The organism is Bacillus sp. AK031, assembly GCF_053903065.1.
Map to the genome: position 1 here is coordinate 57,672 of NZ_CP096424.1, position 115,343 is coordinate 173,014.

Here is a 115,343-nt window from a genome sequence, read left to right on the forward strand (position 1 = left end):
TTTTTTTAGCTGCAGGGGGTTTTCTTGGTTTTCCGTTGATATGGCTGAACTCCCTTGACCCTGTCATCAATCTTAATTTTGATTTAGTAACAGGACTGATTTCCATCTTCATCATTCTTGGGCTTGCAACAATTGACCTGAACCGAGAGATACATATTCCCAAAGCACTGAACTATTTGGGAAATGCAGCCTTCTCCATCTATCTTTCTCACAATTTGGCACTGGATTTTTTTTCTGAGATTTTAAGCAGGTTCCAGGTTTATGAGTTTTTCGGAGGCTGGCTCCTCAGTATCTTCTTTTTTACCACGATGCTTCTATTCGGCTGTTTCGTCCATTCTTATATTGAAATTCCGCTTTTCAATAAGCTGAAATACAGAATGTTGATGAAAAAACATAAGGTCAAAGGGGTGAAAACGATTATTGTACGTTAGGTGTTTTTTGGAATCATTTATCTCCATGGAAGATAAAAATTTGCTGCTTAGAGGTGAGGCTGTGAGGGTTTTAATAACAGGCGGATATGGATTTATCGGATCATTTGTCGCGGAGATGTTTTTCAGGGAAGGGCATGAAGTGCATATCATTGATAATCTGGCAACGGGCAATAAAGAGAATGCCAGGTTCAGCCATATTTTGTATCAAATTGGGGTAGAAGACCCGAAGTGTGAAGAAATTTTCAAAACCATAAAGTTTGATGCAGTGATCCATCTAGCTGCTCAAGTCAACGTTAATGTATCAATGGAAGATCCTCTATTGGATTGTAAATTCAATATTCTGGGCCTGGCCAATATGCTGCGTTTAGCAAGCAAATATGGGGTGAACAAAGTCGTTTTTGCTTCTTCTGCAGCTGTTTATGGATTAAATGAAGAGGTTCCTCTCAGTGAGGAGTCCTCCTGCAGCCCCATTTCCCCCTATGGCTTAAATAAATGGGTGGGCGAAATGTATTGTCAGAAGTGGAAAGAAATATATGGGGTGGATACACTGTGTTTCCGTTTCTCAAACGTTTACGGGCCAAGGCAGGGGGCCCAGGGTGAAGGAGGCGTCATTTCCACTTTCATTCAAAAGGTACAGCAAGGAGAAGAGCTTACTGTCTTTGGAGATGGGGAGCAAAGCAGGGACTTCATCTACGTCCAGGATGTAGCGGAAGCGATATACCTCAGCGTCGAAAAGGGTCTGTCCGGCATCTACAACCTTTCCACTAATATAGGCGTCAGCGTCAATTCTGTAATTGAAGCACTGGGGCGCCATGTGGAATTAAATAAAGTGAATTATGAACAATCAAGACAAGGGGATGTGAAACACTCCCGCCTTGAAAATCAGAAAATAAAGGATGAGTTAAAATGGAAACCGCTCCATACATTTCAGGAAGGATTAGAGAAAACCTATTTATGGTTTGAAGAAAAAGAGCCAGAACAGGCCAAAAAAGAAGTAAAGAAAAAATCTGCAGAGATTCCGGAGTGGATCAAACATTTGGAGCCGGCACTCCCGTATGTGAAAAATATCGGACTGCTTATTCTATTTGTATTCATCAGTTCACTTACGGAGGGGTTTTTATACCTGGTTGATTATCAGCTATTCTATCTCGTGATGGCCCTCTTCCTGTTCAGGAAACCCCAGGCGATTTTAACGATCGTGCTGGCATCAGCCTGGTTCATCGCTGAAAGCCTTTCCCTTGGAAGAAATCTGTTCGGCCTTATGCTTGACTATAATACATTGGTCCACATTAGTTTATATATCTTTACAGGCCTTGTCCTTCGTTATGTACTGGAACATCAAGAGAATTTGATCAGCAAGTATAAGGAGGAAGCCGTCAGGATTTCGGAGAATTATCAGCTGCTCGATACGGCCTATAAAGATACAATGCTGGTAAAAGACGAACTGCAAAGACAGATTTTCTATGCAGAGAACAGTGTCGGAACTGTATATTCAATCATGAAAACCTTAGATACGTTGAATCCGCTGGAGGTTTATCATAACTCCATCCATATTATTGAAAAGTTAATGGATACGAATCAAGCAGCCTTTTATCTCTTCCAGTCCTCAGAAAACATATTCAGGCTTGCATCTAAATCAGAAGGGTTTGAAAGCGAAGCGGTTATCAGGACCGATCACCATGAAGTTTATGGAGATGTTGTAAAATCACATAATTTATACGTTAATAAACAGCTTGATAACAGCCTCCCTTCCATGATTGTCCCATTGGTAAGAGACGGCAAATTGACAGGGATTTTCATTGTCGATGGCTTGCCTTTTGAAAAGGTATCCCTCCCTTATATAAACATGATGGGCATCACGGCCGATTTGGTTTCTTCCTCATTGAACTGTGCACAACGGCATCAATCAGCAATCTATAAAAACAGGTGGTAGGGACATAATTGCTTTCAAGGGAGGTGGGTATCATGATTTTGTTCCTCATTCTTTACTATTCTTTTTGCTTATTATACGGCATGGTCTCGATAGGAAAAAAATTCGAGAATGGGATAATAAAAACCATTATCATCACTTTCTTTCCTGTGTTGGGTTTGCTGCTCGCTCATTTCTTATTTAAAGAAGAACCTTTTTACAGGGAAGAATCAGAGGCTGAGGCAGATATTCAAGGGAAGGCACCGGAAGTCCGGGACTGTATAGAGTTTCTAGATGTTGAGCAGGAAATAAGCTGGATTCCCTTCTCTGATGCATTGCTTCTGGAAGATGATAAATTGAGAAGGAAGTTATTAAAAGCCAGCTTGAAAGGCAATCTTATTCAAAATGCGAAACTCGTAAGCAAAGCGTTAAAAAGCGATGATTCAGAAACTGCATACTATGCTGCCACGGTCATTATGGAAATGCAGCGCAAAATCGTCAACATCATGCAGGAGCTCACAGATAAAAGAGAACACTCTCCTGATGATCCTGAATTTATAGCTTCCTATATAGAAATTTTAAGAGACTATATAGACAGCGGATTCATAGATAAAGAGACAATCAGGAAATTTCAAGGTGAGCTTTCCGTTTTACTGGAAAAGATTTTGGAGAGTGAGCTAAGTTCGAAAGACTATTTTATCAGTAAAATCGAATGTGACTTAGCCATAGGGAGGGAAGATAAAGCCGATGAATACAGCCAGCTTTTCATGGACACCTATCCCAATGATGAGGACTCTTACCTGATGGCATTGAAGGTTTTTCATTCTATGCAGAACCGCCATATGTTTGAAGAGGTCTTGAGCCGATTAAAAAGAAAACCTATTAACCTGTCTTTAAAAGGGTTGAACACCCTTCATTTCTGGTCTTAGGAGGATTATCGTGAGCCAAAACAAAAAATTTTTTGGAATAATCCTTATAATGATACTCTTTTTATTTATCTATGGTCTTGGTTTGTTAAGTGCCCGTTCCACTCTTGTCTCACAATCAGCTGGCAGTCACCAGGACCCGCCGGTAGATGCTGAAAAAACGTCAGCTCTTTCCCCGGATGAAATGAGCAAAATGAAGCAAGACCCAATACTGCTGATATATGACCCGCAATCAACGCAGAGTGGCGGTTTAAAGGGGAATGTTGAAAAGACCTTGGACTATATGAAGAAGCCTTATGAAACAGTTGAAGTGCCAGAGCTTCCTGTTGATATGGAAAAGTACCCAAACATTGTGATCCTGTTCCCTGACCTGGAGAAAATCAATGATATCACTTCTTTGACAGACTATGTAGCCGAAGGAGGAAGGTTATTTTTTGCCATCCGTCCAGATACCGATGAGAATTTTTACTCGATTCAAGAAAAACTGGGGATCAAGGAGCCGGATCCAGATTATAAAGATACTCGAACCATCCACATGGTATCTGATTTGATGCTTCAATCAGCCAATATGAAATTGAACGATAAGAATCAATTCCCTAATTCTGTATTGGACATCAGTTTAGAAGAAGAGTGCAAGGTTTATGCCTTAACGGATGGGGAGATTCCATTCTTATGGAGCAGACCGTACGGTAAGGGGAAGTTCATGGTCTTCAACGGAACCATGCTTGATAACAAGATGAACAGGGGAATGATTGCAGGTGCTTTAAGCCATTTGAATGAACTATTCATCTACCCGGTCATTAACTCAAAGGTGGTCTATATTGACGATTTTCCCGCTCCATTTCCAGACGGCACCCACAAGTTAATCTATGAAGATTATCAAGTGGACATTCCCGTTTTTATGAATGAGATCTGGTGGCCGAAGATGCTTCAGTTAGCAAAGAAATATGATATTAAATATACCGCCGTTATGATCGAGACCTATAACGATAAGGTGACAGGCCCTTTTAATGAACGGCTTGCGGAAGAAAATTTAATGATTTATGGGCGTGATGTCCTGAATACAGGCGGGGAACTGGGGGTCCATGGCTATAATCACCAGTCACTTACATTGGACCAGGACCAGGTGGAGGAGCTGGGTTACAATGCCTGGAATGACAAAAGTGTTATGGTCCAATCCCTGAAAGAAGTAGAAGCCCTGGTTCATACAACCTTTCCTGATTACACTTTAAAAACATATGTCCCCCCTTCCAATGTATTAAGTGAAGAAGGGAAACAGGCGATTAAGGAAGCCATTCCTTCTATAGCTAATATAGGCTCTTTATATTTGGAAGACGAAGAAAATATCGCCTATATTCAAGAACTGCAATCAACCGAAGAATTTAATGAGATTCCCCGTTTTACGTCAGATTATCATTACAAAGATGAAACCAGATGGTCAATAACCAACTCCGCCACTCTATTCGGCTCTTTTTCCCACTTTATCCATCCTGACGATATCCTTGACGAAGAACGAAGTGAAGATAAAGGGTGGCCTGAATTATCCGAAGAATTCAGGCATTTGCTGCGTGATGTGAAAGAAAAATACCCCTGGATGGTAAGCCAGACCGCTTCGGAGAGCAGCTACAGCCTCAAGAATTATCTCGGTGCAAAGGTGGCTTTCTCACAGGGCGGGGATCAATTGAAAGGGTATATTAATGAGTTTCCTGGTAAATTGGATTTTATCCTGCGGACTGACACGGCAATAGTTGAAAGTGAAGGCTGTATAGTACAGAAAATCGACAGCAGCCGCTACCTGGTTCGTGCAGTTGCATCCAAGTTCACAATTGAATTGGGGGAATAAAAATGCGTATTTGTATTATCGCAGAAGGTTCCTACCCCTATATTGTCGGAGGGGTGTCCTCTTGGGTTCAGACACTCATTACCTCAATGCCGGAGCATGAATTTGTTTTTTATGCCATCGTTGCTGATGAGAAAGATAAAGGAAAATATAAATACCCACTGCCGGAAAACCTGGTAGAAATAAAAGAAGTGTTTTTGAATTCTTATTTAACAGAACCAGTCAATCCGGGAAAGAAGTATAACCTGGATGCTTCTCAAAAAAAGGCGATAAGAAACCTTGTTGTTAATGAGACTGAAGAATGGGAAGATTTCTTCTCTCTCTTTGAAGGCAAAGGGATCGATATCGATTCCATTCCTGACTTCATTACCAGCAGCGATTTGGTAGATGCAGCTAAAGAAATATGTATGGAAAATTACGCTGATCTTCCTTTTACAGAACTCTATTGGTCTTTAAGGTCCATGCTGCTGCCTTTATTTTGGTGCCTGAGCCACCCTGCTCCTGAAGCAGACCTTTACCATAGCATATCAACGGGATATGCAGGGGTGATGGGCGCCTATAGCAAATACAGATACAATAAACCTTTCCTCTTAACAGAACATGGAATTTATACAAGAGAGCGAGAAGAAGAAATTATTAAAACAGATTTGATAAATGGCCACTTTAAGGACTTGTGGATACAGTACTTTTACAGTTTATCCAAGTCTGCCTATCACAACTCCGACCAGGTCATCACCCTGTTTGGCAAGAATAAGGAGATCCAGATGGAAATTGGCTGTCCTGAAGAAAAAATCGCGATTGTTCCCAATGGTGTAACAGTTGCCCGGTTTAAGGATCTCCCTGGAAAGCTGCCGGAAGACAAAGATACTCTTCATATCGGTGCTTTTGTAAGGGTTGTGCCGATAAAGGATATAAAAACAATGATCCGGGGCTTCAATGTTGTCAAGAAAACAATCCCCCATGCAAAGCTGTATATTTTCGGACCGTATGATGAAGAGCCCGAGTACTATGAGGAATGTCTCAAGCTGATTAAATTGATGAACCTCCATGATGTCATTTTTACAGGCACTGTCGATGTAAGGGATTTCATGGGACAAATGGATTTTCTCGTGCTTTCAAGCATCAGTGAAGGACAGCCGCTTGTTTTATTGGAGGGGCTGGCAAGTGGAAAGCCATTTGTTTGCACAGACGTAGGCGGCTGTAAAGAAATCCTGTTCGGCATGGAGGATGGCTTTGGGCCGGCAGGGCATATCGTCCCTGTCATGGATTATTCTGAATTGGCCAAAGCGATGATAGAGCTTGGGCTTAATCCTGATAAACGTGAAGAAATGGGGGAGAACGGCCGAAAAAGGGTGGAGGCCCACTTTTCCATGAAGAAGTTTGTAGAGCATTATAAAGCAATTTATGGTGAAAGGGGGGATTCTCATGGCGGGAATAGGATTTCAACTGCAGAAGCTGATGAATAAGAGGTCATTTTTTAATGGGCTGCGCATGTATGCGCATTCTACACTGATCATTTCCGGGCCGATGATCGTGTGTATTCTTCAATTGATTGCGGCACAGTACCTTTTAAGAGAGGCAGGATCACCGTTCATCGAAAGAGAGCTTGTATTAGCGGGGACCTTGTATGGTTTTATATTTTCACAGTTGATTTCCGGCGGATTTATCTTGGTGTTGACAAGATATGTCGCTGACCAAATTTACACAAATGAAGAAATAAATATCAGGTCCTCTCTATATGGAATTTTAGCAATCACCTTGCTGGCAGGGGGAGTATTGGCCTTTATTTTTTATTCCCTTTCCCCTTTGGGTATGTTGTTTAAAACAGTCTCCTATTTATTCTTCATTGAATTATTGATCATCAATACTCTCAGTATCTATTTATCCGCAGTCAAAAAATATATGGTGATTGTAAAAGGCTACTTAAGCGGTGCAGTCCTTGCAATCATAGCCATGTCCGCAATCTCCTTGGCTATGGATAATCTAACAGCCGCACATCTTCTTGGCTGCATGGGGGCAGGCTTCCTGGTCATTATTCTATTTATGGTCAGGAGTATTAGGATACGGTTTCCAAAGACCAACACGAACTACTTCCATTTTCTTCTCTACTTTAAAAAATATCCTTCACTATTTCTTAATGGTTTGTTTTATGTGGCAGGATTATTCGGGCATATCTTCATAGTCTGGGGGAGTAATTGGCAAGTTAAAGTAGGTGGTACCTTTGTCATGGCCCCTTTCTATGATGTTCCGATCTTCTATGCGTATCTAACCATCATTCCGGCAATGGTTTTGTTTGTGGTTTCTATGGAAACGAACTTTTATAAGGTATATAAACGTTTCTTCGCCAAAATAATGGGGCCTCACAGCCTGAGGGAAATTAACGAAACAAAGAAGAAAATGTTTTTCGTTCTGTTCCGGGAGCTCTCCAATATTATGCAGGTACAAATGATTTTCACCATATTGGCGATCATCTTGGGAATAACGGCAATCCCCCTTTCATCCGCTCAAACCGATACGTTTTCTATTTTGGTCATTGGAAACTGCTTTTTCATCATTATGTTTATTGTCATGCAGATCTTGCTCTACTTTGATGATCGAAAAGGGGCTCTTTTCATTATGGCCTGCTATATGGCGGTCACCTTGTCCACAATGGCTGTCATGGTGATAGTGGAAGGGAATCTTGGCATCCCTTGTTTTGCAGGCGGCTTCATCGGGGTGCTGGCAGCTCTGTGGAGGCTTGCCTACTATAAGAAGAATATAGACTACTACACATATTGCCGGCAGCCGCTGGTAATCAGGGAAGAGAGAGGATCGATGGATAAACTGGCGGAAAAATTGAACTACTTCAATGGAGGGGTAAGGGGAGGAAAAGAATAAAGCAGCATTTTAAGAGATTTCAGCAAAAAAAAATTTATAGACGCTCGATTATGAAAAAGCTATAATAAGAGCAAAATAATCTGAAAAAGGCAAACTTCTCCGAAAGGGAAGGACGCAAAGCCATGAGCCTAAACGCTGCTTGCAGTGTATGGTTGTCAGGTTGCCAGGTGCCCGTTCTGTGTGCCTCGGCTTGCAGAATGGAGGAGAAATCCGTTGAAAAAATGGATAATGGCTGTAGTATTATTGTTCAGTTTTTTACTACCTGGAGGGGCAGGTTTTCATGTGGATGCAGTATCAGAACAAGACCGGGCAACCTGGCTCTGGAATCCATGGATGATTGTCAAAGATGAAGCGGGTACGCTGGACTTTCTAGAGAGCAAAGGGCTTAACAAGGTATATGTGCAAATCGACAGGGATATTGCACCCTCGGTATACCGCAGTTTCATCGAAAAAGCATCATCTGCAGGCATGAAGATCTATGCTTTGGACGGAGCTCCTGATTGGGTTGCGCCAAAAGGGTATATCAACCAGGACCGCCTGATGGATTGGCTGGCAATCTACCAAAACGGCTCTTCATCACAGCAAAAATTCTCTGGTGTCCACCTTGATGTGGAACCTTATCTATACACCCGCTGGAACACAAAGCGGGGAGCGACAGTGAAATCCTATCAAGCGCTGCTGGTAAGAGCCAAAAACAGCGCAGACCATTTAAGCCTCCCTCTAGAAGTGGACATGCCGTTCTGGTTTGATGAGATCTCCTATAACAATATATATGGTAAAGGCTTGCTGGCCGAGTGGGTGATCAGCTCGACCGATAGCGTTACGATTATGGCTTACCGGGATAGCGGCTCATTGATCATAGACCTTGTCAGGAATGAAGTTGAGTGGGCAGGTAAGTATTCTAAATCATTGGTTGCAGGGGTGGAAACCGGAAAGACAGACGAAGGGAACAATATCTCCTTTTTCGAAGAGGGAGAATCATATATGCAAACCGAGCTTGGAAGTGTCGAAGCTTATTATGAAGATGTACAGGGTTTTAACGGAACAGCCATCCACCATGTGGGAAGCTGGATGACGATGAAGCCTTAAGAATTCGGAAGATACCTATAGCAGGGTATCTTCTTTTAGTTGGAAATAACCCTTTTTGATCAATAGATTCTATTGTAAGATAGTTACAGGTATCCAATGCAGTAAGGACGGTGAAATGGATGAAGGAGTTCGGGGCACTTTCTCATAAAAAGTTATATTATGGAGTTGTTTTCCTGATAATCGTGCTGATGGCAGCAGGGTTATTTGTGGTCAATTCCAGAATGGATCTTTACAATACTGGGTATCTTTTACATACAGGCCTTGTGCTCTCGTTATCTTTATGCCTGCTGCTTTATCCCCTTTTTGAAACCGGCAAACTAAAAGTCCTCATCATTCTTGTAGCTTCCGCGTATTTTTATATGCTTTTTTATTTATACCCTGAAACCTGGTCCACGTTCATATTCATCTGCTTTATTCCCGCACTGTCGATTCTGTTTTTTGATAAAAGGCTTTTCTACTTTACCATGCTATTAAATTCTCTGTTACTGTCGGCATCGATTTTTTATATAGTGCTTGTTGATAAAGGACAATTCTATGATTACATCTATATGGATATCACCGGCAATGTCATTAATATTATCGGCAGCCAGATAATAATATATTTTATATTCTATTTATCTGATATTCGGATGGAAAGACAGCGTATGTACTTTGAACAGCTTCAAAACTCTGAAAGGTTAAAGACGACCGGACAGCTGGCAGCTGCAGTCGCCCATGAGATCAGAAATCCCCTTACTGTAGTAAAAGGGTTTCTGCAATTCTACTCAGCTGATGAAACGTTTACCCAGAGCCATAAAAAGAATTTCAATTTAATGATTGATGAACTGGATACCGCGGAACAGGTCATTTCGCAATTTCTAACCTTAAGCAAACCGAATAAAGAATTAGCCCAGGACTGTGTGGAAATCAAGGGCATCCTAAATGATGTGACAGAGCTCTTGAAAACATACGGCTTGCTGCACGACAATCATATCGATCTGCAGGTGGAATCACATTGTTTTGTCCGGGCGAATTCCATTGAGCTGAAACAGCTATTTATAAACCTTATTAAAAATGCCATCGAGGCTTCTCCGCAGGGGGCATCCATACTTGTTAAAGCGGAAAGGATAAATGATAAAGTCGAAATTCAAGTAACGGACAGGGGCTGCGGAATGTCCGAGGAGGAAGTAAATTCGCTGGGCACTCCTTTTTATTCATTAAAGAGTAAAGGAACAGGACTCGGCCTCATGATTTGCTTCAATATTACAGAAAAATATAATGGCACCATCCACTTCGCCAGTTCAAAAGGAAAAGGAACAACAGTCACCATTCGCTTTCCTTTCAGTGAGGCATAGAGAAGGTTCTTCTGATTCTTGATTTCTAAGACAGAAGAACCTTTTTTATTATTGGAACCTCTTAAAATGTTTCACGTGAAACTATCCTCTCTTCCTCCAGTTCTATATTAATGAATTTCGACATATGGTGGGGTAAAGGGACAAGTCCGACAATATGGAATAAAGAGGTGAGGAGCAACTTGAGTGAAGAGTCGATCAAACAGCAGATTCATAAAGAACTGCATCACGGGAAGCTGGGTACCAGAAAAGTGATCAAGCGCACGTTCTTCATCTTGCTGGGTGCCATTTTGATGGCTTTGGGAATTGAAGTCTTTCTTGTGCCCAACTTGATAATGGATGGCGGAATTGTCGGTATCTCAATCCTTCTATATAAGTTGACAGGCATTAAACTTGGGGTATTTATCTTTCTGTTGAACATCCCTTTCTTCTTTTTAGGATACAAACAGATCGGAAAAACTTTTGCAATCTCGACTGTTTTGGGAATTGCCGTGTTATCTGTTGCCACCAGCTTTCTCCATCATGTGGCAGCTTTTACACAGGACATGCTTCTGGCGACTGTGTTTGGCGGTATCGTGCTGGGTGCCGGAGTGGGAATGGTCATCAGGTATGGCGGCGCTTTGGATGGGAGCGAGATTCTTGCCATCCTGTTGAATAAGAAGTTTCCTTTCTCGGTTGGTGAATTCATCATGTTTTTCAACGTGTTCATTTTTGCGTGGGGGGGATTCGTCCTTGGCTGGGATCGGGCGATGTATTCTATCCTTGCCTATGTCATTGCCTTCAAGACCATTGATATCGTGATTGATGGCTTCGATGAATCGAAATCGGCATGGATCATCAGTGATAAAGACCAGGAACTCGGGGATGCCATCCTGGCCCGCCTTGGACGAGGGGTTACCTATCTGAAGGGTGAAGGCGGCTATTCCGGAGAGGATAAACGAGTCATTTTTTGTATTGTGACCAGGTTGGAAGAAGCAAAATTAAAAGCCATCGTAGAAGAGCTGGACCCGACCGCTTTCCTGGCAGTGGCAGATATCAATGAGGTGCGCGGAGGCAGATTTAAGAAAAGGGATATTCATTAAACCGATGGGACGGTCTTGCTTGTAAAGTGAAGCATGACCGTCACTTTGTTTTTACAATCCGGTCAAAAAGAGCGCTGCATTCATGTACCTTTTTGCAATGGATTGGTAATAGGCAGATTGTACGGTGAGTGCCGATACAATCAGGACATTCAGTACGATATCGCGATCTTCAGCACTGATTCCTTCTAAAGATGCCACCAGTGCCTGGCATTCTTCTTTAATGAACCGTTCGATAAACAAGTTCATGGGTGTATGTTCCTTTATTCCGGCCTGCAGTGATGTATGGTGGTGGATTTTATCAAAAACAGATGCATAGGCAGAATAGAGTATGACCGGGTTAATGACATCGTCGGTACGATCCTCAGGGTTGTTGAAAACAAGCGTCAAAATCTTGCGGATCGATTCAAAGTCCAGCGAGGCTTTCAAATCTTCTACGATAAATAAAATGGCTGCTTGGTCAATGGTATACTTCCTGCCGAGCTGCGGGGTCCCGATCAATTCTTTAACATCCCGCTTCACCCAGTTTTGTACGGTGCTTGGAGAAAGGTTCGTAAATTCAATTTGATTTCCCAGAGAGACGATTTCATTAATGGAAAAACCAAACTCTCCTTTTTCCATCCTGAATAATTTATCAAAGATAGAAGGCATTTCAGTCGAAATGAAGGCTTTTAATGTTTTGCCGCTCTCCACTTCTTTCTTATGGACCGCTGCCCAGGCATCCTGCAATACCATTAAAGGTGTAGGGTCTGTCGATTCATATAATGAATAGAGCAAATCGGCCATGTTCTTTCTGGTTAGTGTAAAGGCTTCCATGTAATCACCTCTCTCCCTTCCGAATCTCCTGTTTTCTTCTATTATCGTAATTGTTCCGCCAATCCCCGTCAATCCTCTCCCGCAGTTCTGGTATTTTAATGGTAATGGCACAATAGGATTGAATTACCTTTGATTATAATTTATAATTAAGTTCAATTACGAGTTCATTTGAACTTGAAAAAGAGAGGGAGAAATAATGGGAAAACGTATTCTGTATTTTCTGTTGACGAATATTCTCGTATTATTGACGATTAGTATTATCTTCTCTGTTACAGGGGCAGGTAATTATATTAATGCGCAAGGCAACATTGATTTAGGAGCTTTACTGGTCTTCAGTGCAATCATTGGTTTCTCGGGATCATTCATTTCACTCGCTATGTCCCGCTGGATTGCTAAAAAAATGATGAATGTCCGTGTGATTGATCCAAACAAGCCTATGTCTGCTATGGAACAAGAGGTAGTTGAAAAAGTCCACCGTCTGTCCAAAGCCGCTGGTTTAATGCATATGCCGGAAGTCGGTATCTATGATTCCCCTGAAGTCAACGCATTTGCAACCGGTCCTTCAAAGAAACGTTCTTTGGTTGCTGTTTCCTCAGGGTTGCTGCGTGAAATGGATGATGACGCAGTAGAAGGCGTTATTGCCCATGAAATTGCGCATATTGCCAATGGTGATATGGTGACAATGACCCTGCTTCAAGGGGTAGTGAACACGTTTGTTGTATTCCTGGCAAGGATTGCTGCCTGGATCGCATCCCGCTTCGTGAAAGAAGATATGGCGCCGATTGTTCACTTCATTGCTGTGATTGTCTTCCAGATTATCTTCTCGATACTGGGAAGCATTGTCGTCTTTGCCTTCTCCCGTTACAGAGAGTTCCATGCGGATAAAGGTGGAGCGGATCTGGCAGGCAGGGACAAGATGGTTCATGCGCTGCGTATGTTGAAAGCCTACACTAACCGTGTAACAGAGGAAAGGGACACATCTGTAGCGACATTGAAAATCAGCGGACGGAGAAAGTCTGCATTGTTCTCCACTCACCCTGACCTGGATGACCGTATTAACCGTTTAGAAGGCAGATAAAATAAATACCAGGATACCGGTGCATCCGGTATCCTTTTTTACTTCTCCATTTATTAGAGTGAATATTTAGATTATAATGGCAACTGAAGGAATAAATTTTATGGACTGGTCAAGAATTGAGAGAAAAGGAGCCATAATATGAACGCAAACTCGCAGAAAAGTATCATTGAAAAGTTAAATTTCAAGAAGTTCCCGGCAAAAGCCATTCTCAACATTCCCGGAAATGTTAGTGACTTTGAAGGATCCGACTATGATGAAGAACTCAAGGAGCAGCCATACGACCTGATCTTTGTCTTCATTTTCAGCCTTGAAGAGTTTCAAGAGTATTTGAAGCTGGCTGTGGACAAGAAGCTGGTGAAAGACAACGGGTACTTATACTTTGCCTATCCAAAGAAAAACAACACAGAATATGAACAATACATAGAGCGTGACAGTATTTATAACGAGAAACACTATAATGAGCAAGGATTTGTCCATGGCAGCAATCTGAAGTTCTCCCGGATGGTAAGTCTCAATGAGGTTTTCACCGTAGTAGGGATGAAAGCGCAGCCTTTGAAGAAGAAAGCTTCATCTTCAAAAAACAGCCAGTGTGTCGATGATTATATCGAGAATATTGAAGATATAAAAAACCACTTAAAAAACAATGCTTCCGTGCTGAATATTTATAATGAACTGACCCCGGGTTATCAGAAGGATTGGGCCCGCTATGTTTACAGTGCAAAACGAAGAGACACACAGGAAAAACGCCTGCAGCAAATGGAGGAAGTTTTGGCAGAAGGATATAAATCAATGGATTTGTACAGAAGAGAAAAGAAATAAGCTGAGGGCCGGTATTGGTCCATCTATGATAAGATGAGAACGGTACCGGCCTCTTTGTTTTATGCTTCTTCTTCACTCATCAATGCATGAATGTTATCCTCGGAGTCTTTGAAAAATGCCATCCAGGTTTCGACGGCCCCCATTTTAGCAACCACATGAGGTTCATCGATAAATGATATCCCCTTTTGATAGAGGTCTTCATAGGCAGCTTTAATATCGCCTGCCTCAAAATAAATGACAGAGCTGGCGGCAGCAAACTCCTCTTTCTCGGGCAGTGTCAGCATCAGGCGCATGCCATTACATTCAAAGAAGGCCATGCTGTCTGTGTGAAACAAAAGGGATAAGCCCAGTTGTTCTTGATAAAACTGTCTTGCTCTCTCAATATCTTTTACTGGTATTCCGATTTGTCCGACCTTTTGTATTTTCATAGTAATCCCCTTTTCTATCATTTCTCTTGATTTAATTTTCAGACAACTACATTATACTTTTTAACATAAAAAAAAGCACTGCCCCTTAAGCGGGACAGCGCTTCGATTGGATACTCCTTGTTTTCTTTACTTTTTACGTAGAGAACGGGCTTCTGACTGTATGGCTTTGAAGAAAGCAAAGCCCATTAAAATCATAACGACGGCAAATGGAAGTGCAGCGATGATCAGCATATTCTGGAGTCCTTGTGTACCGCCAAAATACACTACGACTGCTGCTATCGCTGACTGGATGAGTCCCCAAGTGATTTTCACTCTGTTGCTTGGATTAAGCGTACCGTTTGTACTCAACATTCCCAGTACGAAAGTGGCTGAATCCGCAGAAGTAATAAAGAAAATCGCAATGACGACAATCGTCAGGATAGACATGAATGTGCCGAGTGGATATTCAGCAAGCACTCCAAATGTCGATGTTGCCAATGAGAATTCTGAAATGATCGCTGTTCCAAGCTGTTCCAGCCTCAATGCGGAAACACCAAATACCGCAAAGAAGATAAAGCATACAAGGGAAGGCAGCAGAAGCACGCCGAATAAGAACTCTTTCACTGTCCGCCCTTTTGAGATACGGGCAATGAAAATTCCGACGAACGGCGCCCAGGAAATCCACCATGCCCAATAGAAAATGGTCCAGCCATTGATCCAGCCCCGATTTTCTTCGCTCAAAGGAGCCAGCCTCAAACTCATATCAAAAAAGTCTGAGATGTAGCTGCCGAGTGTGTGGGTAAACATATTAAGGATGTACATTGTCGGTCCTGCAATAAACAGCAGGACAAGCAGTAAAATGGCCAATCCCATATTGATATTACTTAAGTATTTGATTCCTTTGCCGATTCCCGACCAGGCTGACCAGATAAAGAGAACCGTAGCCACAGCGAGCACAATCAACTGTACAGTGAAACTGTCCGGCACTCCGAACAAAAAGGAAAGTCCGCCGGTGATCTGGGCAGAACCGAATCCAAGCGTAGCCGCAACACCGATTACGGTTGCGAATACAGCCAGTACATCAACAGTCTTGCCAAGTGCGCCGCCCATTAATTTTTCTCCAAACAGAGGCGTCAGTGTGGCACTGATCAGGCCGGGAGCTCCCCGGTTGAACTTGAAATAGGCCAATACAAGCCCGACTAGTGCATAGACTGCCCAAGCATGGATACCCCAGTGGAAAAAGGAGTACTTTAAGGAATCCTTAACAGCGGCATTCGTCCCTTCTTCATGTAAAGGACTGCTGATAAAAGCGTGCGAAATCGGTTCAGCGGTCGTCCAAAAGACAAGTCCGATCCCCATCCCGGCACTAAAGAGCATCGCAAACCAGGAAGATTTGCTGAACTCCGGCTCGTCATCCTTCTTTCCCAGTTTTATATTGCCGAAACGTGAGAACATCAAGAAAACACAGAAAAGAAGAATGGCGATAACAAGCAGCAAATAAAACCAGCCAAAATCACTTAATATACGGCCGGTAACTTCTGAAGTAAATGTGTTCAAATTTTCAGGAGCGATTGCTCCCCAGATTACCACAATTAATGAAATAGCCAATGCATACCAAAAAACATGTGTTGCTTGTTTCATACTTCACCTCTCATAAACATTTCTACAGTACGAGAGTATCCAACTATATTAATAGTATCATAACTCCAAGAGGGATGCTCCTAATGTGGCTGTGCGTGAATAGCATAGCCTTCAGACTGCGGATTTATACAATTTGCATGCAGACAAATGCGATTATTGTAAATTACTCCCTTTTATATTTTTAAATTTTCTGAAAATACTATACAATAGATGTGTAAGATTTTAATGGACGAGCCAAAGGACACTAGAAAAAAAGGAGAGATGGTTAGTGGTATTTGAAAATCTTGGTCTTGATGAAAAGACACAACAAAATTCAAATGAAGAAACCAAGCCTTATCTTACTGCGCTGATCGGCTGGAGCCTTCCGGCTATTGAAGCATGCCATAAGTTAGGGAAACCTTTTGTAGTTGTAGGTCCGCCTGATTTTGAAGGATTTGCAGAAAAGAATGATATTACATTTGTCGGATGGGATTTTGAACGGTTAAATGAAGGATCAGATCAGTTGTATAAGAAGCTGAAAGAACTGGGAGCAGAAGTAGCTGTCCCTTTATATGAAGAATGCGTAGAGTGGGCCGGTGCCTTGAATTCGCGATTCCGGAATGAACCAAGATTATTTAACCGTTCCCTTCTGCTCAGGGATAAAGGGATGATGAAGAGAAAGGCACAGATGGCTGGAATCAAGGTCGGTGTTTTTGAAGAAGCTTATAATAAAGACGATGTGAAGCGTTTCTTGAAGCGAGTCAATGAAGCACTGCTGAAAATAGAAGGGGACAAAAATGACCCGATTCATGTAAAGCCGCTGGATAAAGCAGGATCTGTCGGGCATAGGGCCTTTGATACAGTGGAGGAAATTGATGAGTTGCAGGATACGGACTTCCCTCTTCTTATGGAAAGCCATTTATCCGGACAGGAATTTTCCTGCGAGGTATTTGTTCATAAAGGGAAAATTCAATTTCTGAATATCACGGAATATGTCCGGCTTGGCTATTCCAATTTTGTGCCGCCTTCCCCCTCACTTGAAGCAAAGCGGCCGTTAATACGTGAGGCGGTCCAGCAGCTGATTGATGCCTTTGAAGTGGAATACGGGGTTATTCATCCAGAATACTTTATTACCCCTGATGGAACCCTTCACTTTGGCGAGGTTGCCGCCCGGGTGCCGGGAGGGCATATTTTTGACTTGATTGAACGGACCTACGGGTTCAGCGCTTATCAGGCACAGATCCTTTGCAGTGACCCCGACACAACAGAAGAAGAACTGAAAGAGTTCTTTCCGGGCGATGATGAAGCAAATGGATATGCAGGATGCTTAATGGTCCATCCGCATAAGAATTACATTCAGGAATTGGATGTGCCTGATGAGCTAGAAAACCACCCCTATTTCGAAAAGCATGATATGTTCGAACCGGCTCAAGGGAAAGTATCGGAGAGAATCGGTTTTGGCAATCACTACGGCACCATTTTCCTTCATGGGGAAGATAGTGCAGTAATGGAGGATCTGCTGAAAAAATACGAACAATATAATTTTTATAAATAAAGGATTTAGTAGTTAGAAAGGTTGTTATTTAGTATATTTTAAAACTGCTGATCGATATATATGTGATTGGAGCGGAAGGCGTGCGACCTCCTGCGGGACTAGCGTGACAGGTGAGACCAAGGTTACGTACCCACCGGAACGTAACCCCGCAGGCGAAGCCGAGGAGGCTCACCGCACGCCCCGCGGAGTCGCACGCCTAGAGCGGAAATCACTTTTCTACAAGTATTTGAGCACAACAATATTCTAACCAATACACAAAAAGGAGCTGGAACATGTCTACTGAAATCACTGATAAATTAGCGGACCGTTTTGCCCATGCTCTGAATGAACTTGATAGAGCGGCACCTTTTGCCAAATCGATGTATCAGACCGATGTATACCAAGAGGCGGGCCGTTTGATGAAAACAATGGAAGGAATGGAGGTCCTGTTTCACTTCGCCAATCGATTTGAAGAAGCGGGCGTTTTCACCGGAGGGCCATGGGAACATGCTCCAAAACTGCAGCCGCCCCTTGTAGCGGGATCATTACGGACGAAAGGTCTGGCATCAATCATTGAAATCCTTAGTGACCTGAGGATGCTCTCTATTGCCAGGGGAAATTATACTCACCCATCAATGAGTGCTGAGGAAGCCCAGACGTTTTTAAACGAAATTCTCGCACTGAATTTGGACTTGCTTTTCCTTGGCGAGGAAGATGGGGCGTTGATTGAGGAGACAGATCAGGCTGAACAGCTTGACCGCTCACAGCGATTCTTTCAGTTTCTATTCTACAGAATCTCTTCAGAGGCATTGACCCGAACGCTGGGTGATGAGATAGAGCGGCTTACCTCGCAACGGCCGATTATGGTGAAGAGAGTGAATTCCATGATTGCGATGGCAAAGAAACTGCTTAAGAGAGCAGGAGAGGGAGAAAGCGAAAAGCGTCCATTAGCCAGGTATATCAAAGCAATTGAGGGGCCAACCCCTTTAAGTGAGAAATACCCCAGCCTGAATGATTACCGGACCAATTTGAAAAATCTGTCCGAAGATGATCTGGTGACAGAAGCAGAGGTGTTTTCCAAGTCGATGGAAGCGACCGGCCTTGTCGCCTATCAGCATGCCATTCTGGTCAGGTTCCTGAGCCGCAGCAAACCGGAACTCCTGCCTATCGCATTGAATCTGACAGATAAGGGAAAAGCGAATATTGAGGAGCATCATGAACTGGTTAAGCAGCTTATTAAAGTAGGCATTTATCCCGCAACAAGGCAGGCTGTGTATGGTCTTGCCAGAATGCTTGACCGTGGTGTGCTGTCTTATTCCCCTGTTATCCCGGGCCTGCGCAGGCTGATTGAACTCGATATCAAACCAGAGGTAAGGAAAGACCTGCTAAATGCTTATGAAAACCGCCAAGGCCTGACGGCAAATACGATACTCCTGGCAGGTGTCATCAGCGTGCTTGGGCAGCCTCTTGGAATCGGACAGGGCCTTAATCCGACATGCCAATCTGCCAGAGGAATCAGTCTGTGGGCCCAGCATGCTCCGGGGTACCTGCTGGAACTTATACCGCGTGCGGCGAGAGATGGGGATATCGATTTGAAGTTCGAGGGGATGCCCATCCACTCAAAAGATTTAGCCGGCGGGCTGGCACCCGAACTGCATAAAGAATTAGATCCGGTCTCGCTGGTTCTCGTTCCACATCTTGATCGAATTTATAATGAAATGATGACCAGGGTGGCTCTTCGTGGAGAGGATGGCCATCGCTGGGTGAACCCTGCTTTCTATGGAAACTGGGTCCAAAGCGGTTTTAGCAACGTGATTGAGCCAATAACCGGAACCGTCACTGATTATCCAGGTTATATTCGTTTATTCTATGCGACCCATCATCCCGATTATAATGATGACTATGAGTTGATTTATCCGAATCCAGTGGGAATTTTCATAACCAATGTCCATGGAAAACTGTTAGGCTATCATGCTGTATCCATCCTTAGAATCGCAAGGGTCCCGTCTGGTGACTATCGGATATACTTTTATAATCCAAATAATGATAGTTCCCAGAATTGGGGCCAGGATATTGAACCAGCTGTATCAGGTAATGGAGAACGCGAAGGGGAGTTTTCACTTCCTTTCCATGAGTTCGTATCCAGGCTCTATGCCTTCCACTATAATCCCTATGAACAGGGAGATGCTTTCGCAGTGGAAGATGAAATTGTCGATAGGATTGAAAAACTGGCAAAAGAAAGCTGGGGAAAAGAGTATACATGGGTGGAAGTTTGATTCACTTTAAGAAACGATGCGGCTTGCCCGCATCGTTTCTTAGCACTTCTAATGAATTACTTTAAAAGGAGGCTCAAAAATTCTTTTGTCCCTTCAGCATAAGGTGCTGATGAGCTTTTCGTTTCAATTTTCATTGTATCGCTCTCAGGGCTGTCCCCTTCCCCGACCCAGTAGAAGGCGGCATTGCGAACTCCGCAGCTAACAGCAGTTTCAGCCATAACAAGGTCCCCTGGACTGTCACCAAACACATAAACAGGACTTTCTCCGGGTGAAGCCTGGTCAAATACCCATTCCGCTCCGATTTTCTTTGAAAGGTCCGGTGGGATCACATCAACTCCATATGTTGATAAAATTACTTTTTTGTTATACCTGCCAGCCACCTCTTTGGCTTCAGCGGCATACTCCTTTAGTGCTTGTCTCGTCTGCTTCAGGTGTTCTTTATCTCCCGGATTACCATGGACTGATTCAACCGTCCCCATGGATTCTTTTGTGCCATCCCATTCAATCAGACCTTTATACTGTGATTTCTGACTGATATCCCGCAGCTTTTCTTTTATCTCCTCCTGAACGATAAACTGTTTATCCAGATTCCATTTAGCAATGTCAGGGCCTATCCCTTTGATGGCTCCATGTTCAGCAACACAAAACAGGGTGGACCAGTCCTGATGTTGATTCAAGGCAGAAAGTATGTTTTCTTGAAGCCACTTTCTTGATCGGCCGGTAATCATTGCGATTTGCTCATTTTGCTTGTGAAGCTCTTCAATCATATGAAGCACTTCTTTACTTGGCCGGGCATGCTCATCGGTCAGCACCCCATCCACATCAAAAATATAAAATGGCATTTGGTAACCTCCCTATATGGCTTTTCATTATTATTTTCACAAGGAAAGCAGAATTAAACTATTTAAAAGTATCTTTGCTGGAAGAGCGAAGGACATAAAACGGAGGTAAAGGATAAAATGATGTCCCTCCCTGGAAGAGCGAAGGACATGAAACAACGGTAAAGACTCAAATAATGTCCCCCGCTTCCTTGTAGTACATCAACCCGGCTGGACTTAAATTGAAAAGCTGAATTACCACTCTTTTGGCTCATAATCCAATTCACGGAAGAGCTGTTTTTTCTCTTTCTTTGTCAGATCCCTCCACTGGCCAACAGGCAGGTTGCCGAGGTGGATATTCATAATACGGACCCGCTGCAGCCTGAAGACATCATAGCCAAGGGCTTCACACATGCGGCGGATCTGCCGGTTCAATCCCTGAGTCAGGATGATTTTAAAGTCAAACTTGGATAGTTGTTCTACTTCGCACGGGAGAGTCTTGGTGCCCAATATTTTGACTCCCTCAGACATCTGCTTTAAAAATTCAGGGGTGATGGGCTTATCGACGGATACGATATATTCTTTCTCATGTTCATTTTCCGCTCTTAGAATCTCGTTGACAATATCTCCATCGTTGGTGAGCAGTATCAAGCCGTCGGAATCCTTATCAAGCCTTCCAATATTGAATATACGCAATGGGTGGTTTACAAGGTCGACGATGTTCCCTTTGACATTCTTTTCAGTTGTACTCGTAATCCCGACCGGTTTATTCAAAGCAATGTAGACATTGTTGCGGGCAACACGCAGCTGCTGGCCGCTTACCCTGATATCATCTCCCGGCTCGACCTGGTCTCCGATCTTTGCCTTTTTGCCGTTTATTGTGACTCGGCCTTCTTCAATCAGCCTGTCCGCCCCTCTTCGGGAGGCTTTGCCGGCTTCACTGATAAATTTATTTATACGCATTCATACACACACCTTCAACTGGTTCATTACAGCTTTAAGAATACCCAATTACTGTAGTGTTTTCAAGGAACTCAAAAAGGTGTCTGGTACAAATAAGGCTATTTGTACCAGACACCCCGCATTTTACATAAGCAGCAGAAATCCGGACGGCTGGCACTTTCCAGACAAAATAGGCCAGTAGAGCGGTTGCTGACAAACTGATCGGCATTGCTTTTAAAGCCGGCATGCGCAAAATGACAAGAAATAAGAAAACAGCTAAAACTGGTGTAAGTGCGGTAATTAGTTCAAAAAAATTCATGGTTTTTCATCCCTTTTTTTAGGTGCTGTTTAGTATATATTCAGTATAAGAGAATTTAGATGTAAAGTATGTGGATTATTTGTGAAATGTTTCACAAACCTATAAAAAGAGTTATTATCCTTGAAGCCGTTTTGGATGATATTATGTATAATTAAAAGGCTCCAGCCGAACAGACTGGAGCCTTTCCTTTTCGTGTAATACTTTACATATCCTTTAAAAAGAAGTCCGGGCTCCAAAGTGAGGTAATTAACCTTGGACCCAAGCTATATGTTTAAAATTTAAAATGCTGTATAGCTTCTTTCAGCTTCCCGGAGGTAGCATTCAGTGAGCTTGATAAGGCATTTAATTCTTCCATTGTCGCCAATTGTTCCTCAGATGAGGCGGCAACTGTTGAAATCGCATGATTGTTAGCACTTGCTATTTCAGCTATGTTACCGATAGAAGCTGACACCTCAATGGAACTCGCGGATAATTGCTCAGACGTTGCTGAAATCTCCTGTATGCCTTCGTTCACTCTCTTAGTAGATTCAAGGATATCCTTGAACATATGGCCGGACAGCTTAACATCATTGATTCCTTTTATGACTTCCTGATTTACTAGATCCATTGATTTGACGGAGTTATGAGTATAATCGTTGATTTCGCCAATCAGCTTGTTTACTTTATCAGTAGAGTCAGCTGTTTGTTCAGCCAGCTTCCTTACTTCTTCCGCAACTACAGCGAATCCTTTGCCGTGTTCCCCAGCCCTTGCTGCTTCAATGGCAGCATTTAAAGCGAGAAGGTTGGTTTGGTCGGCAATGCTACTTATAAGTGAAATGATCTGGCTCACTTCTTTTGAATGAGTTTCTAAGAGATTTATAGTTTGGATCGATCTTTGAACCGATTGATCTACAGTGCTCATTTGTTCAACAGCCTGATTGATGGATTTATATCCATTCTCGGCCTGTCGCAGTGTTTTATCAGAGGACTCTGAAACGAGATAGGCAGATTCTGAGATTCTTTGGATTCCCAGTGCGTTTTCTTCCGTAGCTTTTACAGACTCTTCTGTACTGATTTTTTGTCCTTCGGCACCTTCCATGACTTCTTGGACGGATAACGTCACCTGCTCGGCTGAAACGGCAGTTTGATCAGCGCTTTCTGATATTTCTTTGGTAGAAGATGAAAGTGTGAAAACTGTGTCATTAATACTTGAAATCACTTTTTTAAGTTGAAGGGACATATCATTGACCGCTTGCCCCAGCTGGCCGATTTCGTCTTTCGATTTTACTTTAATCTCCTCTGCCTGAAGGTTACCACTAGCGATCTCCTGTGTAATACGTGTAATTCGCTGCAGAGGTTTTATTGATCTTGCAGCAATAAACCAGATGCTGAGAATGCCGATGATTAATTCAATTAGTATAAAAAGGGTGAGGCTGGAGGCAACTTCTTCTGCAATCTGATTGTAAGGCGTATTCGGAACTCCTACATACCAAATGCCGATAATGTCCCCGGCAGCATTCCGGATAGGCTCATAGGCTGTCTGGTTGATTGTGCCGACCACATTCGCCTCCCCGATAAACGTATTCCCTTCACTAAGGACATCTTTTGCGACTTCTTCAGACACTTGAGTGTTGATGGCACGTGCACCTTCTTCTGTCTGGACGTTGGTAGCAACTCTTGTATCCCCTTTGAAGATCGTTACGGTATCTCCGGTTAATTCTCCGATTCGGTCGACAATATCAAAGTTTCCATCCATAATCTCGCTGCCTTTAACAAGATTTCCCCCTTGAATTGACCAATCGCCTGGATATTTTTCATCAATTAGTTCCTTCCCCAATTGCAAATCCGACTTCAATTTTTCTTGTGCAGATTGAATCGTTTTTGTTTTGACCTGAATAACAGAATAAACTCCTATGGCTGAGGTTCCGAGTAAAAATGAGATGGCGATAAATAATACAAGTTTCAAACGTATGCTCATTGTTTTTCTCCTTTTATGTTGGTGGATTAACCAAATATTTTGGCTGATTTGAAATTTATTTTCATCATGTATAACTTATGTACAATATATATGTAATCACAAGGTGAATTGATTTACCAGAAATAAGTATTAAGTACTAGTTGTTTAGAACTAATATATATCTATGAAAAAACAAGGCTGACCCCACAAGCTGGGAGACTGCTCTCCCGCCTATGGGCTCAACCTTTCTTACCTGTGTTTTGTTCTCTTAATATTGGGAGTGTACAACATCGGAAAGAGCCGCCAGCTTTAATGATCTCGGTAAAATCGACTTCGAGGACGTCAAAACCTTTCTGGCGCATTTGCTGATTGGCTTCTGTATTGCTGGGAAGACTGATCACTTTATTGCTGCCGATTGACAACACATTAGTTGCAAGCTTCTTTTGTTCCGCTTTCGTAACGGCAATCAGGTCATACCTTGAACTGAAAAACTGTAAATCTTTATCTGTCAAAGCTTCCCTATAGACAAGTGCAACCGTTGGAGAGATCACATTGAATATGCAGTCGAGGTGCAGGAACTTCTCTTTGAAGGGAATAGCTCTTATTTTATAGTGAGGCAGCAAGCTTTGCAGGTGGTCAACAGCTTTTTGGTGTGTTCGTTCACTCAAACCGATATACACATTGTCCTCATCAATCAGGACATCTCCGCCTTCGATTTTGTCTTTTGCAAGGTTATAGTAAGAAAGCTCTTCATCTTCAAGCCATTGTTTCAGAATATTTTCTTCTCCTATCCGGGTGCTGCTTGCAATTTTACCAACGAAAATCGTTTGTCCTAAAGTGAAACCGATGTCCCGGGTATAGACTTGTTCAGGGAATTTTTTGTGGTGAGGAAGCAAGGTTACGTCAATATCATTTTGCCGCAAAACGGAAACGAATGCCGCATGCTGGCTGACCGCATGTTCAATCTCGATGCCATCACTCCCCGAGCCGCCATTCCTTACAGTTAAATGATGTGGTTCACAAAGCAATACCTTCTTCAATGTATCGTACTCACTGCTGCAATAGGTGCTGTCCTGGACTTGGTAATTTGTGCTCATTGATATTCTCCTTATAAGTAGATATAAGTATAGGGTAGACGCAAAATCCTGATAATATTTATGATGTTAAAAAGCGCTTTCGAAAACAGTATTGCCCGCCAAAAATCCTTCATTCTTTTAAAAAACAGCTTATCAATTAGATTCTCCACAAAGCTCTATTGAAAAACATTTCCAAGAGTATTCTGCTATCAAACGATTTATTGTTTTGTGATATAGTATGTATATTATGAAACCGCAAGCCTACTTCAGCAGTGGTTTTATTTAATAATAGAGTGGAGAGGTTCATTATGCTTATAACTGAAGATCAATTCAGACTTGAGAAGCTCGAGAATTTATTTAAGAATAAATCTGGAGATATAAATAATGATTTACTTAAATCCCAGAAGTTTATGGATGGGATTAAAAGCTTGATTGAGGTATGCGGCGATGATCCGGATAGAGATGGCCTGGAAGAAACGCCGTTCAGAGTATTAAAGGCGTTTCTCGAATATACCGAAGGATACCGGGAAGACCCTAAGCAGCATCTGGAAAAAGTATTCGATGTTCAGCATAAAGAGCTTGTCATGGTCAAAGATATTGAATTTTACTCCATGTGTGAACACCATTTTGCGCCATTTTTTGGTGTCGCTCATGTGGGATATATACCTGATAAAAAAATCACCGGGTTGTCTAAATTAGGACGTATGGTGGAAGGATATGCGAAGCGTTTTCAGGTTCAGGAAAGGCTGACAAATGAAATCGTTCAAGCCGTCGAAGATATCCTGGAGCCTCAAGGGACAATGGTGGTCATTGAAGCAAAGCATATGTGCATGTGTGGAAGAGGCATCAAAAAATCCAATGCGTCAACGACGACAACGGCAGTAAGAGGTCTGTACGCTGATAAAGCGGAGGCCAGAATGGAATTTCTGTCTCTGCTTAATCGATAATGATGTAAATTGCGGGTGAAAATAATGAGGCATGCAGTAATTAGCGCAGGCTCAAAAGGTCTGGGCAGGAAGGTAACTGAACAGTTTCTCCAACAAGGATGTTCGGTAACGGTCAATTTCAGAAGTGACCATGCAAGGGTTGAAAAACTGAAACAAGAGTGGACACATTATGAGGAACAACTGCAATTTGTTCAGGGGGATATCACCAAAAAGAATGATATTCAGAACATTATTGACCAGGCGATGGATCGGTTTGGGCGTATTGATTACCTGATTAACAATGCCGGCCCTTATATTTTTGAACGAAAAAAACTGGCTGATTATGAGGATTCTGAATGGGAGGAAATGATCAGCGGTAATTTGACAGCCGTATTTCATTTCTTGAAAATGACCATTCCGATTATGAGAAAGCAAAGATTCGGCCGGATCATCAACTACGGTTTCCAGGATGCGGAACATTCCCCCGGCTGGGTCTACCGTTCAGCATTCAGTGCTGCCAAAGTTGGTTTGGTATCATTGACACGTACGATCGCTCTTGAAGAAGCGGAGTATGGAATTACAGCCAACATGGTCTGTCCCGGAGATATAAGGGGGGCAATGAAGGAGTCTGATATTGAAGCGGCAAGAAAGTTTATAGATGAGCGCACTCCTATCGGCCGGTCCGGCACCGGTGAAGATATCTCCCGCCTGATTGCCTTCCTATGTGATGATAATTCTGATTTGATCACAGGCAGTATCATTTCGGCAACAGGCGGAATCAATGTAGTGAGCCGTAACGGACAAACAAATCCTGCATCGAGTTGATGCAGGATTTGTTGTGTTTATTATTATCGAACTCTCACTTCAGAACCATTTGGCATGTATACCTAACTCCCTGCCAGAATCTTTCCTAAACGTTTAGAAGCAACTTTTTTCGAATAATCTCTTCTCGGTGTATAAAAGCAGGGCCTCCAATGGACAATATAAGAGTAAAATTCCGTGAAAAGAGGTCATATTTTAATGCAAAACCAAGATAACCAAGGGTTTTCCCACGATGAATTCAAGCTTTCCAAGTCAGGCTTCGATCCGAAAATGCCTGGCCATACAAATCAACATTCAAATGAAATGGTGTTGAGGCAGGAGCCAAGAACAGCGAGAAAAGAAGGCAGTGGAATCAGCCTTCCACATGATACACGCCTGGAAATGGGGTTAATGCTTGATGAGCACTTATGTGCTTTGAGCGTAGCGCTTAATCAATATACAAAGCATCACTGGCTGACTGAAGGGGCCGAGTCGTTCGGAAGCCTCCACCACATTCTTGATGAGCATATTGATGTCACCAAGAAGCACATTGATATGGTCGGCGAGCGTGTTGCAAGGTTAGGTGTCGTTCCTACGGCCCATCCGGTAACCCAGCACGAACTTTCGTATATCAAGCATGAAGTAGAAGGCCGGTATACGATGAGGGATTTTCTTCGTAACGACCTGGAGCATGAAATTAAAATACAAGGCATGATGAGAAAAACAATCAAACGGGCACATGAGCTCAACGATTTTGGAACTGTGCAGGTATTGGAAGAAGTTCTTCTTAAGAGAGAAGACTTTGGCTACCATATCTGGAGCCTTCTTGAAGATGATTCATTAGTACGCGGAATGACCCATCTTCTTGATGGGGACCAGGACATTGCTGATAATCGCCATTTGAACGATAACCTTCCTAACTAAAACAAATCAGGATAAGAGAAGACTGTCTCCTCTTATCCTGATTTGTTTTTATCCGTTCTTATTACCTTCTTTGATCATTTCAACATAAAACTTAATCGCATTTATATAATTCTCTATGCTGACATGCTCATTGGTCCCATGCATTCTGTTCAGGTCTTCCGAAGTGATCTGGACAGGCAGGAAGCGGTAGGTATTCTCGGAAACGCTGTCGTAATGCTTGGCGTCCGAACCGGCAAACATAAGGTAGGGGGCGATGACTGCTTCTTCATAGACATTTCTGGCAGCTTGCTGAACAGTCTCGAATGGCGAACCTTCAACCGCTGACACTTTGGTTGCTTCACTGCCGCTAACGTCAACGGCAATTCCCTCATCATCAATCGTTTCTTCAATAAAAGCCTTGACGTCCTCAAGAGAATCGCCCGGCATTAGGCGCAGATTAATGATGGCAGAAGCCTTTTCAGGGAGGGCATTATATTGTTCTCCAGCCTGAAAGATTGTTGGAGCAATTGTCGTGCGGATTAACGCAGCAGACGCGGGCTGCCCCAGCAAAACTTCTTCGATGATTGGTTCAAAAATGAACTTATTTGAAAAGATATACTTCATGCCCAAGTTCATTTCGGGTGCGACATACTCAAATAAATCCTCGCCCGGGCCTTTAAGATCTTCCGGGAACTGTGTGTCTTCAAGCTTGGAGATTGCGCTTGCGATCCGGCCGATGTTGGTTTGCTCCTTAGGCTGCGAAGAATGGCCGCCGCTGCCTTCAATAGTCAGTTCTGCTATGGCAGATCCCTTTTCTGAGATCCCGACAACGCCGACGGGACTTTCCACACCTGGAACCATATTTTCTACGATTGCTCCACCTTCATCCAAGACGAAATCGAAGTGGACGCCCCTTTCTTTCAGAGTGGAAGCAATGGCACTTGCTCCTTCATCTCCGCCTATTTCTTCATCAAAGCCGAACATGAAGTACATATCTCTTCCGGGTTGGAAATCCTCACTTATAAGATACTCAATGGCCTCGAGAATCCCAATGACACCAATTTTGTCATCCAAGGTTCCGCGCCCCCAGATTTTCTCATCGACAACGGCTCCGCTGAAGGGATCCTGTTCCCAATTCTGTTCAGTCCCAGCTAAAACAGGCACAACATCATAATGGCTGGTCAAGCCTATAGGATTTTTGGAAGGATCTGTGCCTGTCCACCTATATACAAGGGAATAATCATTCACTTTTTCTAAAGACAATTGCGAGTGGACGGAAGGATAGCTTCGTTTCAAAAATTCAATGAACTGATCAAACTCGTTGAAATCAAATTTGCTTCTGTCTTGATATGAAATCGTTTTGTATGTAATAGCCTCTGAAAGGTGCTTGACCGCTTTCTCTTCATTGATTGAACTATTCGAGGAATTTGGCACAGGTTGTTTCGAGTCAATCATCACAAAGTTGAAAGCGGTTACAATAATAAAAACAGATAAGACAGCTCCGGCAATTAACAAAAATAGCTTCGATTTTTTCACCCTTTTTCCTCCCTCTTTTAAACCTATTATAATTTACCTCATCTAATTTTAGAATAGTCAGAAAAATATTATCTGTTTCAGAGTGAGTTGGAGGAAAAAATAATTTCCCCCTCTGAAACAGCAAAAGGCTTTATCTCCCCTTGGAGATAAAGCCTTTAAAAAAAAGATATCGCTTACAAAATTACGCCCACCACATTTTGCCGACAGATTCTTTCACCATGATTGGTTTCAGGTTCTCAACCGCTTTTGTAAATCCTTCATCAATCGACATGAGGCCGTCTTCATGTTCAATACTGACAACATAATCATAATCATACAGCCTGAGGGTGCTGATCATATCGGCCCAAGTTTTCTGGTCGTGTCCAAAACCGACAGTACGGAAATACCACGAACGGTCACGCAGCTCCGAGTAATCTGTCATATCAGTCAAGCCGTGCCTGTTCATATTTGGTTCATCGATGATGGTGTCTTTGGCATGGAAATGATGGATGGCATTTTCGCGGCCGAGTATTTTGATCGCTTCAACAGGATCGATTCCTTGCCACCACATATGGCTTGGGTCAAGGTTTGCCCCGATGGCGGGACCGCAGGCTTCTCTCAAACGAAGCATTGTGGAAGGAGTATGGACGCTGAATCCTCCATGAAGCTCCAATCCTATTTTTACATTGTAAGAAACAGCCAGGTCATTCTTTTCTTTCCAGTAAGGGATAAGTTTTTCTTCCCATTGCCATTTCAACACTTCCTGGAAATCATGGGGCCAAGGCGTGACAGGCCAGTTCGGATACAAGGCATGTTCATGGTCGCCTGGGCAGCCGGAGAATGTGTTGACAACCGGGACACCAAGCTTGGAAGCAAGTTTGATCGTTTTAACCAATATTTCATCAGCTGGTTCTGCTATTTTTTTCTGTGGATGCAGAGGATTTCCGTGGCAGCTCAGAGCACTAATCATTAATCCATATTGTTCAATCTTTTGCTTGAATTCGTTCAGCTTGCCTTCATTTTCAAGCAGTTCATCCACTTTACAATGTGCATCCCCCGGATAACCGCCTGTACCTAATTCAACAGCTTCGATTCCTTTTGAAGAAACATACTCCAACATGTCATCAAAGCTTTTATCTGAGAATAAAACTGTAAAAACACCTAATTTCATAAAGTAACCCCCTTGGATGAGTTTTCTGAATATATCGTTTTGTAATCCGTTACATTTTTAACATATAGAAAAAAATTAAATAAATCAATAGATAACCAAGAATATATTTTTAGTGTTGACAGAAAAGTTTGAGATATATTACTATTTAATTGTAAACGATTACATCATTTCATTTACAGTGATTTAAGAAAGTAGGCTGTGCAGAAGATGGCAAACATCCAACAGGTTGCTAAACAGGCTGGAGTTTCAGTTGCAACTGTATCAAGAGTATTAAATGGACAAAACTCCGTTTCAACTAAAACAAGAATCAAAGTGGAAGATGCAATCAGAAAGTTGAATTATGAACCGAGTATGCTGGGAAGGAATTTAAGAAATTCCGAGAGCCGCATTCTCCTTGTTATGATTCCTACCATCTCCAATCCATTTTATCTGGAGATCATTAAGGGAATTGAGCAGATTGCCATAAGCCAAAATTATAATATTTTATTGTGTGAGACAGATTCTGATCCGGAGAGGGAAAATATCTACTTCGATATGGTCAGAAAAAAGATGGCCGACGGAATCATCTCGATGGATCCGGCTGTCAATGTGGAAACATTAAAACAGCTGGCTGAGAAGCACGCAATCATCCAGTGCAGTGAGTATTCAGAGGACAGCGGTATTCCTTACATCACCATCGATAATGAAGAAGCTTCTTACCGGGCAGTCAAGCATTTGATCAAGATCGGCAATGAAAACATCGCGATGATCAATTCGGACGAAAAGAACCTGTATGCGAGATTGAGGAAGAAAGGCTATCAAAGAGCTTTAGAAGAACATGGTATACCATTTAATGAAGATTGTGTAATAACGGTTCAGCAGCTGGGCTTTGAAAATGGCCAGCAGGCAATGAAGAAAATATTGAATTTAAAGGACAGGCCGACTGCAGTGTTTGCGGTGTCGGATCTTCTGGCAATCGGGGCGCTGAAAGAGATCAATAATAATGGCCTTAATGCACCTGATGATATTGCGGTTGTCGGCTTCGATAAAATCGATTTTTCAAATATGACCCATCCTACCCTGACGACCATCGCCCAGCCGATGTACAAGATGGGAACGATGGCAGCAAAGATGCTGATTGATCAGATTAAAGGAGAAAAGGTTGAAAGCATCATTTTGGGACATGAGCTGGTTATACGGGAATCCACTTCAGGGTAATCCATACAACTAAGCTCAGCGCTCTGTTATTAATATTTTAATGATAGAGCGCTGACCTTAGATGTAAATGTAATCGATTACATAGAAGGGGAGCTAAGAACTAAGGGTACTTTGAAAAAAGAATCCAAAAAAACAAAGGGGTGCTTAGATTGAAGAAGTTTTTTGTTCTATGTTTATCTTTAATAACGGTTTTTGGCTTGGTCGCTTGTAACAGTGAGCAGGGAAGCAGCGGCAGTGATGATGATACCATCAAGATCGGTATTTCTCTTCCTTCTGCAACACACGGATGGATGGGTGCGCTTATCGACAGTGCTGAAAAACAGGCACAGGCTCTTGAAGACAGTGAAGGTATTGAATATGTAATGACAAATGCAACAGATCCAAATAAACAGGCTAATGATGTAGATGACCTTATTGCTCAAGACGTGGATGCAATTGTCATGCTTCCAATCGAATCTGCAGCGCTGTCTCCTGTCGGGCAAAAAGTGAAGGATGCAGGAATTCCTCTTGTCATCGTTGACCGTGAGCTTGAAAATGATGCAGCTACAGTAGTTGTGAAGGGTGACAACGAAGGAATTGGTGTAAATGCAGGTGAATACTTTGTTGAGAAGTTAAATGGAGAAGGTAAAGTCGTTGAAATAACAGGTCCTCCAAGTTCTGTTACCGAACAGCGTGGGGCAGGATTCCAGGAAGCGATGGAAAATGCGGATGGTATTGAAGTGATTGCCTCTCAAAGTGGTGACTTCTCTACTGAAAAGTCTTTGGAAGTAATGCAGAACATCCTACAGGCCCATGATCAGATCGATGCTGTTTTCACACAGGACGATGGAATGGCTCTGGGCGTATTGCAAGCGATTAAAGAAGCTGGCCGTGACGATATTCAATTCGTAACGGGTGCAGGCGGCGGTAAAGCGGTATTTGAAAACATCCAGGAAGGCGGATTGATCACTGCCACATTCCTATACTCTCCAACAATGGTGGAAGATGCAGTGAAAATTGCTGTAGATCTTGCACAGGGTGGAGAGCCTGCAGAAACAATGGTAGTGAAAGAAGCTACAAAAGTTACAGATGAGAATGTTGATGAGTACTACGATCCTGAATCTAAATTCTAAAAAAAGATAAGGAGGCTGTCTCATGAGGGTCCAACCCTTGGCTTTTGAGCCAGCCTCTCTTTTCCTATTAAGGAGGGACAATGCATGTCTTCGAATCCTTTCATGACAATGAAAAACATCAATAAGTCATTTAATGGTGTCCGGGTGCTGAAAGATGTAACCCTGGAGGTAGACAAAGGAGAAATACATGCTTTGTTGGGCGAAAATGGTGCCGGCAAGTCTACACTGATGAATATATTGGGCGGTGTCCATCAGCCTGAAAGCGGAACGATAATCGTAAATGGCAAACAGGTGAAGATGATTAACCCAAGGATTTCACAGGAACAGGGAATAAGCTTTATCCACCAGGAACTGAATGTGGTAGCAGACCTTAAAGTCTATGAAAATATGTTTTTAGGATCGGAACTTCGCAATAAGTTCGGATTCCTCAAGGTCGAAGAGATGTGCAGGCAGACAAGGGAGATCCTCTCGCAGCTGGGAATTGATATCAATCCAAAAGAGTATGTGCGCAATCTGGATACTTCTTACAAACAGTTGATCGAGATCTCAAAGGCACTTCTTCGAAAATCAAGATTAATCATCATGGATGAACCAACTTCATCGTTAGCTGAACATGAAGTGGAGCGTTTATTTGAGTTAATGACAAACCTGAAGAAATCAGGCGTTTCCATCATTTATATATCGCACAAACTGAATGAAATCAAAGCAGTTTGTGACCGTTATACCGTATTAAGGGATGGGGAAGTAGTAGGGACCGGCAGCATAGCGAATGAAAATGTCGATACCATCACCAAAATGATGGTTGGGAAATCTATTTCGGAAGATCGATTGGAAACAAGCCATGAACTAGGCCCGGTAATGCTTGAAGTGAAAAACTTAACGAACCAAGGAAATTACAAGAATATCAACTTTGCAGTGCGTAAAGGAGAAATAGCTGGTTTCACCGGCCTGGCTGGTGACGGCAGAACGGAATTGTTTGAAAGCTTATTTGGATATCGAAAAAAATACACTGGTGAAATAAGAATCAATGACCAGCTGGTAAAAATAGATCACCCAAGCAAAGCTGTAAAAGCAGGTTTGGGACTGGTTCCTAAGGACAGAAAAGAGAATGCCATTATTAAAGACTTAAGTGTCATTCATAACATGACAATGTCTTCCATCGGGCATTTCGAAAAGACGGGTTTCATCCAGGAAAGAATAGAAAAAGAGAAGTTTCAGTTTTATAAAGAGAAGCTGAATATCAAAGTGCACAATCCGCGTATTACAATTGATAAACTGAGCGGAGGTAATCAGCAAAAGGTCATCATTGCCAAGTGGCTTGAAGTGAATACGGACATCATCATCTTTGATAATCCTACACAAGGTATAGATGTAGGGGCGAAACAGGAAATCTATCATCATATTATTTCGTTGGCAGAGCAGGGGAAGGCCGTGATCATTTTGTCTTCCGAAGCGCCGGAAGTATTGAAAGTCTGCCATAACATCAATGTGATGTACCAAGGAGAGATAACTGCCCGCTTCAAGGGTGATGAAGCTACAGAAGATGAAATCATGAGTTACGCTACAGGTTCAAAAAGGGAGGCTGAAAGAATTGGCTAATGCAGGATTGAAAGCAAATATGGATACAAAATCGAATAATCAAAGTCGCCTCTCTTGGCTGTGGTCAGAGTATAGCGTCATTATTGCCTTTATCATTATTTTCGTAGCTGCCGCAATTATGAATCCAAGATTCCTGGATCTTAATAACCAGCTTAATATTCTAATGCAAGTATCCATTATAGGAATCGTGTCACTGGGTATGACGATGGTCATGCTGTCAGGCGGAATTGACTTATCGGTTGGTTCGGTTCTTGTACTTGTCGGGGTTGTAAGTGTCCTGGCATTAAATGCAACCGGAAGCATATTTGTCGCTATCTTAACGGCATTTGCAGTTGGTGCTTTTGCCGGCTTCCTGAATGGGTTGATGGTGGCAAAAGGAAAAATAGCCTCATTTATAGCCACCTTGGGGATGATGGCAGCCGCGCGTTCCATCGCTTTGTATATTGCAGAAGGCGGAAGTATATCAGGAGAGGTATCCGGATTCACGGCAATTGCCAACAGTGACTTATGGATTTTTGACTACCCGGTTATTATCTTTTTGGTCATGACAGCATTGGTTTTTGTTCTGATGCACAAAACGCGTTTCGGAAGATATGTATATGCTTTGGGGAGCAATGAGAAAGCTGCACTGCTTTCAGCGATTCGAGTGGATCGTGTCAAGATTGGGGTATACACATTGACGGGCCTTTTGGTCAGTGTGGCTGCAATCATTGAAACATCCCGGCTGAATTCAATTTCTTCCTCCAGTTCAGGGGTTCAATATGAATTGGATGCAATCGCAGCCGTCATCATTGGCGGTACAAGGATGACAGGTGGACGCGGTAAGATCATTGGTACATTCTTTGGCGTTCTGATCTTGGGAATCCTGAATAACATGATGAACCTGATGAACGTATCACCTCATCTGCAGGGGTTTGTAAAAGGTTTGATTATCATCATTGCAGTAGTTTTCCAAAAGAAAGAATAGAAGAGGTGGAACAAAATGGGATTAAAAGCAGGAATTATCGGCTGTGGGTCGATTGCGAAATTACGTCACGCACCAGAGTATTTCGCTAATCCCCACGTTGATGAAATTATATTTTACGACAGAAATCCGGAGAGGTCTCGTAAGCTTGCCGACATGTTTGGCGGGAGTACAGCAGACTCAGTAGATGAACTTTTGGAAGATCCAACGATTGATGTAATAAGTGATTGCTCATCGAATGAGTTTCATCATATTTTCTCCTCCAAAGCTTTGTTGAACGGCAAGCATGTATTATGTGAAAAACCGATCTCGCTGACAGTGGAAGAAGCACAAAAAGTAGTGGATGCCCAGAATCAATCAGGCAAAAAATTGATGGTCGACCATAACCAGCGGTTTACACGTGCTCACCGAAAGGCCAGGGAGATCATTCAGAGCGAAGAGCTTGGCAAAGTCCTTTCCTTCAGGACTACATTTGGCCATGCAGGCCCTGAGCACTGGGGGGTAAATAAATCAAATTCCACCTGGTTCTTCAAAAAGGACCGGTCAGGCCTTGGGGTAGCGGGTGATTTAGGGATTCATAAAATCGACCTTATGCACTATCTCCTTGATGATGAAATCAAGCAGGTCAGCGCTTTTCAGGGAGCTTTGGATAAAGTCGATGAAAACGGCGACCCCATAGAAGTGTGTGATAACCTCGTATGCAGCCTGAAGACGGAAAAAGGACGCTTGGGAACAGCTTCCTTCTCATGGACCTATTATGGAGAAGAAGACAATAGCACGATTATCTACTTTGAAAAAGGAATCATGAAGATATACCACAGTGAGGAATATCAATTAGAAGTCATCACAAAAGAAGGCGAGCGGATCAATTATCAATTGGAAAGCATCCAGACCAATGATAATCAGACGAACAGCGGCGTTATCGATGAATTTGTTGACTGCGTCATAAATGACAGGCCTTCCATAGTTACTGGTGAGGATGCACTTTCCTCGCTGAAGGTCGTTCTCGGAATATTGGAAGGTGCAAAAACGAATAAGGTAGTGACGATCTAACTTTTAAGTCTAATCTTTTGATTAGGCTTTTTTTATGGTCCTGCAAACCCCTGGCTATGCCGGAGGTTCCAGAGAGCTTATAGCGTGGTACAAAAGGTTCTCCCTTCATGATAGGTTAAGCAGGTTTACCTATCACTTCATTTCAATGTAAGCAGGAGGTATGCTCTGTGAAGGACATGAATAATTCTTTCTAAAATAAGGGGAAATTTTCCCGTTAAGCTGTGGAATAGCATTCGATTTAGGGTAAATAAGCGGAATTTTTCCGCTTAAGCACAGCAAAATCAACCATTTTCGCATCTTTTTAAGAGAATAAGGGGAATTGCTCCGCTTATTTTAGCTGTTTATCGTGCTTTTTCTTAAATAAGCGGAATTTTTCCCCTTATTTCTCGAAAATTTTCAAAGGGAATAAATGGCTGAAGTAAATCATTCAGTGGACCTCTTAGGCCGAGCCCGGCAAGGAATGGATTTCCGCTCGTCGAAAGAAAGCCTGATCTGGCTGAAAGAATCACAAAAGCCACCGATAGAAGTCTCAGTCTGGCCGACGGAACTAATAAATTCCAAGTGGGCACTAGACCGGCCGCCAGCCATCCCTGCTCATGACAAACGAAAAACCCCCGGCATAAGACCGGGGGTTCCTCAAAATCGATTAACGTACACCCTTCATAAACTTCTGGATGATCGGTGCGATAACGAAGAGGATGATACTTAACAGGATTGCTGCTCCCCCGATCGCTCCGAAATACATAGTTTCATTGGCAGGTGTATAGAATTTTACCAGCTGGGCGTTCAGGGCTTGTGCAGCAGCACTTGCCAGGAACCATACACTCATCGTCTGCGCTGAGAAAGCGACAGGCGCCAGCTTGGTTGTCGCAGATAGTCCGACAGGTGAAATCAGCAATTCACCCAGCACGACGATAAAGTAGCTCAGAACAAGCCATAGCGGGCTTACAAGAGCATCTCCGCTGATGTAGCCAGGGATCAAGATGACAAGGAAAGATAACCCTGCAAATAATAGTCCCAGAGAGAACTTTTGCGGAATGTTCGGCTGTCGGTTACCCAGCTTGACCCACATCCAGGCAAATACCGGTGCAAGAAGGATGATGAACAAAGGATTCAGTGACTGGAACCATGCCGGGGAAATCGTAATGCCGGCAAAGTCGAGATCTGTTCTTTTATCAGCATAGCTTGCCAGAATGGTAGAACCCTGTTCCTGGATGGCCCAGAACATGACAGCTGCAATGAACAGCGGAATGTAGGCAATCACTCGGGAGCGCTCTACTTCCGTAGTCTTTGGACTGAAGTACATGGCCAGGAAGTAAAGAGTCGGAATGACAATCCCCAAGATTCCAATCAGGTTAATAAACATATTGACGGTAAATAGGCCGTTTGGAATCAAGTACGCCAGCAGGCCTCCGATCACGACAACTGTTACAGCGGTGATCGTTGAATATCTTTTCTTTTCAGCAGGAGTCAACGGGTTGCCGACGTAAGTACCAGCCAATCCCAAGTTATTCTTTTTAGTGACAACAAACACAATCAAACCTAACAGCATTCCGACCGCAGCAGCTCCGAAGCCCCAGTGGAATCCGTATGCATCAGCAAGGCCTCCTGTAATCAGCGGAGATAGAAAAGCTCCAAGGTTGATTCCCATGTAGAAAATGCTGAATCCGGCATCGCGGCGGCTGTCTCCCTCGGGATACATTTCACCGACTACGCTGGATACGTTCGGTTTTAATAAACCGGTACCAATGACGATGAGTACCATGGATACAAAGAACATGGAAAGGCTTCCAGGAATGGCCAAAGCAATATGGCCGAACATGATCAATATTCCGCCGTAGAAGATGGCTTTTGATGTTCCGAATACCCGGTCTGCCAGCCAGCCTCCGATGACGCCTGACATATAAACAAGGGCGCCGTAAATTGACATGATGGAAAGAGCGAGGTTTTCATCCAGCCCCAACCCGCCTTCTGATACCTCATAATACATGTAGAATACGAGGATGGCTCTCATGCCATAGTAAGAAAAACGCTCCCAAAATTCTGTGAAAAATAATGTGAAAAGTCCTTTAGGGTGTCCAAGGAATCCCTTTTGCGGGACACTTTCGACAATTCTTTGTTTGTCTGATTTTGACATATATGTACCTCCTATAAAATACTTTACTATAATAATTATTATTTTCCATGTTGTCAAAATACTTTCTAATAGTTCTACTAGTAAAATAATTAAGAATTAAGTATTTATAGGTATTGAGATACAAGTGGCAGAAGAATAATAGGAGATTATTAGTATATTAAGATATTAAAAAGGCTAGGATATACCTGGTTTTTCACTAATGGGAGGAATGAGGAGGACGCAAAAAGGTAAATTCATGAAAAAATCCTGGCCCCATTTTAGAGGCCAGGAACACTTAATATCCATTTATCGTTGAGGGCGGGACTCGTTTAGGGAAGGGGTTAAGTCATATTTACCGCGATACCAGAAATTTTGGTCCGAAAAAGCACCGAGGGGGGCAAACTTTGCTATGCCTGTTACTGGAGTGCCATTCACTTCATACTTATATACCCCATCACTGCTCCCGATCCTTTCCCCGAATTCTCCATACTTTCCTTGAACTTCAGCCGGTTGGATTTCAGGGCTGAATCTTAAAGACACCTGATACCGTTTAGAAGTATCCTGGCGGTTGAGCACGATAAGAAAGCTGCCGTCTTCATTGACTTCACCTTGTTCTTCCAATGTGTATTCTTCTACCGGCTCTACCTTGCCAGCAAGGACATCATCATGCTCTACCCCGCCGGGGAATTCTTGCAGGCCTGATTGGAGAACAGTTCCTTGTGGGAGGTTTGTCTGCCCTCGAATGATAAGCCTGTTTGGGTCATATTGAACATTGCCATCCAGCGCAATGACTTCATTTCCTTCTGCGATTTCAGGTGCTTTTTCTTCTGCCTGCAAAGTTTTATCGACTAAAACAACCCGGCATCCTGTTAACAAGGCCAGCACCAATAGGACCGTTATCAAGGTTATTGCCTTCTTTAACATGCTCTGTCCTCTTTGTGGCCTGCAAAAGTGAAGTCTTCTTTTTCAGGTTGGCGGTCTGCAGCAGGTTTATTTAATTTGCTTTTCTTTCTAATTCGCTTCAGCCCTACTGGATTTCCCTCAATTAAAACTGTTCTCAGCACTGCACTGATTTCGTTGACACAGTAGATGGAAACAGCAAAGAACAAGAGCGGGCCCAATACAAGGTATGGACGGATGAACACCTGCTGAATATTGATGGCAATCGTTGCAGCCCATTCATTTGTGGCAGAGAAATAGACAGGAATAACTTCCATGATCCCGAAATTGGCTGTCATCAGCCCACCAAGGCAGATGTGCAAGATTCCGAGTTGGATCAGCAGCAGCAGTGTTTGCGAAAGCTGTTCAGAAAACATGACGATAGAATGGCGCCCAAAGTGAGGCACTAAATGTTTTCTGATTAAGTGAAACCGGCTTGCGCCCATTTGTCTGGAAACATCAATGAACTCCTGCTTCATAAAGTCATTCATGTTTTGGCCTACATACATCCCGAGAGAAGGAATGACAATGAGCGCAATGACAATTACTTCAATGATCAAGAAACGAAAACTTGTGAGGGCTTGAGCTTCATATGCACCTTGAAGTGGATACAAAAGGATAAACCCGACGATGGCCAGCGGGATAAAGTTGAACGTGTCCCAGAATCCTTTGATTCCCGACCGAAGCCAGCCTGGCATGAAAGCGTAAAGAAGTCCTGAGAAAAAACCTCCGATCATCCGGAGCAGGGCAATGGCCAAGGCGGCCAAAAGTGTATACTTTGCTCCATCAACGAGCATGAGGAAGATGCTTCTTCCAAGCTTATCGCTCCCTAAAGGCGGCATTTCGGATGGAGAGTAAGGCGCCGCGGCAATGACTTTATGGGTCTCCGGATCCGTTAAATAAGGAGGTCCGGATTCCTGGAGATCAGGGTAAAGGACGGGAACTAGAAAGCTTCCGGCAATCATGGCTGCGATAATTCCAAATGGAATCCAAAACCGTAAAGATTTGAATATACTCATACCTCAAGCTCCCCTCCGATTGTTTTTGTCAGAAAGACTCTGCCCAGGCTGAATAGGATGAAAAATGGAATGTATATTAACAGCATTCCAATAAAAAAGGCACTTGGCTCAGCGGTGGCAGTGGTCAGCATAACAACCATGAATCCATTGATGTTAAACAGCATCTCAATGATGAGCAGGTTGGAAAGCATCAATAAGAAAATCGGTTTAATATGATAATAGAATTGAATCCAGACATTCCGGAACAGGTGGACCCACAGAGTGTAAGCTTTTGAAAACCCTTTTGAGAAAGAATACTCCACATACGGCCTGTCTTCTTCCTCCCGAATTTGGAACAGGAAGTTCTTCGTGAGGAAAGCGATAGGCAGTACGGCTAAACAAAAGATCGGCAGAACATAAATTTTATCTTCACCCAGCTTATAGATATCAAACAGAAGGACGTCCGTCTGCTTGAAAAGCCAAATGATGAATAACTGTAAAAGCACGATGATCAGTACATCCGGAAGTGAATCAAGCAAGTCAAGGGTCCGCATGCAAATCCGGTATGCCCATTTCGGGAGAAACATGATCAGATAACTGGTGATTGCGGAAATGACGACGGCAATGAGAAACGCAGTTGCCAAAAGAAGGAATGAGTATCCAAACAACTCTAACAGCATTGGGAAAATCGGATACATCTTTTCTCCCTCATCGATGCTGATGAAAATCGATCCGGGGTGTAAGATATCATGGAAGATTTGTTTCAGAGTATGGATATATTTTGCAATATGTATGACAAGTTCATGGTCGTAATAAAGTAAAGAACCGGCAGCACTGAATAAAAATAAACCTGTGCACGTCAACAAAAACTGAACGGGCAGCCACATGATTCGTTTCAATGGTAAGCCTCCTTATTGAGTAAAATGGTAGTTAAAAACTTCTGGTTTCCGGTTTTATAGATCCTCCTTATGTTACAAGTATATTTCAAATTTTTCAGAATATTTCACTCCTTACTATATCACTTCCAAATTATTCAATCAACACAGATGAATAATTACAGAATATTGGAAAAATGTAAGGGTTGATAATATAATTTTAAATAGGAAGTGTTCAAGTTTCCGCACGGAGATTATGTACATATAAGGAGAGTTAGTTTATGACAGAAAGCAAAGCGATACAGCAGTTGAAAACTCCGCATACAACAGCGAGCCTGATTGAAGATTTTAAAAGAATCGGCATTGAAGAGGGCATGACATTGATTGTCCATTCGTCCCTTAGCTCACTTGGATGGGTGTGCGGCGGAGCGGTGGCAGTAGTGAAAGCCCTTATGAAAGCTGTGGGTAAGGAAGGAACCATTGTCATGCCTGCCCAAACGGCAGATAATTCAGATCCTTCTTACTGGCAGAGCCCTCCGGTACCAGAGGAATGGTGGCCATCGCTGAGACGTTCAGGACTTTCCCTGGAGTGAAAAGAAGCGATCATCCCGTTTATTCCTTTACAGCTTGGGGGAAACATGCGGAATACATACTGAGTGAGCAGCCCCTCGAAGAAGGATTCGGGCCGAATTCTCCGCTTGCCAAAATATATGAGTTGGATGGACATATCCTATTGCTCGGTGTTACACACGAAAGCAACACATCGCTTCATTTCGCTGAGCACAGTATAGCGAATCGGGAAAAAGAAAAGAAAGGAACGGCGATGATCGAGACAGGAAGCCGTGTCTGGAAAACATATGAGGAAATTCTTTATGACTCAGATCCATTTGAAGCTCTCGGAAAAGAGTTTGAAAAAAAACATAAAATACAAAAATTTGCTATTGGAAATGCCGATTGCAGCCTCATGAAACAACGGGAGATAGTTGATTTTGCCCGGACCTGGCTGCAATAAGAAAAGGAAAGGGATGGATTGGTTTATGAGTGAAAAACTATTGAGAGTGGGTACGATCTACATTCCTGTAAGCGATGTTGCAGTCTCATCGGATTGGTATACTGAAAATCTGGAAGCGAAGCTGAAATACCAGGATAAAGATAAGGCGATTCTGGAGTTGGCCAACCAAAGCTTCTTCCTTGTTAAAGCCGAGGAAAATCAATCGTCCAACTTTTATGATACCCAAGGGTCTGAACGGTTTTCCTTCACTTTTGAAGTGAATGGGCTTGAGGCTTTAACGGAGCTCCACAAGGACTTCAAGCAGAGGAATATAGTGACAGGAGAGATCGAAGACAGGGGGCATGCCGGCAGAAACTTTGTATTTAGCGATCTGGACGAAAACCTATTTGATGTCTGGAGTGAATTAAGCCCTGTGTTTAAAGAAAAGTATAAAATATAAATGTTTCACGTGAAACGAATGAAGGATAACTGCTGGTAAAAGGAGGGTGAGAATGAAATCAAATCGTCTCGAAAAAGCAACTTTTGCCGGAGGCTGTTTCTGGTGCATGGTTTCTCCATTCGATGAGCAGGAAGGAATTCAAAGTATCATCTCTGGTTATACGGGCGGTTATACTGAAAACCCAACCTACAAAGAGGTGGTTTCCGGAGAGACTGGCCACCGAGAAGCCGTCCAAATAACATATGACCCCGAAGTCTTCCCTTATGAAAAGCTTCTGGAACTGTATTGGCAGCAAATTGACCCTACAGATCCGGAGGGGCAGTTCAGTGATCGGGGAGAAGCCTATACAACAGCGATTTTTTATCATACAGAAGAGCAAAAGGAAAAAGCAGAAAAATCCAAGAGAGAACTTGCAGAAAGCGGCCGATTCCAAAAACCGATTGTGACGGAGGTCGTACCCGCCCGGCCATTTTATAAGGCAGAGGAATATCATCAGGATTTCTATAAAAAGAATAACTTCAGATATGAATTGTATCACAGGGGTTCCGGCCGGAAGGATTTCATGAAAGAGCATTGGCCAAAAGACACTTCTCACCTTAAAGAAAAATTGACGCCGATTCAATACTTTGTCACTCAGGAGAATGGAACCGAGCCTCCCTTCGAGAATGAGTATTGGAATAATGACCAAGCGGGTATTTATGTAGATATCGTTTCAGGTGAACCCTTGTTTACTTCTAAAGACCAGTATGACAGCGGCTGCGGCTGGCCAAGCTTCACAAAGCCTGTGATGTCAGCCAGTGTGAAAGAAAAATATGACCTCAGCCACCGAAGCACTAGAATCGAAGTGCGCAGCCGGGAAGCCAATTCACATTTGGGCCATGTATTTGATGATGGACCTGGAAAAAACGGCCTGCGCTACTGCATCAATTCGGCGGCACTTCGTTTCATACCAGTGGAAGATCTGGAGAAAGAGGGATATGAGGATTTTAAGATATTGTTTCCTGGAAAATAACCTTAAATAAAAACAAGCCTGGTCGCAAAAATGACTCAGGCTTGTTTAATGTACGGTTTACAAAACTTACCGTACTGGAGACATGTGTTCTTTAGGCTCCGGAACTCTCGATAGGATAAGGATGCCGATAATGAATAACACCACAAGGCTGAACACGCCGGTGCTTGAATCACCCGTTACTTGAGCCGTGACAGCAACAAGCAGCGGTCCCATGATCGAAGCGAATTTTCCGAAAATATTGTAGAAGCCGAAAAACTCGTTGGCATTCTGTTTTGGAATCAATCTTGCAAAGTAGGAACGGCTTAAAGCCTGAATCCCTCCTTGCGAGGTGGCCACAAGCATAGCCAATATCCAGAAATCCAAAGTGGTTTCAAGAAAATAAGCGTAGATGCAGACGAAAATGTAAATGATGATTCCCACATACAGCATCTTTTTGCCGGTAAATCTTTCAGCGAGCTTTCCATAAAGAATTGCAAATGGAGCGGCAACGACCTGGGTGACGAACAGGATGATCAACAGGTTGGTAGACGTAATGCCAAGATCGGTTCCGTATGCGGTGGACATCGTAATGATTGTTCCGACACCATCAATATAAAAGAAGTAGGCAAGCAGGAACAGAAACAACGGGCGGTATTTCTTGATTTCTTTAAATGTTTTACCCAGACGCTTAAAGCTGTTGGCGACGGGGTTTGGTTCCCGTTCAATATAGTATTTTTGATGCACATTTTTAAATAAAGGAATTGTAAACAATCCCCACCATAAAGCGGTAATCAGGAAAGCAATTTTGCTAGCCATGGTAGTGGAAAGGGGGATGGTCCCGCTTTGAGCCAGGATAATAATCGCGATGCTGATAATGAAAGGAATAGTACTACCGATGTATCCGAACCCAAAGCCTCTTGCGGAGACCCTGTTCATTTTTTCATCTGTTGTTACATCTGTGAGGAAAGCGTCATAGAAAACGTTGGCACCGGCAGAGCCTACAGCAGCAAATGTATAAAAAATTAATAGCAGAAGCCATTGGTCACTTGGAATGAAAGCCAGCATGGCCGTAAATGTTACACCCAAAATGAAGAAGAACGTGAAAAACTTCTTTTTAAAACCCCGATAGTCGGCAATCGTTCCTAAAATCGGCCCCAGCATGGCCAGGATGAAGGTGGCAATCGCAATGGTATAGCCTAAATAGGCAGTCGAATCCGCGGCACTGACTCCCGCGTTTGTGGCAGCTGCTTTATAAAACAGCGGAAAAACAGCCGTCGAAATAATGATGGAATACGCTGAGTTGGCCCAGTCATAAAATATCCAGCTGTTTTCTTCTTTTGTAAAAGCCTTCATTGATCTTGACCTCCCGGAAACGGTTTCATTTTTTATTGTACAAGATAAAAAGACTAACAGAATAAAAGCAGCAAAACTTTACACAATATTTACTGTTTTAATAATTCTTCTATGACCTTTCCGTCCGTTTCTCCTAATTGCAAGCCAAGGAGCCTGGCGAAAGTCGGCCCTTCATCAACAAGGTGCATGGATGGAATGACGGCTCTTTCTTGGATTCCCTGCCCTGAAGCAATCAGCATAGTGGCATAATCTGCTTTTTCAGGAGAGTATCCATGAGAAGCATACGTATACTTGCCGACTTCAACATCCTCAGCGGTGATTTCATCTACGTAATCCCCTTCGAACCCTTCTTTAATATAAAATCCAAGTGATGCCTCAAGCATGAAGGCGCAGGTGCCATCAGCCCCTTTCTCTCCCGCTTCTTCTCCTGTTAACACTCTTTCAATGCCGTTAGTCTCATCGGCGGCAAGGTCGCCCAAGATTTCTTTGACCAACTGGTGGGTTTTTGTGTCGCTTTTATCTTTTATATAGATATATGCCGAGCCGTCGCAGCTCTTGCAGTAAGCTTTCCAATCTTTCACTTTTCCCTGGTTGTCTGTACTGATGAGCCCTTTTTCCTTCAGGAGCACATTTGGCTTGACGGCTTTCGCTTCATCGAGGGCGCTGTGGTCACCGAGAGCGATAATCGTCGACTTCTCATAAATGTCGGCCTTTTTCATGGCCTCTATGATTCTCCCGAGTCTTTCATCATGCCTATTTAAAGCCTGATAAGCCTCTTCGGATGAAAACCCGTGGTAATGGCGGTGTGAATCAAGATCTGTGAAATGGATAAGCATCAAATTCGGTTTCTTTTTGCGTATGGTCTCAAGGGTGGATTCCAGGACGAAATCATCAAGCTCCGGCTGGCGGAGTCCGTTGCGTATGTAGCCAAATCGCCGGTTCATTTCCAGCTGAAAGGAGGTACTGCCATTCCAAAGCGAGACGGCCACCTGATGATGCCATGGGCGATTTGCAAAAATTTCAGGCATATTGTAATCAATATCCGCCTTAGCGGTTACAGGCCATAATAAGGCAGCGGTACTCATGCCGGCTTGCTTTGCTTCATCATAAAGGGTCGTCCCTTTTACATGGCGGCGGTGCCAATACCAATCAGGTGAAGCACTTCCGGGTTGAAGCATTGTATTGTTGATGACCCCGTGTTTATTGGGAAAGTTGCCTGTCACAATGGTCGCATGGCACGGATAGGTGACGGATGGATAAATGGTTTCGACATTGATGCAGTATGACCCATTTTTAAGCAGCTTTTTGAAGTTGGGCAATTCCTTAATAACAGGAAAATCGAGCGTTGAAAGACAATCGAATGAAATAACAATCAGGTGATCGGTAAGTCGCTTCATGAAAGCCTCCAATAATTTAAATTTTTAAAATATTCATGGTATGTATTTAATATAACAGAAAATGGTGGTGCGGCTATAAGGAGTTTTAAAGAAAGATGCGTATAGGGTTTGATAGTGTGGAAATCAGGTTGTTGAGATTGATTCGGACACAAGTGGCCCGAGTAAGCCGGGAGGAGTCCGAATGGGTGGGGCATTCGGACAGAAAGCAGCCAAACGAGCGAGTTGAGTCCGAATTCTTTGTTGATTCGGACACAAATGGGCCGAGTAAGCCGGCTGGAGTCCGAATCGGTGGATCATTCGGACAGAAAGCGGTCCAAATGAGCAGCTTGAGTCCGAATTCGGTGTTGATTCGGACACAACTGGCCCGAGTAAGCAGGCTGGAGTCCGAATAGGTGGGTCATTCGGACAGAAAGCAGCCAAACGAGCGAGTTGAGTCCGAATTCTTTGTTGATTCGGACTCAACTGGTCCGAGTAAGCCGGGAGGAGTCCGAATCGCTGGGCCATTCGGACAGAAAGCAATCCAAATGAGCGCCTTGAGTCCGAATTCGGTGTTGATTCGGACACAACTGGTCCGAGTAAGCCGGGAGGAGTCCGAATTCGGTGTTGATTCGGACACAACTGGCCCGAGTAAGCAGGCTGGAGTCCGAATCGGTGCCGCCGCTTTTCTTTTCATAACAAAAAGAGCCACTGTCAAACAGCGGCTCTCTTCTATCTTTACGCTTGAATATAATCATAGTCATAATCAATCTGTTCATCGTTGAAGTAGCTTTTGATAATGTCCTTGTCAGAGTGCGGGATCTCTTTTCCTTTTACGATTTGAGTCCCGTTGATACACCCGCCTGTTAACAGGATCAGGTCATTTTCATCACTGAGCGACAGGGCAGACAGTACGCCTTCAGCACGTGTCCGCTCAGTGTAAATGTTCTCTGCAGAAGGATCAGAGAAGCCTGACAGTACTTGGCTGATGATGTCCTCGGGATCATTATAGCCGGGATGGTCGACAGATACGACAATTTCATCGGCCCGTCCTTCTATTGTTTCAGCCATGAGAGGCATTTTGTCCTTATCCCTGATGCCGATACCGGTAATCAAAACAATCAGCTTCTTATATTCCAGCTTCTTGACCTCTTTCAGCAGGTTTTGGAGCGCTGACGGCGTATGGGCGTAGTCGAGCAGAATATTCCTGTTTCCATACCCGGTGAGAAGCTCAAATCTTCCCTCCGGACCTTCGATGGCAGTGAGGGCTAGCAGAATTTGATGAATTGAATGGCCGGAATGCATAGCTGTACAGATGGCTGCCAGAATGTTGGCTACGTTATAATCGCCGATGACAGGAGCCCTTACAATATACGATTCCTTATCGATGATTAATTCGAAAAAGGTTTCATGTCCTAATGTTTTGAGGTTTGAAGCTTTAACATCTGCGTCTGATTTTTTATCCAGGCTGTATGTCAGGACTTCACCTGAGTACATATCGAGTATGTCCTTCGCCATTCCGTCATCATCGATATTCACCACGGCTTTTTTCGCCTGCTGAAACAGCTTCAGTTTTGCCTTTTTATAATTATCGAACGTCCCATGAAACTCCAGGTGTTCAGGGGAAAGGTTGGTATGTATCGCGATGTCGAACTGTATTCCCGCAACACGTTTTTGTTCAGTGGCGACAGACGAAACTTCCATTACAGCGACTTTATCGCCGCGCTTTTTAAATTGGTCAAAAATATAATGTAAATCAGAAGACTCCGGTGTTGTCGGAGTGCTTTTCTTTAATTTGATTTTTCCCGAGGAAGAATTGATGCCTGTTGTTCCAATTGAGCCAGTCGGGGTACCAAGCAGGGTCATCAATGATTTAACATAGGCGGTGACAGTCGTTTTCCCGTTCGTACCGGTCACTCCTATGGTCGTCAGGCTTTCATGGACTCTTTTATAAAATAATATGGACAGTTCAGCGAGAAAAGTCCGAGCATCTTCTATTTGTATAAAAGTTCTGTCTGCATACTTGTGGCTGGCCTCTTCCAGCACTTCAGCATTTTCTCCGGCCAGGACAGCCGCGCCATTAAGAATGGCATCTTCAAGGAATGAGTGGCCATCATGGTTTTCCCCGCTAATACACACAAACGCTGCATTTTTCATTACTTTTCTGGAGTCAAAGTTGACGTTTGTTATTTTCCGGTTGTTCTGTCCCCAAACGCGTTTAATTCCTAACTGTTCCTGTTGTGTGAAGTCAATATTCATTGGCTCTCTCCCTTTAATATGAAAGTCAGTTATCCTTTTTCACTAGAAATGGTGGCCGTACCAGCAGCGAGTTTATACAAGAGGAATAATGCTTGTCTTTTGAATGAATGCAAATTTGTGATTTTTCTATCCATCTTTACCCGATATTCTAAAATGTATTCTGGTAAAGATTTCATGTTTAGGTTGGGGGAGTTACCTGACAGACACACAGCCCTTTATTGTCATTTCATATTTTCAATGGAAGTAAAATCAATTGACAGAAGGACAAAGAATAGCACAAGGTAGATTAAAGAGGAATAAAGGAGGAAAAGGACATGACAGTGAAATGGGGTATCATGAGTACAGCCAATATCGCGAAAAAAGCACTTATTCCTGCTCTGAAGAATTGTGGGAATGCCGAAGTTGCCGCGATTGCCAGTACAAGCGGAAAAGCAGCAGAGGCTGCAAAAGAGTTTTCCATTCCAAAAGCTTACCAAAGTTATGAGGAACTGCTTGAGGATCCGGACATTCAGGCAGTGTATATCCCTCTCCCCAATACAATGCACAAGGAATGGGTGATAAAGACGGCTCGTAAAAGAAAGCATGTACTTTGCGAAAAGCCGGCTGCATTGACACCTGAAGATGTAAAGGAAATGGCAGATGAGTGCAGGGCCAATGATGTTTTATTCATGGAAGCATTCATGTATCAGTTTCATCCACAGCATCACCGTGTGAAAGAACTTTTAGAAGAAGGTGCGATTGGCGACGTCCGTCATATGCACTCCGTCTTCACCTTCAAACTGGACTTCGAAAAGCATAAAGATAATATTCGGCTTAATCAAGGTCTCGGTGGCGGGAGTGTATGGGATGTGGGTTGTTACTGCATCCATTCATCACGGTTTATCCTTGGTCAAGAGCCCTCCGAAGTTTACGTAAAAGGAAACTTTAATGAACATTTTGGAGTCGACACTAAAGCTAGCGGGATCCTCAGCTTCAAGGATGGGGTGACAGCCAGCTTTGACAGCAGTTTTGAGCAGCCGATGTATGATTTCTATGAGGTTTCCGGTACGAAGGGAAGCATTAAAGTCCCGTTTGCCTATAGATCAGATCGTTTTCCTGGTGGTGAGGTCAGCATCCTTATCACAAATGAAAAAGGCGAGGAAAGAAAAGAGACCCTCAGTGGCAATCAATATGAAATCCAGGCTGCCCATTTCAGCCAATGTATTCTCGAGGGAAAACAGCCTGTCTATTCACCAGATGAAACGATGAGGAACATCAAAACCATCCAGGCTTGCTATCAGTCCATGAAAACAAATGAACCGGTTCAACTATGAAAAACTCCTAAAAGGCTGCCTTAAGGCGGCTTTTTTTGTGCTGCTTAATTAAAGATTGCAGATTCATCCAAAAGCCCAGCTAAGACAACAGCTAAACAAATATTAAACGAAAATAACACAACGGAATGTTTTGATTTTTTTATAGGGGGCATATAGTAAGCAATGAAAGATGATAAAAGATTTTCAAAGGAGGAGAAAACATGAAAGCATTAGATTCAATCGCACTGATTCTATTAATTGTCGGAGGCCTTAACTGGCTGCTTGTCGGATTGTTTGAATTCGACTTAGTGGCATCTTTGTTTGGCGGTGAAACGGCCATCTTATCCAAGATTGTTTACATCCTTGTTGGTCTTTCAGCTATTTACTGCATCAAACTATTTGGCAGGATTAAAGATTAATAACGTTTTAAAGGCCATTCCGGGTTTTGGAATGGCCTTTTTGTTCATTAGTTTTTAACCGGTTCCCACAGGTTTTCAATCCCCTGTGCCCGCTTGAGGGTAGTAGTGGCCCCCTGGTGCAGCCCTTCATGCCAGTTTGCAAACGAAACGACTTCACCTAAAGTTTCAAACGAGATTTCATCTGTCATCTTGAATGGTTTTTCACCTCTTTCTGATAGCCTTCCCTCGAATGCTTCTCTCAGCCGCTTCGGCTGTTCCGCAAGGAGGTCCCGTAACTCTTTCAGGGATGGCGGTGAAGCTTCCCACATGTCCGGATATGTATTGAAACCAAACAATTTAACAAAACCTTCTGGTATATGTCCTTTTTCTTTTACAAATGAATGAATAAGATTTTCATGCGATAAATAAATATGCCCTAAATTCCAGCGAATCGAATTTTTGAATCCATCTGGAATTAAATCAGCCATTTCTTCAGTTGTGTTATCCAGTGCTGCGACTGTTCTCATTCGTATAAAATCCATTTGTTTAAAAATCAAAGAATCTTCCATCAGTCACCCTCCTAAACGTCTTTTCATACTATTTCTTTATAAAAAGGAAAAAAACCTTTATCATTCTGAAATAAATGCAGGAATCACATCAATTAGCTTGAAGTAGGTAAGTGGATTTAATTTAAGGGTGTTTTCGGAACGCTTTTTTCGTGCAAAAGCAATTAAATTGTCTTCATTTTTATATTCAACGCTTATCCAAGGATCATTTTACATAAAATAGAAAGTAAGTTCTTTGAAACTTTTCTGGCTCCAACACGTATATGTTAGTATGGACACGAAGACATAGGGCGGAGGTGAAAACATGGGGATTTTGAAAAAGCTTTTCGGCAAGAAGGAAAAGGATATTCCGGTTGTGAAAGAGAGAAATGTTTTCACAATCGAGGTCGGGGATATTGTGGCCTATGACCTGGAAGATTATGAAGTCGTCGGCAAGCTTACATATAATGACCACGGCTTTGAATGGATTGCCTATCAGCTTGTAAGCCCTGATCGGACGGTCTGGCTCAGTGCTGAAATGGATGACCAGGTATACTTGGGCATTTATGAAAAAATCAAGCTTAAGCTCAATGAACCGATCCCTGAAGAAATTGAGTACAACGGTGTACGTTATTATCTTGATGAGTCAGGGACAGCGAGAGTAAAAGGCGAGGGCCGCGGGAAGAATGTCAATGATTTGAACTGCAGGTACTTCGATTACGAGGATGAAGAAGAAGAGAAGTATTTATCCGTGGAAGTCTGGGGAAGTGAAATTGAAGTCAGCAGCGGATATGATATCAATGAGTATGAGATAAAAATTATCGCGAGCAAATAATATACAGGAGGCGAACGTCAATGTTTCAATTATTTAAAAGAATGAAAACGGTAGTAGGTTCCGAGTTGAATGCCATGCTAGATAAAGCAGAAGATCCGGTAAAGATGCTCGATCAGTTCATGCGTGAAATGGAAGCGGATATCCGTGATGCGGAAGCGGCCGTGGCAAAACAGATAGCCAATGAAAAAATACTTCAGAGGAAGTATGAAGATGCTGAGAAGATGGCGGATAAAAGACAGCAGCAAGCCGTAAAAGCCTTGGAAGCAGGCAATGAAGATCTTGCGAGAAGAGCGCTTGAAGACAAGAAGATTCACAGCAGCCAGGCAGACACGCTTCGTGAATCTTATGACAGAGCCAAACAGGATGCTTCAAGCCTGCGCTCAAAGCTGGATGAAATGAAAGATGAATATAACCAAATGAAGCTGAAAAAAGATTCATTGAAGGCACGTGCCGAATCAGCGAAGACAAGAACGAAGATGAACCGTGCGATGTCATCCATCGGCGGGGACGAATCGAGAAAAGGTTTCGACCGCATGGAAGAGAAAGTACTGCAGTTTGAAGCCGAAGCAGAAACAAGTGAAGATATGAGATCATCGAGCCGAAGCCTTGATGATGAATTGGATGCTTTGGATAAAGGCAATGGGGTAGACGATGAGTTGGCAGCTTTGAAGAAACAGCTCGGTAAAGAATAATCATGCCATAATCAGGAACCGCTTAGTTTTGGTGGAGCGGTTCCTGATTATGTGTGCCAATAGAAAGTTTTTATAGAAAGCAGGTGATACTTTGAAAAAATCGATTGTGATCGTGTTAATCTCGATGCTGCTGCTGGCAGCCTGTGGTACCAGTTCGGGAGGCGGGTCCATTTTTAAAGAAGGAGTAGTCGAGTTTATCAATAATAATTATACCTTTTCAGATACCGTGGCAAGTGCGGCCGAAAACAGCAATTATTCAGAAATTTACATAGCGGAGAATCAATCGATTGATGATGTAGCGCAAGCCATCCAGGATCATCAGGAACCGGTGAGGATCAGTGACAAAAAGGACAATAAGCAAGTGCTTGTGTATGATCAGCTGTTTGTCATCTTAACAGAGGATGAACAGAATGCCTCCAATACCATGATTGAAGTTGCCAATGACCAGTTTGTGCGGAATAATTACAGCCCGGATTTCTTTGACGGCCTGCTGCTTCTATGGGTGTTGGATGAAGTGCTTGATGTGGATGACTGGGGCAAAAAGCAAAGATTGAAATGCAGAAACAATCCTGAATTGTGTTACAGAGGATACAGCTATTCAGGGGGAACTTTTAAAGGATATAACAAATCGCCTGTCCGTGGTGGTTCGTCGTCTGTAAGAGGCGGGGGCCCGGGTGCCGGCAAATAGGGAAATCAGAAGGGAGAATAGATTATGGAACCATTTATTTTGACACTTTTATACTTCGCTGTTGCGATTGTCATCGTGGTATTCGGCCTGTTTATTTTTGAATTGCTCACTCGTAAATATAAGGACTGGGATGAGGTCTTGAAAGGGAATAATGCGGTGGCGCTGTCTATCAGCGGAAAGATCATCGGCATCTGCATCATCCTGGCGTTTTCGATTTACCACAGCTCGGCACTCACAGATACACTGATTTGGGGTGTGTTCGGTGTGATTCTGCAAATGGTTGCTTATCTGCTGTTTGAATTGATCACACGAAAGTTTTCTGTCGAAGAACAGCTGCATAAAGGAAATATCGCGGTCGGAATCATTACATTTGCGGTGTCAGTGGGCTTGGCCTTTGTCATTGGTGCATCCATTACATAAGCATATCAGTACAATATGATTTCAGCCTGATTCTCAAAAGGGGATTTTTCAGTGGCAAATGACGGTATTAAGAAAACAAAAGCGATTTATTGGGCTTCAGGGATTGTCTCGATTTGCGGGATTATCTTTGAAGTCCTGTTTGGTGCCGTCGGCTCTTATATTTTAGGAGACGGCGTGAAGCAATATACCCTGACCATTTCTCTTTTCCTGACCGGTATGGGAATAGGGGCCTCGGTCAGTGAGAAAGTGACGAAGAACCTCATTCTCTCCTTCATCTGGATTGAACTGCTCATCGGTTTAATTGGAGGGTTATCGGTATTCACTCTTTTCGGTGTAACCGCCTTTTTCAGTGAGGGGACGGATGCCTTTTTCCTGTATGCGGTGACGGCGATTATCGGGGCGTTAACGGGTGTTGAGCTGCCAATCCTGATTAGAAAAGCCAATGAAATCGGTGAAACGCTTAACCGGAGTACAGCCCGGGTGCTTTTTTCAGATTATGCCGGCGGTCTGATCGGAGGACTGCTGTTCGTTTATTTATTAAGGCCCCAGTTAGGACTGGTAAAAACCGCCTTTGTGGTGGCGCTGGTCAATGTGGTGGTTGCTCTTTGGCTCATCTACTATTTCAAAGATGAAATTTCCTCCCTGAAAAAACATGCTGCAGCTGGAATAGCAGTGTTCATTTTCCTGTTTTCAGGTATTTTTTGGGGAGAAGAAATGGCCTTTTCATTTGAGCAGAAGCTATACAGAGATCCAATTGTACATTCAGAAAATACCAACTATCAGCAGATCATCTTAACGAAAGAACAAGGGGATTTGCGGATGTATCTCGACGGCCAGCTGCAGTTCAGCTCATCTGATGAATACAGGTACCATGAAACGCTCGTCCATCCAACCATGGCTGCGGCTAAAAGAAAGGAAAATGTCCTGATATTGGGCGGCGGAGATGGACTTGCTATCAGGGAACTTCGAAAGTACGATGAGATCAAAAACATCACTCTTGTCGATCTCGATCCCAAAGTGGTCGAGCTGGCCCGGGAGAATCCCTCCATTTCAGTACTGAATGAACACGCATTTGAAGATGAGAGGGTGGAAGTGATCAACCAGGATGCTTTTAATTTCATGGAGACATCGAAGGAGCTTTATGACGTCATCTTAGTCGATCTTCCTGATCCTAATAACGAATCTTTAAATAAGCTGTATACATTGGAGTTTTATCAGCTTCTGCGCAATCATCTGCCTCCAGGAGGAGCAATCATGGTGCAAAGTACAAGCCCGACCTTCGCAACCGAGGTTTATTGGACCATTGATAAAACAATCGGAGCAGCGGGCCTGAAGACGGAAAACCTCCATGTGGACGTACCGAGTTTTGGCGATTGGGGGTTTGTGCTGGCAACACGTGAAGAGGTATCCCTTTCCGGCCTTTCAGTTAATGTGGAGACAAAATTTTTAACCGATAGAGTCCTGAAAAGCTTGGGCACTTTCGGGAAGGATATTGATTCATCCATTAAAACGGAGAATGGCAGTGAAACGAACCTGGAGATCAACACATTGATCAATCCGATCCTGATCCAGAAATATGAAAAAGCATGGTCAACGTATTAGGCATGAGTGCCTAATACGTTTTTTTTGCCCGTAAAACAGGATATTGTAATAAGAATATGTCAAAACAGATAAGAACTCTTTCCTGTATATGGAATCATGTTTAGATAAATTATTGAATATAGTTGTGATAAGAGGAAGATAATCTACATTAAAAGGTGTGTTGGTATTGGAATTGGACAGCCATTTGCAGCAAATCACAAGCACATTACAAGCAAGAGCAAATAGCAGCGTTAATGTGATTCTCGCAAAACACTTTCCTGGAAAACGGATTGCCGGAGGGAAATACAGTATGTCGGCCCACACGATCACCATGTATATTGACGAAATCAAAAAACAGTGCCAAATGCTGTTTTCGACTCTGGATCATTTTTATGAATATTTTACCGTCGTGTTCGCACATGAGCTTGGACATGCAGAAGACAAGGAACTGGAAGAGCTAGTGGACCAAATGGACGTATCGACTGACTTCGAACGAAAAAAAATTGCCTTGCAAATAGAAGAAAATGCCTGGTGCTTCGCCAGAGATCTTATCCCGGAAATCGATAAGAATTTTACGAATGAAATCATCCATGAATCCCTGCTTTTCTACCGCGACCAGGTGAAAACCGAAACCGTCTCTGTACCGGCCTGCATAATTCCTTGATACTCTCTTCATACTATTACTGTAAGAAACCAAAGGAGAGATGAACATGGGACGAACAAAGTCAGGAAACGCAAACGCTCAGCGTAATGATAACCAGAAAAAAGGAAATCGGACGAGTTCAGAAATGGTTGAATTCACGACAGGCGACGTGAAGAAGAAAAAGAACCGTTTTCAAGATTGATGAAAAGGGCATCTCCCGTGGAGGTGCCCTTTTTGTATGGGTGAATGTTTGTCGAGATTTGGCGGATGGCCGATAAATCATCGGTTTTCGCCGATAAATGAGCTGAAAGCGCCGATAAAATTCAAATAGCGCCGATAAACATCATAAAACCGCCGATAAATGTGCTGTTTCCGCCGATAAAGCCCATGCTTCTTTCCGCGTGAATTCAAAGGGTGGCGTTATACGATAGGAATCCGGGGATAAACGACTTTACAGAGCTGATATTCGAAGCGCGCCGGCCGATATAGGTATCCATCCTTCGCGGGGTACTAATAATCCAACTTCTTCAACGGCTTCTTCGCTGGTCCTTCCAGCACTTCGCCGTCGTAAGAGAAGCGCGAACCGTGGCATGGGCAGTCCCAGGTGCGTTCACCTTTATTCCAGTGCACTTCGCAGCCCATATGGGTACAAGTAGTATCGACAATATGGAGGTTGCCTTGGTCATCTTTGTAGCCTCCGCCTTTCTGACCATTTACGGAGACGTGTGCTCCTTCGCCATTCTTTAACTCATTCGGGGATTTGGAAGCAGGTGTCAGTTTCCCTTTGATTAAATGTTTGGCGACATCGCCGTTTTGCTGCAGGAAGTGCTTTAGGCTCGGATCTGCGACAAATCGGGAGGGGTTGAAGATTTCTTCATAAGGGCTCGCCTTTTTGATGACCAGGTCGGATAGGATCATGCCGGCTGCGGTCCCTGACGTCATCCCCCATTTTTTAAAGCCGGTTGCGACAAAGATATTTTTATGGCCAGCCGTAAGCTGTCCGATGTAAGGCACTTTGTCGACGGTAATCAAATCCTGGGCAGACCAGCGGTAAGGGATTTCCTCGATGCCAAGCACATCTTCACCAAATTGCTGAAGAGCTTCATAATGCTTGGTTGTTTCTTTTCCCTGCCCGGTCTTATGGTTTTCTCCCCCGATCAGAACCATTTTTTCTCCGTTGATCTTAACTTGCCTCAGTGAACGTGTGGTGCTTTCTGCATTCAAGTACATCCCGCCTGGAAACGGTTTTTTCGGTTTGGCAGCCAGAATATAAGAGCGGTCTGCATACATCTTGGCAAAATAAAATCCTTTTCCATCAAAAAACGGAAAGTGGGAGCAGATCAGAACGGAGCTGCAGTATACTTTTGGGCCATTGCGGGTGACAACAACAGGTGTGCTTTGATCTTCAATATCGACGGCTGTAGTATCTTCATAAATGGTTCCGCCGTTCTTGGTGAACTCATCTACTAATTTTTTGAAGTACTTTAAGGGATGGAAGTGAGCTTGTTTTTTCAAGATTACTGCTGACTTGATGTCAATATCGACAGGAATTTCCTCGGTCAATTCGCCATCGATGCCAAGCTTGCTGTAGGCGGTAAATTCTTTTCTGACCTTTTGATCGTACTTTTCGGTCGTCGCATAGACATAAGCGTCTTCCTCAGTCAATTCACAATCAATCTGCAGATCTGTGACATTCTTTTTTATGTACTGAAGAGCGTCATCATTTGCCTGGTAATAGCTTTTGGTGAGGTCTACGCCAAAGTGCTGAATAAGTTCATCATAGATCAGGCCGTGCTGAGCAGTGATTTTCGCCGTTGTATGGCCGGTTGTCCCATTTAAAATCTTGCCTGCATCGAGGATGGCAACTTTCTTCCCCTGTTTCACAAGCTCATAGCCTGCGGTAATTCCGGCAATTCCTGCACCGACAATTGCAATATCCACTTCGGTATCCTGCTCAAGGGCAGGGTAGCTGTCAAAACTAACGGACTCCCGCCAGTAAGGTTCCGGTGGAAAATTTAAACTGTTTTTTGTATCCTCTGATGGCATCGTAATCCTCCTAAATTCTACTGATGATACTATATTTACCAGTTGATGGAGAATTATTCCGCGTGACAGTCACTACCCGAGATATGTCGATTCGTGACAGGGTTCGACATATTCCGGGGCGTGCCTGTCACGAAGAAAAAAGACCCTGCTTCAAAAGCAGAGTCCGCTATCTTGAATTATATTAATTTCTCTGCAGCCTGCACGGTTTGTTTCAACAGCATGGAGATGGTGACAGGGCCGACGCCGCCGGGAACCGGAGTGATGGCATCTGCTTTGTCAAGGCATTCTTCGTAGGCGACATCGCCGACATTGCCTTTGTTATAGCCTGCGTCAAGGATCATTGCGCCGTCTTTGATCCAGGAGCCTTTGACGAAGTTCGGTTTGCCGACTGCGGCTACAACGATATCAGCCTGCCTTACGATTTCTTCAAGGTTTTCTGTATAGGAATGGCAAGTTGTCACGGTTGCATTTCGGTTCAGAAGCATCATGGAAACTGGTTTCCCAAGAATGGGGCTTCTGCCGATGACGACTGCATGCTTTCCTGTAATCGGAAGCTCGTAGTGGTCCATGATGGCGAGAATGGCAGCTGGTGTGCAGGATGGGTAAGCGCCGAAACCGAGTGATGTCTGGCCGAATCCCAAAGAAGTGACGCCGTCTACGTCTTTTTCGATAGCGATCGCTTCAAAAGCTGCCCGTTCATCTATTTGGGAGGGAACAGGGTGCTGAAGGAGAATTCCATGAACACCCTTATCCTCATTCAATGATTGAATCGTCTTTAATAATTCTTCAGTCGTCGTGTCATTCGGCAGGTGGATCCTCTTTGAAAGGATACCTAGTCGTTCACACGCATTTCCTTTCATTTTTACATAAGTAGCTGAAGACGGATCATCCCCAACAAGGATTGTTGCAAGACAAGGCGTTATTCCATTTTCTATTAGTTTCTCCACTCTTGGTTTCAAGTTATCCTTAATGCTGGCCGCGACACAATTACCATCCAGAATCAACTTTTCTTTCACTGACATTACATTCCCTCCTGGTATATGAATTTCAATTAAAGGATCAAAAAGAAAAGAGACTGACCCACAGCCCATACTTCTCCCTAAAGAAGATGGTTCTGCAAATCAGCCTCAGCCCAGGCGAACGGCTTTATAGCTATAAAAAAGCAGCTCCCTTGTGGTTATTTCCACAGTTTTCGCCAGTCACTGCTTTTGTCGATTTAGTTGTTGTGTTCAGTATAACACGAATATAAAATAAATTTCTACCCTTAATGTTCGTTTTTATTATCAAAATAGCAAAGCTGGCAGCTATATACCTGTTTTAGCCGAGAAAAACTCTCCATTCATTCCCCTTCAGCCAAAAGTCGTAGAAAAACCTCCTCCCAATTAGCGACTGCCTTCTCTCTCCAATACCCGATTAGTTATGAAAGCCTTCTCAATATAATGAGAGTAACAACAAAACGAAAGGGGATTTTACAATGAGTAAAGATCAAGTGGTTATGATAACAGGAGCTTCGAAAGGATTGGGCAGGGAGTTGGCCCTTGCGTTTGCGAAACAAGGGGCTAAGCTTGCTGTCTGTGCCCGAGGAGAAGAAAAGCTGAAGGAAGTCCAGCGTGATCTTGAGAGAACCGGAGCCGAGGTACTGGCCGTGACTGCTGATGCTGCAAGTGCAAAAGACGTTGATCGGTTCGTTTCTATCGCAGAAGGTGTCTACGGAAAAATTGACGTATTGATTAACAATGCTTCTGTTTTTGGGAAAGGTCCTTGTCTTCTTCTTGATTATAGCAACGAGGAATTTGAGGAAGTCATGAGGGTCAATACAATGAATCCGCTGTTGATGACGAAACGGGTCCTTCCGGGTATGTTATCCCGCAATAAAGGTTCGATCATCAATCTTACCTCTGAGGCAGGGAAGACCGGATTTGCCGAGTGGGGTGCATACGGTATCAGCAAGTTTGCAGTCGAAGGCATGACACAGACTTGGGCAGATGAAGTCAGTGACACAGGAGTACGCATCAATATGGTTGACCCGGGAGAGATGGATACGGAAATGCATGATAGGGCGGTTCCCGGTTGTGACTATGACCTTGCCCAGCCTTCTGAAGTTATCGATGTATTCCTGTACCTTGCTTCTGACGAATCGGCCGGCATCAATGGAGAGAGGTTTGAGGCGCAGAACTTCAACTTAAGTGAGGAGGCAATCTGATGGCAGCGATTCAAAACCAATTCGTAATTCCACAAAGACTCAATGCCAAAGTTCCTGCTGAATGGAGAGGGAAAGGAAGGGGTGACGTCAGATTGATGGTCATGGAGGGGGAAGAGGTTCACCATGAACGCTTCTCCTCGCTTCCAGGTTTTCTGGAAGCGGGAGACCTTCTCGTCTTTAATAACAGCCGTACAATTCCAGCTGTTTTAAAGGCAAGTGCAGGCAGCCGAAAAGTGGAAGTGAGATTATCAAGGCAGTTGGATGACAGCAGCTGGGATGCCCTCATATGGGGAGGGTTATTTTCGGCAGGTGATGAGCTGGCACTGGAAAACGGAGTAGTGGCCACCGTGACGGGAAAAGGGAGCGAAATGCCATTGGTCAGACTGGCCTTTTCCATTAGCGGAGTGGAACTGATGGATTTCATCTACAGTAATGGGGAGCCGGTCCGGTATGAGTATATTGAATCCGACTGGCCTCTTGATGCTTTTCAGACTGCTTATGCTTCGGTTCCGGGCTCAGTGGAGATGGCATCGGCCGGCAGGGCCTTTTCCTGGAAAATGTTTGAGAAGTTGAAGGAGAAAGGTGTGGGGATTGCCTTTGTGACCCTTCACACCGGATTGAGCTACTACGGAAATGACCGCTGGCCGAATCCGCATAACCATCCTGAACAATTTCATATTCCGGCTGAAACGGCAAAGCTGATCAATTCTGTCCGGGCAGGAAAAGGGAGAGTCATTGCCGTAGGGACGACTGTCGTCAGGGCATTGGAAACCGTTGCGGATGAAAACGGCTTTCTTTCAGGGGCAGAAGGGATTACCAATCTCTATATCCAAAAGGAACATAAGCTGAAGTCGGTCGACGGCCTTGTAACGGGTCTTCACGAGCCTGAAGCGACACATCTTGAAATGCTGACTGCTTTTGCTTCTGAACACCATTTATTCCAGGCCTATAGGCAAGCCTTGAAAAAGGGGTATCTGTGGCATGAGTTCGGGGACATGAATCTCATTTTGGCTGAAAGGGCAGAGTCATGAAGTGGCATCATGCAGGCATCGAGACAGGGAATCTGGAGGTGTCTGCAGCCTTTTATAAAGAGGTCTTTCTTTTTGAAGCCCAAAGCTGCTTCAAGCTTGGTGAAGAGCGGATTATATTCATGAAAAGGGGAGAGGTTACCATTGAATTAATCCAAAGTGAAGGGGATTCCGTACCTTCCTCTCTTCATTTTGCCTGGGAAGTGGATGATCTTTCTGCCTGGGTGGAACGACTGGAAGAATACGGTATGAAACCGGTGGAGGGTCCATATAGTTTAGATAGCGGGTTGACTGTCATTTTTTACAAAGGGGCTGATGGAGAAGTGATCGAGCTGGTTTCGCGGCAATGAGGTGTTTATTAAACTGCTATTCTATGATAAAGTAATCCGGTGACAATTTAAAAAAATTAGGATGGGATATTATGAACAGAGAGTACGGATTACGCTGGTCGTTTTTCACCATCGGTTTATTGGTGTTGGCATTCGGGATTACTTTAACCATTAAAGGGAAAGACCTCGGAATCGGGCCATGGGATGTATTCCACTATGGATTGTTCCTGAAATTCGGATTGACGATCGGGACATGGTCGATCATTGCCGGTTTGCTGCTGTTGCTCGTGACAGGGCTGGCAACGAAAACCTTCCCTAAAATAGGGGCTTTCCTCAATATGCTGCTGATTGGTTTATTCATAGATTTTTTCAATTTCATTATTCCGGACGCATCTTCCATTGCTGTCCAGAGCATCTTGTTTGCAGCCGGTACGATTATCATCGGTTACGGCATTGGCCTGTATGTATCTGCCGACTTTGGTGCAGGTCCGCGTGACAGCTTGATGCTGCTGATTGTAGAAAAGACGGGCTGGAAGATTCAATGGGTCCGTAACGGAATCGAAGTGACGGTGTTTTTGCTCGGCTGGATGCTCGGAGGGCCAGTCGGACTCGGGACGATCGTCATTGCCTTCTTCCTCGGTTCGGTGGTCGGTTTTGCACTGCCGCAATGCCAGCGTTTACTGAAATCGCTGATTGACAGGGGAGCCAATGCTGAAACGGTTTCTACGAAAATATAATATTGACTTTAAGGGCACTTCACTTGGTGAGGTGTCTTTTTTGATTGCTGAATTCTTACCGTTGCTTGGTGAACCGGTTTTAAATTTGAAAAGTAAGAGGTAAATGGTAAAAAAATGAACTTAAAGACCATCTGCATGAGGAAATCTTGGGATAGATGGAGGATAAACTGGATATAAAGACCATGTGTTGCGAAAAAAATAGAAGTAGCTGGTAAAAAACCTATGTTTAAAGGCCATCTGCAGCAGGCAATCCCAGGACAGATGGAGGATAAACAGGATATAAAGACCAGGTGTTGTGAAAAAAAGAAAGGTAAATGGTAAATAAACTGGAATTAAAGGCAATCTGCAGCAGAAAATCTCGTGATGGATGGTGAATAACCTATTATAAAGATTAAACTAGAAGGGAAAACGGATTCCTGTGCAGAAGGAAGTACTAAATCATTTTATGGAGGAAGAGGATGGAGAAAATTTCTCAGCTTTTCGATTATCATGCCTGGGCAACGGACAAATTGCTTGTATATCCAGCAGCATATTTGAGGCAGATCCGGTCATGAAGGAGTTAATCGGTGAATGCAAGGTTTGCCGCAAGCCGCTTTACTGCCTAGATGGCTTTTTCAATGGAATCCATGAGGCGGAAACAGGTAAGGTGGTCTGTTTTCAATGTGAAGAAAATCAACAAAAGGAGACTGAAGAATGAACTATTCTGATAAGCTGATAGCCTTTTTTAAAGAGCAAAGAAATGAAGAAAATGCTACCCCCATGGAAGCCTATATGCGCAATCAATTTGATTTTCTTGGAATCAGGACCCCGAAACGGAAAATGTTATTGGCCGTATTTCTGAAAGAGAATGGGAAACCGTCCTTGGATGAGCTGCCGGAGATGGCCAGGGCATTGTGGAAACAGCCGGAGCGCGAATTCCAGTACATAGCCCTTGCTTTATTAGATAAAGAAAGAAGGAAGCTAGAGCCGGAACACCTTTCCCTTTTAGAAGAACTGATCGTCTCGAAATCATGGTGGGATACGATTGATACGATTGCATCGCGGCTGGCGGGGTTCGTCATCAAAAAATATCCTGATCAGGGAGAGGAATATCTGGAACGATGGATTGCTTCCGATAATTTCTGGCTGAACCGCACGGCGATTCTCCACCAGTTGAGTTATAAGCAAGATACGGATAAAGAAAAATTGTTTTCATATATAAAACAGCACAACAGTTCAAAGGAATTTTTCATTGAAAAAGCGATCGGCTGGGCACTGCGTGAATACTCCAAAACCGCGCCGGAGAGTGTGGTCAGTTTTATAGAAAACGAAGAATTGAGACCGTTAAGCAGGCGGGAAGGGTTGAAGTATGTAAAGAAGAAAGAGGCTTCGAACTAAATGACAACCTCTAAATTTTCCGCTGGGCATTCACCCAACAGGATCTCCTGCATAAGATAGAATGTGTTCTCCTATTTTTTAGCTAAAGGAGTGTTTGCAGTGAGCGGAAAAGTTCTTAATTATTATGCCGGAGGAAATACAGCCCGGGGTTTTCATAGTTTATATGCGTCCAACCTGCAGGGGCTGGAACGCTTATTCATTTTGAAAGGCGGACCGGGGACAGGGAAGTCATCTTTGATGAAGACGATCGGGGCCTACTGGAACAGGGAAGGCTATGATATCGAGTATCTGCATTGTTCTTCAGACAATGAGAGCATCGATGGATTGATCATTCCGTCTTTGAAGGCGGGTATCGTTGACGGGACAGCGCCGCATGTGATCGAGCCGAATGTTCCGGGAGTGGTGGAGGAATACATCAACCTTGGGTCTGCCTGGGATTCGAATATCCTCAGGGGCCATAAAGAAGAGATTACTGCTTTGACATCGGACATTTCAACCGCCTTCCAAACGGCGTACAACACGTATGCGGAAGCGTTGAAAATCCATGATGAATGGGAAAGAATCTATATCGATAATATGAGCTTCGAAAAATGTGACCAGCTGACAGCCGAGCTGATGGAAAAATTCTATTCTCATATATACTTAAACAAGCAGGCGGAAGTGCGCCACCGCTTCCTTGGCGCTGCCACTCCAAAAGGGCCGAGGGATTTCATCGGCAACCTGACGGAGGATCTGCCAAGGCGGTATTTCATCAAAGGGCGTCCGGGTACCGGAAAGTCGACGATGCTGAAAAAACTCGCCAAGGCAGCAGAGGACCGGGGGCTGGACGTCGAGATCTACCATTGCGGGTTTGACCCGAACAGCCTCGACATGGTCATTGTGCGGGAACTTGGATTTGCCATCTTTGACAGCACGGCTCCGCATGAATATTTTCCGGAGAGAGACGGCGATGAAATTGTTGATGTATATGAAAGAGCGGTCACACCGGGGACGGATGAAAAATATGCCGAATCGATTAAGGACATCAGTAAAAGGTACGGAGATAAAATGAAAGAAGCAACAGCGTACCTTGCTAAGGCCAAGGCCTTGCATGATGACCTGGAAGCGTATTATATCAGTGCAATGAACTTCGATGCAGTTGAAGAACTGAAGAATAATATCCAAGCAGAACTGGCGGATTTATCAAGAAAATAAGAGTTGAGGGTGAAGGTTTTAGTGCTTTCATCCTTTTTTCATTTTGGCCGTTATTCCGCCTCTCGTTCATGGTATAGTGGGTAACATGGGGAAACACTAGTACAAAGGGAGAGCAAAAGGGGGAAAACAGCATGAATTGGAACGATTGTATTGAGCGTCATAATACGCATTCCGTCAAGTGGTCTTTTTCAGATGAAGAAATTATTCCGATGTGTATCGCTGATATGGATTTTAAAGTATCGCCTGCCATTACGGAGGCTATGAAAGAAAAAGCAAAGCATGGCATCTACGGTTATACCACCTTCAGTGAGCGATATTTTCAATCCATCATGTCATGGTGGGAGAAGCGCCATGGACTTCAAGTAAAAAAAGAATGGATTTCGTTCAGCCCGGGGATCATCCCCGGCATCAACATCTTGCTGGGATTGCTGACAGAAGCGGGTGACTCTGTGATTGTGCAGGATCCCGTGTATTATCCATTTTATAGTACGATTGAAAATCATGGCTGCCAGGTGTTGAAAAATACACTTACATATAAAGACGGTAAATATGAAATGAATTTTGAAGACCTGGAAGAAAAAGCGAAGGATCCGAAGACAAAGGTTCTTATCCTATGCAGTCCGCATAATCCTGTGGGAAGGGTTTGGACAAGCGGAGAACTTGAGAGGGTATCCGCGATCTGCCTCAAGCATGATGTGTGGATCGTTTCGGATGAAATGCATGGTGATTTAGTGTTCGAAGGCCATGTCCATAAGCCCTTGTTTCATATCAATGAATCTATAAAAGAAAAGAGCATCATCTGTGCCGCGCCGAGCAAAACCTTCAATATTGCAGGCTTGCAGACGTCGATCCTCATGATCCCGAATAAGGAGCTTCGTGAAAAATATGAGCACAAACTGGCAGGGTTTGGTTTGATGAGACCGAATGCCTTCGGGGTCGAAGGGACGATTGCCGCTTATGAACAGGGAGAACCCTGGCTGGATGATCTGATGATGTATTTGGAAGAGAACCGCCAATATGCCCTGAATTATTTAAGAGAAAACATTCCTGCGGTAAAACCGGTCCAACCGGAAGCGACCCATCTGATCTGGCTTGATTGTTCGGAGCTTGGCCTTGAAAACGAAGAGTTGTTTGAATTCTTCCTCGTCGAAGCGAAAATCAAGTTTGATGAAGGGTACAAGTTCGGCAAGTGCGGGAATCAGTTTGTCAGGATGAACATCGCTTGTCCGAGAGAGCGCCTGACAATGGCATTAAGAAGGATGGATGAAGCCATTTTGCGGAAACGCGTCAGGGAAGCGAAGAGTACTGTTTGATTTGTAAGAGACCGCTGATATTAAGCGGTCTTTTTATTTGGTCCTTATCTGATGTCCGATTCAGGCGGCAGCTTTACTTGGGGGTTGAATGAGTCCGTGGTACTGCAGTAACGTTTTGACGAGCGTCGATTTCTTATTCCTTTGATTCCACGGTGGTATAGAAGCTCTATGGTGCCATCAAATCCTTATTTGTGGAAATTCACGGTGCCATAGAGGCTCAATGGCACCGTCAAATTCTTATTTCTGGAAATTCACGGTGCCATAGAGGCTCAATGCTGCCGCCAAATCCTTATTTGTGGAAATTCACGTATCCATAGAAGCTCAATGACGTCATCAAATCCTTATTTCTGGAAATTCACGTCGCTATAGAAGCTCAATGCCGTCGTCAAATCCTTATTTCTGGAAATTCACGGTGCCATAGAGGCTCTATGACGTCATCAAATCCTTATTTCTGGCAATTCACGTCGCCATAGAAGCCCAATGGCGCCGTCAAATCCATATTTGTGGCAATTCACGGTGCCATAGAGGCTCTATGACGTCGCCAAATCCTTATTTGTGGAAATTCACGTATCCATAGAAGCTCAATGGCGCCGTCAAACCCTTATTTCTGGCAATTCACGTCGCTATAGAAGCTCAATGGCGTCGTCAAATCCTTATTTCTGGCAATTCACGGTGCCATAGAGGCTCTATGACGTCATCAAATCCTTATTTCTGGCAATTCACGTCGCCATAGAAGCCCAATGGCACCGTCAAATTCTTATTTCTGGCAATTCACGGTGCCATAGAGGCTCAATGCTGCCGCCAAATCCTTATTTGTGGAAATTCACGTATCCATAGAAGCTCAATGACGTCATCAAATCCTTATTTCTGGAAATTCACGTCGCTATAGAAGCTCAATGCCGTCGTCAAATCCTTATTTGTGGAAATTCACGGTGCCATAGAAGCCCAATGGCGCCGTCAAATCCTTATTTCTGGCAATGCACGTCGCCATAGAAACTCTATGACGCCCTCGAATTCTTATTTCTGCAAATCCAGGTCCTTCTAAGAAGCTCTTCTCTTAATAAACAACAATACAGACATAAAAAAACCTAACAAAACCGGCTGCCCATCAAGGCAGCCGGTTTCGTTTTAAGCCCGTTTCTGCATTTCCAGCAAGACCTGCTGATAAGCCTTCGCTTCGCTTGCCATCCCTTTTTCCTGATAAAGCCTGGACAGCCATTTGACGGGCTGGGGATCGTTCGGGCGGAGTTCCATGTCCCAGCTGAAACAGTCGATTGCGCGGTCGAGGACGTTAAATTGGTAGTAAAACTCACCTAACTGCGACTGGTGGTTCGGGTCATCTATAAGCGAGTTCATCTTTTTGATTTTTTCGGCAATCGGCAATGAAATGTTTTGAGCTTGCAATGGAGAGAACCAATCGGCAATGAAAGGGATGTCGTGACCTTTCAGAAGAGATATGACACATGACCGCAGGATTTTATCCAGCTTGGATGGCTGCTGCTGTAGAACGGAAATGATCAAACTGTTCAGTTTTTCAAGCGGAATCGATGTTTGCTGCCACTGGATGCCTTCAAAAAGGGCGGAGAGGATGTTTTCGTCAAGTGCACTCGTGCTGTCTGGTGACTCCACCACCAATGTCAGGGCTTTTTCATACTCATTCGATTCAATCAGGTCTTGAAGCAGCTGATGAAGGATTTTTTTATTATCAGGAATATTCTTGGCCAGAGAGTACATTAATTCCCTTTTATCGTCTGGTTGGAAGTGACTGTCTACCCACATGGTCAGGGGCTGGAGTGTTTCTTGGCTTGGGTTTTGTTGAACAGCTTCACTCATAAGGGCGGTGATGGTAAGTGTATTGTTTCGTTGGAGCAGCATTTGTTGCAGGGTTTCCCTGTTTTTATGCTCATGTCTGTTTTTCCACAGCTCCGAAGCGGCATACAGAGGGTCTTTTTCGAGCAGCTTCTGTGGTTCTTGTTCGTATAACTTTTCATAAGGGAGAAAGTTCAAGTCAGCAGATGTTTGTTTGACCCATGAGTTGCCGGGTGATGTTTCAGCAAGTATTTGTAATAGTTTGTAGGCATGCAGGAATTGTCCACTGCGGCGGTATTGGTAATAATGATTTCGGATCAGGCGGAATAGCTTGTCGTGAGAAAGGAAGGAATCAAGGGCTCGGAAGATAAAAGCCGTTTCCTGTAAGGACATAGTGTTCTGCAGTTTTTTATGAAGCTCGTTAAAGCCGGCCACTTTTAACGGCGAGTTCTTTTCTATCAACTTGTCTGCCAGCGGGTGCGGGCATAAAAAAACAATTCCCTCTTTGAAAGCCTGTTCGATAAACGAGTTCCGTTTAAGCTTCAAGGCTTTTTTACAAGTCAGGAATTGTTCTTTATAGAAAAATAAATAATGTTGTTCTCGCTCGGGGCTCACTGTTTCAATGAACGCCATGTCTCTGTAGAATGCGATTCTCTGCGGGGGAAAGTTCCCGTACTCCATCAAGGCTTTTTTAGTGGACATGCGTACCGCCTCCTTTTGACTAAAGTATATCACACTTTCCTGGTGACAGGCACGGACCGGAATTTGCTGAGACAGCAATTTGAGTATTCTGCCCTGTTTTTAGCAATACTAGTTGGAAAAGAAAGTCTGCAGATAGAGGGTGAAATCATTGTCATTACAGCTGATTGAAGCATATATTCCCAAAAAACATTTTGAGAAGGTGGATGAAAAACTCAGGAAGTTTGACGCGACTTCCTATGTTGTCCGCGACCATTCCAAGGAGAAATGCCTGGTCAGGATGATCGTCAGAACAACCGAGTCTGAAAATATTCTCAACTATTTGGAAAGCATCATTAATGTTGTAGAAGGATTTGAAGCAACTCTATTTCCTGTGCAAAGCCACATCAGGCGGAGGACAGAAGCAGAAATCGAGGCGGATAAGGAAGACGCTGAGGAAACCAGGAGGTCCATTCAGCGGGCAAGCAGGCATGAACTGTATGTGAAGATCGAGTCGATGAGCAGCATCCATTTAAACTATGTTCTGTTTGTCATTCTCTCATCGATTGTGGTGACGATTGGCATCATCAAGAACAGTTCAGCCATCGTGATCGGCGGAATGGTCATCGCGCCATTGCTGGGACCTGTCATCTCACTAGCATTCGGCTCTATCCTCGGAGACTATAAACTGGTGAAGCATGCCTTGTTCAGTGTATTGGCAGGAGTCGGCATTTCCCTTGTCATCGCCATCATCGCAGGGGTCATCCTTCCAGTTCCGGTCGAAAGCGAGGAATTTCTTTCAAGGATGAAGGTCGACTATATGGATGGAATTCTGGCCCTTGCTTCAGGTGCGGCAGGGGCACTGTCGATTTTAAGAGGTTCCCCCAGTGCCCTTGTCGGTGTCATGGTCGCGGTCGCCCTCCTGCCGCCGACAATCGTCTTCGGCGTCACGATCGGGGCAGCGCTGTGGGAGCATGTGCTGCCTTCCATGCTGCTTCTGTCGGTCAATATCAACAGTATCCTTCTATCGGCTGTAGTCGTATTCACTTTGTCGGGGATCCGGCCGATCAAGTATGATGAAATCCAGCGGGCGAATAACTCAAGGAAGTTTGCCTTGATATTTGTCAGCGTGATCCTACTGGTGCTATTGGTAACCATCTTTTATAACAACCATGCCTATTCCTACTAATATTTATCGAAAAAAGAAAAATACTAGAGAGGAAAAGCAGCGTGAGTCAACGCAATAACTTTGTCCATCACACACAAACATGTTAAAATGAATGAGTATGAAATGAATGTGAAAGACCTTTTAAATATTGAATTTACTGTGCATTCCACATGTACAATTGTATGTTAAGCGTTTACAAGTTCTCACTATACATATGGAGGGATTGGATAATATGACGAGCAAAAAATTAGATCAGTTTTTAAATGAAAACCTTGATGATTTAAAAGGCCGCGGCCTGTATAACGAGATCGATCCTGTTGAAGGTGCTAACGGACCGATTATTAAAATCGGCGGAAGAGATCTTATCAACCTTTCGTCCAATAACTATCTTGGACTGGCGACAGATGAAAGATTAAAAGAAGAAGCGATCAAAGCGGTTAAGGAATATGGTGTCGGAGCAGGTGCTGTCCGTACAATCAACGGTACACTTGATATCCATTTGGAGCTTGAGAAGAAAATCGCCGAATTCAAAGGAACAGAAGCAGCCATTGCCTATCAGTCAGGCTTTAACTGTAACATGGCCGCAATTTCAGCTGTTATGAACAAGCATGATGCGATTCTTTCCGATGAACTGAACCATGCTTCCATCATTGACGGCTGCCGCCTTTCCCGGGCAAAAGTCATCCGCTTCAACCACTCTGATATGGAAGACCTGAGAGCAAAAGCGAAAGAAGCTGTTGAATCTGGGCAATACAATAAAGTGATGGTCATCACGGATGGGGTATTCTCCATGGACGGAGATGTGGCGAAGCTTCCGGAAATCGTCGAAATCGCTGAAGAATTCGATATCATGACCTATGTAGATGATGCGCATGGATCGGGTGTACTTGGAAAAGGATCCGGTACGGTAAAACACTTCGGCTTGTCTGACCGGGTTGACTTCCAAATCGGAACGCTTTCCAAAGCAATCGGTGTTATCGGCGGTTATGTAGCCGGTAAACAAAACCTGATCGACTGGCTGAAAGTAGCATCAAGACCATTCTTGTTCTCCACAGCCTTGACTCCGGCTGATGTAGCGGCAACGACAAAAGCGCTCGAACTTATCCTAAACAGCACAGAGCTGCAGGATAAAATGTGGGAAAACAGCAACTATCTGAAAGAAGGCTTGAAGAAGCTCGGCTTCGATATCGGGCACAGTGAAACACCGATCACACCTTGTATTATTGGTGATGAAAAAACAACACAGCAGTTCAGCAAGCGCCTGAACGAAGAAGGCGTTTATGCAAAATCAATCGTCTTCCCGACAGTGCCACGCGGAACAGGACGTGTAAGAAACATGCCGACAGCAGCACACACGAAAGAAATGCTAGACAACGCAATTGAGATCTATGAAAAAGTCGGAAAAGAAATGAATTTGATCTAAAACTGATTGATCCGGGTGGCCACTGGACTGGTTTCACCCGGTTATTACATAAGAAAATAGACAGCATGATGGCAGAAATAGGAGGTTGCAATAGATGAAAAAGATTTTAGTAACAGGTGCTCTTGGGCAAATCGGTTCTGAACTGGTAATCAAGATGCGCGGAATTTATGGCACTGACAATGTAATCGCAACGGACATTCGTGAAACAGACAGTGAAGTCGTGACAGGAGGTCCATTCGAAATCCTGGACGTAACGAACCCTGCGAAGTTTAACGAACTGGTGAAAAATCATGAAGTGGACACCATCATTCACTTGGCTGCTCTTTTATCAGCAACAGCTGAAGCGAAACCGCTGCTTGCCTGGAACCTGAATATGGGCGGCCTTGTCAATGCGCTTGAAGCAGCGCGCGAATACAACTGTAAGTTCTTCACGCCAAGCTCCATCGGTGCATTCGGACCAATTACGCCTAAGGATCGAACGCCTCAGGATACCATCCAGCGCCCGACGACTATGTATGGAGTCAACAAAGTATCTGGTGAACTGCTTTGTGACTACTACTTCACTAAATTCGGCGTCGATACGCGCGGCTTGCGTTTCCCTGGATTGATTTCCTACGCAACACCACCAGGCGGCGGAACGACTGATTATGCAGTGGATATTTACTATAAAGCGATTGAAAATGGTTCGTACACTTCCTACATCGACAAGGGCACATACATGGACATGATGTATATGCCTGACGCGTTAAATGCGATCATCGATTTAATGGAAGCAGATCCGGCAAAGCTGAAGCACAGAAATTCCTTCAACGTGACCGCGATGAGCATCGAGCCGGAAATGGTGGCGGCAGAAATCCGCAAGCATATTCCTGATTTCGAATTGAATTATGATGTTGATCCGGTAAGGCAGGGAATTGCTGAAAGCTGGCCAAACTCCATCGACGCCTCAGCTGCTTCGGAAGAGTGGGGCTTCAAGGCGGAGTATGATCTTGCGCGCATGACAGAAGATATGTTAGAAAAATTGAAAAAATAATGGTTTTTAGGAAAAGCGGGTGCTGATGCGCCTGCTTTTTTTTGGTGAAAAATTTCTATAAATTGTGAAATGCTCATAAAAATCAAATTACGCTCATAAAACGAAAATAATGCTCATAAAAGTAAAATCCCGCTCATATATCTCGAAAAATGCTCATAAAATATAGATTGGGCTCATAAATTGAAACTTCGGCTCAAAAGGGCGGATTTACAAGCTCATACGATTTTAGAAAAAAATGCATCTGGAAATATCCATATAATTACTAAACAACGTGATTTATGCTCCGAACAAAAAAACCGCAACCGATAAAGGATGCGGGTTTTTCTCTAATTCTACTAAAATACCAAATGTCCGATAATAACGATAATCGGCAGTGTAATCAACGTTCTCTCCAAAAAGATGATTGCCAGGTCTTTAAAATCAACCGGAATCTTGGATCCTAGCAGCAAGCCGCCGACTTCGGACAAGTAAATAAGCTGTGTAACGGATAAACTTGCAATGACAAAGCGTGTCAATTCACTTTCAATTCCAGAGCCGAAGATGGCAGGCAGGAACATATCTGCAAAACCAACGAGAATGCTTTTGGAAGCCTCTGCCGCTTCGGGTACTTGCAAGAGTTCAAGAATAGGAATGAACGGCATTCCGATCCATTCGAACACACGCGTATTTTCAGCAATGATCAAGGCCGTTGTACCAATCGCCATGACGATCGGCGCCACACCAAGCCACATATCGAGTACATTTTTAAAACCGTCTGTAAAGAATTTGCCGAAGCTGTTATTCCTTCCAGCCTGAACAAGAGCCTGCTCAAAGCCATAGCTGAGACGGGAATGTCCCTTTGGAATGACCTCCATCGTGTCCTTTCCTTCCTGATCCTTGTAATATGTGTCAGGCTTGCGGGAAAGCGGCGGGATACGCGGCATGATTAGAGCAGCGACAATTCCCGATAATACGACTGCACCATAGAAAGGAAGGAAGTAATCACCTAAACCGACTTCCGAAATGACGACAAGGCTGAAGGTAATGGAAACAACAGAGAATGTCGTCCCGATGATGGCCGCTTCTTTTTTCGTATAATAACCATCTTCATATTGTTTGTTTGTCAGGAGAACTCCGATTGTCCCGTCTCCCAGCCAGGATGCCAGACAGTCAATGGAAGAACGCCCGGGCAGACCGAAAAGCGGGCGCATTACTTTTGTCAGGATAGCCCCCAGCAATTCGAGCAATCCAAAGTTAAGCAGGAGCGGCAGGAACAGCCCTGCAAACAAGAACACAGAGAACAGGATGGTCAATAGTCCATCCACACTTAACAGCAAGCCGCCGGTCGCATCAGACCAGACCCATTCCGGACCAAGCTTAAACAGTGTCATCACAGCGAAGATTCCGCCCAAAAGACGGATGAATAACCATAACAGGTTGACTGCGAATAAATTATTTAAGAAAGCATTTTTTATAATAAAATCAGGCTTTAGAAACTTGGCTGCAAGAGAACCGAGAACGGTCACGATAATCAACCCAGTCATGATCGCCGGTACGAATGCACCGATGTACTCTTGCACAAATCCTGATAAGACCGCAATCGGGATGGTGATCCCATCTTCTTGCGGAATCGGGATCATAAACAGGAATATACCTAAAAGGGAAGGGAGCAGGAATAGAAGAACATTTCCCGTATTTACTTCTGATTTTGTCTTAAATTGTCCATTGTCCATGCGACATCACCTCAAAAACGTAATAAAATACATAGTAATTCATAAATATTCAACTGTCCAGACTTTCTTTTTAATAAACAAGCAACTTAGCAAGCAAGCGTTGCTGTCCCTCCTTTTCCCCTTTCTTAATAAATAGAAACAGGTCCATTCATATTCAAAATTTTACAACAATTCATCTGTTTTCGACAAGAGCCTTCCGCTTCACTTATTTGGGTTAAATTATCAAATTTGCTGAAAAAATCAAACATTTTAACGAAAAAAGGTTTAACTATAGTTCAAAAGTGGTATATAGCCAACCATGTCAGAAATAGTAGGTGAGTTTTATGGAATCGATTGTCGATCTCTCGGATGACCAGGTAATCGAAATTTATAACCGGTCAATTGAAGAAAGAGTAGTGAGAGAATTCATAGAAATGGTCAGGCAGGAATTAAACAGGCGCGGCCTGTTGTCGGCATAGAAAAAAGTAAAATGACATAACAAATGAAGGACGAAATCGCTTTTGATTTCGTCCTCTTCTGATTGATGAAGAAGGTTTGGGTTCATTTTGAATATGGATTCTTAGAATTGAAAGTAAAGTAACAGGAGTGTTATTAAAAGGGAATGAAAAGATTTCCTTTCTCTTTTATTATAGAGTAGAACTGCAAACTTAGATTAATTGGAGTCGTACACCTGGAGCGGAAATTATAGCACTATTTTCGGGGGCTTCTTTTTTCATTGAGATAAGTCTTAAGGGAATGGGGAGAATAAGTGAAAGCCTTTCTTTACAATAAATTAGCATTAAGGTGTTAAAATGCCTTTAGGCAGACAGGATGCTGTCTCATCCAGCGGATTATATTCCGTATGAAACCAACCCCGTTTAGAAAGAAGGTTATACAAAATGATTACAATCATCGCCAGTGACATGGACGGTACTTTGTTAAATGGAAAACAGGAAATAAGTGAAGCAAACAGAAAGGCCTTGCTGGACGCTCAAGCCAAAGGAGTGCAAGTGGTTGTCGCGACAGGAAGATCCTATGAAGAAGCAAGATATGTCCTGGAAGAGGCGGGAATTTCATGCCCGATTATCTGTGTAAATGGCGCAGAAGTCAGGAACGAAGAGGGAAAAGTGGTCAAGAGTGCAGCTATTCATGAAGAGAAAGCCCTTGAAGTCATGCGAATACTAAAGGACATGGGAATCTATTTTGAACTGTATACCACTCAAGGTACTTATACAGAAGATTACGAGAGAGGGATCCAGTCCATCGTCGATATTTTTAAAACAGCCAATCCGGAAACGTCGGAACAGGCCATCCGGGATGCTGCCCAGGAGCGCTTTGAAAAAGGCCATATAAAAGTAGTGGACGATTACAGTGCAGCTTTTACAAATGGCAATGCCGTCTATAAATTTTTAGTCTTTTCCTTTGATGATGAATTACTGAAAAAGGCAAAGGAAAGCCTGGAAAGATCCGGCGGGCTGGCGATCAGCGCATCCGGGAGGGAAAACCTTGAAGTGACGAGTGAAGACGCTCAAAAAGGAATCGCCTTAAAGAATCTTATTGCAGAAAAAGGGCTGGCCCCTGAAAACGCCATGGCAGTCGGAGATAACCTTAATGACCTTTCGATGATGAAGGTAGTCGGGAGACCAGTAGCCATGGGCAATGCGGCAGAAGAAATCAGGTCATTTTGCACATATAGCACAACAAGCAATGAGGAAGACGGGGTAGCCCGAGCTATTTATGAAGCACTGGAGAACAAGTCAGAAGTTGTTGATTAAACCCCTGATTAAGGGTACATAATGAATAGGGCATACACCTCCTTACATAAAAGGGAGGTGTTTTTAAGTACGGAGTAACTAAGAGTAAAAGGGAAGGAGAACTATTTGATGAAAAAGCTGACCGTGTTATTATTTGTTTTGGTTCTAATGGCATCCTGTTCAAGCCAGCCTTCTGATCCTGAGACACAAGAAACAGCAGGCAGAGGAAATCTCAATGTGGAAGTACTGGAAGAAAACCTGGACGTACCGTGGTCCATCAATAAAGTCGACGGGGATTTTTATATTTCGGAGCGTACAGGTGGAATTGTGAAAGTAACAGATGGAGAAAAGACAAGGATGAAAGTGAATCTGCAGAGACCTTTGGCGCAGGTCCCGGAAGCTGGTTTGCTTGGCTTTGTTCTGCATCCGGACTTCCCGGAAACACCCTCAGCTTTTGCCTACTATACGTATCAAAACAGTCCCGCTCCCCATAATCGCATCGTCGTTTTAAACCTCGAAGGAGAAGCATGGGAGGAAGGGGAAACACTGCTTGATAACATCCCAAGCGGACAATACCATCATGGCGGCAGACTGGAGATCGGTCCCGATGAAAAACTATATATCACGACAGGCGATGCCACGAAACAGGAAATTGCCCAGGATTTGAATTCCTTGGGAGGAAAGATTCTCAGAATGAATCTTGATGGTACAATCCCGGCAGACAATCCATTTGAAGGTTCATATGTATACAGCTTCGGCCACCGCAACCCTCAAGGTATGGCATGGAACGGAAGCGGAAGTTTGTACAGTACCGAACATGGCCCTTCCGGTTATGATGAAGTCAATTTGATCAAGGCAGGAAACAACTATGGATGGCCGCTCATAAAAGGAGATGAAAGCAGGGAAGGCTTGCAGCAGCCTGTTGTCCATTCCGGAGAGGTATCATGGGCGCCCTCAGGTGCAGATTTTTATGAAAATGACCTTTACTTTGCGGCACTTAGAGGACAGGGAGTAAAAAGACTGTCACTGGAGAATGAGCAAGTGGAGGAGGTTCTATCAGGATACGGGCGGATAAGAGACGTTTACATTGAAGGCGGCAACCTTTATTTTGTCAGCAACAATACGGATGGCAGAGGAAACCCGGCAGAAGATGATGATAAGCTATATAGGGTTTCCATTCCTGAGCTGAACAGCGGCCGTAGTGACGAGTAAGGACCCGAAGGTGAATAAATATACTGTTGCTCTAAAGGGAAAGGACACCTGTGTGTGCCCTTTTCCTTTATTTTATAGCTTCTTTTTCGACCCGGTCCATGAATTCCTGCACAACCTTGTTGTTATTTTTATCTCCCCCGAGCTTTAACATGGCCCTGCCGACAAAATTCTTGCCTTTATTGGTTCCTTCGTAAATGAAATTCGTGCTTGTTTCGTCAATTTTTTCAAGAGTGAAAGAGAGGTCGATTTCAAATGCTTTAGCAATAACGAAACCGATCCGTTTATGTTTTCGGCTCTCGACGATATAAGTTTCTGTTCTTTTGCCTTCCTGGTATTTCTGCTCATATTTAGAGCCTACTACCCCTTCTGCTTCGTATACAGGTTTATTTTCTATGACTTTCGGCATGATTCTTGGCATATTTTCTTCTGAGAATAAAGTCCAGACTTTTTCAATGTTTGCTGGGATGGCCTTTTCTTCTTTCCAATGGATCATTGGTTTTGCTCCTTTCCAGATTCAATAAATTCGTCGATTTCAGCCAGTTTTTGCTGAAGTGTTTCGATTTCCTGTTGTATATTTTTCTTTTTCAACTCCAGTAACTCCTCCAGGTTGAAAAAGGATTGGTCGTTCATGACATCCTGCATTTCCTGGATTGTCAGTCCAAAGTTTCTTAGCTTAACGAGAAGAACAGCCAGGAAATAAGACCCGTCATCATAGTATCGGTAGTTGTTCTTCGGGTTAATGTAAGCAGGCTCCAAAAGCTTGATTTCAGCATAATAGCGCAAAGTCTCTTTACTCAAGCCCGTGATTTCGGCAAATTCACTGATTTTGTACATAACTCCCCTCCGGTACTTTTATCATAAACTATGGGGTGCACCACACAGTCAAAACTTTTTTGGAATATCTCTTAGTCTAGAGTAGTATATTTCAAAAAAGCATCAACTACAGATGAAAACAGCCCCAAAATATTTCTGAATGCTTTGTTAGTTAACGGTATAATCCAGTTTAACAATTCTACAAACCGAAAATAAAATCAATCTAGTTTTAGAGAAAAAACAGGTTGATTGGAGCGGAAATCAGCAGAAAACTTTTTTCAAAAAAAGTATTGACACTTTGAAAATGGCGTTGTAAAGTGATAATCAAGTTTTACAAAAAACAGAATAATTTTCCATACTTCTTATCAAGAGAGGCAGAGGGACTGGCCCTGTGAAGCCTCGGCAGCGGACTCCATTGCGAGTACCGTGCCAAATCCAGCAAGCAATGCTTGAGAGATGAGAAGAGGACGGATTACATAATCATGCCCTCTTCGCTTTCAAGAAGAGGGTTTTTATTTTGTTGAAGCAGTTTTACAGGGAAGGGAGAGGAAGAGCGAAACGAGTATAAATATAATCCTGAGTAACCCGATTGAAAAAGTGAATATTTCTCTTATCGAGAGAGGCGGAGGGACTGGCCCATTGATGCCTCGGCAGCGGACTCATCATCGAGTACTGTGCCAAATCCAGCAAGCTATAAGCTTGGGAGATAAGAAGAGCCCTCTTTGCTGTGTGCAGAAGCCTCTTCCATTCCCCCGGAAGAGGTTTTTTATTTTGACGAAACGAGAAAGGAGCAGCAAAATGATTGAATTTCAAGGCTTAACGAAAATATACGAAAGTGGCAATCAGCCGGTCAGGGCATTGGACGGCATCGATTTAAAGATCAATGAAGGGGAGATATACGGTGTCATCGGCTTTAGCGGTGCAGGAAAAAGCTCGCTGATCCGGTGTGTCAACTGGCTCGAGAAGCCGACATCCGGGAAAGTCATCGTGGGAGGCAGGGACCTTACAGCTTTGGGTCCTAAAGAAATCAGGGAGATTAAACGGAATATCGGCATGATCTTTCAGCACTTCAATCTGCTGAATTCAAAAACGGTCTTCGCCAATGTCGCCATGCCTCTTAAACTGGCAAAGGTACCGAAAGAAGCGATTAAGGAAAGGGTATTGGAGCTGCTTGAATTTGTAGGTCTCGAGGATAAAGCCAATCAATATCCTGATCAGTTATCCGGCGGGCAGAAACAAAGGGTGGGCATTGCCAGGGCACTGGCCACCAAGCCATCGATCCTTCTATGTGATGAAGCGACATCTGCCCTTGATCCGCAGACAACCAATTCGATTCTGCAGCTGCTCAGAAAAGTGAACAAAGAATATAAGATCACGGTTCTGATCATCACGCATGAAATGACGGTCATCCGCGAGATTTGTGACAGGGTTGCCGTCATCGAAGCGGGAAAAATCATCGAGGAAGGTTCAGTGTTTGATGTGTTTTCCGCTCCCCAAACGCTGACGGCAAGAAATTTTGTCAGCACCGTCATGAATGATACGCTGCCTGATTCAATCAAAGAAATTGTCAGGAACAACGCAGGAAAACAGAAGGTCTTCAGAATCAACTTTGTCGGGGAATCGGCCGGTCAGCCTCTTCTTTCGAAAATCGCTAAGAGGTTCGATATCGATACCAATGTTCTTTTCGGTAATATCACGGAGCTGCAGGGAATCCCATTCGGCAACTTGATCGTTGAATTCATCGGCAGCGACAGTGAAATCAATCGGGCTCTTATGTACATTAACCAGGAAAAAGTCGGAATCAAGGAGGTGGAGGCCAATGCTAGTTGATCAGGAGCAAATTATTGAGGCGTTGATCGAGACACTTCAGATGGTCGCTTTCTCACTGTTGTTCTCAGCGCTCCTCGGATTGCCGCTGGGAATTCTGCTGGTAGTGACACGGAAAGGCCATCTGTTGGAAAACCTGCCCGTGTTCAATGTGTTAAATGGAATTATTAACGTGTTCCGCTCAGTACCATTCATCATCTTGATGGTGGCGATCATCCCTGTCACAAGGTTGATCGTCGGAACTTCGATTGGTACAGCAGCTGCCGTCGTGCCGCTTGTTTTCTATGCAGGACCGTATATTGCGAGGTTGATAGAAAACTCCTTGCTTGAGGTGGAGCCGGGCGTGATTGAAGCGGCAGAATCAATGGGGGCGACCCCGTGGCAGATCATCATCAAGTTCCTGATACCCGAGGCACTGAGTTCACTGGTTCTCGCTTTCACCATTGCGACAGTGGGTCTTGTAGGGGCTTCGGCGATGGCAGGTGCAGTCGGAGGCGGAGGTCTGGGGGATCTCGCGATTACATACGGCTATCAGCGTTTTGATACGACCGTCATGCTGATCACGGTCGGGATTCTGGTTCTGTTGGTGCAAGGCCTGCAAACGTCCGGGAATGTTTTATCAAAAAAAATCAGAAGAAGATAAAGGGAGGATTCATCTTGAAGAAATTATTATTAGCAATCTTAATTTTGGCATTGGCGGTGACGGGGGCAGCCTGCTCCAGCACTACAAGCGGGGAAGAAACAGTAAAAGTGAAAATCGGGGTAAGCGGGTCCGATAACCGCATTTGGGATTATGTATCGGAAAAAGCTGAAAAAGAAGGAATCGAAGTGGAAATTGTCCGATTCTCTGATTATGTCCAGCCTAACATAGCGCTTGCTGAAGGAGAATTGGATGCAAATGCATTCCAGACGATTTCATACTTCAATGCTTTCAAAAAAGAGCACAACCTTGATTTAGCACCAATTGCAACGACCGTAATCGCTCCAATGGGAATTTACTCCGAGAAATATGAAAGTGTAGAAGACATTCCTGATGGCGGGAAAATTGCCGTCCCGAATGAAGCGACAAACATGGGAAGGGCGTTCCTGCTGCTTCAGGAAGCCGGTTTGATTACATTGCCGGAAGACTTTGACGGCAATGGCGACATTGAAAAAATCACAGACAATCCAAAGAATCTTGAAATTGTGCCAGTTATAGCGGGCCAGACGCCAAGGGTATTGCCGGATGTAGCGGCTTCCATCATTAATAACGGGATTGCGGTTGACGCCGGCTTCACGCCGACAAAAGATGCGATTTTCCATGAGAGCGAAACGGCCACACCTTATATCAATATCATCGCGGTCCGTACAGAGGATAAAGACAATGAAACTCTTAAAAAGCTCGCAGAAATCTATCAGGAAGATGATGTGAAAGAGTTTATTGAAAAAGAATATAAAGGCAATGTCATTCCTACGTTCGTTCCATTGAGTAATATTGGGGAATAAATTCAGTTTACAAAAATAAAAACCAAGGAGGAATTTAATATGTCATCAGCAGTTGAAGTGAACACCCAATTGAAAGCGAGAATCATTGAAAGCGTAGAAAGCAAGAGGGAGCAGTACTTGTCTGCAAGCCACAGGATCCACAAGAAGCCGGAAATCGGCAATCAGGAATTCTTTGCTTCAGAGCTGCTGACAGGGATTCTTGAGGAAGAGGGCTTTCAGGTGGAACGAGCGGTTGCCGGCCATGAAACAGCTTTTCTTGCCCGCAGGAAATCAGAAAAGCAGGGGCCGACTGTCGCGTTTCTTGCAGAGTATGATGCACTCCCTGGGATCGGCCATGCCTGCGGACATAACATTATCGGAACAACCAGTGTAGGGGCGGCGATCGCATTGGGCAAGGTGCTTGATACAACGGGTGGTGAGGTTGTTGTGCTGGGAACGCCTGCGGAAGAAGGTGGACCGAACGGCAGTGCGAAAGGGAGCTTTGTAAAACATGGACTCCTGCAGGGGGTTGATGCAGCGCTGATGGTTCACCCTTCAAACCAGACAAGGTTAACGGCTTCCTCGTTGGCAGTCGATCCGCTTGATTTTGAATATAGAGGAAGGCCGGCCCACGCTGCAGCTTCACCGGAGGAAGGCATCAATGCTCTTGACGCGGTGATCCAGTTGTTCAATGGGATCAATGCTCTGAGACAGCAATTGAAAGACGATGTTCGGATTCATGGGATTATCACACATGGTGGAGATGCTCCGAATATCATCCCTGAATATGCAAAAGCGCGATTCTTTATCCGGGCGGCAACCAGATCTTATCTCGATGAAGTGACAGAGAAAGTGAAAGCAGTTGCTGAAGGTGCGGCACTGGCGACAGGAGCGGAACTTAACGTCATTGCCTTCCAAAATGAAGTGGATAATCTGCTGCCGAATCGAACCTTTGATCATGCTTTTAAGGAAGTCATCGAAGAACTCGGAGAAGAGGTGGTCCTGACTGAAAAGGGCGGAATTGGGTCAACAGACGCCGGAAACATCAGCCAGGTGGTGCCGACAATCCATCCGTTTATTAAAATCGGCGGAGAAGAACTTGTTGGCCATACAGTGCCTTTCCGAGAAGCGGCTGCCTCTCCACGAGGTGACGAAGCGCTGATCAAAGGTGCGAAAGCACTCGCGTTGACTGGCTTGAAGCTATTGACGGATCATCAGCTGTTATCGGCAATCAAAGAAGAGTTTCTGGAAAGAAAGCTGGAGGAGGCATAAGGACCGGGCTTGGAGCAGAATGTTCTGCTCCAAGTTTTTTTGTGGATTTTTCGGTTAGATTGAAACCTTGGCGAAATTATTTTTCAGGATTCTTTTGTTATACAATAGAGACAAATCAACTGGATAGTGGAGGAGATACAATGAATCACCACCAACAGAAAATCCAAGAAGCAGCTGCTTCTATCAACAAGGTCCGCGATAAGGTAAGCCGCAGCCAGTGGAAGCCGTCCTATCACCTGGCGCCGCCTGCGTACTGGATGAATGATCCGAACGGTTTCAGCTTTTACAATGGAGAATATCATCTCTTTTATCAGCATCACCCCTTTTCTCCTGAATGGGGACCGATGTACTGGGGACATTTCAAGAGCAAGGATCTGGCACATTGGGAGGAAGTTCCGATTGCCCTGGCTCCGAGCGAGGAATATGACCGGGACGGATGTTTTTCCGGCAGTGCAATCGAGAAGGATGGAAAGCTGTACCTTATGTATACAGGTAATCAGTGGACTGGTACTGACCATGAAACAGACTTATATCAAACACAGTGCCTGGCTGTCAGTGATGATGGAATTACGTTTGAAAAGTTATCTGAAAATCCGGTCATCGATCCTGCTCCTGAGGGAGACATTCACCCATACCACTTCAGAGACCCAAAGGTTTGGAAAAAGGGAGAACACTATTATTGTGTACTTGGATCAAGGACAAAGGATCATATGGGACAGGTGCTTCTTTACCGTTCAGAGGATCTGCTGAACTGGGAATTCATCAACGTGGCAGCAAAAGGCGAAGGCAACTTTGGCTATATGTGGGAGTGTCCCGACCTCTTCGACATTCAAGGCAGGGAGGTTCTTGTCATGTCTCCGCAAGGGATGGGGCCGGAAGGGAACTTCTATCAGAACCTTCATCAGGCAGGATATGTTGCCGGCAGCCTTGATTATGAGACAGGAGAGCTGGAGCACGGGCCATTTGAGGTTTTGGACTACGGTTTCGATTTTTATGCTCCTCAAACAATGGAGGACCCGACTGGGAGAAGGATCATGGTGGCCTGGATGAATATGTGGGAAAGTCCTATGCCTGAACAAGAAGAGGGTTTTGCAGGTGCGATGACGATTCCCCGGGAGCTGTTTGTAGAAGCAGGAAAGCTGAAAACAAAGCCGGTGCCTGAACTGGAAAAACTCCGAAAGAATCATAAGCAGTATCAAAATATTGTGGTAGAAGGCGAAGCGGCACTGCCTGAAATTGAAGGGAATTCAGTTGAATTGAAGGTGGAGATCGATGCCAGGAAGGCTTCTCAATTCGGCTTGAAAGTAAGGGCAGGCGGCAAAGAAGAAACAGAACTCCTTTACTTAAGGGAGGAAAAAAGCATAGCCCTTGACCGCAGCCTGTCAGGTAAAGGACCGGGAGGCGTCAGAAAAGCTGAGACAGAGCTCATAGCGGGCACCCTCAAGCTGCACATTTTTATAGACAACTCTTCCGTTGAGGTATTCATCAATGATTATGAAAAGGTCATGACGGCAAGAATCTACCCTGATAAAATGTCATCATCCATCAGGTTTTTCAGTGACAAACCGATAGAATTGCTTTAGGTGGATAAGTGGGATTTATAAAGGCTGAAGCAAAAGTTTCTAAAAAGATTATAGAAAATTATTTTAAAAAGGGATGCCGCCAAAATGGAAGCATCCCTTTTTGTTATTCGTGGTTGGCGGGATTTAACCCGTTCATGATCATCTTCACCGTCAACTCAATTTCTTTTTCATCATCCCAATCCGCTTCCGGGATGAACAGGTGCCTGATCAGCAGATACCCAAATACACTGGATGCCGTGAAGCGGATGACCGATTCTGTCGGCAGTTCCACGATCTGGCCTCTTTCTTTGTAATGTTCCACGACCGTTTGAAATCGCTGAACTATTTTACTGGCAACATGTTCTTTAAATTGTTCCTTCAGCTCTGGATGAAAAGGGATTTCCTGAATAAGGATTCTGAAAGCAGCCATATTTTCTTTCAGAAATGCCTGCCGGTTCAGGATCATCGCTTTGATGAAATCCCCATATTGATCATACTTTGTGTTGAGCACCTTATCGATATCCCTGATGATAAAGGGCGCAATCAGTTTTGCCATCGTTGGTGCGACAATTGAGATCAGCAAATCTTTCTTCGTTTTATAGTGGCGGAAGATCGTTCCTTCCGCTACCCCTGCCTTTTTGGCAATTTCACTGGTTGAAGTAGCCGAATATCCTTTTTCCGCAAAGGTTTCCAAGGCGGCTTCAAGGATTTTCTGCTGTTTTTCTGTCAGTTTTTCTTCACTATTCAATAAGATATCTAACATATCATTCTGTTCAGCCATTCATAAACTCCTTATGATTTGAGTTACCTTATATTTTACGATATTTTCTCAAAGCTGCAACATTAAGAAGGATAAACAGCAGGGAGAACCCGAGAAGAAACAGTAAGTCTCCGGTTAGATCACCGATGGATGCCCCTCTGATCATAACATCTCTCAAGGCGTCCGCCGCATAATAGAGAGGTGTCACCAGCCCTATCCAGCTCAGCCATTCCGTAATAGTATCAAGATTGAACAGTCCTGAGAAAAAGATTTGCGGAATCACGATAATCGGAATGAATTGCATCATTTGCAATTCATTCTGGGCAAAAGCAGATAGAAGGATTCCGAGTGTTAAAGCAGATAAAGACAGTGAGGCGATAATGATCAGGACATTGATGAAGCTTCCCATCATCAGCATATCAAGCACATAAATCGCATACCAGGAAATAAACGCGGCCTGCAGCACAGCAAAAATACCGAATCCAAGAACATAACTTATGACCATTTCCCATGTTTTCAAAGGGCTGGCCAGGAGCCTTTCCAAGGTTCCACTTGTTCTTTCGCGAAGAAATGAAACACCGCTGATTAGAAATACGAAGAAAAAGATGAAGAACCCAAGCAGGACCGGCCCAAATGAATCGAATAAACCCATGTCTTTTTCTCCATAAAGATAGTCGATTTCCATACTGGATTTAGCGGTTTGCTGAGAGAATAATGATTGAATCTCTTTCATCACACTTTGGTTAACAGAAGGGTTGCTGCCTTCGAGAACTACTGAAGGAGAAGCACCCGGCTCCAATACCATATAACCGTCAATTTTGCCGTTCTCTGCTGATTGTCTTGCTTCTTCCTTACTGTCAAAACTAGTGAAGTCTTCTGTATCAAAAGCTTTTAAAGCATTCTCATTTTCTGCAAAGATACCAATTTCAGGTTCATAGGCTTCTGCATCGAAAATGAGCCACATCATCGTTAAAATTAAAACAGGAGCCAGAAACATTAAAGCCAGTGTGCGTTTATCCCTGAACAGCTGCTTGATGATCCTGATAACAAAACCGGTAATTCTGGACATTAGTTCACCCCCGCTGATAAGAAAACTTCTTCAATCGAAGAGACACCGTATTTATCTTTTATGACTGAGGGCTTATCGCTTCCAATCAGTTTTCCGTTTCTAAGGAGCCCCAACCGGTCACATCTTTCTGCTTCATCCATGACATGCGTGGTAATAAGCAAGGTTCTTCCCTTGGACTTTAACTCGTAAAATTGCTCCCAGATCTGCTTTCTCAATACTGGGTCAATCCCGACAGTCGGTTCATCGAGAATCAACACTTCAGGATCGTGAAGAAGGGCAATCGCCAAAGACAGACGTCGCTTCATGCCTCCAGAGTATAAGGCGACCGGCTTATTCAGGTGGTCAAGCAAGTCGACAGTCTCCATTACCGATTTGATCCTGTCTTCTCTTTTCTTCTTGTTCAAGCTGTATAGGGAGGCAAAAAAGTTCAAGTTTTCCTTAGCAGTCAATTCTGTATAAAGTGCATCAGATTGTGCCATGTACCCAACGGAGGCATAAACGGACTCGGCTTTAAGAGGACGTCCCTTAAATTCCACTTTTCCTGAATCGGGAGCCTCCAGTCCGATGAGCATCTTGACCAAAGTGGTTTTACCTGATCCCGATGGGCCAATCAATCCATAAATTTCTCCCGGAGGAACAATCAAGGAAATTCCTTCTAAAACACTTTGCTTGCCAAATGATTTTTTAATTTGCTCCAACACCAATATATCTTGCAAAAAGAACACCTCCACTTAATGAGTGATTACTCACTTTTATAATAAACTGGTTAACCCATATTGTAAAGTGAGTAATCACTCATTTTGTAAATGTGGTATTCAGAAAAGCAAGGTACAACTGTTATCATGCTAATGAAAAAGGAATGGACTCTAAGCGTCCATTCCTTTTTCAGGTTATTAAAATGCACTCTTTAAAGAACGAATGATACGCACTTTTCCTTTATCCAGGTTAATGCCTGAAGTGACCATTTTTTGTGCAACGGATGGTTTCACTCCCGTAATGCTGACTTCGACACCAAGAAGCTCCAGGGCATTCAGGAGGGCGCTGATAGAGTGAAAGAAATGCTGATTAGCTTCAAAAACGGAAGACAGGTCGACAATCAATGAAGATAATTTTTTTTCTGATACGCTGATCAGAACCTTTTGGGTGATGGTTTCTATTTCCAGATCATTGATGATGGTCTGGTTAAGGGGCAGGACCCCTTTTCCCTCAGGAAGCAGAATGATGTTGGATGCCATCTGTTCCAAGCTGTGTTTGAACTTTTCCTCTCTTTTTACAAAATCGGTGACATCCGAGAACTCGGCCATAGCCCCAAGCAGCTCGCCATTTTCTTCAAGTACGTGGGTTTTCAGGTTGAAATAATTATCAAACTCTCCGAATTTATAAGGCATCCTTTCAACTTTCACGGACTTACCGTACTTTACGGTATTTTCCACATGGCGTACATCATCTGGAGCATCTGGATGGAGGTCATAGACGTTTTTGTTGATAACGTCTTCTTTCTTTACTCTCAGCAGCTCTTCACATGCTGGGTTTAAATACATAACTGTATAGTCTGCATCAATAATCAAAATAGCATCTTTTAAAAAGTCCATTGCGTTATACTTATGTTTATTGAGTTCAAGGATACTTTTCTTCAATTTGAAATCCTCCCGATCGTTCATTCTTTCTTCAGTATAACATTCTGAAATTATTTTTTCTCAGGAGCTTCCCACCTCTTGCATTTTGTGGTCTGGAAGAATCATAGATTATTATTTATCAAAAGTCTTAATTCCTAGGAAAATAATGACATATGATAAAAAATACAGGAGCATCCATAAGCTCCTGTATTTTTTATTCCACCTTATCGTTTTCCCACTGGTAGGTCCAGAACCTTTCGTAAGTGACCCATTTCAGGGCTTCCGGATCTTGGGCGGCGATGCCTTCTTCTATTTTTGGCAGCATCCAGGCGGTCTGGGAACTGTGGGCTTTCATTGTTTCGATCTTTTGGTCTTTCACAGCTGATATATCATTGAAGATATCGGGTTTCCCGATATGCTCCTCGCAGTTGTTGGAGAATGCGAGGCAATGCAGTTTGGGGCGGGAAGCTTTTGGCAGCCTGCGTACGGCACGGACAACAGCGCGAGCTGTAGCCTCATGGTCAGGGTGGACGGAATAGTCCGGATAAAAGGTGATGATCAGAGATGGATCCAGCTCTTCCATTAACTCTGTCACCATATTGGCTAGCTTTTCATCATTTTCAAATTCAAGCGTTTTGTCACGGTATCCCATCATTCGCAAGTCTTTGATCCCCATCACTTCAGCCGCTTGTTGCAGCTCTTTTTTACGGATCAAAGGCAGTGATTCCCTTGTCGCAAAGGGAGGATTACCAAGATTCCTGCCCATCTCGCCTAATGTCAGGCAGGCATAAGTGACGGGTGTACCGCCTTTTATATATTGCGAAATCGTTCCGGAAACCCCGAATGCTTCATCGTCGGGATGAGGGAAAATGACGAGAACATGTTTTTCTTTTTGCATACTTCAACCTCCTAAATTTCATCTGGAGTTTACTATTAATAGTGTATGGGCTGCTTATTCAAAAGGAGCCGGACTGATTTGTAACGCGACCGCCAGTTTGCCGTCATGGTCGTGTCCCGCCATCAACAGCTGACCTTTATCGGTCTTCTCATAATGAGTGAGCCCTTCTGCATAGATCCAGCCGATATCAAGCTTAAGGCCAGCCCTGAAAGGACCTTCGCCGATAATCTTTCCGTGTTCATAATTAACAAGGGCGTTGCGTATGTAGGCTCCTGCCGAGAAAAAGTTTTCTTGGAAGTGGGAAGCATAAGCTCCGTTTGTCGTTTCTAAATGTATATAAACATCTTGTCGGGCAAAATCATTGATCAAGCCTTGGACTTTTGCCAGCGTAATAGGTTCCATAATGCTGCCTCCTTATCAGGAAATTGCAATCTTAATCCCATTTTACTAAAATCCCCACTAGAAAGCGAAAACAATGTCTTTGCTATTCAGGAGCAGTAAAAAAACCGGCGGAATCTTATTGCAGGTTCAGGGATGGAGGAGAAAAGGAAAATTAACAAATAGACGAAGAAATCGCTTGAGGTTTTTTCCTCTTCTTCTGATAGATATGGAAAGGATATGTTTTTTAGGGAGGATAATTAACAATGGTTTTAGTTTTAAAATAACAGGTGGAAAAGCTTTTTAATTTCTTTAAAATATTCACATGAATTTAGCTGGATTGAAAACTATGACTGATTGGAGCGGAAGGTGTGCGACCTCCTGCGGGATTAGCGGGACAGGTGAGACCAAGGTTACGTACCTACTGGAACGTAACCCCGCAGGCGAAGCTGAGGAGGCTCAATCTAGCTCCAGCGGCCAGCGACTAGCGGATTTCGGTCTCTCTCCTTGCGATAAGTCATCATCGAATCGCTAACGCTCTTCGTGATTCCTTTATCTCATGCGAGAGCCCTCCAATCCGTACGTCGCTGAACGGCCGCTTGCGCTTTTTAGTTCACCGCCGCCCCGCGGAGTCGTGCGCCTGGAGCGGAAATCATCGCACTCATTTCAGTATATCAATCGTCAATCCGAATGCATTCCATAAGAAAACAAGGTTGAGAAAGGATAATATCCATGCCAGCAGCGGGTTTTTGTAGTGTATAGTGATGATTGTAAAGATAACCAGGTCTAAATAAAGGGACCAGTAAATGTTCCAGCCATTATGATGAGTGATCAACCCTGTTTTCATGGCAGTTATTTCGATCAGCAAATATATAACGGCCCATAGCATAATCCAGAACATTCGTTTATATTTCCCTGCAGGAAAGTGCCCGAAGAAGATCAGAATGGTTGCCCCGTAACGGATAATCATCTTCACCAGGGAAATAATCGTATGGTTTGGAAGAATGCTCCTGTCCACAGAAGGATGGAACAGCCACATGGACTTATTAAAAAGCAAATATTGATAAAGCAGGTCTCCAATAATGAAAAACAGGAAAGTTGGATAGTACTTTCTCCAATTCTTCCAGTCTCCCCACTTAATAGCTGCAAGTACAAAGGCGGATAATAGGATAGTGTGCATTTTGGAAACATCCTTTAATGAGATTGTTTTTTACAATTTTTACCTAAATTACTCCTATTATTCATGTTTATGGAAAAATAAGTATATAATCCCGGTAGTGTTTATGATAAAAATCAAAAAAACGACTCCCAAAGGGAAGCCGTTTAAAAAGGTTAAGATAAAATTGTTCAAGGTTAAGATAAAAAGCAAGTTATAGATGGTGAAAGTCAGGCTATTAGTCTTTAGATCCGACGACAACCACTTTTCCTTTGTCAAGCTCTTCTTCATAACGGTCTGCTTCTGAATCAGTCAGGCCTAAAGAACTCATTTTGGAACGAAGCTCGTCACCGCGCTTCTTGAACGTGTTGCCAAGTTTGTCGAACATACCCTGTTCGCTCATGCCGACACTTTCAGTATCTGTTCCTTCCGTAAGGTCCTTAGAGCGTTCTTTGTCGTGAGCAAAGATATAAATATCATCCTTCTCATAACCTTCGCGGTTTAAGTCTTCAACTACTTTAGTTGCATGTACTCCATTTTCGACAGTAAATACTTTATACAAAGTAAAAGCCTCCTCTTTTTAAGTGTTTAATGAAGCAGTATATATACTATCTACCCGGTTTACAGAGTGCTAAACAAGCTTAATAAGTGGTAAAATTAAGTAATTTTTGAATGCGGTAGCCCAGATATTTCAACCAGGTGATGCCGTATTCTTTATTGCTGTATTTCTCTGTATACAGGCCTTCTTCATTACTCCAGATCCGGTTGAAGTAAGCCGATACTTCTTTGTTTACCTCTTGTTCCAAAGGGGTTTCAACCCACAAGTTGGTTTCCAGGTTAAGGTCTTCCAGGTTTCTGGTCGTGTAATTGGTCGACCCTCCGAGCATGACCGCTTTCTCTTTTTTCCTTATATAAAGCAGCTTGGTATGGTATTGTTCCATTTCTGTGTTGTACCAGCGGATGTGGATATTCTTTTCTCCTCTGCGGTATAGCTCTGATGCAACAGGGATGTTGGGCAGTCCCATTTTCTGCTGTCCGAAAGCATTTTTGTTTGGATCCAATATGATGCGGACGTCCGCCCCTCTATTTGCTGCCCCTACAAGTCCATTGATGACTTTCCTTTCCGCCAAGTAGAACATTCCAAGCCAGACAGTGTCACCCTTGCCGGCTTTATTCAGTTCTTCCAAGGCCCTTTTATACACTTCACCCTCTGTCAGAACCTGGACCTTGATAGGTCCGCTGTTTTTGGAACGGCTTTGATAGTCAGGCAATTCCGGCCCGTTGGAATAACGTGCGGCTGCTTTCTCAGTTTTGAGAATATCTCCAATGATTGGCCCTTTCACTTCGAAAGCAATATTGGAATGCAGGCCGCTGGCATTATGCGGATTGGCAGAGGTGACGAGGGCGGATTGATCGGTCGCCACGACTTTTCGGTGATTTGCTTTTACATTCAACAATTCTAAATAAGAGCGGAGAGTAACTTTTGGAGCAGTTTTGGCCAGAGGGTTCTCAAGCCACCCTTCATCGTCGGGCTGGGATTGAAACCATTGGAAAAAGGTTCTCCATATAGCACTGTATACATAGTTGGAGTCCCTTAAGGGTTTGAGGTCAGTGAACATAACGTCAATTCCATGCTCTTTCAGCCTCTGTATCTCGGGAGTGTGGTGAGACCCATAGGTGGTATTAAGGTGGTCGGTTATAAAGACAATCGGCATATCAGGGTTCTTTCTTTTTTTCTCCACAAGGGCATCAGTCAAATTGCCGGCAAGGTCAGGCATGCGGTGGTCTCCGTCATAATAACTGTTGAACAGAAACATATCGACGACGACAAACTCTTTCGCCTCAGCAATGATTTCATTAATCCTCTTAAAAATTCTGGATTCATGAAGGAAATGGCCGGCATGGTCTTTATAGGATAAGTCATAGAGGAAATTGACATCCTTCACATGAAAGACCTGTCCTTCATAAGAGGTTCCTTTTGGTAAAGGTTTGTGAGTTTGGTAGAACATGATCGACCCAAAAAATACCAATATGGCAAGGGTGATCAGGACAGCTTTCTTGTGAACCCAGCTAGATAAGGATTTCATGGCGTTTTCCTCCATTTAATAGTAATTAATCCTTTACCCTTTATAGTGATCTTGTATTCCAACTATCGACATTTTTTTCTATAATACTAGTAAGGAGTGTGAACTAGTTGAAAAATAATGAAGATAGAATAAGAGAAATAGAGGCACTATTGGCAGAATTAAAAGACAGCAGCCAGCAGACAAGCGCCACGGCCGTTTTAAATAGAAGGAAAGTGAAATTGCCATTTTGGAAAGCGGGAAAGGCGGTCCTTTCGATATGGAAGAGTAAATTCCTGATCCTGTTGTTGATTGTGGTCCTTGCTGTTTCAGGCCTGTCGATTGGCATGTATTCATGGTTGTCCGGCAGCACTTTCCAGGAACAGCAGGGCTCTTTCGTTGAGCAGATTAAGGAAATGAATTCACTCGCGACAGCTCAAGCTTTTACCAAGGCGGTGATTGAGCAGGAAGATAATAAAATATTCGGCAAGGAAATTTCCGCTGATCTTCCAGGAACGAAAAGGAAATTGCTGTTGGTCGTCCCGGGGACAGTGCTCGCGGGTGTTGACCTGAAAAAAGTGACAGAAAATGATATTTTGGTAGATGAAGAGGGAAAAGAAATGACGATAGAGCTGCCCAGGGCTGAGATCCTCCAGTCTCCTTCCTTGGATACAGCCAATATCAAAACCTTCTCCGTTGAAGGGTTATTTCGAAGTGAAGTGGATTGGGAAGAGGGCTTTACCCTTGCACAGGAAGCAAAAGATCTGATTCGCCAGGAAGCAATGGACCAGGGGTTGCTGCAAACGGCAGAAAAGAATGCTGAAAAATCCTTGAAAGAATTTTTCCAGCAGATGGGCTACAAAGTGACAATCAATTATAAGCGTTAGCAAGAAAGGGTGTTATTAGTGGCTGACAAGTTTAAGAATGATTGGAACGATGTAATGGGAAATGAACTGGAAAAACCATATTATTTAAAATTAAGAGAGTTCTTGAAAGAGGAATATAGAACACAAAAAATATTTCCGGAAAAGCAGAACATATTTAACGCATTGAATTCCACTTCATACAGCGAAACGAAAGTTGTGCTGCTCGGCCAGGATCCTTATCACGGAGAAGGGCAGGCGCACGGATTGAGCTTTTCGGTCGGAAAGGGTGTAAAGATCCCGCCGTCATTAAGAAATATCTATAAAGAGCTTCATCAGGACATCGGCTGCGAAATTCCCGAGCACGGCAACTTGAGTAAATGGACCGAACAAGGAGTCCTTCTATTAAATACAGTCCTGACGGTCAGGGAAGGGAAAGCTCATTCTCACCGCGGGAAAGGGTGGGAAACGTTCACTGACAAAGTGATAGAAGAGCTGAACAACAGAGATAAGCCTCTTGTGTTCATGCTGTGGGGCCGGCCTGCACAGGAAAAACTGAAGCTGATCGACAGTGGCAGGCATTTTATCATTCAATCCCCGCACCCAAGTCCGTTTTCTGCCTCAAAAGGCTTCTTCGGAAGCAAGCCTTTTTCCCGGGCAAATGAGTGGCTGAAGAAGATGGGAGAAGGCGAAATTGACTGGTGCATCGAATAGCCGGTTCACCAGCCTTAGTATGAGACAAAAACTTACATGTTCCACGTGAAACATGGATTCTTTTGGCGAATCAAAGCGGAAAAAAGGCTTTGATTCGCTCTTTCAGTTCTATGGAGACTTGGCACAATGCATGTATTGACAGCGTGTGAAGTAGCCAGGATAAGGCACTTATGATATATGTTTGATAGAATAAGGAAAGAATGATGAAATAGGGAGACGAGAGAATTGCCAGAGAAAAAGAGAATCAATTGTTTTCAATGCCAATCCTTTTATACAACATGGCAGCCTGCACATCCAAGGGGCTGTAAGGCTTATGGGTTCAAGTCAAAGGCGATGCCGTCACTGGTCGTTTTTCGATCCTCAGGGGAAAGCTGCCTGAAATTCACGCCTAAAAGCAGATCCCAAAAATGAAATTTTTCTGTTGAGATGCAGGTACATGATCAATAGAGGTGAAACAAGGAGAATACATTACAAAAGGCAAGGGGGGATACGATGAATATATCTCATGTTTCATTGATAAATAAGATCGAACAGGAACTATCACAGGCGAAGAAGGCAGAAAGAGCACAGAATATCAGAGAGCATCTTCATTCAATTAAGGCACTTTGCGAAGTCATGCTTGAAGATGAGAGTCAGCAATCACGACCGGCTGCCTTTACCAATGACGTCACACAGCCGCAAATGGCAGTGCCGCTGGCGAATCAGCAATCACAGACAGTAAGGATCAGTGAAGAAAGCAAGCTGGCAACAGATGATGGAGCCAATGGCGATTCACTGTTTGAATTTTAAAGAAGGATAGGGAGTGTACAGGGTATGAAGACATTTATCATTATCGGGGCAATCAATGCGTTTCTTTCAGTAGCACTGGGAGCCTTTGGCGCACATGCACTGGAAGGGAAAATCTCACAGAAGTACATAGATACTTGGAATACAGGAGTTCTTTATCAAATGTTCCATTCAATCGGCATCCTGATTGTCGGGGTGCTGGCGGGGAATATTGCCGCCAGTTCACTGCTTAACTGGTCAGGCTGGCTGATGTTGATCGGCATCATCTTATTCTCCGGAAGCTTGTACATATTGAGCCTTTCAGGAATCAAAGTTCTGGGTGCCATCACACCGCTGGGAGGAGTAGCCTTCCTGATTGCCTGGGTGCTGCTGATCATTACGGCAGTGAAATCTATGTAAAAAATAGAAAGACTGCGAGCCGCAAATGCTCGCAGTCTTTTTTTATTATCTTGGTGAGTAGGCTCCTACGCCTGCACCTGCTCCATAAGGATATTCGTACTCGATTTCTTCATCGAAGGTAATGTAATCCAGATAGATCATCGGCAGTAAATAACGCATGCCCGTTTGCGGATCGCTCAAGACGATATGGTCACGTCCTGCTGCTTCAATGATTCCTTTGAATACTTTGGCATTCCACTCCCGGTTGTTCTCGAATGTCATGTAGACAGTCGCTACTTTTCCTTTGTTCAGGCGCAGAATATTTTCGATGTAAGACTCTTCTAAAGGCAGTTGCCCGGGAAGAGGCTGTGCTACTTGAGGAGCACTGACAGGCTGAGGAACCTGCATTCCTTGCCCTCCGTAATACTGACCGCCTGAGTAAGTTGGCGGCTGGCCGTAATAAGGCTGATTATAGCCATAACCGTATGGATTAGAACCAGTTGATTGTTTCAAAATATTGACCTCCTTAATTAATCATAATCCTTCGTGACGAAGGTGTTCCACGTCGATTTACGCAAATGCATGGCTGCACATAACAACTCATAACTCCCTTTATAAAAGAAAAGAATAATGAAAAGAGAGCCGAGTCTGATTTCACTATTTCATTTTTATGTAAGGGGTGAAGGAAATATTCCAGATGGAGGGAGAAGATTAAAAAGGGTTTTGGAGAGATGCTGTACTGATTAAAGTTAAATTAGGGAAAAGGGCTTCAGGTGAATGTGGAATCCTGATTGTTGGTGGCTAAGTGGGTAAAGAGGCGGGGAATTGGAAAAACGCACCCTATGTTAAGCGATTGTTTTGATGTAATTATAGCCCTTATTTTAAGTGAATGGATATTTAATAAAACAATCTGATTCAAATGTAATTAGGAAAATTTTTTGATTGGAGCGGAAGGCGTGCGACCTCCTGCGGGACTAGCGTGACAGGTGAGACCCCGCAGGCAAAGCCGAGGAGGCTCAACGCACGCCCCGCGGAGTCGCACGCCTGGAGCGGAAATCACTCTGCACATATTGAAAAAGACCAAACAGAACGGTATCTGCTTGGTCTTTTTTAACAAGATAAGAAAGTTTGGATGATGGGCGGCGGTTCTGAATCCAGCTCCAGCGCCTAGCCCCTCGGGTCATAAGTCAATCCGGCAAGAAGGTTAAAGAGCAACCTTCTCGCCGGCTCGTCTTATGCCTGTCGGGGCTGAACAAGGCGCTTGCGCTTTTTAATCAAACATATAGGAAATGGGCAATTTTTTCTTCTTTAAGAAGGTTTCCTACGAAGAAAGTGCCGAAATCGCCGTAGCGGGCGCTTACTTCATCAAAACGCATTTCATACACAAGCTTCTTGAATTGAAGTACATCATCAGCAAACAATGTGACTCCCCACTCATAGTCATCAAATCCGACAGAACCGGTGATGATCTGCTTTACTTTGCCTGCATACTGGCGGCCGATCATTCCATGGCTGCGCATCATGCTGCGGCGCTCTTCCATCGGAAGCATGTACCAGTTGTCGTTTCCTTGGCGGCGCTTGTCCATCGGGTAAAAGCAGACATGGTTTGCTTTTGGAAGGATCGGATAAAGACGCGCACGTACATGCGGGTTCTCATACGGATCTTCACCATCAGCAAGATAGTTGCTCAATTCAACCACTGATACATAAGAGAAAGTTGGAACAGTGTATTGAGCAATTGTCAGTTTGTTGAACTCATTTTCCAGATCGTTCAATTCTTCCATTGTTGGGCGAACGATCATCATCATGAAATCAGCTTTCTGGCCGACAATCGAGTAAAGCGCGTGGCTTCCCTCTTCTTTATTTTGTGTTGTATTCATTTTTTCAAGAAAACCGTGAAATTCATTGATCGCAGTTTGTCTTTCATCGCTGGATAGCATTTTCCAAGAAGTCCAGTCCATTGCGCGGAAGTCATGCAGGGAATACCAGCCATCCAGTGTTTGAGCCGGTTCACTCATGTGTATCACTCCTTCTATAAACTTATATGCAACCTTACTATATCATAGTTTGGCCAAAAGGCATGAATAAGAATCTTGACCGAAAAACAACAATTGTGTGCAGCCTGCATACAGCGTTTGCCAAAGGGGAAGAATAAAGCAGGTTGAATGTAAAATATTCGAAAAACAAAAACTTTTTCAATGGAAACGCTGCCACTGTCCGTAATTCTTGAAATCTCCCGGCAGAAGAGTATTCTAAAAGTGGATATCTTAAGGAGGGCTTAATTTATGAGCAATCTATTTGAAACGTTAATGAATAAAGTAACAGGAAAAAACCTTAAAATTGTTTTTCCGGAAGGCACCGATGAGAGAATCGTAACAGCAGCTTCACGCCTAGCTGGTGATGGCATTCTTACGCCGGTTATCCTTGGAAAAACGAGTGATGTGCAAGCAAAGGCACAGGAACTGAATGCATCATTAGAAGGCTGTGAGATCATCGATCCTGCCGACAATGAATACAGCGGTGAACTTATCCAGTCCTTTGTGGAAAGAAGAAAAGGAAAAGCCACAGAAGAGGATGCAAAGAAAATCCTTTTAGATGAAAATTACTTCGGCACCATGCTCGTATACACGGGGAAAGCCAACGGATTAGTAAGCGGAGCGGCACATTCCACTGCCGACACAGTCCGCCCGGCCCTGCAGATCATCAAGACAAAAGAAGGCGTTCGCAAAACATCCGGAGTGTTCATCATGGTCCGCGATGATGAAAAATACGTTTTTGCAGACTGCGCGATCAACATTTCCCCGGACAGCCAGGATTTAGCTGAAATCGCAGTGGAAAGCGCGAAAACGGCTGAAATGTTTGATATAGATCCCCGCGTGGCGATGCTCAGCTTCTCTACTAATGGATCAGCCAAATCCCCGGAAACGGAAAAAGTGACAGAAGCAGCAGCAATCGCAAAGGAAAAAGCGCCTCAGTTAACACTCGATGGCGAGTTTCAATTTGATGCTGCTTTCGTACCGTCAGTGGCAAGCAAGAAAGCACCTGACTCCGTATTGAAGGGTGATGCAAATGTATTCATTTTCCCAAGCCTTGAAGCAGGAAATATCGGATACAAAATTGCTCAGCGCCTGGGCAACTTCGAAGCGGTGGGACCGATTCTCCAAGGCCTGAATGCACCGGTCAATGACTTGTCCCGTGGATGCAATGAAGAAGATGTTTACAAGCTGGCACTGATTACGGCAGCCCAGTCTATATGAGTTATCCGGTCTCTCTATGAGGGGCCGTTTTTTGTTGGTTTTATAAATTTCCCAAATTCTTGAAAATTGGTCAAGCTATCAAGGCTTAAGTCCATACGGTTTGTCCCTTTTTGAATATCTATAGTACAAAGGAGGTGTGAAAATATGACTACTATTGTAATCGATCCAGGTCATGGAGGAAATGACCCTGGTGCAACCTACCGAAATTTTCAGGAGAAAAACTATAACCTCTCCATCGCTTTGAAGGTAAGGGATTACTTGCAAAAAAACCATGACGTAAACATTCTTATGACGAGGACAACCGATACGACCATGTCCCTTACTGAACGGTCCAACTTTGCCAACTCGAGAAATGCCGACTTTTATCTGTCGATTCATAACAATGCTGCAGGCGGAAGGGGTTTTGAAAGCTATATCTACAACGGTTCCGTTTCGCAGGAAACGAAAAACTATCAGACTATTATCCATGACCAAATCATGTCCTCTGTAAAACAAAAGTACGGGATTACAGACAGGGGCAAGAAACGCGCAAACTTTCACGTTCTTCGTGAAACAGAGATGAATGCGCTGCTGCTTGAAGTCCTGTTTGTCGATAATCCTGAAGATGTCAAACTTTTGAATAATCCGGCTTTCATTGCTGATGTTTCCACTGCCATTGCCAAAGGGACGGCTAAAGCGTTATCCCTGCCAGCAAAGACGACGCCATCCGGAACACTCTACAAAGTCATCGCCGGCTCGTTTACAGACCGGAAAAATGCCGAGAACAGGGTCAGCTTCCTGCTCTCAAAAGGAGTCTCTTCTTTCATCGTGCCGACGCAGATTTCCGGAAGGCAGTATTTCAGGGTCCAGGCCGGAGCCTTCTCAAGCAAGGGAAATGCCGAGGCGCAAGTGGAAAAGCTTAAAGGTTTTGGAATTGGCGCGCCGTTCATTGTGACAGAAGGGGAACCGGATTCGCCACCCCCGCCGCCCCCGCCGACACCGGAAGAACTTTTTACAATCAGCGGGGATACTCTTCTACATCCTCATCAGCTTGATGACTTTGTCAGGACGGTAAATCCTGATGCTCCGTCACTAGGCCAATACTATGTGAAATACGGCGAGGCCTATGGTTTGAGAGGAGATGTTGCATACGCCCAGGCCATCCACGAAACCGACTACTTCCGTTTCACCGGTCTGGTAAGTGCAGAACAGAACAACTATGCCGGAATCGGCGCAACAGGTCCAGGCAATCCGGGAGCGGCTTTTTCAACACCTGAAGAAGGTGTGCATGCGCAAATCCAGCATCTGTTTGCCTATGCTTCAACAGAGAGCATCCCTTCAGGATACGAACTTGTCGATCCAAGATTCAACCTAGTCACAAGAGGGATCGCGGAAACATGGACAGACCTGAATGGAAGATGGGCAGTGCCTGGTACAACCTACGGCCAGAGCATCATAAGGGTGTATAAACGAATGGTGAACCATACAATTGGGAAGCTTGATGAACAAAAGCAGGAATTGAACAGCCTGCTGGAGGAACTAAACTAAAACAGCGTTTTGCGACGCTGTTTTTTTATATTAAAAAAATGAAAATAATGGAACTCAGCCGCCGATTTCCGGCTGACGCTGATATGATATAATATTTGTCATGATAACCGAAGGAGAACGAACCATGGAAAAGCAAAAAATAGAATCACTTTTAATACAGCCGCAATGGCGGATCATCGACCAGTCCAGCCTCGGGCCGATGTTCGATGCGCTTCAATCCTTTGCGATCGATGATACATTATGCACGTCAGTGGGCGCGGGGAAATCGCCTGCGACAGCAAGGGCCTGGGTGCACCACCAGACAATCGTACTTGGCATCCAGGATACAAAACTGCCGGCACTTGAAGATGGTTTGAAGGTGCTGGAAGAGTTCGGTTTCAGATATATCGTCAGAAATTCAGGGGGACTGGCGGTCGTCCTGGATGAAGGAGTCCTTAATTTGTCACTGATTTTCCCCGATACGGAAAAAGGCATCGATATCAATCGCGGGTATGATGCCATGCTTCAGCTGACACAGGACATGTTCAAGGATTTTGCGGTTACTATTGAAGCGAAAGAAATCGTCAACTCTTATTGTCCCGGAAGTTATGATCTCAGTATCAACGGGCAGAAATTTGCAGGGATTTCCCAAAGACGGATCCGGGATGGAGTAGCCGTCCAGATCTATCTTTGTGTAACCGGGAGCGGCTCTGAAAGGGCGAAGATTATCAGGGACTTTTATAAAGCAGGAAAAAGAGAAGAGAGCGGGAAGTTCATCTTTCCTGAGATTCATCCGGAAGTCATGGCGTCGCTTTCCGAGCTTCTTGGAGTGGACCTGACGATTCAAGATACGATGCTGCGTTTTCTGCAGTCGTTGAAAGGATTCAGCGGGAAAATTTATGCAAGCCAGCTCGAAGGCGGCGAACTTCCTCTATATGATGGCTATCTCGCAAGGGTACAGCAGCGGAATGAAAAGGTTTTGGAGAGATAATGGAAGGTTTTGGTCCGGCAATCTATTTGATTGCCGGATTTTTTATCAGACACCTATCTCCAGTACAAGCCATCAGGTTATCCATAAAAAAACACCGATTCCAAAAGGAAATCAGTGTTCTCCAATCCTATTCAGCTACTTTTTCCAGATTGCCGTTGCGGTCCATTTTGAATCTTGGCGCTTTGCCTTCTTCATCTTCAAATAAGACGAGCTTTCTTGCGCGGTTCATGATCTGCATCAATGTTTCGTAATCTTCCTGCATCGTCACCGTGTTCTTTTCGAGTTCGGAAATCTTTCTTTCCAGCTCGGCGTTTGTGCGTCTGATTTCAGCGTTCTCGTGCCTTAATCTCTGATTCTCACTTTTTAAGATGTCAGAGTGGAAATTGGAATGAGCCAGGTTTTGCAGGTAGGCGATCACCTTTTCCAGGGACATCTCCATTTTCCCTTCCGCCGGGCGCTGCATGGCCGGGGCAGTTGGCTGCTGAGCGACAGAAGGTGCTGGCGCCGGCTGGCTTACTTCAGAAGTTTCCAGTGCTTCTTCCGCAAATTCTGTGTCCACCGCCATCGTTTCCGTCACAGGACTAGTATACTCTTGTTCTTCCTCATCCATTTCCGATGACATCGATAGAGACATAGCATCAAGCTCATCATAGGATGGTGTTGGCGGCTGATATAATAGCTTTTTCTTTCCGCCCTGGTCTTTGCCGAGCAGGCGCTGGCGCTGTTTGCGCTGTTTCTTTGCAAGTCCCAATGCTTTTTCATATTGATGGCGGACAACGGCATTCCAGCGAAAACCGCAAGCCGCGGATGTACGGTTCAATTTGTCTCCCACTTCTTCAAAGGCATTCAGCTGCGTGCTGCCTTCTCTTACATGGCGCAAAACGGTTTCGGCCAATAGCAGATCATCTTCTTCAGTCCAGGCATCTTGTCTAGATTTCATTCTTTCCAACTCCCTTATGTTAGTAACTTTTCTTACTAGAAGTCTGTACAAATAAAAGGGAATCTATACGAATATGTTAAAATTATTTTTTTCTAATAGTTTCGTTGCCGCCGTGCCGTGGAAATGAATGAGGAACCTGTCAATACCCGTACGCGGCGAAAAAATTTTTAAGGCATTTTCAACCCTTGAAACATAAACAATTTTCTTCATTTCTATTTATTTTTCGACACGCTTCGAGATGTTTTTATGAGTAAAACCGTCTATAATAGAGAATACATGTTAGGTAGGAAGAGGGTAAAAGATGGAATATTCCAAAATGAAGCTGCATGAGGAAAAAGTTTTTAAAGACCCTGTTCATCGTTATGTACACGTGAAGGACCAGGTCATTTGGGATTTGATAGGGACGAAGGAGTTTCAGAGGCTCAGGCGTATCCGCCAGCTGGGGACAACGTATCTGACGTTTCACGGCGCGGAGCACAGCCGCCTGAATCATTCTCTCGGTGTCTATGAAATTGTCCGGCGGATCGTCGATGATGTCTTTCAAGGACGCCCCGAATGGAGCCAGAATGAACGTCTGCTGTCTTTGTGTGCAGCCTTGCTTCATGATTTAGGTCATGGGCCGTTTTCCCATTCCTTTGAAAAGGTATTTCACCTGGATCATGAACATTTCACTCAAGAGATCATCCTGGGGGATACAGAGGTGAACCAGGTGCTTTCGAAAGTGGGTAAAGACTTTCCGAAGCATGTAGCCGAAGTCATTGCCAAAACCTATGCGAACAAACAAGTTGTCAGCCTGATTTCCAGCCAGATAGACGCTGATCGAATGGATTATCTGCAGCGTGATGCTTATTTTACCGGAGTCAGTTACGGACATTTCGATATGGAGAGGATTCTGCGCGTCATGAGGCCGCGTGAAGACCAGGTCGTTATCAAATCCAGCGGTATGCATGCTGTCGAGGATTACATAATGAGCCGCTATCAAATGTACTGGCAGGTCTATTTCCATCCGGTGACACGAAGTGCGGAAGTCATCCTGACGAAAATCCTTCACCGTGCAAAAGAACTGTACCAGCAAAATCATACGTTCAAATATGACCCTCTCCATTTTTATTCGCTTTTTGAAGAAAATGTATCGTTAGAGGATTATTTGAAGCTTGATGAAGCGGTCATCATGTTCTATTTCCAGACTTGGGAAGAGGAAGACGATCCGATTTTGAGCGATCTTTGCCGCCGTTTCATGAATAGGAATCTATTCAAATACGTTGAGTTTGATCCTGCTAAAGAATATAGAAAATACAGCGACCTGGAAGCGTTATTCAAAAAAGCTGGAATCGATCCGGAATATTATCTGGTCGTCGATTCATCATCAGATCTTCCTTACGATTTTTACCGCCCCGGTGAAGAAGAGGAACGCCTTCCAATTCATCTGCAGATGCCGAATGATGAACTCAAAGAGCTGTCGAGGCAGTCGGATATCGTTGATGCGATTTCAGGTAAAAGACGGACCGACCACAAACTCTATTATCCTGCCGACCTCTTATATGATGAAACTTCCAAGAAAAATATTAAAAGACAAATACGTTCTATTTTAGAACTCGATTAAATATTCAGCCCCCTCCTTTCAGGGGGCTCCTGCACCTAATGACGGAACACGGAGTACTATTTGAAGTAGGAGATGACATACCATTGTTAAAGGATCACGCTAAATTAATGAGTGCATTTTTTGCTTCCGGAGAAATTACCGGCAGGAAAAAACTGCAGAAAATGATATATATAGCAAAAAAATTATCCTTTCCGTTCCAGGAAAAATTCCAGTTTCACTTCTACGGCCCCTATTCAGAAGAATTGACATTGCGAGTGGAAGAATTGTGCAATATGGGCTTCATCAGTGAGCTGAAAGAGAAAAAAGGCGGTTACTATCAATATCGCTATACGGTAACAGAAGAGGGCCAGGGTTTCCTGGATATGTATGAAACCGAAATGCCGTTCTTGAAAGACTGCCTGGAAGCGATGAACGACCAGCCTTCACGATTTCTTGAGCTCGTTTCAACCGTTCTCTATTTCGATAACCTCTCCCGTGAAGAAGTGGAAGAGAAGGTATTCACGCTGAAAAGCAAACAGAAGTACACGGTGGAAGAAGTCGATGCTGCGTACGACTATATACAAGAATTGAAAAAGAAGATCGTTCAATAAAAATGAGGCCTGCCGCACTGGTGTGTGGCGGTTTTTTTATTTAAGGATGGGGTTGCGTGAGGGATGTGAGTGTGCGTGTATGCATGTCGCGAAATCCGTCGAAATGTGTCGTTTGGCCGATATTCGAGATGTTTTGGTCGATAAACGATAGGTTTCCGCTGATAAACTACTCAACTTCGCCGATAAAACCTCGAAAACCGCCGATAAATGACAAACTTCCGCCGATAACTAAGCCAAGCTTGCTGGGTAAACAGAAAAAACCGCCGATTTCAATGAATCAGCGGTTCTATTTCTGGAAACGTCAGCGGGCGTAGTCAAGTCCACTTTATTGTGTAAATTCCTATACTATGTCTTCAACCAATATTGGTTTTGTTTTCCTGGGGGTCCTCCAGCTAGCTGGAGGACCCCCAGGAAATCGAATTATTTAATAGAGATATTTTCTGTTCCCTGGATCAAGGTCTTTTTCCTGCTCCATTAAGACTGCTCCAATTAGGCGAAATGCTGATTGGGTATTCGGAAAAATCCTGATAACACGTTCACGTCTCCGGATTTCAGAATTTAATCTTTCCAAATTATTTGTTGTTCTTAGTTTTTGATGGTATTCCTGAGGCTCGTTCATGAACTGGACCGCGTCTTCAAATCCATCATCTAAAATCCTTATAACCTTTTGATAAGAACTTCGTTCCTCGAATAGAGTTATAAATTCATCTTTGATTTCTCTGGCTTCTTGTGGAGTAGAGGCATCAAAGATTCTTTTGAGAATCTGTTTGGCTTCACGGGAATCTTTTTTAGGCATCACATCAATAATATTTTTCTTGAAGTGGAAGGTGCAGCGCTGCCAACTTGCCCCTATAAAAGATTCTCTTATAGCGCTTTTCAAGCCCTCGTGAGCATCAGAAATAATCATTTGAGGTGATTGGAAGCCTCGGGATTTTAAGTGGTCAAAGAATTGAATCCAACCAGATTTAGACTCTGCATGATTTACGCTGAGGCCAATAATTTCCCTTTTATTCTTCTCATTGACTCCAATCGCAATATAGACCGCTTTGGATACCACTCGTTGATGTTCTCTCACTTTAATATACATAGCGTCAACGTATACATATTTGTAGTACATTACATTAAGAGGACGTGTTGCCCACTCGTTTACAATCGGATCTAATTTTTTTGTAATGTTAGAAACCAGTGATTTAGATACACTTTCACCACAGAGCTGTTCCATTACCTTAGTAACTTTCCGAGTAGAAACTCCATTGACCACCATTTCCATCATTGAAAGAACAAGTGCCTGATCTACACGCTTGTATTTTTCAAATAATGAAGTGGAGAATACCCCGTTTCTCGTACGGGGAACGGTTAAAGTAAGCTTGCCAATTGAAATGACAAAATCACGCTTGTAGTAGCCATTTCGGTAGTCTAGTCGTTCCTCTGTTCTCTCATAAGCCTTAGCGTTTAAGTAGTCATTACGTTCTTTTTCCATAAACTCATTAAGCACTAAGACAAGGGAAGATTTAACAAGGGTATCAAGATCAGAGTTAGCTACTTGGTCTTTTAAATCTTCAATATTTAAAGTAAGATTAAGTTGGGTCATTTTTAATTCCTCCATGTACAGATTTTCTTGGTCGAAAACATTGTATCATGGGAATTAAAATGGCCCTTTTTTATTTACACAATTATATAGACTTAATCGCGGGCGTGGTGAAATTGCCGCCTTCTGCGCGTTGAACCAATCCTGCAGAGGATTACTTATCGCTAAAAAGCTTCCCGCCCACAGCGTAATGATCCTTGTTCATTTCCTCGATGAAAACGACGATATTTTCTTCCGGTGCACCGGTTGTTTCACTGACAGCCGCCGTTACTTTCTCAACGAGGGCTTTCTTTTGGTCTTCATTACGTCCTTCAAGCATTTTAACCGTTATATAAGGCATGGATTTCGCTCCTGTTCTATAATTTTGTTACAATCAGAAAGGGAAGGGCAGACTGCCGATACCCTCTATTTGAATTTTATCGTATTTTTTAGAAGGAGCAAGTATCTTCTATAGAGAATTATGAGAAGAATGAGTTTTTATCGCCAAAAATATTACATGAGAATAAGGAGAACAGACATTGGATATAATTGAACAGTTTTCCCGGTTTAGTTTAGAAGAGCTTCCTTTCGTGGTGATTGCCTTGATCATCGCCTTCACGGTCCACGAATTCGCTCATGCATATGTAGCACACAAATTTGGAGATGATACAGCGAAGGACCAGGGGCGGCTGACGCTCAACCCGATTCAGCATTTAGACCCGATCGGAACCCTGTTGATCTTGATCGCCGGGTTCGGCTGGGCGCGTCCTGTGCCGGTGAACCGCTTTAATTTTAAAAATCCTAAGCTTGCGGGCGTGCTTGTTTCTGTTGCGGGGCCATTGAGCAACTTCTTGATCGCCTTCATTGCCTTCGGCGTGTTTTACCTGATGATCAGCTTAGGAGTCGGAACGGTGATTCCCCAGTTCTTCATCGAGATGTTCCAAATGATTGCCTATTTGAATGTTCTTTTGTTCATTTTCAATCTATTGCCGTTTCCTCCTCTGGATGGTTACCGCATCATTGAGGACCTTTCTTCGCCGCGGGTCCGTTCGAGGATGTCCCAATATGAGCAATACGGTGTGCTGCTGTTTCTGATCCTTGTCATTACACCGCTGGATCAATATACAATCTGGCCGGTGCTGAATGGCGGAATGACCGCCACGTACCAGGCATTTAATACAATCTTCTATACACTATTTTCTATTTTTTCATAAGGCAGTTTTACAGAGGATTATGCTTTTTAAATTTTTTATACTAGGTGAATTTTATTAAGTAGATTGGAGCGGAAGGCGTGCGACCTCCTGCGGGAATAGCGTGACAGGTGAGACCCCGCAGGCGAAGCCGAGGAGGCTCACCGCACGCCCCGCGGAGTCGTACGCCTGGAGCGGAAATCATTACTCTATTATAAAGGGGTTGTTCTAAATGGAAGGAAAAAAGAAAAACAATGTGGGCTTTAATATCATCAAAAGCGATCCGACAGACGGGCATGGGGGCTTTGGAATCGGTTCATTGAGCCTTGATAATGTGTCACCTGTCATCGTCGATGTTGAAGAAGGGGAAGCGGTAGTGGACATCGGCGCGATGCATGCCCGCAGCGCTGTCGAAAAAAGAATCAAATTTACAAACAACCGCGAAGATTCTGCAGGCGGAAAGCTTTACTGGCTTGTATGGGTGACGATTGACCGTAAAGCAGACGGACCTTATTATGCAGGCGTGACGGCTTGTGAGATGGTCGTGAACCAGGAAAAGCGCAGGGGATATAAATCGCTTCCGGAGCACGTGAACCGCATGGATAAATCGATCAAGCGCCATATAATCGTGGATGATATGGATGATAAGGGAAAAGGCATTCTTCGTGACTTCCTGATGACACATGATGAAGGAATGTGGGAACGTTCTGAAGATAAGTTAAAAGAAGAGTTGTCTGTTTGAATTGCAGGCGCCAAATTATGACAATTGTATGAACGAATTATGACATTTATTAGAAACACTCGTTCACAGCTTGCTCATTGAGCCGAAAAAAAGTAAACTTAAATCACAGTTTGCACAAAACAAACTAGGACATGAAAAACCCCGGGTTCGCACAAACCCGGGGTTTTTCGTATATTTCTATAGATTATATCTCTTGTATATGAAGAGGAATGGTGTGATTTCCGCTCCAGGCGTGCGACTCCGCGGGGCGTGCGGTGAGCCTCCTCGGCTGTGCCTGTGGGGTCTCACCTGTCACGCTAATCCCGCAGGAGGTCGCACGCCTTCCGCTCCAATCGACTAAGATTATAATACGTCCTTTCTAGCCTAAAGATATAAATTTATCCTGCTGGTGCTTGATCTCGGGGGAGTCAGAGACCTGTCTCAACGATGTATAGGCTGCCTCACCTGTCCAAATATCCCGCAACGAGTAAGACCATCCTAATAAACAACAGAGAAATCAAAACCACTCTGTCCATTTCTTATACCAGGGAGTCTTGTCCTCTTCCGGCTTGGTTTCCGGCGGTTTCTCGAGGATTTTTTCATCCAGGTGTTCTGTACAGTATTCGGTCGGTTGCGTGCCCTTGATGAAGTAGGTGAAGCGCTGGACTGGACAGCCTTTTGTTGCCAGCTTGCCGTTATGGGGGTTAACGAGATAGCCCTTCACGTTTTTCGTTGGTTTAAATGATTTTACCGGCTCATCCTTCAATGCTTCTTCCATAAAATGAACCCAGATATTCTTCGCATAATACTTATCTTCCACGAGAGAAATTTCTTTTCCTTTATCATATCCGGTCCAGACCCCTGCCGTCAGCTGCGGGGCAAAGCCTATCATCCAGTTATCAGAGTTCGTTGTTCCCGACTTTCCGGCGTAAGGCCGAGTTGTATGCTTCCGGATCGTGATGCCTGTGACGGTTGAATAGTCATTCAGTTTAGGGTCGAAAATTCCACTGAGCATATGGGTCATTACAAAAGCGGCATCAGGATCGAGAACCTGCTCTTTTTTATATTCTTTTTCGTAAATCGGCTCTCCATTGAAATTTTCTACCCTTGTGATGAAAACAGGGCTTATTTTATTGCCTCCGTTAGCGAACATCCCATAAGCATTGACCATATCGACGACACGTGCCCCGGACGTTCCGAGTGCTGATGCGGGAACACTTTTTATCGGGGTGGAGAGACCGAATCGTTTGGCTGTATCGACCAGTGTTTCTTCCCCGAGGAAGAGGTGGGTTTTGACAGCATACACATTATCGGAAATGGCGATTGCCTGGGCAAGTGTAATATCATCGTTGGCATACTTGTTGTTGAAGTTGTGCGGCGAGTACTCGCTTTGGCCGTCATCGAACTTGAAGGTTGTCAGTTCACTGCGCATGGCCGTTGACGGGGTGAATCCTTTTTCGACTGCCGCATAATAAAGCAGCGGTTTAATGGTGGAGCCCGGCTGCCTGACAGCCTGGACTGCCCGGTTGAACGGGCTTTCCTCATAATCCCGGCCGCCGACCATGGCCGTGACATGTCCGTTTTTCGGGTTGATGGCGGTAAAACCGACCTGGATATCGGATTCCGGCTTGATTTCCCTTCCAATGACTTCCTCAGCTGCTTTCTGGTGTTTCGAATTTAACGTCGTATACACTTTTAAGCCTCCGAGTTCAATTGTCCGCTCATCGATGCCAAGTTGGTTTCTGAGAATATTTTTAACAACATCCTGGAAATAGGGTGCCGTTTCCACTGATTGATGAGGGAACTCTCCTACAATTTTGAGGGATTCATTTTTAGCTTTGGCTGCTGCCTCTTCGGAAATCATTTTATCTTCCTGCATGGCGTTGAGGATGATCTCCTGGCGCGTTTTTGCCTTTTCAAAAGAATCCAATGGAGAATACAGGCTTGGGCCTTTTGGGACTCCGGCGAGCATGGCAGCCTCTGCGACAGTCAGGTCAGCTGCGCTTTTTCCAAAATAAAACTGGCTGGCTGCCTGGACACCGTAGGCTCCGTGGCCGTAATAGATGGTGTTGAGATAGCCTTCCAAAATTTCTTCTTTTGTATAATTCAGCTCAAGGCGAAGGGTATAAAGGGCTTCGGATATCTTCCTTTTCCACGTCTTATCATGGGTGAGGAATAAGTTCCGGGCGTACTGTTGTGAGATCGTCGATGCACCCTGCACTTTTGCCATCGCTCTCAGGTCGGCAATTCCTGCTGCCGTTATCCGTTTGAAATCAAATCCGTGATGGGAGAAGAACCCTTTGTCTTCAATTGCCAGCGTCGCATCGATCAAGTCAGGGGAAATGTCTTGAAGGTTGACCCAGTAGCGTTTTTCACCGCTGTTGCTTTCCCCGATGATGGATCCGTCGCTTCCGAAAAACAAGGTCGACTGTGGGACGGCGAGCGGAGGAGGGCCCTGGATTTTTGCATATGTCAATAAGCCTGCCAGTCCTGCCAGCATGAGCAGGGAAGAAAGCAAGCCGAGAATGATCAAAGCACGCACATATTTTTTCGTTTTCTTTAAACGGGAGCTTGTGATGACTTCCAAGTGTATCCCTCTTTTCCTATTATTCTGCCAATTTTATTAGCAGTATGGAATGGAGAGGGAAATTTTAAACATATAGGAAGAAATTAAATATTTTTCTTGTAATTTTGCCAAATTAGACTATACTTTTTCTCATGTTTGTATTTATGTAGTTGGGGAACGATATTTATGATGATGTCTGTCCCTGGTCGCGAGAATTAATTTTGAAAAGGAATGAAGAAAAATGGGTGGATTTTGGTTCACAGAGAAACAAACGGAAAATTTCGGCATTACAATGAAAATCAACAAAACTTTACATACAGAGCAAACAGAATTCCAAAAGCTTGATATGGTCGAAACAGAAGAGTGGGGCAACATGCTATATCTTGATGGGATGGTCATGACTTCCCAGAAGGATGAGTTCGTTTATCATGAAATGGTCGCACATGTTCCATTGTTCACACACCCGAACCCGGAGACAGTTCTGGTTGTCGGCGGCGGCGATGGCGGCGTTATCCGCGAAGTGTTAAAGCATCCTTCTGTTAAAAAGGCTGTTTTGGCTGAAATTGATGGAAAAGTCATCGAGTATTCGAAGAAATACCTTCCTGAAATCGCAGGCGAGCTTGAGAATGAGAGAGTCGAAGTGCAGGTCGGCGACGGCTTTATGCACATCGCGAAGAGTGAAAATGAATACGATGTCATCATGGTTGATTCCACAGAGCCTGTTGGTCCTGCAGTGAATCTGTTCACAAAAGGATTCTATGCGGGTATCTCGAAGGCATTGAAAGAAGACGGTATCTTTGTTGCGCAATGTGATAACCCTTGGTTCAAAGCAGATCTTATCCGCCAGGTACAGAGCGATGTGAAGGAAATCTTCCCGATCACACGCTTGTACACTGCAAACATCCCGACTTATCCAAGCGGCATGTGGGCGTTCACTGTCGGTTCGAAAAAGCATGATCCTCTGGAAGTGAGCGAAGACCGTTTCCATGACATCGAAACGAAATACTATACGAAAGAACTTCATAAAGCGAGCTTTGTGCTTCCTAAGTTCGTTAAAGATTTAACTGAGTAATTTGTTTAGATAAGAGTTGTTGATTTCCGCTCCAGGCATGCGACTCCGCGGGGCGTGCGGTGAATTAAAAAGCGGAAGCGGCCGTTCAGCGACGTACAGATTGGAGGGCTCTCGCATGAGATAAAGGAATCACGAAGAGCGACAGCGATTCGATGATGACTTATCGCAAGGAGAGAGACCGAAATCTGCTAGTCGCTGGCCGCTGGAGCTGGATTGGCCTCCTCGGCTTCGCCTGCGGGGTTACGTTCCAGTGGGTACGTAACCTTGGTCTCACCTGTCACGCTAGTCCCGCAGGAGATCGCACGCCTTCCGCTCCAATCAACGCTTTATTGACTATAACAGTACCTTTTAATCAACAATCTATAGAACCTTGCTGAAAATCATAGTGAGGACGAATGTTCCTTAATCGCTTATATATCTTTTTTAGTACGATACCAGTTTTTAAAGGAGTCATGAAATATGCGCTTTGATGAAGCTTATTCTGGAAATGTTTTTATCGGCAGCCATCCTTCTTATGAAGAGAGTAAGGTTGTCCTGTACGGTATGCCGATGGATTGGACGGTCAGCTATCGTCCGGGTTCCCGTTTCGGCCCGACCCGCATCCGTGAGGTTTCAATCGGACTGGAAGAGTACAGTCCGTATCTGGACAGGGAAATGCATGAGGTGAAATACTTCGATGCTGGTGATATTCCGCTTCCATTCGGGAATCCGCAAAAAAGCATCGATGTGATTGAAGACTACATCGACGGCCTGATGCAAGATAACAAAATTCCATTCGGCATGGGCGGAGAGCACTTGGTGTCATGGCCGGTCATGAAGGCTGTTGCGAAGAAGCACAGTGATTTGGCGATCATCCATATGGACGCCCATACCGACCTTCGTGAGCACTATGAAGGTGAGCCTTTGTCCCACTCGACGCCGATAAGAAAGATTGCCGAGCATATCGGACCTGAAAATGTCTACTCGTTCGGAATTCGTTCTGGAATGAAGGAAGAATTCCAATGGGCCAAGGAAAATGGTATGCATATTTCAAAATTTGAAGTGCTTGAACCATTGAAGGAGATCCTTCAGAAGCTTGCCGGACGCCCGGTCTATGTCACGATTGACATCGATGTACTGGATCCTGCGCATGCTCCTGGAACAGGAACCGTGGACTGCGGCGGAATCACTTCCCGCGAGCTGCTCGCTTCCATCCATGAAATTGCCCGCTCGGAAGTGAACGTAGTCGGAGCCGACCTTGTTGAAGTGGCACCGATCTATGACGCGTCAGAACAAACAGCGAACACTGCAAGCAAGCTCATCCGCGAAATGATGCTTGGCTGGGTGAAATAATAGCACTTGAGAAGAACTGCCCCGGAGAAATGGACTTTTGATGGGGCAGTTCTTTTTGATGGCTGGTCCATCCAAGATGAACCGATTCTCCCTGCTATCATTGCATTTTCGAGAGATTATTCTTATACTTAGTTAGTTAAGGATGCACGTAATGGAAATACAGAAATTTTACAAAGGATGTGAGAGGTTTGAAAGGTGGAGGAAATGAGCAGACTGAGGTCAAAATTCACTTGAAAACCCGCATACAGCACGGTGATGAAAAAGACTCTTTTGAATTGTTCTCGAATGGCAGATACTATGAAAAAGGAGATTCTTTTTTTCTTAAATATGACGAAGTTCAAGAAGAAGGAACGATACATACGATCGTCAAGATCAAAAAGGATGAAGAAGCCTTGATTCTGCGAAGCGGAGCGGTCAAAATGAGGATGGTTTTTAAAGAGGACGAGGAATTGGCCGGCTCTTACGAAAGCCAGCTCGGCACTTTGATGATCACGACGAAAACCCTGAAGCTGGCACACACAGCGGACAGGAATGCCAATGACGGTGAAATAAACTTATCCTACCAGTTATTCATGCAGGGAAGCCCGGTTGGAAGGTATGATATGGACATTTCGTACAAGGAGGAAGGAATAGAGCGATGAATATAGCAGAACAAGTTCAAGATAAACTAAGAGCAGAAATAAAGTCAGCTGTCCTGAAAGCGGGACTGGCGACAGAGGACCAGATTCCGGATGTCATTCTAGAAACACCAAAGGAGAAGTCACACGGAGACTACTCTACGAACATGGCAATGCAGCTGGCTCGCGTTGCGAAAAAAGCGCCAAGAATGATTGCTGATGATATCGCGGCAAACATCGACCAGAAGGAAGCTTCGATTGAAAAAATTGACATTGCAGGTCCGGGGTTCATCAACTTTTTCATGAAGAATGAATACCTGACTGAGCTGGTATCAAACATTCTCGAAGCAGGCGATGAATACGGCCGCTCGGATGCAGGAAAAGGCGAAAGAATCAATGTCGAGTTCGTTTCAGCTAACCCTACTGGCGATCTTCATCTTGGACATGCCCGCGGAGCTTCTGTCGGAGATTCCCTGTGTAATGTCCTGGATAAAGCGGGCTATAATGTCACACGTGAATATTACATCAACGATGCCGGGAACCAGATCCATAACCTTGCTCTTTCAGTCGAAGCCCGCTACTTCCAGGCACTTGGACATGACAAGCAGGTTCCAGAAGATGGCTATCAAGGTGCGGACATCATCGGGATCGGGAAAAAACTGGCAGAAGAATTTGGCGATAAATATATTGAAGCATCTGAAGAAGAACGCTACAAATTTTTCCGTGAGTACGGTTTGAAATATGAAATGGAAAAATTGAAAAGGGACCTAGAAGATTTCCGCGTTCCATTCAATGTCTGGTATTCAGAGACGTCGCTTTATGAAAACGGCAAGATTGACGATGCTTTAAAAGCATTGAAAGATAACAACCATGTCTATGAAGAAGACGGGGCTACCTGGTTCCGATCCACTGAATTGGGCGACGATAAAGACCGTGTGCTGATTAAAAATGACGGCACTTACACATACCTGACACCGGATATCTCCTACCACCGTGACAAGTTCGAGCGTGGACATGACATTTTGATCAACATCTGGGGTGCTGACCATCATGGTTACATTCCGCGCATGAAAGCGGCTATTGAAGCGCTCGGATACAAACGTGACAGCCTGGAAGTCGAAGTCATTCAGCTTGTTCACTTGTTCAAAAACGGTGAAAAAATGAAAATGAGCAAACGTACAGGAAAAGCAGTCACGATGCGTGACTTGGTTGAAGAGGTCGGCCTCGATGCGGTCCGTTATTTCTTTGCGATGAGAAGTGCCGATACGCACATGGACTTTGATCTTGACCTGGCTGTGTCTCAGTCAAATGAAAATCCTGTGTATTATGCACAGTACGCCCATGCCCGTATCTGCAGCATCCTGCGCCAGGCAGAAGAGCAGGGCATCTCTTTCGAAGGAGATGTTGATTATTCCTTGCTGCAAACGGAAAAGACAATTGATCTTCTGAAAAAACTGGGAGACTTCCCGGGAGTGGTGGCGGATTCAGCATCAAAACGCCAGCCTCATAGAGTCGCGAACTATATCAATGAGCTGGCTTCTGCGTTCCACAGTTTCTATAATGCTGAAAAAGTATTGGATATGGAAAATGTCGAGATGACAAAAGCCCGTTTGTCCTTGATTAAAGCGGTTCGAATCACGATGAAAAATGCATTGAAACTGATTGGGGTATCAGCTCCGGACAAGATGTAACACATTCAGGTTTGTGCATAAAAACAACTTCAATGTGCTTGTTAATGTATTAAGTTTTTATGTGTGGATGTATAACTTATACACATTTGTGAATAAGTTGTGTATATGTTTGTAGATGATGCATAACTGGACTATTTCTTTCAAAAGGCGGCCGAAGCCAATGCTAGGCCGCCTTTTTTTAACCTCACAACATGAAATCGCAGCCAGAATCGAGGCATTTATATTAAAAAAATAGTTTGCTTCATACTGGGCAATCTAAAAACAAGAATGTTTTTATAAATAAACATAATTGGTGAAGATCTTAGCTTATCCTACCTATTATCACGCTTATCCTTTATGGTGATTTAATGCTTCTCGATTGGAGCGGAAGGCGTGTGACCTCCTGCGGACTAGCGTGACAGGTGAGACCCCGCAGGCGAAGCCGAGGAGGCCAATCCAGCTCCAGCGGCCAGCGACTAGCAGATTTCGGTCTCTCTCCTTGCGATAAGTCAACATCAACTCACTACGTTCGTTGTGTTTCCTTTATCTCATGCGAGAGCCCTCCAATCTGTACGTCGCTGAGCGGCCGCTTCCGCTTTTTAATTCACCGCACGCCCCGCGGAGTCGCACGCCTGGAGCGGAAATCACTTTATACGTGTTGAATAGGTTGGAAAACAAAGACGATGACATGGAGGTACTGATATGAAAGAAGTAATTTTAGCAATCCTAACCGGTTTTATTGTCGGATTCATTTTCGCTCTGTTTAAGCTGCCGATCCCAGCGCCGCCTGCATTTGCCGGAGTAGCGGGCATCATCGGCATTTACCTGGGTTTCAAAGTGTTTGCCTGGGCGCAGCCGATGATTGAATCAATGATGAAATAATAGCGGAGGCCTGGGCAGAAAAAACTCAAGGCCTTGCACAGAGAAATCCCCCAGCATGCTGGGGGATTTCTCTGTTCTATTTTATATGCAAATAATGAAACCGCTCATACTTCTGAGTGGTATCTTCCACTTCAAATTCTACTTTGCGTGCAAAAAGGGGGCCATCATAAACAAACGTATGAAACTCCCCGTTTTCCCCGCACGGATCGACTCCAGACGGCAGATCACGAAGCAGGTCTTCATTATACTCCCTTCCCAAAAACGAAGGGTCCAGCTGAGATCCATCCACACAAACCAAAACTGCCTTATAACCTTTTTCGATAAATTCCCTGCTTAACTCGTTTGTGGAAGCTCCCCAAAGAGGAAACACCGAGGTGAGAGCCGACTTTTTCATCTGTTCTTCCCGAAAAGC

At 44.0% G+C, this 115,343-nt stretch carries 109 protein-coding genes, 2 pseudogenes and 4 riboswitches (2 of these 115 cut by a window edge); of the genes and pseudogenes, 70 read left to right on the plus strand and 41 right to left on the minus strand.

Annotation, left to right across the window (positions count from 1 at the left end; all coding sequences use genetic code 11):
- The 9 genes from M1E09_RS00275 to M1E09_RS00315 form a co-directional block, all read left to right on the plus strand.
- Positions 1–431, plus strand: partial view of an acyltransferase family protein gene (locus M1E09_RS00275; protein WP_456272917.1) — the 3' end only. 655 nt of this gene lie to the left of the window's left edge; the window shows 431 of its 1,086 coding nt (coding positions 656–1,086); the start codon falls outside the window, past its left edge; its stop codon occupies positions 429–431.
- Positions 432–492: 61 nt separating this feature from the next.
- Positions 493–2,364 (plus strand): NAD-dependent epimerase/dehydratase family protein, encoded by a 1,872-nt coding sequence (locus tag M1E09_RS00280; RefSeq protein WP_456272918.1) that lies wholly within the window; start codon positions 493–495, stop codon positions 2,362–2,364.
- 32 nt (positions 2,365–2,396) lie between these two features.
- On the plus strand, positions 2,397–3,269 hold the full coding sequence (locus M1E09_RS00285; protein WP_456272919.1) for a hypothetical protein: 873 nt from the start codon (positions 2,397–2,399) through the stop codon (positions 3,267–3,269).
- A 10-nt stretch (positions 3,270–3,279) separates the two neighbouring features.
- Positions 3,280–5,109 carry a DUF2194 domain-containing protein gene (locus M1E09_RS00290; RefSeq protein ID WP_456272920.1) on the plus strand — a complete coding sequence of 610 codons (1,830 nt, stop codon included), beginning with the start codon at positions 3,280–3,282 and terminating at the stop codon, positions 5,107–5,109.
- A 2-nt stretch (positions 5,110–5,111) separates the two neighbouring features.
- On the plus strand, positions 5,112–6,572 hold the full coding sequence (pelF, locus tag M1E09_RS00295) for a GT4 family glycosyltransferase PelF (RefSeq protein WP_456272921.1): 1,461 nt from the start codon (positions 5,112–5,114) through the stop codon (positions 6,570–6,572).
- Positions 6,532–7,983, plus strand: a complete 1,452-nt coding sequence (pelG, locus tag M1E09_RS00300) for an exopolysaccharide Pel transporter PelG (protein WP_456272922.1) — start codon at positions 6,532–6,534, stop codon at positions 7,981–7,983. Before pelF ends, pelG begins: the two co-directional genes overlap by 41 nt.
- A 78-nt stretch (positions 7,984–8,061) precedes the next feature.
- Positions 8,062–8,151: riboswitch (cyclic di-GMP riboswitch) on the plus strand.
- 45 nt (positions 8,152–8,196) lie between these two features.
- Positions 8,197–9,072: an amidase gene (locus M1E09_RS00305; protein WP_456272923.1), complete on the plus strand. Its 876-nt coding sequence runs from the start codon at positions 8,197–8,199 to the stop codon at positions 9,070–9,072.
- Positions 9,073–9,191: 119 nt separating this feature from the next.
- Positions 9,192–10,406, plus strand: a complete 1,215-nt coding sequence (locus M1E09_RS00310) for an ATP-binding protein (protein WP_456274860.1) — start codon at positions 9,192–9,194, stop codon at positions 10,404–10,406.
- A gap of 218 nt (positions 10,407–10,624) precedes the next feature.
- On the plus strand, positions 10,625–11,485 hold the full coding sequence (locus M1E09_RS00315) for a YitT family protein (protein WP_456274861.1): 861 nt from the start codon (positions 10,625–10,627) through the stop codon (positions 11,483–11,485).
- Positions 11,486–11,536: 51 nt separating this feature from the next.
- On the opposite strand, the gene M1E09_RS00320 is transcribed toward M1E09_RS00315, so the two are convergent.
- On the minus strand, positions 11,537–12,298 hold the full coding sequence (locus M1E09_RS00320) for a DUF1836 domain-containing protein (protein WP_456272924.1): 762 nt from the start codon (positions 12,296–12,298) through the stop codon (positions 11,537–11,539).
- Positions 12,299–12,494: 196 nt separating this feature from the next.
- Here M1E09_RS00320 and htpX point away from each other — a divergent pair, with 196 nt between their 5' ends.
- Both htpX and M1E09_RS00330 read left to right on the plus strand, forming a co-directional pair.
- Positions 12,495–13,376: a protease HtpX gene (gene htpX / locus M1E09_RS00325; RefSeq protein ID WP_456272925.1), complete on the plus strand. Its 882-nt coding sequence runs from the start codon at positions 12,495–12,497 to the stop codon at positions 13,374–13,376.
- Positions 13,377–13,514: 138 nt separating this feature from the next.
- Complete coding sequence (locus tag M1E09_RS00330) at positions 13,515–14,195, plus strand: YdeI/OmpD-associated family protein (protein ID WP_456272926.1); 681 nt, start codon at positions 13,515–13,517, stop codon at positions 14,193–14,195.
- Positions 14,196–14,254: 59 nt separating this feature from the next.
- Here M1E09_RS00330 and M1E09_RS00335 read toward each other — a convergent pair whose 3' ends face one another.
- Both M1E09_RS00335 and M1E09_RS00340 read right to left on the minus strand, forming a co-directional pair.
- The gene (locus M1E09_RS00335; RefSeq protein ID WP_456272927.1) at positions 14,255–14,623 is read right to left on the minus strand and encodes a VOC family protein; all 369 of its coding nucleotides are present in this window, start codon (positions 14,621–14,623) and stop codon (positions 14,255–14,257) included.
- A 126-nt stretch (positions 14,624–14,749) separates the two neighbouring features.
- Positions 14,750–16,243, minus strand: a complete 1,494-nt coding sequence (locus M1E09_RS00340) for a glycine betaine uptake BCCT transporter (protein ID WP_456272928.1) — start codon at positions 16,241–16,243, stop codon at positions 14,750–14,752.
- A gap of 268 nt (positions 16,244–16,511) precedes the next feature.
- Here M1E09_RS00340 and M1E09_RS00345 point away from each other — a divergent pair, with 268 nt between their 5' ends.
- Together M1E09_RS00345 and M1E09_RS00350 are read left to right on the plus strand one after the other, a co-directional pair.
- The gene (locus tag M1E09_RS00345; RefSeq protein ID WP_456272929.1) at positions 16,512–17,777 is read left to right on the plus strand and encodes an ATP-grasp domain-containing protein; all 1,266 of its coding nucleotides are present in this window, start codon (positions 16,512–16,514) and stop codon (positions 17,775–17,777) included.
- Positions 17,778–18,049: 272 nt separating this feature from the next.
- A complete protein-coding gene (locus tag M1E09_RS00350; protein WP_456272930.1) occupies positions 18,050–20,032 on the plus strand; it encodes a hypothetical protein in 1,983 nt (660 codons plus the stop codon).
- Between the two features lie 56 nt (positions 20,033–20,088).
- Here M1E09_RS00350 and M1E09_RS00355 read toward each other — a convergent pair whose 3' ends face one another.
- The 6 genes and pseudogenes from M1E09_RS00355 to M1E09_RS00380 all read right to left on the minus strand — a co-directional run bounded on the left by M1E09_RS00355 (position 20,089) and on the right by M1E09_RS00380 (position 25,144).
- Positions 20,089–20,874: an HAD hydrolase family protein gene (locus M1E09_RS00355; RefSeq protein ID WP_456272931.1), complete on the minus strand. Its 786-nt coding sequence runs from the start codon at positions 20,872–20,874 to the stop codon at positions 20,089–20,091.
- A 231-nt stretch (positions 20,875–21,105) separates the two neighbouring features.
- Positions 21,106–21,813: a 23S rRNA pseudouridine(2604) synthase RluF gene (gene rluF / locus M1E09_RS00360; RefSeq protein ID WP_456272932.1), complete on the minus strand. Its 708-nt coding sequence runs from the start codon at positions 21,811–21,813 to the stop codon at positions 21,106–21,108.
- Between the two features lie 34 nt (positions 21,814–21,847).
- On the minus strand, positions 21,848–22,111 hold the full coding sequence (locus tag M1E09_RS00365) for an L-lactate permease (RefSeq protein ID WP_456272933.1): 264 nt from the start codon (positions 22,109–22,111) through the stop codon (positions 21,848–21,850).
- 271 nt (positions 22,112–22,382) lie between these two features.
- A complete protein-coding gene (locus tag M1E09_RS00370) occupies positions 22,383–23,330 on the minus strand; it encodes a methyl-accepting chemotaxis protein (RefSeq protein WP_456274862.1) in 948 nt (315 codons plus the stop codon).
- Positions 23,331–23,372: 42 nt separating this feature from the next.
- Positions 23,373–24,068: pseudogene (locus tag M1E09_RS00375) on the minus strand (cache domain-containing protein); the annotation flags it as partial.
- 218 nt (positions 24,069–24,286) lie between these two features.
- Positions 24,287–25,144, minus strand: coding sequence for a dimethylarginine dimethylaminohydrolase family protein (locus M1E09_RS00380; RefSeq protein ID WP_456272934.1), 858 nt, complete (start codon positions 25,142–25,144; stop codon positions 24,287–24,289).
- 287 nt (positions 25,145–25,431) lie between these two features.
- Between M1E09_RS00380 and folE the strand changes: the two genes are divergently transcribed.
- From folE to M1E09_RS00395, 3 genes are all read left to right on the plus strand, one after another.
- Positions 25,432–26,070, plus strand: a complete 639-nt coding sequence (folE, locus tag M1E09_RS00385) for a GTP cyclohydrolase I FolE (protein WP_456272935.1) — start codon at positions 25,432–25,434, stop codon at positions 26,068–26,070.
- A 24-nt stretch (positions 26,071–26,094) separates the two neighbouring features.
- Entirely contained in the window at positions 26,095–26,874 is a 780-nt protein-coding gene (locus tag M1E09_RS00390; RefSeq protein ID WP_456272936.1) for an SDR family oxidoreductase, read from the plus strand.
- 195 nt (positions 26,875–27,069) lie between these two features.
- Positions 27,070–27,774: a Dps family protein gene (locus tag M1E09_RS00395; protein WP_456272937.1), complete on the plus strand. Its 705-nt coding sequence runs from the start codon at positions 27,070–27,072 to the stop codon at positions 27,772–27,774.
- A gap of 48 nt (positions 27,775–27,822) precedes the next feature.
- On the opposite strand, the gene M1E09_RS00400 is transcribed toward M1E09_RS00395, so the two are convergent.
- Both M1E09_RS00400 and M1E09_RS00405 read right to left on the minus strand, forming a co-directional pair.
- A complete protein-coding gene (locus M1E09_RS00400; protein ID WP_456272938.1) occupies positions 27,823–29,289 on the minus strand; it encodes a M20 family peptidase in 1,467 nt (488 codons plus the stop codon).
- Between the two features lie 181 nt (positions 29,290–29,470).
- Positions 29,471–30,439, minus strand: coding sequence for a sugar phosphate isomerase/epimerase family protein (locus tag M1E09_RS00405; RefSeq protein WP_456272939.1), 969 nt, complete (start codon positions 30,437–30,439; stop codon positions 29,471–29,473).
- Positions 30,440–30,646: 207 nt separating this feature from the next.
- Between M1E09_RS00405 and M1E09_RS00410 the strand changes: the two genes are divergently transcribed.
- The 5 genes from M1E09_RS00410 (at position 30,647) to M1E09_RS00430 (ending at position 36,364) form a co-directional block, all read left to right on the plus strand.
- The gene (locus M1E09_RS00410; protein WP_456272940.1) at positions 30,647–31,636 is read left to right on the plus strand and encodes a LacI family DNA-binding transcriptional regulator; all 990 of its coding nucleotides are present in this window, start codon (positions 30,647–30,649) and stop codon (positions 31,634–31,636) included.
- Between the two features lie 140 nt (positions 31,637–31,776).
- Positions 31,777–32,748, plus strand: coding sequence for a substrate-binding domain-containing protein (locus M1E09_RS00415; RefSeq protein WP_456272941.1), 972 nt, complete (start codon positions 31,777–31,779; stop codon positions 32,746–32,748).
- Positions 32,749–32,832: 84 nt separating this feature from the next.
- The gene (locus M1E09_RS00420; RefSeq protein ID WP_456272942.1) at positions 32,833–34,347 is read left to right on the plus strand and encodes a sugar ABC transporter ATP-binding protein; all 1,515 of its coding nucleotides are present in this window, start codon (positions 32,833–32,835) and stop codon (positions 34,345–34,347) included.
- Positions 34,340–35,314, plus strand: coding sequence for an ABC transporter permease (locus M1E09_RS00425; protein WP_456272943.1), 975 nt, complete (start codon positions 34,340–34,342; stop codon positions 35,312–35,314). The genes M1E09_RS00420 and M1E09_RS00425 overlap by 8 nt, the downstream gene beginning before the upstream one ends.
- A gap of 15 nt (positions 35,315–35,329) precedes the next feature.
- Positions 35,330–36,364, plus strand: coding sequence for a Gfo/Idh/MocA family protein (locus tag M1E09_RS00430; RefSeq protein WP_456272944.1), 1,035 nt, complete (start codon positions 35,330–35,332; stop codon positions 36,362–36,364).
- Between the two features lie 646 nt (positions 36,365–37,010).
- On the opposite strand, the gene M1E09_RS00435 is transcribed toward M1E09_RS00430, so the two are convergent.
- The 4 genes from M1E09_RS00435 to M1E09_RS00450 form a co-directional block, all read right to left on the minus strand.
- Positions 37,011–38,501, minus strand: coding sequence for a peptide MFS transporter (locus M1E09_RS00435; RefSeq protein WP_456272945.1), 1,491 nt, complete (start codon positions 38,499–38,501; stop codon positions 37,011–37,013).
- A 285-nt stretch (positions 38,502–38,786) separates the two neighbouring features.
- A complete protein-coding gene (locus tag M1E09_RS00440; protein WP_456272946.1) occupies positions 38,787–39,404 on the minus strand; it encodes a hypothetical protein in 618 nt (205 codons plus the stop codon).
- Positions 39,398–40,438 carry an ABC transporter permease subunit gene (locus M1E09_RS00445; protein ID WP_456272947.1) on the minus strand — a complete coding sequence of 347 codons (1,041 nt, stop codon included), beginning with the start codon at positions 40,436–40,438 and terminating at the stop codon, positions 39,398–39,400. Before M1E09_RS00445 ends, M1E09_RS00440 begins: the two co-directional genes overlap by 7 nt.
- Entirely contained in the window at positions 40,435–41,316 is an 882-nt protein-coding gene (locus M1E09_RS00450) for an ABC transporter permease subunit (RefSeq protein ID WP_456272948.1), read from the minus strand. Before M1E09_RS00450 ends, M1E09_RS00445 begins: the two co-directional genes overlap by 4 nt.
- A 350-nt stretch (positions 41,317–41,666) precedes the next feature.
- Here M1E09_RS00450 and M1E09_RS00455 point away from each other — a divergent pair.
- From M1E09_RS00455 to msrA, 3 genes and pseudogenes are all read left to right on the plus strand, one after another.
- Positions 41,667–42,304, plus strand: a pseudogene (locus tag M1E09_RS00455) (aminoglycoside N(3)-acetyltransferase).
- A 25-nt stretch (positions 42,305–42,329) separates the two neighbouring features.
- On the plus strand, positions 42,330–42,743 hold the full coding sequence (locus M1E09_RS00460) for a VOC family protein (RefSeq protein WP_456272949.1): 414 nt from the start codon (positions 42,330–42,332) through the stop codon (positions 42,741–42,743).
- Positions 42,744–42,795: 52 nt separating this feature from the next.
- Complete coding sequence (gene msrA, locus M1E09_RS00465; RefSeq protein WP_456272950.1) at positions 42,796–43,755, plus strand: peptide-methionine (S)-S-oxide reductase MsrA; 960 nt, start codon at positions 42,796–42,798, stop codon at positions 43,753–43,755.
- 66 nt (positions 43,756–43,821) lie between these two features.
- Here msrA and M1E09_RS00470 read toward each other — a convergent pair whose 3' ends face one another.
- Positions 43,822–45,087, minus strand: a complete 1,266-nt coding sequence (locus M1E09_RS00470; RefSeq protein ID WP_456272951.1) for an MFS transporter — start codon at positions 45,085–45,087, stop codon at positions 43,822–43,824.
- Between the two features lie 89 nt (positions 45,088–45,176).
- Positions 45,177–46,484, minus strand: coding sequence for an alkaline phosphatase family protein (locus M1E09_RS00475; protein WP_456272952.1), 1,308 nt, complete (start codon positions 46,482–46,484; stop codon positions 45,177–45,179).
- A gap of 95 nt (positions 46,485–46,579) precedes the next feature.
- Between M1E09_RS00475 and M1E09_RS00480 the strand changes: the two genes are divergently transcribed.
- A complete protein-coding gene (locus M1E09_RS00480; RefSeq protein WP_456272953.1) occupies positions 46,580–46,876 on the plus strand; it encodes a hypothetical protein in 297 nt (98 codons plus the stop codon).
- Complete coding sequence (locus tag M1E09_RS00485; protein ID WP_456272954.1) at positions 46,877–47,245, plus strand: hypothetical protein; 369 nt, start codon at positions 46,877–46,879, stop codon at positions 47,243–47,245.
- On the opposite strand, the gene M1E09_RS00490 is transcribed toward M1E09_RS00485, so the two are convergent.
- Positions 47,199–48,719, minus strand: a complete 1,521-nt coding sequence (locus tag M1E09_RS00490; protein WP_456272955.1) for a UDP-N-acetylmuramoyl-L-alanyl-D-glutamate--2,6-diaminopimelate ligase — start codon at positions 48,717–48,719, stop codon at positions 47,199–47,201. The genes M1E09_RS00485 and M1E09_RS00490 overlap by 47 nt on opposite strands.
- Before the next feature lie 314 nt (positions 48,720–49,033).
- Here M1E09_RS00490 and M1E09_RS00495 point away from each other — a divergent pair, with 314 nt between their 5' ends.
- Together M1E09_RS00495 and M1E09_RS00500 are read left to right on the plus strand one after the other, a co-directional pair.
- The gene (locus M1E09_RS00495; protein WP_456272956.1) at positions 49,034–50,032 is read left to right on the plus strand and encodes a Gfo/Idh/MocA family protein; all 999 of its coding nucleotides are present in this window, start codon (positions 49,034–49,036) and stop codon (positions 50,030–50,032) included.
- A gap of 200 nt (positions 50,033–50,232) precedes the next feature.
- The gene (locus tag M1E09_RS00500; protein WP_456272957.1) at positions 50,233–50,430 is read left to right on the plus strand and encodes a DUF378 domain-containing protein; all 198 of its coding nucleotides are present in this window, start codon (positions 50,233–50,235) and stop codon (positions 50,428–50,430) included.
- A 47-nt stretch (positions 50,431–50,477) separates the two neighbouring features.
- Here the strand turns inward: M1E09_RS00500 and M1E09_RS00505 are convergent, their stop codons facing one another.
- A complete protein-coding gene (locus M1E09_RS00505) occupies positions 50,478–50,978 on the minus strand; it encodes a DinB family protein (RefSeq protein WP_456272958.1) in 501 nt (166 codons plus the stop codon).
- A 301-nt stretch (positions 50,979–51,279) separates the two neighbouring features.
- On the opposite strand from M1E09_RS00505, the gene M1E09_RS00510 reads away from it, so the two are divergent.
- From M1E09_RS00510 to M1E09_RS00540, 7 genes are all read left to right on the plus strand, one after another.
- The gene (locus M1E09_RS00510) at positions 51,280–51,789 is read left to right on the plus strand and encodes a DUF4178 domain-containing protein (protein WP_456272959.1); all 510 of its coding nucleotides are present in this window, start codon (positions 51,280–51,282) and stop codon (positions 51,787–51,789) included.
- A gap of 20 nt (positions 51,790–51,809) precedes the next feature.
- Positions 51,810–52,481: a PspA/IM30 family protein gene (locus M1E09_RS00515; RefSeq protein WP_456272960.1), complete on the plus strand. Its 672-nt coding sequence runs from the start codon at positions 51,810–51,812 to the stop codon at positions 52,479–52,481.
- Between the two features lie 91 nt (positions 52,482–52,572).
- Positions 52,573–53,169, plus strand: a complete 597-nt coding sequence (locus M1E09_RS00520; RefSeq protein ID WP_456272961.1) for a DUF4247 domain-containing protein — start codon at positions 52,573–52,575, stop codon at positions 53,167–53,169.
- Between the two features lie 24 nt (positions 53,170–53,193).
- Positions 53,194–53,589 carry a DUF350 domain-containing protein gene (locus M1E09_RS00525; RefSeq protein WP_456272962.1) on the plus strand — a complete coding sequence of 132 codons (396 nt, stop codon included), beginning with the start codon at positions 53,194–53,196 and terminating at the stop codon, positions 53,587–53,589.
- A gap of 51 nt (positions 53,590–53,640) precedes the next feature.
- Positions 53,641–55,191, plus strand: a complete 1,551-nt coding sequence (locus M1E09_RS00530; RefSeq protein WP_456272963.1) for a polyamine aminopropyltransferase — start codon at positions 53,641–53,643, stop codon at positions 55,189–55,191.
- Between the two features lie 157 nt (positions 55,192–55,348).
- Positions 55,349–55,834, plus strand: coding sequence for a hypothetical protein (locus M1E09_RS00535; protein ID WP_456272964.1), 486 nt, complete (start codon positions 55,349–55,351; stop codon positions 55,832–55,834).
- A gap of 46 nt (positions 55,835–55,880) precedes the next feature.
- Positions 55,881–56,015: a hypothetical protein gene (locus M1E09_RS00540; protein ID WP_456272965.1), complete on the plus strand. Its 135-nt coding sequence runs from the start codon at positions 55,881–55,883 to the stop codon at positions 56,013–56,015.
- A 308-nt stretch (positions 56,016–56,323) separates the two neighbouring features.
- Here the strand turns inward: M1E09_RS00540 and M1E09_RS00545 are convergent, their stop codons facing one another.
- Together M1E09_RS00545 and M1E09_RS00550 are read right to left on the minus strand one after the other, a co-directional pair.
- A complete protein-coding gene (locus M1E09_RS00545; RefSeq protein ID WP_456272966.1) occupies positions 56,324–57,859 on the minus strand; it encodes an FAD-dependent oxidoreductase in 1,536 nt (511 codons plus the stop codon).
- Between the two features lie 176 nt (positions 57,860–58,035).
- Positions 58,036–58,881 (minus strand): bifunctional 5,10-methylenetetrahydrofolate dehydrogenase/5,10-methenyltetrahydrofolate cyclohydrolase, encoded by an 846-nt coding sequence (locus M1E09_RS00550; protein ID WP_456272967.1) that lies wholly within the window; start codon positions 58,879–58,881, stop codon positions 58,036–58,038.
- Between the two features lie 101 nt (positions 58,882–58,982).
- Positions 58,983–59,072, minus strand: a riboswitch (ZMP/ZTP riboswitch).
- 261 nt (positions 59,073–59,333) lie between these two features.
- Here M1E09_RS00550 and M1E09_RS00555 point away from each other — a divergent pair.
- The 8 genes from M1E09_RS00555 (at position 59,334) to M1E09_RS00590 (ending at position 66,040) form a co-directional block, all read left to right on the plus strand.
- On the plus strand, positions 59,334–60,062 hold the full coding sequence (locus M1E09_RS00555) for an SDR family NAD(P)-dependent oxidoreductase (protein ID WP_456272968.1): 729 nt from the start codon (positions 59,334–59,336) through the stop codon (positions 60,060–60,062).
- Positions 60,062–61,093, plus strand: coding sequence for an S-adenosylmethionine:tRNA ribosyltransferase-isomerase (locus M1E09_RS00560; protein ID WP_456272969.1), 1,032 nt, complete (start codon positions 60,062–60,064; stop codon positions 61,091–61,093). Before M1E09_RS00555 ends, M1E09_RS00560 begins: the two co-directional genes overlap by 1 nt.
- Positions 61,090–61,440 (plus strand): VOC family protein, encoded by a 351-nt coding sequence (locus tag M1E09_RS00565; protein WP_456272970.1) that lies wholly within the window; start codon positions 61,090–61,092, stop codon positions 61,438–61,440. Before M1E09_RS00560 ends, M1E09_RS00565 begins: the two co-directional genes overlap by 4 nt.
- A gap of 71 nt (positions 61,441–61,511) precedes the next feature.
- Positions 61,512–62,156 (plus strand): YczE/YyaS/YitT family protein, encoded by a 645-nt coding sequence (locus M1E09_RS00570; RefSeq protein ID WP_456272971.1) that lies wholly within the window; start codon positions 61,512–61,514, stop codon positions 62,154–62,156.
- A 418-nt stretch (positions 62,157–62,574) separates the two neighbouring features.
- Positions 62,575–62,853: a hypothetical protein gene (locus M1E09_RS00575; protein ID WP_456272972.1), complete on the plus strand. Its 279-nt coding sequence runs from the start codon at positions 62,575–62,577 to the stop codon at positions 62,851–62,853.
- Positions 62,850–63,533, plus strand: a complete 684-nt coding sequence (locus tag M1E09_RS00580) for a DNA alkylation repair protein (protein WP_456272973.1) — start codon at positions 62,850–62,852, stop codon at positions 63,531–63,533. The genes M1E09_RS00575 and M1E09_RS00580 overlap by 4 nt, the downstream gene beginning before the upstream one ends.
- A 99-nt stretch (positions 63,534–63,632) precedes the next feature.
- Entirely contained in the window at positions 63,633–64,727 is a 1,095-nt protein-coding gene (locus M1E09_RS00585; RefSeq protein WP_456272974.1) for a PRK06851 family protein, read from the plus strand.
- 131 nt (positions 64,728–64,858) lie between these two features.
- The gene (locus M1E09_RS00590) at positions 64,859–66,040 is read left to right on the plus strand and encodes a MalY/PatB family protein (protein WP_456272975.1); all 1,182 of its coding nucleotides are present in this window, start codon (positions 64,859–64,861) and stop codon (positions 66,038–66,040) included.
- 1,128 nt (positions 66,041–67,168) lie between these two features.
- Here M1E09_RS00590 and M1E09_RS00595 read toward each other — a convergent pair.
- On the minus strand, positions 67,169–68,551 hold the full coding sequence (locus M1E09_RS00595) for a tetratricopeptide repeat protein (RefSeq protein WP_456272976.1): 1,383 nt from the start codon (positions 68,549–68,551) through the stop codon (positions 67,169–67,171).
- A 148-nt stretch (positions 68,552–68,699) separates the two neighbouring features.
- Between M1E09_RS00595 and M1E09_RS00600 the strand changes: the two genes are divergently transcribed.
- The 3 genes from M1E09_RS00600 (at position 68,700) to M1E09_RS00610 (ending at position 72,151) form a co-directional block, all read left to right on the plus strand.
- Positions 68,700–69,716 (plus strand): TIGR00341 family protein, encoded by a 1,017-nt coding sequence (locus M1E09_RS00600; RefSeq protein ID WP_456272977.1) that lies wholly within the window; start codon positions 68,700–68,702, stop codon positions 69,714–69,716.
- Positions 69,717–69,927: 211 nt separating this feature from the next.
- Positions 69,928–71,118 (plus strand): glycine C-acetyltransferase, encoded by a 1,191-nt coding sequence (locus M1E09_RS00605; protein ID WP_456272978.1) that lies wholly within the window; start codon positions 69,928–69,930, stop codon positions 71,116–71,118.
- 94 nt (positions 71,119–71,212) lie between these two features.
- Positions 71,213–72,151 carry an L-threonine 3-dehydrogenase gene (locus tag M1E09_RS00610; protein ID WP_456272979.1) on the plus strand — a complete coding sequence of 313 codons (939 nt, stop codon included), beginning with the start codon at positions 71,213–71,215 and terminating at the stop codon, positions 72,149–72,151.
- 335 nt (positions 72,152–72,486) lie between these two features.
- On the opposite strand, the gene M1E09_RS00615 is transcribed toward M1E09_RS00610, so the two are convergent.
- On the minus strand, positions 72,487–73,863 hold the full coding sequence (locus tag M1E09_RS00615; RefSeq protein WP_456272980.1) for a YjiH family protein: 1,377 nt from the start codon (positions 73,861–73,863) through the stop codon (positions 72,487–72,489).
- 323 nt (positions 73,864–74,186) lie between these two features.
- On the opposite strand from M1E09_RS00615, the gene sda reads away from it, so the two are divergent.
- From sda to M1E09_RS00630, 3 genes are all read left to right on the plus strand, one after another.
- Positions 74,187–74,321, plus strand: coding sequence for a sporulation histidine kinase inhibitor Sda (gene sda, locus M1E09_RS00620; protein ID WP_456272981.1), 135 nt, complete (start codon positions 74,187–74,189; stop codon positions 74,319–74,321).
- 420 nt (positions 74,322–74,741) lie between these two features.
- Positions 74,742–75,617, plus strand: coding sequence for a Cof-type HAD-IIB family hydrolase (locus tag M1E09_RS00625; RefSeq protein WP_456272982.1), 876 nt, complete (start codon positions 74,742–74,744; stop codon positions 75,615–75,617).
- A gap of 108 nt (positions 75,618–75,725) precedes the next feature.
- Positions 75,726–76,808, plus strand: a complete 1,083-nt coding sequence (locus tag M1E09_RS00630) for a PQQ-dependent sugar dehydrogenase (RefSeq protein ID WP_456272983.1) — start codon at positions 75,726–75,728, stop codon at positions 76,806–76,808.
- A gap of 67 nt (positions 76,809–76,875) precedes the next feature.
- On the opposite strand, the gene M1E09_RS00635 is transcribed toward M1E09_RS00630, so the two are convergent.
- Both M1E09_RS00635 and M1E09_RS00640 read right to left on the minus strand, forming a co-directional pair.
- Positions 76,876–77,301 carry an SRPBCC family protein gene (locus tag M1E09_RS00635; RefSeq protein WP_456272984.1) on the minus strand — a complete coding sequence of 142 codons (426 nt, stop codon included), beginning with the start codon at positions 77,299–77,301 and terminating at the stop codon, positions 76,876–76,878.
- A complete protein-coding gene (locus tag M1E09_RS00640) occupies positions 77,298–77,642 on the minus strand; it encodes a MerR family transcriptional regulator (RefSeq protein WP_456272985.1) in 345 nt (114 codons plus the stop codon). Before M1E09_RS00640 ends, M1E09_RS00635 begins: the two co-directional genes overlap by 4 nt.
- Positions 77,643–77,980: 338 nt before the next feature.
- A riboswitch (SAM riboswitch) is annotated at positions 77,981–78,084 on the plus strand.
- A gap of 144 nt (positions 78,085–78,228) precedes the next feature.
- Positions 78,229–78,334, plus strand: a riboswitch (SAM riboswitch).
- An 85-nt stretch (positions 78,335–78,419) separates the two neighbouring features.
- Between M1E09_RS00640 and M1E09_RS00645 the strand changes: the two genes are divergently transcribed.
- From M1E09_RS00645 to M1E09_RS00665, 5 genes are all read left to right on the plus strand, one after another.
- Entirely contained in the window at positions 78,420–79,451 is a 1,032-nt protein-coding gene (locus M1E09_RS00645; RefSeq protein ID WP_456272986.1) for a methionine ABC transporter ATP-binding protein, read from the plus strand.
- Positions 79,441–80,091, plus strand: coding sequence for a methionine ABC transporter permease (locus M1E09_RS00650; protein ID WP_456272987.1), 651 nt, complete (start codon positions 79,441–79,443; stop codon positions 80,089–80,091). The genes M1E09_RS00645 and M1E09_RS00650 overlap by 11 nt, the downstream gene beginning before the upstream one ends.
- 14 nt (positions 80,092–80,105) lie before the next feature.
- Positions 80,106–80,933, plus strand: coding sequence for a MetQ/NlpA family ABC transporter substrate-binding protein (locus M1E09_RS00655; RefSeq protein ID WP_456272988.1), 828 nt, complete (start codon positions 80,106–80,108; stop codon positions 80,931–80,933).
- Positions 80,934–80,972: 39 nt separating this feature from the next.
- Positions 80,973–82,184, plus strand: a complete 1,212-nt coding sequence (locus M1E09_RS00660) for a M20 family metallopeptidase (protein WP_456272989.1) — start codon at positions 80,973–80,975, stop codon at positions 82,182–82,184.
- A gap of 140 nt (positions 82,185–82,324) precedes the next feature.
- A complete protein-coding gene (locus M1E09_RS00665) occupies positions 82,325–83,767 on the plus strand; it encodes a glycoside hydrolase family 32 protein (RefSeq protein WP_456272990.1) in 1,443 nt (480 codons plus the stop codon).
- A 103-nt stretch (positions 83,768–83,870) separates the two neighbouring features.
- Here the strand turns inward: M1E09_RS00665 and M1E09_RS00670 are convergent, their stop codons facing one another.
- The 9 genes from M1E09_RS00670 to M1E09_RS00710 form a co-directional block, all read right to left on the minus strand.
- Entirely contained in the window at positions 83,871–84,527 is a 657-nt protein-coding gene (locus M1E09_RS00670) for a TetR/AcrR family transcriptional regulator (protein ID WP_456272991.1), read from the minus strand.
- Positions 84,528–84,555: 28 nt separating this feature from the next.
- Positions 84,556–85,575 carry an ABC transporter permease gene (locus M1E09_RS00675; RefSeq protein ID WP_456272992.1) on the minus strand — a complete coding sequence of 340 codons (1,020 nt, stop codon included), beginning with the start codon at positions 85,573–85,575 and terminating at the stop codon, positions 84,556–84,558.
- Positions 85,575–86,291 (minus strand): ABC transporter ATP-binding protein, encoded by a 717-nt coding sequence (locus M1E09_RS00680; protein ID WP_456272993.1) that lies wholly within the window; start codon positions 86,289–86,291, stop codon positions 85,575–85,577. The genes M1E09_RS00675 and M1E09_RS00680 overlap by 1 nt, the downstream gene beginning before the upstream one ends.
- Positions 86,292–86,468: 177 nt before the next feature.
- Entirely contained in the window at positions 86,469–87,212 is a 744-nt protein-coding gene (locus M1E09_RS00685) for a PAS domain-containing protein (protein WP_456272994.1), read from the minus strand.
- Between the two features lie 193 nt (positions 87,213–87,405).
- The gene (bshB2, locus tag M1E09_RS00690) at positions 87,406–88,089 is read right to left on the minus strand and encodes a bacillithiol biosynthesis deacetylase BshB2 (RefSeq protein WP_456272995.1); all 684 of its coding nucleotides are present in this window, start codon (positions 88,087–88,089) and stop codon (positions 87,406–87,408) included.
- 54 nt (positions 88,090–88,143) lie between these two features.
- On the minus strand, positions 88,144–88,491 hold the full coding sequence (locus M1E09_RS00695) for a YojF family protein (protein WP_456272996.1): 348 nt from the start codon (positions 88,489–88,491) through the stop codon (positions 88,144–88,146).
- Positions 88,492–89,128: 637 nt separating this feature from the next.
- The gene (locus M1E09_RS00700; protein ID WP_456272997.1) at positions 89,129–89,647 is read right to left on the minus strand and encodes a CBO0543 family protein; all 519 of its coding nucleotides are present in this window, start codon (positions 89,645–89,647) and stop codon (positions 89,129–89,131) included.
- A gap of 214 nt (positions 89,648–89,861) precedes the next feature.
- Positions 89,862–90,185: a general stress protein gene (locus M1E09_RS00705; RefSeq protein WP_456272998.1), complete on the minus strand. Its 324-nt coding sequence runs from the start codon at positions 90,183–90,185 to the stop codon at positions 89,862–89,864.
- Positions 90,186–90,264: 79 nt separating this feature from the next.
- Positions 90,265–91,710 carry a phospholipase D family protein gene (locus tag M1E09_RS00710; protein WP_456272999.1) on the minus strand — a complete coding sequence of 482 codons (1,446 nt, stop codon included), beginning with the start codon at positions 91,708–91,710 and terminating at the stop codon, positions 90,265–90,267.
- 107 nt (positions 91,711–91,817) lie between these two features.
- On the opposite strand from M1E09_RS00710, the gene M1E09_RS00715 reads away from it, so the two are divergent.
- The 4 genes from M1E09_RS00715 (at position 91,818) to M1E09_RS00730 (ending at position 94,448) form a co-directional block, all read left to right on the plus strand.
- Complete coding sequence (locus M1E09_RS00715) at positions 91,818–92,573, plus strand: DUF4230 domain-containing protein (RefSeq protein ID WP_456273000.1); 756 nt, start codon at positions 91,818–91,820, stop codon at positions 92,571–92,573.
- 54 nt (positions 92,574–92,627) lie between these two features.
- On the plus strand, positions 92,628–93,263 hold the full coding sequence (locus tag M1E09_RS00720; RefSeq protein WP_456274863.1) for a uracil-DNA glycosylase: 636 nt from the start codon (positions 92,628–92,630) through the stop codon (positions 93,261–93,263).
- 492 nt (positions 93,264–93,755) lie between these two features.
- Positions 93,756–94,052, plus strand: a complete 297-nt coding sequence (locus M1E09_RS00725) for a YwdI family protein (RefSeq protein WP_456273001.1) — start codon at positions 93,756–93,758, stop codon at positions 94,050–94,052.
- Between the two features lie 24 nt (positions 94,053–94,076).
- Entirely contained in the window at positions 94,077–94,448 is a 372-nt protein-coding gene (locus tag M1E09_RS00730) for a DUF423 domain-containing protein (protein ID WP_456273002.1), read from the plus strand.
- A 45-nt stretch (positions 94,449–94,493) separates the two neighbouring features.
- Here the strand turns inward: M1E09_RS00730 and gerQ are convergent, their stop codons facing one another.
- Both gerQ and hemQ read right to left on the minus strand, forming a co-directional pair.
- Positions 94,494–94,940 (minus strand): spore coat protein GerQ, encoded by a 447-nt coding sequence (gerQ, locus tag M1E09_RS00735; protein WP_456273003.1) that lies wholly within the window; start codon positions 94,938–94,940, stop codon positions 94,494–94,496.
- Between the two features lie 761 nt (positions 94,941–95,701).
- Complete coding sequence (gene hemQ, locus M1E09_RS00740; protein ID WP_456273004.1) at positions 95,702–96,445, minus strand: hydrogen peroxide-dependent heme synthase; 744 nt, start codon at positions 96,443–96,445, stop codon at positions 95,702–95,704.
- A gap of 267 nt (positions 96,446–96,712) precedes the next feature.
- Here hemQ and pta point away from each other — a divergent pair, with 267 nt between their 5' ends.
- The 3 genes from pta (at position 96,713) to M1E09_RS00755 (ending at position 100,181) form a co-directional block, all read left to right on the plus strand.
- Positions 96,713–97,684: a phosphate acetyltransferase gene (gene pta, locus M1E09_RS00745; protein ID WP_456273005.1), complete on the plus strand. Its 972-nt coding sequence runs from the start codon at positions 96,713–96,715 to the stop codon at positions 97,682–97,684.
- A gap of 144 nt (positions 97,685–97,828) precedes the next feature.
- Positions 97,829–99,211 (plus strand): N-acetylmuramoyl-L-alanine amidase, encoded by a 1,383-nt coding sequence (locus M1E09_RS00750; protein WP_456273006.1) that lies wholly within the window; start codon positions 97,829–97,831, stop codon positions 99,209–99,211.
- A gap of 124 nt (positions 99,212–99,335) precedes the next feature.
- The gene (locus tag M1E09_RS00755) at positions 99,336–100,181 is read left to right on the plus strand and encodes a lipoate--protein ligase family protein (protein ID WP_456273007.1); all 846 of its coding nucleotides are present in this window, start codon (positions 99,336–99,338) and stop codon (positions 100,179–100,181) included.
- 127 nt (positions 100,182–100,308) lie between these two features.
- Here the strand turns inward: M1E09_RS00755 and M1E09_RS00760 are convergent, their stop codons facing one another.
- A complete protein-coding gene (locus tag M1E09_RS00760; RefSeq protein ID WP_456273008.1) occupies positions 100,309–101,121 on the minus strand; it encodes an RsfA family transcriptional regulator in 813 nt (270 codons plus the stop codon).
- A 301-nt stretch (positions 101,122–101,422) separates the two neighbouring features.
- Between M1E09_RS00760 and M1E09_RS00765 the strand changes: the two genes are divergently transcribed.
- Complete coding sequence (locus tag M1E09_RS00765) at positions 101,423–102,724, plus strand: HD domain-containing protein (RefSeq protein ID WP_456273009.1); 1,302 nt, start codon at positions 101,423–101,425, stop codon at positions 102,722–102,724.
- Positions 102,725–102,807: 83 nt separating this feature from the next.
- Positions 102,808–103,314, plus strand: coding sequence for a YwgA family protein (locus tag M1E09_RS00770; RefSeq protein WP_456274864.1), 507 nt, complete (start codon positions 102,808–102,810; stop codon positions 103,312–103,314).
- 424 nt (positions 103,315–103,738) lie between these two features.
- Here M1E09_RS00770 and M1E09_RS00775 read toward each other — a convergent pair whose 3' ends face one another.
- Positions 103,739–104,905 carry an IS256 family transposase gene (locus M1E09_RS00775; protein WP_456274865.1) on the minus strand — a complete coding sequence of 389 codons (1,167 nt, stop codon included), beginning with the start codon at positions 104,903–104,905 and terminating at the stop codon, positions 103,739–103,741.
- Positions 104,906–105,056: 151 nt separating this feature from the next.
- Complete coding sequence (locus tag M1E09_RS00780) at positions 105,057–105,242, minus strand: 2-hydroxymuconate tautomerase (RefSeq protein ID WP_456273010.1); 186 nt, start codon at positions 105,240–105,242, stop codon at positions 105,057–105,059.
- A 187-nt stretch (positions 105,243–105,429) separates the two neighbouring features.
- Here M1E09_RS00780 and M1E09_RS00785 point away from each other — a divergent pair, with 187 nt between their 5' ends.
- Entirely contained in the window at positions 105,430–106,095 is a 666-nt protein-coding gene (locus tag M1E09_RS00785) for a site-2 protease family protein (RefSeq protein ID WP_456274866.1), read from the plus strand.
- A 208-nt stretch (positions 106,096–106,303) separates the two neighbouring features.
- Positions 106,304–106,813: a YwhD family protein gene (locus M1E09_RS00790; protein WP_456273011.1), complete on the plus strand. Its 510-nt coding sequence runs from the start codon at positions 106,304–106,306 to the stop codon at positions 106,811–106,813.
- Positions 106,814–107,309: 496 nt separating this feature from the next.
- Here the strand turns inward: M1E09_RS00790 and M1E09_RS00795 are convergent, their stop codons facing one another.
- Entirely contained in the window at positions 107,310–109,379 is a 2,070-nt protein-coding gene (locus tag M1E09_RS00795) for a transglycosylase domain-containing protein (RefSeq protein WP_456273012.1), read from the minus strand.
- 220 nt (positions 109,380–109,599) lie between these two features.
- Between M1E09_RS00795 and speE the strand changes: the two genes are divergently transcribed.
- The 5 genes from speE (at position 109,600) to M1E09_RS00820 (ending at position 114,931) form a co-directional block, all read left to right on the plus strand.
- Positions 109,600–110,430, plus strand: coding sequence for a polyamine aminopropyltransferase (gene speE / locus M1E09_RS00800; RefSeq protein WP_456273013.1), 831 nt, complete (start codon positions 109,600–109,602; stop codon positions 110,428–110,430).
- Positions 110,431–110,889: 459 nt separating this feature from the next.
- Positions 110,890–111,762, plus strand: a complete 873-nt coding sequence (gene speB, locus M1E09_RS00805; protein WP_456273014.1) for an agmatinase — start codon at positions 110,890–110,892, stop codon at positions 111,760–111,762.
- Between the two features lie 179 nt (positions 111,763–111,941).
- Positions 111,942–112,403, plus strand: a complete 462-nt coding sequence (locus tag M1E09_RS00810) for a DUF1934 domain-containing protein (RefSeq protein ID WP_456273015.1) — start codon at positions 111,942–111,944, stop codon at positions 112,401–112,403.
- On the plus strand, positions 112,400–114,070 hold the full coding sequence (argS, locus tag M1E09_RS00815; protein WP_456273016.1) for an arginine--tRNA ligase: 1,671 nt from the start codon (positions 112,400–112,402) through the stop codon (positions 114,068–114,070). Before M1E09_RS00810 ends, argS begins: the two co-directional genes overlap by 4 nt.
- 681 nt (positions 114,071–114,751) lie before the next feature.
- Positions 114,752–114,931 (plus strand): XapX domain-containing protein, encoded by a 180-nt coding sequence (locus tag M1E09_RS00820; protein WP_456273017.1) that lies wholly within the window; start codon positions 114,752–114,754, stop codon positions 114,929–114,931.
- A 76-nt stretch (positions 114,932–115,007) separates the two neighbouring features.
- On the opposite strand, the gene M1E09_RS00825 is transcribed toward M1E09_RS00820, so the two are convergent.
- Positions 115,008–115,343, minus strand: partial view of a Dph6-related ATP pyrophosphatase gene (locus M1E09_RS00825; protein ID WP_456273018.1) — the 3' portion only. It continues 327 nt past the right edge of the window; only the last 336 of its 663 coding nucleotides appear in the window; its start codon lies beyond the right edge, outside the window; its stop codon occupies positions 115,008–115,010.

Bases quoted from the DNA above. Each gene is read 5' to 3' on its own strand.
- M1E09_RS00285 (WP_456272919.1), top strand. From the start codon at position 2,397: ATGATTTTGTTCCTCATTCTTTACTATTCTTTTTGCTTATTATACGGC.
- pelF (WP_456272921.1), top strand. From the start codon at position 5,112: ATGCGTATTTGTATTATCGCAGAAGGTTCCTACCCCTATATTGTCGGA.
- pelG (WP_456272922.1), top strand. From the start codon at position 6,532: ATGGCGGGAATAGGATTTCAACTGCAGAAGCTGATGAATAAGAGGTCA.
- M1E09_RS00310 (WP_456274860.1), top strand. From the start codon at position 9,192: ATGAAGGAGTTCGGGGCACTTTCTCATAAAAAGTTATATTATGGAGTT.
- M1E09_RS00320 (WP_456272924.1), bottom strand. From the start codon at position 12,298: ATGGAAGCCTTTACACTAACCAGAAAGAACATGGCCGATTTGCTCTAT.
- htpX (WP_456272925.1), top strand. From the start codon at position 12,495: ATGGGAAAACGTATTCTGTATTTTCTGTTGACGAATATTCTCGTATTA.
- M1E09_RS00330 (WP_456272926.1), top strand. From the start codon at position 13,515: ATGAACGCAAACTCGCAGAAAAGTATCATTGAAAAGTTAAATTTCAAG.
- M1E09_RS00335 (WP_456272927.1), bottom strand. From the start codon at position 14,623: ATGAAAATACAAAAGGTCGGACAAATCGGAATACCAGTAAAAGATATT.
- M1E09_RS00340 (WP_456272928.1), bottom strand. From the start codon at position 16,243: ATGAAACAAGCAACACATGTTTTTTGGTATGCATTGGCTATTTCATTA.
- M1E09_RS00350 (WP_456272930.1), top strand. From the start codon at position 18,050: ATGTCTACTGAAATCACTGATAAATTAGCGGACCGTTTTGCCCATGCT.
- M1E09_RS00355 (WP_456272931.1), bottom strand. From the start codon at position 20,874: ATGCCATTTTATATTTTTGATGTGGATGGGGTGCTGACCGATGAGCAT.
- rluF (WP_456272932.1), bottom strand. From the start codon at position 21,813: ATGCGTATAAATAAATTTATCAGTGAAGCCGGCAAAGCCTCCCGAAGA.
- M1E09_RS00365 (WP_456272933.1), bottom strand. From the start codon at position 22,111: ATGAATTTTTTTGAACTAATTACCGCACTTACACCAGTTTTAGCTGTT.
- M1E09_RS00370 (WP_456274862.1), bottom strand. From the start codon at position 23,330: ATGTCCCTTCAACTTAAAAAAGTGATTTCAAGTATTAATGACACAGTT.
- M1E09_RS00380 (WP_456272934.1), bottom strand. From the start codon at position 25,144: ATGAGCACAAATTACCAAGTCCAGGACAGCACCTATTGCAGCAGTGAG.
- folE (WP_456272935.1), top strand. From the start codon at position 25,432: ATGCTTATAACTGAAGATCAATTCAGACTTGAGAAGCTCGAGAATTTA.
- M1E09_RS00390 (WP_456272936.1), top strand. From the start codon at position 26,095: ATGAGGCATGCAGTAATTAGCGCAGGCTCAAAAGGTCTGGGCAGGAAG.
- M1E09_RS00395 (WP_456272937.1), top strand. From the start codon at position 27,070: ATGCAAAACCAAGATAACCAAGGGTTTTCCCACGATGAATTCAAGCTT.
- M1E09_RS00405 (WP_456272939.1), bottom strand. From the start codon at position 30,439: ATGAAATTAGGTGTTTTTACAGTTTTATTCTCAGATAAAAGCTTTGAT.
- M1E09_RS00410 (WP_456272940.1), top strand. From the start codon at position 30,647: ATGGCAAACATCCAACAGGTTGCTAAACAGGCTGGAGTTTCAGTTGCA.
- M1E09_RS00420 (WP_456272942.1), top strand. From the start codon at position 32,833: ATGTCTTCGAATCCTTTCATGACAATGAAAAACATCAATAAGTCATTT.
- M1E09_RS00430 (WP_456272944.1), top strand. From the start codon at position 35,330: ATGGGATTAAAAGCAGGAATTATCGGCTGTGGGTCGATTGCGAAATTA.
- M1E09_RS00435 (WP_456272945.1), bottom strand. From the start codon at position 38,501: ATGTCAAAATCAGACAAACAAAGAATTGTCGAAAGTGTCCCGCAAAAG.
- M1E09_RS00440 (WP_456272946.1), bottom strand. From the start codon at position 39,404: ATGTTAAAGAAGGCAATAACCTTGATAACGGTCCTATTGGTGCTGGCC.
- M1E09_RS00445 (WP_456272947.1), bottom strand. From the start codon at position 40,438: ATGAGTATATTCAAATCTTTACGGTTTTGGATTCCATTTGGAATTATC.
- M1E09_RS00460 (WP_456272949.1), top strand. From the start codon at position 42,330: ATGAGTGAAAAACTATTGAGAGTGGGTACGATCTACATTCCTGTAAGC.
- msrA (WP_456272950.1), top strand. From the start codon at position 42,796: ATGAAATCAAATCGTCTCGAAAAAGCAACTTTTGCCGGAGGCTGTTTC.
- M1E09_RS00470 (WP_456272951.1), bottom strand. From the start codon at position 45,087: ATGAAGGCTTTTACAAAAGAAGAAAACAGCTGGATATTTTATGACTGG.
- M1E09_RS00475 (WP_456272952.1), bottom strand. From the start codon at position 46,484: ATGAAGCGACTTACCGATCACCTGATTGTTATTTCATTCGATTGTCTT.
- M1E09_RS00480 (WP_456272953.1), top strand. From the start codon at position 46,580: ATGCGTATAGGGTTTGATAGTGTGGAAATCAGGTTGTTGAGATTGATT.
- M1E09_RS00490 (WP_456272955.1), bottom strand. From the start codon at position 48,719: ATGAATATTGACTTCACACAACAGGAACAGTTAGGAATTAAACGCGTT.
- M1E09_RS00495 (WP_456272956.1), top strand. From the start codon at position 49,034: ATGACAGTGAAATGGGGTATCATGAGTACAGCCAATATCGCGAAAAAA.
- M1E09_RS00500 (WP_456272957.1), top strand. From the start codon at position 50,233: ATGAAAGCATTAGATTCAATCGCACTGATTCTATTAATTGTCGGAGGC.
- M1E09_RS00505 (WP_456272958.1), bottom strand. From the start codon at position 50,978: ATGGAAGATTCTTTGATTTTTAAACAAATGGATTTTATACGAATGAGA.
- M1E09_RS00510 (WP_456272959.1), top strand. From the start codon at position 51,280: ATGGGGATTTTGAAAAAGCTTTTCGGCAAGAAGGAAAAGGATATTCCG.
- M1E09_RS00515 (WP_456272960.1), top strand. From the start codon at position 51,810: ATGTTTCAATTATTTAAAAGAATGAAAACGGTAGTAGGTTCCGAGTTG.
- M1E09_RS00525 (WP_456272962.1), top strand. From the start codon at position 53,194: ATGGAACCATTTATTTTGACACTTTTATACTTCGCTGTTGCGATTGTC.
- M1E09_RS00540 (WP_456272965.1), top strand. From the start codon at position 55,881: ATGGGACGAACAAAGTCAGGAAACGCAAACGCTCAGCGTAATGATAAC.
- M1E09_RS00545 (WP_456272966.1), bottom strand. From the start codon at position 57,859: ATGCCATCAGAGGATACAAAAAACAGTTTAAATTTTCCACCGGAACCT.
- M1E09_RS00550 (WP_456272967.1), bottom strand. From the start codon at position 58,881: ATGTCAGTGAAAGAAAAGTTGATTCTGGATGGTAATTGTGTCGCGGCC.
- M1E09_RS00555 (WP_456272968.1), top strand. From the start codon at position 59,334: ATGAGTAAAGATCAAGTGGTTATGATAACAGGAGCTTCGAAAGGATTG.
- M1E09_RS00560 (WP_456272969.1), top strand. From the start codon at position 60,062: ATGGCAGCGATTCAAAACCAATTCGTAATTCCACAAAGACTCAATGCC.
- M1E09_RS00565 (WP_456272970.1), top strand. From the start codon at position 61,090: ATGAAGTGGCATCATGCAGGCATCGAGACAGGGAATCTGGAGGTGTCT.
- M1E09_RS00570 (WP_456272971.1), top strand. From the start codon at position 61,512: ATGAACAGAGAGTACGGATTACGCTGGTCGTTTTTCACCATCGGTTTA.
- M1E09_RS00580 (WP_456272973.1), top strand. From the start codon at position 62,850: ATGAACTATTCTGATAAGCTGATAGCCTTTTTTAAAGAGCAAAGAAAT.
- M1E09_RS00590 (WP_456272975.1), top strand. From the start codon at position 64,859: ATGAATTGGAACGATTGTATTGAGCGTCATAATACGCATTCCGTCAAG.
- M1E09_RS00595 (WP_456272976.1), bottom strand. From the start codon at position 68,551: ATGTCCACTAAAAAAGCCTTGATGGAGTACGGGAACTTTCCCCCGCAG.
- M1E09_RS00605 (WP_456272978.1), top strand. From the start codon at position 69,928: ATGACGAGCAAAAAATTAGATCAGTTTTTAAATGAAAACCTTGATGAT.
- M1E09_RS00610 (WP_456272979.1), top strand. From the start codon at position 71,213: ATGAAAAAGATTTTAGTAACAGGTGCTCTTGGGCAAATCGGTTCTGAA.
- M1E09_RS00615 (WP_456272980.1), bottom strand. From the start codon at position 73,863: ATGGACAATGGACAATTTAAGACAAAATCAGAAGTAAATACGGGAAAT.
- sda (WP_456272981.1), top strand. From the start codon at position 74,187: ATGGAATCGATTGTCGATCTCTCGGATGACCAGGTAATCGAAATTTAT.
- M1E09_RS00625 (WP_456272982.1), top strand. From the start codon at position 74,742: ATGATTACAATCATCGCCAGTGACATGGACGGTACTTTGTTAAATGGA.
- M1E09_RS00630 (WP_456272983.1), top strand. From the start codon at position 75,726: ATGAAAAAGCTGACCGTGTTATTATTTGTTTTGGTTCTAATGGCATCC.
- M1E09_RS00635 (WP_456272984.1), bottom strand. From the start codon at position 77,301: ATGATCCATTGGAAAGAAGAAAAGGCCATCCCAGCAAACATTGAAAAA.
- M1E09_RS00640 (WP_456272985.1), bottom strand. From the start codon at position 77,642: ATGTACAAAATCAGTGAATTTGCCGAAATCACGGGCTTGAGTAAAGAG.
- M1E09_RS00645 (WP_456272986.1), top strand. From the start codon at position 78,420: ATGATTGAATTTCAAGGCTTAACGAAAATATACGAAAGTGGCAATCAG.
- M1E09_RS00650 (WP_456272987.1), top strand. From the start codon at position 79,441: ATGCTAGTTGATCAGGAGCAAATTATTGAGGCGTTGATCGAGACACTT.
- M1E09_RS00660 (WP_456272989.1), top strand. From the start codon at position 80,973: ATGTCATCAGCAGTTGAAGTGAACACCCAATTGAAAGCGAGAATCATT.
- M1E09_RS00665 (WP_456272990.1), top strand. From the start codon at position 82,325: ATGAATCACCACCAACAGAAAATCCAAGAAGCAGCTGCTTCTATCAAC.
- M1E09_RS00670 (WP_456272991.1), bottom strand. From the start codon at position 84,527: ATGGCTGAACAGAATGATATGTTAGATATCTTATTGAATAGTGAAGAA.
- M1E09_RS00675 (WP_456272992.1), bottom strand. From the start codon at position 85,575: ATGTCCAGAATTACCGGTTTTGTTATCAGGATCATCAAGCAGCTGTTC.
- bshB2 (WP_456272995.1), bottom strand. From the start codon at position 88,089: ATGCAAAAAGAAAAACATGTTCTCGTCATTTTCCCTCATCCCGACGAT.
- M1E09_RS00695 (WP_456272996.1), bottom strand. From the start codon at position 88,491: ATGGAACCTATTACGCTGGCAAAAGTCCAAGGCTTGATCAATGATTTT.
- M1E09_RS00700 (WP_456272997.1), bottom strand. From the start codon at position 89,647: ATGCACACTATCCTATTATCCGCCTTTGTACTTGCAGCTATTAAGTGG.
- M1E09_RS00710 (WP_456272999.1), bottom strand. From the start codon at position 91,710: ATGAAATCCTTATCTAGCTGGGTTCACAAGAAAGCTGTCCTGATCACC.
- M1E09_RS00720 (WP_456274863.1), top strand. From the start codon at position 92,628: ATGGGAAATGAACTGGAAAAACCATATTATTTAAAATTAAGAGAGTTC.
- M1E09_RS00725 (WP_456273001.1), top strand. From the start codon at position 93,756: ATGAATATATCTCATGTTTCATTGATAAATAAGATCGAACAGGAACTA.
- M1E09_RS00730 (WP_456273002.1), top strand. From the start codon at position 94,077: ATGAAGACATTTATCATTATCGGGGCAATCAATGCGTTTCTTTCAGTA.
- hemQ (WP_456273004.1), bottom strand. From the start codon at position 96,445: ATGAGTGAACCGGCTCAAACACTGGATGGCTGGTATTCCCTGCATGAC.
- pta (WP_456273005.1), top strand. From the start codon at position 96,713: ATGAGCAATCTATTTGAAACGTTAATGAATAAAGTAACAGGAAAAAAC.
- M1E09_RS00750 (WP_456273006.1), top strand. From the start codon at position 97,829: ATGACTACTATTGTAATCGATCCAGGTCATGGAGGAAATGACCCTGGT.
- M1E09_RS00755 (WP_456273007.1), top strand. From the start codon at position 99,336: ATGGAAAAGCAAAAAATAGAATCACTTTTAATACAGCCGCAATGGCGG.
- M1E09_RS00760 (WP_456273008.1), bottom strand. From the start codon at position 101,121: ATGAAATCTAGACAAGATGCCTGGACTGAAGAAGATGATCTGCTATTG.
- M1E09_RS00765 (WP_456273009.1), top strand. From the start codon at position 101,423: ATGGAATATTCCAAAATGAAGCTGCATGAGGAAAAAGTTTTTAAAGAC.
- M1E09_RS00775 (WP_456274865.1), bottom strand. From the start codon at position 104,905: ATGACCCAACTTAATCTTACTTTAAATATTGAAGATTTAAAAGACCAA.
- M1E09_RS00780 (WP_456273010.1), bottom strand. From the start codon at position 105,242: ATGCCTTATATAACGGTTAAAATGCTTGAAGGACGTAATGAAGACCAA.
- M1E09_RS00790 (WP_456273011.1), top strand. From the start codon at position 106,304: ATGGAAGGAAAAAAGAAAAACAATGTGGGCTTTAATATCATCAAAAGC.
- speE (WP_456273013.1), top strand. From the start codon at position 109,600: ATGGGTGGATTTTGGTTCACAGAGAAACAAACGGAAAATTTCGGCATT.
- speB (WP_456273014.1), top strand. From the start codon at position 110,890: ATGCGCTTTGATGAAGCTTATTCTGGAAATGTTTTTATCGGCAGCCAT.
- argS (WP_456273016.1), top strand. From the start codon at position 112,400: ATGAATATAGCAGAACAAGTTCAAGATAAACTAAGAGCAGAAATAAAG.
- M1E09_RS00820 (WP_456273017.1), top strand. From the start codon at position 114,752: ATGAAAGAAGTAATTTTAGCAATCCTAACCGGTTTTATTGTCGGATTC.